General features: G+C 37.3%; 116 protein-coding genes, 1 other RNA gene and 1 other annotated feature (2 of these 118 running past the window's edge). Of the genes, 20 read left to right on the top strand and 97 right to left on the bottom strand.

The genetic code is table 11. The features are described from left to right. Nucleotides 1-484 carry the 5' portion of a deoxyribonuclease IV gene (locus tag AC3RV6_RS07545; protein WP_489748836.1) on the bottom strand. 422 nt of this gene lie to the left of the window's left edge, so 484 of the gene's 906 nt are visible here — the first part of the coding sequence; its start codon is at nucleotides 482-484; the stop codon falls past the left edge of the window. After that, nucleotides 481-1,776 (bottom strand): DEAD/DEAH box helicase, encoded by a 1,296-nt coding sequence (locus AC3RV6_RS07540; protein ID WP_489748835.1) that lies wholly within the window; start codon nucleotides 1,774-1,776, stop codon nucleotides 481-483. Before AC3RV6_RS07540 ends, AC3RV6_RS07545 begins: the two co-directional genes overlap by 4 nt. Nucleotides 1,777-1,889: 113 nt before the next feature. On the opposite strand from AC3RV6_RS07540, the gene vrrA reads away from it, so the two are divergent. Then, entirely contained in the window at nucleotides 1,890-2,351 is a 462-nt protein-coding gene (vrrA, locus tag AC3RV6_RS07535) for a VrrA/YqfQ family protein (RefSeq protein ID WP_489748834.1), read from the top strand. Nucleotides 2,352-2,418: 67 nt separating this feature from the next. After that, complete coding sequence (locus tag AC3RV6_RS07530; protein WP_489748833.1) at nucleotides 2,419-3,393, top strand: 4-hydroxy-3-methylbut-2-enyl diphosphate reductase; 975 nt, start codon at nucleotides 2,419-2,421, stop codon at nucleotides 3,391-3,393. 77 nt (nucleotides 3,394-3,470) lie between these two features. Here the strand turns inward: AC3RV6_RS07530 and AC3RV6_RS07525 are convergent, their stop codons facing one another. From AC3RV6_RS07525 to ccpN, 9 genes are all read right to left on the bottom strand, one after another. Beyond that, complete coding sequence (locus AC3RV6_RS07525; protein ID WP_489748832.1) at nucleotides 3,471-4,589, bottom strand: Nif3-like dinuclear metal center hexameric protein; 1,119 nt, start codon at nucleotides 4,587-4,589, stop codon at nucleotides 3,471-3,473. After that, complete coding sequence (locus AC3RV6_RS07520) at nucleotides 4,586-5,284, bottom strand: tRNA (adenine(22)-N(1))-methyltransferase (RefSeq protein WP_489748831.1); 699 nt, start codon at nucleotides 5,282-5,284, stop codon at nucleotides 4,586-4,588. Before AC3RV6_RS07520 ends, AC3RV6_RS07525 begins: the two co-directional genes overlap by 4 nt. Before the next feature lie 91 nt (nucleotides 5,285-5,375). Further along, nucleotides 5,376-5,735, bottom strand: coding sequence for a c-type cytochrome (locus tag AC3RV6_RS07515; protein ID WP_489748830.1), 360 nt, complete (start codon nucleotides 5,733-5,735; stop codon nucleotides 5,376-5,378). A gap of 139 nt (nucleotides 5,736-5,874) precedes the next feature. Continuing rightward, nucleotides 5,875-7,014: an acyl-CoA dehydrogenase family protein gene (locus AC3RV6_RS07510; RefSeq protein ID WP_489748829.1), complete on the bottom strand. Its 1,140-nt coding sequence runs from the start codon at nucleotides 7,012-7,014 to the stop codon at nucleotides 5,875-5,877. Nucleotides 7,015-7,109: 95 nt separating this feature from the next. Further along, nucleotides 7,110-7,667 carry a hypothetical protein gene (locus tag AC3RV6_RS07505; RefSeq protein ID WP_489748828.1) on the bottom strand — a complete coding sequence of 186 codons (558 nt, stop codon included), beginning with the start codon at nucleotides 7,665-7,667 and terminating at the stop codon, nucleotides 7,110-7,112. Nucleotides 7,668-7,727: 60 nt separating this feature from the next. After that, nucleotides 7,728-8,858, bottom strand: coding sequence for an RNA polymerase sigma factor RpoD (gene rpoD / locus AC3RV6_RS07500; RefSeq protein ID WP_489748827.1), 1,131 nt, complete (start codon nucleotides 8,856-8,858; stop codon nucleotides 7,728-7,730). A 34-nt stretch (nucleotides 8,859-8,892) separates the two neighbouring features. Next, nucleotides 8,893-10,710 (bottom strand): DNA primase, encoded by a 1,818-nt coding sequence (gene dnaG, locus AC3RV6_RS07495; RefSeq protein WP_489748826.1) that lies wholly within the window; start codon nucleotides 10,708-10,710, stop codon nucleotides 8,893-8,895. A gap of 178 nt (nucleotides 10,711-10,888) precedes the next feature. Then, nucleotides 10,889-11,725: a pyruvate, water dikinase regulatory protein gene (locus AC3RV6_RS07490; RefSeq protein ID WP_489748825.1), complete on the bottom strand. Its 837-nt coding sequence runs from the start codon at nucleotides 11,723-11,725 to the stop codon at nucleotides 10,889-10,891. Nucleotides 11,726-11,735: 10 nt separating this feature from the next. Then, entirely contained in the window at nucleotides 11,736-12,365 is a 630-nt protein-coding gene (gene ccpN / locus AC3RV6_RS07485; RefSeq protein ID WP_489748824.1) for a transcriptional regulator CcpN, read from the bottom strand. 353 nt (nucleotides 12,366-12,718) lie between these two features. Here ccpN and AC3RV6_RS07480 point away from each other — a divergent pair, with 353 nt between their 5' ends. Then, a complete protein-coding gene (locus AC3RV6_RS07480; RefSeq protein ID WP_489748823.1) occupies nucleotides 12,719-14,089 on the top strand; it encodes a glycine--tRNA ligase in 1,371 nt (456 codons plus the stop codon). Nucleotides 14,090-14,130: 41 nt separating this feature from the next. On the opposite strand, the gene recO is transcribed toward AC3RV6_RS07480, so the two are convergent. From recO to hemW, 22 genes are all read right to left on the bottom strand, one after another. Beyond that, nucleotides 14,131-14,913: a DNA repair protein RecO gene (gene recO / locus AC3RV6_RS07475; RefSeq protein WP_489748822.1), complete on the bottom strand. Its 783-nt coding sequence runs from the start codon at nucleotides 14,911-14,913 to the stop codon at nucleotides 14,131-14,133. A gap of 55 nt (nucleotides 14,914-14,968) precedes the next feature. Then, nucleotides 14,969-15,886 carry a GTPase Era gene (gene era / locus AC3RV6_RS07470; RefSeq protein ID WP_489749210.1) on the bottom strand — a complete coding sequence of 306 codons (918 nt, stop codon included), beginning with the start codon at nucleotides 15,884-15,886 and terminating at the stop codon, nucleotides 14,969-14,971. Further along, complete coding sequence (locus AC3RV6_RS07465; protein ID WP_489748821.1) at nucleotides 15,867-16,277, bottom strand: cytidine deaminase; 411 nt, start codon at nucleotides 16,275-16,277, stop codon at nucleotides 15,867-15,869. The genes era and AC3RV6_RS07465 overlap by 20 nt, the downstream gene beginning before the upstream one ends. A gap of 4 nt (nucleotides 16,278-16,281) precedes the next feature. After that, nucleotides 16,282-16,644 (bottom strand): diacylglycerol kinase family protein, encoded by a 363-nt coding sequence (locus AC3RV6_RS07460; protein ID WP_489748820.1) that lies wholly within the window; start codon nucleotides 16,642-16,644, stop codon nucleotides 16,282-16,284. A gap of 3 nt (nucleotides 16,645-16,647) precedes the next feature. Next, nucleotides 16,648-17,121: an rRNA maturation RNase YbeY gene (ybeY, locus tag AC3RV6_RS07455; RefSeq protein ID WP_489748819.1), complete on the bottom strand. Its 474-nt coding sequence runs from the start codon at nucleotides 17,119-17,121 to the stop codon at nucleotides 16,648-16,650. A gap of 201 nt (nucleotides 17,122-17,322) precedes the next feature. Then, the gene (locus AC3RV6_RS07450; protein ID WP_489748818.1) at nucleotides 17,323-19,449 is read right to left on the bottom strand and encodes an HD family phosphohydrolase; all 2,127 of its coding nucleotides are present in this window, start codon (nucleotides 19,447-19,449) and stop codon (nucleotides 17,323-17,325) included. A gap of 81 nt (nucleotides 19,450-19,530) precedes the next feature. Then, nucleotides 19,531-20,439 (bottom strand): PhoH family protein, encoded by a 909-nt coding sequence (locus AC3RV6_RS07445; RefSeq protein WP_489749209.1) that lies wholly within the window; start codon nucleotides 20,437-20,439, stop codon nucleotides 19,531-19,533. 56 nt (nucleotides 20,440-20,495) lie between these two features. Next, nucleotides 20,496-21,584, bottom strand: a complete 1,089-nt coding sequence (locus AC3RV6_RS07440) for a sporulation protein YqfD (RefSeq protein ID WP_489748817.1) — start codon at nucleotides 21,582-21,584, stop codon at nucleotides 20,496-20,498. After that, on the bottom strand, nucleotides 21,574-21,831 hold the full coding sequence (locus AC3RV6_RS07435) for a hypothetical protein (RefSeq protein WP_489748816.1): 258 nt from the start codon (nucleotides 21,829-21,831) through the stop codon (nucleotides 21,574-21,576). The genes AC3RV6_RS07440 and AC3RV6_RS07435 overlap by 11 nt, the downstream gene beginning before the upstream one ends. A 50-nt stretch (nucleotides 21,832-21,881) precedes the next feature. After that, nucleotides 21,882-22,352 carry a hypothetical protein gene (locus AC3RV6_RS07430; protein WP_489748815.1) on the bottom strand — a complete coding sequence of 157 codons (471 nt, stop codon included), beginning with the start codon at nucleotides 22,350-22,352 and terminating at the stop codon, nucleotides 21,882-21,884. Nucleotides 22,353-22,396: 44 nt separating this feature from the next. Then, nucleotides 22,397-23,395 carry a flotillin-like protein FloA gene (gene floA, locus AC3RV6_RS07425; protein ID WP_489748814.1) on the bottom strand — a complete coding sequence of 333 codons (999 nt, stop codon included), beginning with the start codon at nucleotides 23,393-23,395 and terminating at the stop codon, nucleotides 22,397-22,399. Further along, on the bottom strand, nucleotides 23,395-24,726 hold the full coding sequence (locus AC3RV6_RS07420) for an NfeD family protein (protein ID WP_489748813.1): 1,332 nt from the start codon (nucleotides 24,724-24,726) through the stop codon (nucleotides 23,395-23,397). Before AC3RV6_RS07420 ends, floA begins: the two co-directional genes overlap by 1 nt. A 200-nt stretch (nucleotides 24,727-24,926) precedes the next feature. Further along, nucleotides 24,927-25,097, bottom strand: a complete 171-nt coding sequence (gene rpsU, locus AC3RV6_RS07415; RefSeq protein WP_489748812.1) for a 30S ribosomal protein S21 — start codon at nucleotides 25,095-25,097, stop codon at nucleotides 24,927-24,929. 115 nt (nucleotides 25,098-25,212) lie between these two features. After that, entirely contained in the window at nucleotides 25,213-25,884 is a 672-nt protein-coding gene (gene deoC / locus AC3RV6_RS07410) for a deoxyribose-phosphate aldolase (protein ID WP_489748811.1), read from the bottom strand. An 87-nt stretch (nucleotides 25,885-25,971) separates the two neighbouring features. Next, nucleotides 25,972-27,315, bottom strand: a complete 1,344-nt coding sequence (mtaB, locus tag AC3RV6_RS07405; protein WP_489748810.1) for a tRNA (N(6)-L-threonylcarbamoyladenosine(37)-C(2))-methylthiotransferase MtaB — start codon at nucleotides 27,313-27,315, stop codon at nucleotides 25,972-25,974. 15 nt (nucleotides 27,316-27,330) lie between these two features. Then, nucleotides 27,331-28,071 (bottom strand): 16S rRNA (uracil(1498)-N(3))-methyltransferase, encoded by a 741-nt coding sequence (locus AC3RV6_RS07400; RefSeq protein ID WP_489748809.1) that lies wholly within the window; start codon nucleotides 28,069-28,071, stop codon nucleotides 27,331-27,333. A gap of 4 nt (nucleotides 28,072-28,075) precedes the next feature. Then, complete coding sequence (gene prmA / locus AC3RV6_RS07395; RefSeq protein ID WP_489748808.1) at nucleotides 28,076-29,020, bottom strand: 50S ribosomal protein L11 methyltransferase; 945 nt, start codon at nucleotides 29,018-29,020, stop codon at nucleotides 28,076-28,078. Between the two features lie 15 nt (nucleotides 29,021-29,035). Then, nucleotides 29,036-30,151, bottom strand: a complete 1,116-nt coding sequence (gene dnaJ, locus AC3RV6_RS07390; RefSeq protein ID WP_489748807.1) for a molecular chaperone DnaJ — start codon at nucleotides 30,149-30,151, stop codon at nucleotides 29,036-29,038. A 172-nt stretch (nucleotides 30,152-30,323) separates the two neighbouring features. Beyond that, entirely contained in the window at nucleotides 30,324-32,168 is a 1,845-nt protein-coding gene (gene dnaK / locus AC3RV6_RS07385; RefSeq protein WP_489748806.1) for a molecular chaperone DnaK, read from the bottom strand. A gap of 57 nt (nucleotides 32,169-32,225) precedes the next feature. Beyond that, complete coding sequence (gene grpE / locus AC3RV6_RS07380; RefSeq protein ID WP_489748805.1) at nucleotides 32,226-32,783, bottom strand: nucleotide exchange factor GrpE; 558 nt, start codon at nucleotides 32,781-32,783, stop codon at nucleotides 32,226-32,228. After that, nucleotides 32,770-33,837, bottom strand: coding sequence for a heat-inducible transcriptional repressor HrcA (gene hrcA / locus AC3RV6_RS07375; protein WP_489748804.1), 1,068 nt, complete (start codon nucleotides 33,835-33,837; stop codon nucleotides 32,770-32,772). Before hrcA ends, grpE begins: the two co-directional genes overlap by 14 nt. Before the next feature lie 95 nt (nucleotides 33,838-33,932). Then, nucleotides 33,933-35,057, bottom strand: a complete 1,125-nt coding sequence (gene hemW, locus AC3RV6_RS07370) for a radical SAM family heme chaperone HemW (RefSeq protein WP_489749208.1) — start codon at nucleotides 35,055-35,057, stop codon at nucleotides 33,933-33,935. Nucleotides 35,058-35,448: 391 nt separating this feature from the next. Here hemW and AC3RV6_RS07365 point away from each other — a divergent pair, with 391 nt between their 5' ends. Further along, nucleotides 35,449-36,519, top strand: coding sequence for an oxidoreductase (locus AC3RV6_RS07365; protein ID WP_489748803.1), 1,071 nt, complete (start codon nucleotides 35,449-35,451; stop codon nucleotides 36,517-36,519). A 214-nt stretch (nucleotides 36,520-36,733) separates the two neighbouring features. Here AC3RV6_RS07365 and AC3RV6_RS07360 read toward each other — a convergent pair whose 3' ends face one another. Next, nucleotides 36,734-36,976 (bottom strand): hypothetical protein, encoded by a 243-nt coding sequence (locus AC3RV6_RS07360; protein WP_489748802.1) that lies wholly within the window; start codon nucleotides 36,974-36,976, stop codon nucleotides 36,734-36,736. 192 nt (nucleotides 36,977-37,168) lie between these two features. Here AC3RV6_RS07360 and AC3RV6_RS07355 point away from each other — a divergent pair, with 192 nt between their 5' ends. Beyond that, on the top strand, nucleotides 37,169-37,504 hold the full coding sequence (locus AC3RV6_RS07355) for a L,D-transpeptidase (RefSeq protein WP_489748801.1): 336 nt from the start codon (nucleotides 37,169-37,171) through the stop codon (nucleotides 37,502-37,504). A gap of 88 nt (nucleotides 37,505-37,592) precedes the next feature. On the opposite strand, the gene AC3RV6_RS07350 is transcribed toward AC3RV6_RS07355, so the two are convergent. Further along, complete coding sequence (locus AC3RV6_RS07350) at nucleotides 37,593-37,769, bottom strand: hypothetical protein (RefSeq protein WP_489748800.1); 177 nt, start codon at nucleotides 37,767-37,769, stop codon at nucleotides 37,593-37,595. Nucleotides 37,770-38,766: 997 nt separating this feature from the next. Here AC3RV6_RS07350 and AC3RV6_RS07345 point away from each other — a divergent pair. After that, complete coding sequence (locus tag AC3RV6_RS07345; protein WP_489748799.1) at nucleotides 38,767-40,071, top strand: S1C family serine protease; 1,305 nt, start codon at nucleotides 38,767-38,769, stop codon at nucleotides 40,069-40,071. Nucleotides 40,072-40,698: 627 nt separating this feature from the next. Here the strand turns inward: AC3RV6_RS07345 and AC3RV6_RS07340 are convergent. Continuing rightward, nucleotides 40,699-41,553, bottom strand: coding sequence for an AAA family ATPase (locus AC3RV6_RS07340; RefSeq protein ID WP_489748798.1), 855 nt, complete (start codon nucleotides 41,551-41,553; stop codon nucleotides 40,699-40,701). 868 nt (nucleotides 41,554-42,421) lie between these two features. Beyond that, nucleotides 42,422-42,625 carry a hypothetical protein gene (locus AC3RV6_RS07335; protein ID WP_489748797.1) on the bottom strand — a complete coding sequence of 68 codons (204 nt, stop codon included), beginning with the start codon at nucleotides 42,623-42,625 and terminating at the stop codon, nucleotides 42,422-42,424. Nucleotides 42,626-43,101: 476 nt separating this feature from the next. Here AC3RV6_RS07335 and AC3RV6_RS07330 point away from each other — a divergent pair, with 476 nt between their 5' ends. Further along, nucleotides 43,102-43,554: an ATP-binding protein gene (locus AC3RV6_RS07330; protein ID WP_489748796.1), complete on the top strand. Its 453-nt coding sequence runs from the start codon at nucleotides 43,102-43,104 to the stop codon at nucleotides 43,552-43,554. A 327-nt stretch (nucleotides 43,555-43,881) separates the two neighbouring features. Beyond that, on the top strand, nucleotides 43,882-44,517 hold the full coding sequence (locus AC3RV6_RS07325; RefSeq protein ID WP_489748795.1) for a 2OG-Fe(II) oxygenase: 636 nt from the start codon (nucleotides 43,882-43,884) through the stop codon (nucleotides 44,515-44,517). A 198-nt stretch (nucleotides 44,518-44,715) separates the two neighbouring features. On the opposite strand, the gene ltaS is transcribed toward AC3RV6_RS07325, so the two are convergent. The 5 genes from ltaS to gpr all read right to left on the bottom strand — a co-directional run bounded on the left by ltaS (nucleotide 44,716) and on the right by gpr (nucleotide 52,521). After that, nucleotides 44,716-46,671 (bottom strand): lipoteichoic acid synthase, encoded by a 1,956-nt coding sequence (gene ltaS / locus AC3RV6_RS07320; protein WP_489748794.1) that lies wholly within the window; start codon nucleotides 46,669-46,671, stop codon nucleotides 44,716-44,718. A gap of 381 nt (nucleotides 46,672-47,052) precedes the next feature. Continuing rightward, a complete protein-coding gene (locus AC3RV6_RS07315; RefSeq protein WP_489748793.1) occupies nucleotides 47,053-48,003 on the bottom strand; it encodes an AEC family transporter in 951 nt (316 codons plus the stop codon). Nucleotides 48,004-48,746: 743 nt separating this feature from the next. Further along, entirely contained in the window at nucleotides 48,747-50,570 is a 1,824-nt protein-coding gene (lepA, locus tag AC3RV6_RS07310) for a translation elongation factor 4 (RefSeq protein WP_489748792.1), read from the bottom strand. Between the two features lie 57 nt (nucleotides 50,571-50,627). Beyond that, nucleotides 50,628-51,434, bottom strand: a complete 807-nt coding sequence (spoIIP, locus tag AC3RV6_RS07305; protein WP_489748791.1) for a stage II sporulation protein P — start codon at nucleotides 51,432-51,434, stop codon at nucleotides 50,628-50,630. A 43-nt stretch (nucleotides 51,435-51,477) separates the two neighbouring features. Beyond that, nucleotides 51,478-52,521, bottom strand: a complete 1,044-nt coding sequence (gpr, locus tag AC3RV6_RS07300; protein WP_489748790.1) for a GPR endopeptidase — start codon at nucleotides 52,519-52,521, stop codon at nucleotides 51,478-51,480. Between the two features lie 211 nt (nucleotides 52,522-52,732). Between gpr and rpsT the strand changes: the two genes are divergently transcribed. Then, a complete protein-coding gene (gene rpsT / locus AC3RV6_RS07295; RefSeq protein WP_489748789.1) occupies nucleotides 52,733-52,984 on the top strand; it encodes a 30S ribosomal protein S20 in 252 nt (83 codons plus the stop codon). 104 nt (nucleotides 52,985-53,088) lie between these two features. Here rpsT and holA read toward each other — a convergent pair whose 3' ends face one another. Beyond that, nucleotides 53,089-54,105 carry a DNA polymerase III subunit delta gene (gene holA / locus AC3RV6_RS07290; protein WP_489748788.1) on the bottom strand — a complete coding sequence of 339 codons (1,017 nt, stop codon included), beginning with the start codon at nucleotides 54,103-54,105 and terminating at the stop codon, nucleotides 53,089-53,091. Between the two features lie 164 nt (nucleotides 54,106-54,269). Here holA and AC3RV6_RS07285 point away from each other — a divergent pair, with 164 nt between their 5' ends. Then, nucleotides 54,270-54,404, top strand: a complete 135-nt coding sequence (locus tag AC3RV6_RS07285; RefSeq protein WP_489748787.1) for a YqzM family protein — start codon at nucleotides 54,270-54,272, stop codon at nucleotides 54,402-54,404. A 57-nt stretch (nucleotides 54,405-54,461) separates the two neighbouring features. Here AC3RV6_RS07285 and AC3RV6_RS07280 read toward each other — a convergent pair whose 3' ends face one another. The 11 genes from AC3RV6_RS07280 to AC3RV6_RS07230 form a co-directional block, all read right to left on the bottom strand. Beyond that, on the bottom strand, nucleotides 54,462-56,549 hold the full coding sequence (locus AC3RV6_RS07280; protein ID WP_489748786.1) for a DNA internalization-related competence protein ComEC/Rec2: 2,088 nt from the start codon (nucleotides 56,547-56,549) through the stop codon (nucleotides 54,462-54,464). Nucleotides 56,550-56,749: 200 nt separating this feature from the next. Next, entirely contained in the window at nucleotides 56,750-57,313 is a 564-nt protein-coding gene (locus AC3RV6_RS07275; protein ID WP_489748785.1) for a ComE operon protein 2, read from the bottom strand. 33 nt (nucleotides 57,314-57,346) lie between these two features. Continuing rightward, nucleotides 57,347-57,979, bottom strand: coding sequence for a helix-hairpin-helix domain-containing protein (locus tag AC3RV6_RS07270; protein WP_489748784.1), 633 nt, complete (start codon nucleotides 57,977-57,979; stop codon nucleotides 57,347-57,349). A 73-nt stretch (nucleotides 57,980-58,052) separates the two neighbouring features. Continuing rightward, nucleotides 58,053-58,793, bottom strand: a complete 741-nt coding sequence (locus AC3RV6_RS07265; protein ID WP_489748783.1) for a class I SAM-dependent DNA methyltransferase — start codon at nucleotides 58,791-58,793, stop codon at nucleotides 58,053-58,055. Then, nucleotides 58,790-59,137 carry a ribosome silencing factor gene (gene rsfS, locus AC3RV6_RS07260; RefSeq protein ID WP_489748782.1) on the bottom strand — a complete coding sequence of 116 codons (348 nt, stop codon included), beginning with the start codon at nucleotides 59,135-59,137 and terminating at the stop codon, nucleotides 58,790-58,792. The genes AC3RV6_RS07265 and rsfS overlap by 4 nt, the downstream gene beginning before the upstream one ends. Then, nucleotides 59,137-59,709, bottom strand: a complete 573-nt coding sequence (gene yqeK, locus AC3RV6_RS07255; protein ID WP_489748781.1) for a bis(5'-nucleosyl)-tetraphosphatase (symmetrical) YqeK — start codon at nucleotides 59,707-59,709, stop codon at nucleotides 59,137-59,139. Before yqeK ends, rsfS begins: the two co-directional genes overlap by 1 nt. After that, nucleotides 59,684-60,268, bottom strand: coding sequence for a nicotinate-nucleotide adenylyltransferase (locus AC3RV6_RS07250; protein WP_489748780.1), 585 nt, complete (start codon nucleotides 60,266-60,268; stop codon nucleotides 59,684-59,686). The genes yqeK and AC3RV6_RS07250 overlap by 26 nt, the downstream gene beginning before the upstream one ends. A gap of 24 nt (nucleotides 60,269-60,292) precedes the next feature. After that, nucleotides 60,293-60,580, bottom strand: coding sequence for a ribosome assembly RNA-binding protein YhbY (gene yhbY / locus AC3RV6_RS07245; protein ID WP_489748779.1), 288 nt, complete (start codon nucleotides 60,578-60,580; stop codon nucleotides 60,293-60,295). Beyond that, nucleotides 60,567-61,409, bottom strand: a complete 843-nt coding sequence (gene aroE, locus AC3RV6_RS07240; protein ID WP_489748778.1) for a shikimate dehydrogenase — start codon at nucleotides 61,407-61,409, stop codon at nucleotides 60,567-60,569. Before aroE ends, yhbY begins: the two co-directional genes overlap by 14 nt. A 24-nt stretch (nucleotides 61,410-61,433) precedes the next feature. Beyond that, nucleotides 61,434-62,531: a ribosome biogenesis GTPase YqeH gene (gene yqeH / locus AC3RV6_RS07235; RefSeq protein WP_489748777.1), complete on the bottom strand. Its 1,098-nt coding sequence runs from the start codon at nucleotides 62,529-62,531 to the stop codon at nucleotides 61,434-61,436. 2 nt (nucleotides 62,532-62,533) lie between these two features. Beyond that, the gene (locus AC3RV6_RS07230; protein ID WP_489748776.1) at nucleotides 62,534-63,052 is read right to left on the bottom strand and encodes a YqeG family HAD IIIA-type phosphatase; all 519 of its coding nucleotides are present in this window, start codon (nucleotides 63,050-63,052) and stop codon (nucleotides 62,534-62,536) included. 222 nt (nucleotides 63,053-63,274) lie between these two features. On the opposite strand from AC3RV6_RS07230, the gene sigK reads away from it, so the two are divergent. Then, on the top strand, nucleotides 63,275-63,976 hold the full coding sequence (gene sigK / locus AC3RV6_RS07225) for an RNA polymerase sporulation sigma factor SigK (protein ID WP_489748775.1): 702 nt from the start codon (nucleotides 63,275-63,277) through the stop codon (nucleotides 63,974-63,976). Nucleotides 63,977-64,189: 213 nt separating this feature from the next. On the opposite strand, the gene mtnN is transcribed toward sigK, so the two are convergent. The 15 genes from mtnN to cymR form a co-directional block, all read right to left on the bottom strand. Continuing rightward, complete coding sequence (gene mtnN / locus AC3RV6_RS07220; RefSeq protein WP_489748774.1) at nucleotides 64,190-64,882, bottom strand: 5'-methylthioadenosine/S-adenosylhomocysteine nucleosidase; 693 nt, start codon at nucleotides 64,880-64,882, stop codon at nucleotides 64,190-64,192. Between the two features lie 37 nt (nucleotides 64,883-64,919). Beyond that, the gene (locus AC3RV6_RS07215) at nucleotides 64,920-65,633 is read right to left on the bottom strand and encodes a YrrS family protein (RefSeq protein ID WP_489748773.1); all 714 of its coding nucleotides are present in this window, start codon (nucleotides 65,631-65,633) and stop codon (nucleotides 64,920-64,922) included. A gap of 121 nt (nucleotides 65,634-65,754) precedes the next feature. Beyond that, complete coding sequence (greA, locus tag AC3RV6_RS07210; RefSeq protein WP_489748772.1) at nucleotides 65,755-66,231, bottom strand: transcription elongation factor GreA; 477 nt, start codon at nucleotides 66,229-66,231, stop codon at nucleotides 65,755-65,757. An 83-nt stretch (nucleotides 66,232-66,314) separates the two neighbouring features. Continuing rightward, nucleotides 66,315-66,977, bottom strand: a complete 663-nt coding sequence (gene udk, locus AC3RV6_RS07205) for a uridine kinase (RefSeq protein WP_489748771.1) — start codon at nucleotides 66,975-66,977, stop codon at nucleotides 66,315-66,317. Between the two features lie 26 nt (nucleotides 66,978-67,003). Further along, on the bottom strand, nucleotides 67,004-67,657 hold the full coding sequence (locus tag AC3RV6_RS07200) for an O-methyltransferase (RefSeq protein WP_489748770.1): 654 nt from the start codon (nucleotides 67,655-67,657) through the stop codon (nucleotides 67,004-67,006). A 33-nt stretch (nucleotides 67,658-67,690) separates the two neighbouring features. Next, nucleotides 67,691-68,812, bottom strand: coding sequence for an endolytic transglycosylase MltG (gene mltG / locus AC3RV6_RS07195; RefSeq protein WP_489748769.1), 1,122 nt, complete (start codon nucleotides 68,810-68,812; stop codon nucleotides 67,691-67,693). 98 nt (nucleotides 68,813-68,910) lie between these two features. After that, complete coding sequence (locus tag AC3RV6_RS07190; RefSeq protein WP_489748768.1) at nucleotides 68,911-69,228, bottom strand: DUF1292 domain-containing protein; 318 nt, start codon at nucleotides 69,226-69,228, stop codon at nucleotides 68,911-68,913. Nucleotides 69,229-69,241: 13 nt separating this feature from the next. Then, nucleotides 69,242-69,661, bottom strand: a complete 420-nt coding sequence (gene ruvX / locus AC3RV6_RS07185) for a Holliday junction resolvase RuvX (protein WP_489748767.1) — start codon at nucleotides 69,659-69,661, stop codon at nucleotides 69,242-69,244. After that, nucleotides 69,658-69,930, bottom strand: a complete 273-nt coding sequence (locus AC3RV6_RS07180; protein ID WP_489748766.1) for an IreB family regulatory phosphoprotein — start codon at nucleotides 69,928-69,930, stop codon at nucleotides 69,658-69,660. The genes ruvX and AC3RV6_RS07180 overlap by 4 nt, the downstream gene beginning before the upstream one ends. Before the next feature lie 77 nt (nucleotides 69,931-70,007). Beyond that, entirely contained in the window at nucleotides 70,008-72,641 is a 2,634-nt protein-coding gene (gene alaS, locus AC3RV6_RS07175; RefSeq protein WP_489748765.1) for an alanine--tRNA ligase, read from the bottom strand. Between the two features lie 39 nt (nucleotides 72,642-72,680). After that, nucleotides 72,681-72,887: a binding site (T-box leader), on the bottom strand. Nucleotides 72,888-72,924: 37 nt separating this feature from the next. Continuing rightward, nucleotides 72,925-75,354 (bottom strand): SF1B family DNA helicase RecD2, encoded by a 2,430-nt coding sequence (gene recD2, locus AC3RV6_RS07170; RefSeq protein WP_489748764.1) that lies wholly within the window; start codon nucleotides 75,352-75,354, stop codon nucleotides 72,925-72,927. 13 nt (nucleotides 75,355-75,367) lie between these two features. Continuing rightward, the gene (locus tag AC3RV6_RS07165; protein ID WP_489748763.1) at nucleotides 75,368-76,027 is read right to left on the bottom strand and encodes a tetratricopeptide repeat protein; all 660 of its coding nucleotides are present in this window, start codon (nucleotides 76,025-76,027) and stop codon (nucleotides 75,368-75,370) included. Nucleotides 76,028-76,040: 13 nt separating this feature from the next. Then, nucleotides 76,041-77,162, bottom strand: a complete 1,122-nt coding sequence (gene mnmA, locus AC3RV6_RS07160; protein WP_489748762.1) for a tRNA 2-thiouridine(34) synthase MnmA — start codon at nucleotides 77,160-77,162, stop codon at nucleotides 76,041-76,043. Nucleotides 77,163-77,183: 21 nt separating this feature from the next. Next, nucleotides 77,184-78,326, bottom strand: a complete 1,143-nt coding sequence (locus AC3RV6_RS07155; protein ID WP_489748761.1) for a cysteine desulfurase family protein — start codon at nucleotides 78,324-78,326, stop codon at nucleotides 77,184-77,186. A 12-nt stretch (nucleotides 78,327-78,338) separates the two neighbouring features. Continuing rightward, nucleotides 78,339-78,758, bottom strand: coding sequence for a cysteine metabolism transcriptional regulator CymR (gene cymR, locus AC3RV6_RS07150; protein WP_489748760.1), 420 nt, complete (start codon nucleotides 78,756-78,758; stop codon nucleotides 78,339-78,341). Between the two features lie 129 nt (nucleotides 78,759-78,887). Between cymR and AC3RV6_RS07145 the strand changes: the two genes are divergently transcribed. Continuing rightward, entirely contained in the window at nucleotides 78,888-80,174 is a 1,287-nt protein-coding gene (locus AC3RV6_RS07145; RefSeq protein ID WP_489748759.1) for a replication-associated recombination protein A, read from the top strand. A 313-nt stretch (nucleotides 80,175-80,487) separates the two neighbouring features. Here AC3RV6_RS07145 and AC3RV6_RS07140 read toward each other — a convergent pair whose 3' ends face one another. From AC3RV6_RS07140 to nadB, 12 genes are all read right to left on the bottom strand, one after another. Beyond that, a complete protein-coding gene (locus AC3RV6_RS07140) occupies nucleotides 80,488-80,685 on the bottom strand; it encodes a hypothetical protein (protein WP_489748758.1) in 198 nt (65 codons plus the stop codon). 485 nt (nucleotides 80,686-81,170) lie between these two features. Next, the gene (locus tag AC3RV6_RS07135; RefSeq protein WP_489748757.1) at nucleotides 81,171-81,590 is read right to left on the bottom strand and encodes a hypothetical protein; all 420 of its coding nucleotides are present in this window, start codon (nucleotides 81,588-81,590) and stop codon (nucleotides 81,171-81,173) included. Between the two features lie 38 nt (nucleotides 81,591-81,628). Continuing rightward, nucleotides 81,629-81,850, bottom strand: coding sequence for a helix-turn-helix domain-containing protein (locus AC3RV6_RS07130; protein ID WP_489748756.1), 222 nt, complete (start codon nucleotides 81,848-81,850; stop codon nucleotides 81,629-81,631). Between the two features lie 10 nt (nucleotides 81,851-81,860). Then, nucleotides 81,861-82,337, bottom strand: coding sequence for a DUF2975 domain-containing protein (locus AC3RV6_RS07125; protein ID WP_489748755.1), 477 nt, complete (start codon nucleotides 82,335-82,337; stop codon nucleotides 81,861-81,863). Nucleotides 82,338-82,710: 373 nt separating this feature from the next. Continuing rightward, complete coding sequence (locus AC3RV6_RS07120; protein WP_489748754.1) at nucleotides 82,711-83,490, bottom strand: ABC transporter permease; 780 nt, start codon at nucleotides 83,488-83,490, stop codon at nucleotides 82,711-82,713. After that, on the bottom strand, nucleotides 83,487-84,392 hold the full coding sequence (locus tag AC3RV6_RS07115; protein WP_489748753.1) for an ABC transporter ATP-binding protein: 906 nt from the start codon (nucleotides 84,390-84,392) through the stop codon (nucleotides 83,487-83,489). Before AC3RV6_RS07115 ends, AC3RV6_RS07120 begins: the two co-directional genes overlap by 4 nt. Beyond that, nucleotides 84,392-84,595 carry a PLDc N-terminal domain-containing protein gene (locus AC3RV6_RS07110; protein ID WP_489748752.1) on the bottom strand — a complete coding sequence of 68 codons (204 nt, stop codon included), beginning with the start codon at nucleotides 84,593-84,595 and terminating at the stop codon, nucleotides 84,392-84,394. Before AC3RV6_RS07110 ends, AC3RV6_RS07115 begins: the two co-directional genes overlap by 1 nt. A gap of 306 nt (nucleotides 84,596-84,901) precedes the next feature. Further along, the gene (locus AC3RV6_RS07105) at nucleotides 84,902-85,246 is read right to left on the bottom strand and encodes a YxlC family protein (RefSeq protein ID WP_489748751.1); all 345 of its coding nucleotides are present in this window, start codon (nucleotides 85,244-85,246) and stop codon (nucleotides 84,902-84,904) included. Then, entirely contained in the window at nucleotides 85,233-85,763 is a 531-nt protein-coding gene (gene sigY / locus AC3RV6_RS07100) for an RNA polymerase sigma factor SigY (RefSeq protein ID WP_489748750.1), read from the bottom strand. Before sigY ends, AC3RV6_RS07105 begins: the two co-directional genes overlap by 14 nt. A 647-nt stretch (nucleotides 85,764-86,410) precedes the next feature. Continuing rightward, entirely contained in the window at nucleotides 86,411-87,520 is a 1,110-nt protein-coding gene (gene nadA, locus AC3RV6_RS07095; protein WP_489748749.1) for a quinolinate synthase NadA, read from the bottom strand. A gap of 12 nt (nucleotides 87,521-87,532) precedes the next feature. Beyond that, nucleotides 87,533-88,378 carry a carboxylating nicotinate-nucleotide diphosphorylase gene (nadC, locus tag AC3RV6_RS07090; protein WP_489748748.1) on the bottom strand — a complete coding sequence of 282 codons (846 nt, stop codon included), beginning with the start codon at nucleotides 88,376-88,378 and terminating at the stop codon, nucleotides 87,533-87,535. Beyond that, nucleotides 88,347-89,933, bottom strand: a complete 1,587-nt coding sequence (gene nadB / locus AC3RV6_RS07085) for an L-aspartate oxidase (protein WP_489748747.1) — start codon at nucleotides 89,931-89,933, stop codon at nucleotides 88,347-88,349. The genes nadC and nadB overlap by 32 nt, the downstream gene beginning before the upstream one ends. A 106-nt stretch (nucleotides 89,934-90,039) precedes the next feature. Between nadB and AC3RV6_RS07080 the strand changes: the two genes are divergently transcribed. The 3 genes from AC3RV6_RS07080 (at nucleotide 90,040) to AC3RV6_RS07070 (ending at nucleotide 93,336) form a co-directional block, all read left to right on the top strand. After that, on the top strand, nucleotides 90,040-91,206 hold the full coding sequence (locus AC3RV6_RS07080) for an IscS subfamily cysteine desulfurase (RefSeq protein ID WP_489748746.1): 1,167 nt from the start codon (nucleotides 90,040-90,042) through the stop codon (nucleotides 91,204-91,206). A 31-nt stretch (nucleotides 91,207-91,237) separates the two neighbouring features. Then, entirely contained in the window at nucleotides 91,238-91,774 is a 537-nt protein-coding gene (locus AC3RV6_RS07075) for a transcription repressor NadR (protein WP_489748745.1), read from the top strand. A 179-nt stretch (nucleotides 91,775-91,953) separates the two neighbouring features. After that, nucleotides 91,954-93,336 carry an amidase gene (locus AC3RV6_RS07070; RefSeq protein WP_489748744.1) on the top strand — a complete coding sequence of 461 codons (1,383 nt, stop codon included), beginning with the start codon at nucleotides 91,954-91,956 and terminating at the stop codon, nucleotides 93,334-93,336. A gap of 58 nt (nucleotides 93,337-93,394) precedes the next feature. On the opposite strand, the gene AC3RV6_RS07065 is transcribed toward AC3RV6_RS07070, so the two are convergent. After that, complete coding sequence (locus tag AC3RV6_RS07065) at nucleotides 93,395-94,030, bottom strand: HD domain-containing protein (protein ID WP_489748743.1); 636 nt, start codon at nucleotides 94,028-94,030, stop codon at nucleotides 93,395-93,397. A gap of 149 nt (nucleotides 94,031-94,179) precedes the next feature. Between AC3RV6_RS07065 and AC3RV6_RS07060 the strand changes: the two genes are divergently transcribed. Next, nucleotides 94,180-94,383: a cold-shock protein gene (locus tag AC3RV6_RS07060; protein WP_489748742.1), complete on the top strand. Its 204-nt coding sequence runs from the start codon at nucleotides 94,180-94,182 to the stop codon at nucleotides 94,381-94,383. A 48-nt stretch (nucleotides 94,384-94,431) separates the two neighbouring features. On the opposite strand, the gene AC3RV6_RS07055 is transcribed toward AC3RV6_RS07060, so the two are convergent. Continuing rightward, nucleotides 94,432-94,620, bottom strand: a complete 189-nt coding sequence (locus AC3RV6_RS07055) for a zinc-finger domain-containing protein (RefSeq protein ID WP_489748741.1) — start codon at nucleotides 94,618-94,620, stop codon at nucleotides 94,432-94,434. Nucleotides 94,621-94,771: 151 nt separating this feature from the next. On the opposite strand from AC3RV6_RS07055, the gene AC3RV6_RS07050 reads away from it, so the two are divergent. Next, the gene (locus tag AC3RV6_RS07050) at nucleotides 94,772-95,161 is read left to right on the top strand and encodes a reverse transcriptase-like protein (RefSeq protein ID WP_489748740.1); all 390 of its coding nucleotides are present in this window, start codon (nucleotides 94,772-94,774) and stop codon (nucleotides 95,159-95,161) included. A gap of 62 nt (nucleotides 95,162-95,223) precedes the next feature. On the opposite strand, the gene AC3RV6_RS07045 is transcribed toward AC3RV6_RS07050, so the two are convergent. Genes AC3RV6_RS07045 through AC3RV6_RS07035 form a run of 3 tightly spaced genes read right to left on the bottom strand, consistent with a single transcriptional unit; the run spans nucleotide 95,224 to nucleotide 100,285 of the window. Further along, a complete protein-coding gene (locus tag AC3RV6_RS07045; RefSeq protein WP_489748739.1) occupies nucleotides 95,224-95,820 on the bottom strand; it encodes a metallophosphoesterase family protein in 597 nt (198 codons plus the stop codon). 34 nt (nucleotides 95,821-95,854) lie between these two features. Further along, the gene (locus tag AC3RV6_RS07040) at nucleotides 95,855-96,676 is read right to left on the bottom strand and encodes a sulfurtransferase (protein WP_489748738.1); all 822 of its coding nucleotides are present in this window, start codon (nucleotides 96,674-96,676) and stop codon (nucleotides 95,855-95,857) included. Continuing rightward, nucleotides 96,677-100,285, bottom strand: a complete 3,609-nt coding sequence (locus tag AC3RV6_RS07035; RefSeq protein ID WP_489749207.1) for a dynamin family protein — start codon at nucleotides 100,283-100,285, stop codon at nucleotides 96,677-96,679. A 169-nt stretch (nucleotides 100,286-100,454) separates the two neighbouring features. Between AC3RV6_RS07035 and AC3RV6_RS07030 the strand changes: the two genes are divergently transcribed. Further along, a complete protein-coding gene (locus tag AC3RV6_RS07030) occupies nucleotides 100,455-100,910 on the top strand; it encodes a chemotaxis protein CheX (RefSeq protein ID WP_489748737.1) in 456 nt (151 codons plus the stop codon). A gap of 93 nt (nucleotides 100,911-101,003) precedes the next feature. Here AC3RV6_RS07030 and AC3RV6_RS07025 read toward each other — a convergent pair whose 3' ends face one another. From AC3RV6_RS07025 to AC3RV6_RS06995, 7 genes are all read right to left on the bottom strand, one after another. Continuing rightward, a complete protein-coding gene (locus AC3RV6_RS07025; RefSeq protein ID WP_489748736.1) occupies nucleotides 101,004-102,908 on the bottom strand; it encodes an ATP-dependent DNA helicase in 1,905 nt (634 codons plus the stop codon). Between the two features lie 72 nt (nucleotides 102,909-102,980). After that, entirely contained in the window at nucleotides 102,981-104,108 is a 1,128-nt protein-coding gene (locus AC3RV6_RS07020; protein WP_489748735.1) for a THUMP domain-containing class I SAM-dependent RNA methyltransferase, read from the bottom strand. Nucleotides 104,109-104,295: 187 nt separating this feature from the next. Further along, nucleotides 104,296-104,697, bottom strand: an RNA gene (rnpB, locus tag AC3RV6_RS07015) — RNase P RNA component class B. Between the two features lie 41 nt (nucleotides 104,698-104,738). Continuing rightward, nucleotides 104,739-105,053: a cell division regulator GpsB gene (gene gpsB / locus AC3RV6_RS07010; RefSeq protein ID WP_489748734.1), complete on the bottom strand. Its 315-nt coding sequence runs from the start codon at nucleotides 105,051-105,053 to the stop codon at nucleotides 104,739-104,741. Between the two features lie 210 nt (nucleotides 105,054-105,263). Then, complete coding sequence (locus AC3RV6_RS07005) at nucleotides 105,264-106,526, bottom strand: ribonuclease H-like domain-containing protein (RefSeq protein ID WP_489748733.1); 1,263 nt, start codon at nucleotides 106,524-106,526, stop codon at nucleotides 105,264-105,266. Further along, nucleotides 106,516-108,798, bottom strand: coding sequence for a DEAD/DEAH box helicase (locus AC3RV6_RS07000; RefSeq protein ID WP_489748732.1), 2,283 nt, complete (start codon nucleotides 108,796-108,798; stop codon nucleotides 106,516-106,518). Before AC3RV6_RS07000 ends, AC3RV6_RS07005 begins: the two co-directional genes overlap by 11 nt. Next, entirely contained in the window at nucleotides 108,798-109,160 is a 363-nt protein-coding gene (locus tag AC3RV6_RS06995) for a YppE family protein (protein ID WP_489748731.1), read from the bottom strand. The genes AC3RV6_RS07000 and AC3RV6_RS06995 overlap by 1 nt, the downstream gene beginning before the upstream one ends. A gap of 175 nt (nucleotides 109,161-109,335) precedes the next feature. Between AC3RV6_RS06995 and recU the strand changes: the two genes are divergently transcribed. Both recU and AC3RV6_RS06985 read left to right on the top strand, forming a co-directional pair. Then, nucleotides 109,336-109,959, top strand: coding sequence for a Holliday junction resolvase RecU (gene recU, locus AC3RV6_RS06990; RefSeq protein WP_489748730.1), 624 nt, complete (start codon nucleotides 109,336-109,338; stop codon nucleotides 109,957-109,959). 9 nt (nucleotides 109,960-109,968) lie between these two features. Next, nucleotides 109,969-112,617 (top strand): PBP1A family penicillin-binding protein, encoded by a 2,649-nt coding sequence (locus AC3RV6_RS06985; RefSeq protein ID WP_489748729.1) that lies wholly within the window; start codon nucleotides 109,969-109,971, stop codon nucleotides 112,615-112,617. Nucleotides 112,618-112,714: 97 nt separating this feature from the next. Here AC3RV6_RS06985 and AC3RV6_RS06980 read toward each other — a convergent pair whose 3' ends face one another. The 4 genes from AC3RV6_RS06980 to AC3RV6_RS06965 form a co-directional block, all read right to left on the bottom strand. After that, a complete protein-coding gene (locus AC3RV6_RS06980) occupies nucleotides 112,715-113,050 on the bottom strand; it encodes a YpoC family protein (RefSeq protein ID WP_489748728.1) in 336 nt (111 codons plus the stop codon). A gap of 1 nt (nucleotide 113,051) precedes the next feature. Then, entirely contained in the window at nucleotides 113,052-113,705 is a 654-nt protein-coding gene (gene nth, locus AC3RV6_RS06975; RefSeq protein WP_489748727.1) for an endonuclease III, read from the bottom strand. Nucleotides 113,706-113,713: 8 nt separating this feature from the next. Further along, complete coding sequence (locus AC3RV6_RS06970) at nucleotides 113,714-114,424, bottom strand: DnaD domain protein (RefSeq protein ID WP_489748726.1); 711 nt, start codon at nucleotides 114,422-114,424, stop codon at nucleotides 113,714-113,716. 141 nt (nucleotides 114,425-114,565) lie between these two features. Continuing rightward, nucleotides 114,566-115,343: the 3' portion of a pyridoxal phosphate-dependent aminotransferase gene (locus AC3RV6_RS06965; protein ID WP_489748725.1), read on the bottom strand. 416 nt of this gene lie beyond the right edge of the window; the window shows 778 of its 1,194 coding nt (coding positions 417-1,194); its start codon lies off the right edge, out of view; the stop codon is at nucleotides 114,566-114,568.

Raw genomic sequence — 115,343 nt, 5'->3', positions numbered from 1 at the left:
TACGACCAATTTCAGTTCCTTTTCCTGCCATCGTCTCAAGCGCGATACGCACTGGGAAGTCTTGGGAAAGTACTTCATTCAGTCCTTCTATGATTTTAGCGATACCATTATCTACGCCGCCACCAACATGAGCACCTGGATGAAGAACAATCTCTTTCGCGCCTAGTGCAGCTGTACGGGCAATTTCCTTTTGCAGAAATTCAACCCCTAACTCAAACGTCGCCGGTTTAATCGTATTTGCTATATTAATAATATAAGGCGCGTGGACAACAATATTCGTAATGCCGTGAGCAACCATATGTGCTTGTCCAGCCTCGATATTCAATTCATCAACAGGTTTTCTCCTTGTATTCTGGGGTGCACCTGTATAAATCATAAATGTTGTCGCACCGTAACTAGCAGCATCTTCACTTGAACCTAGTAACATCTTTTTACCACTCATTGAAACATGTGAACCGAGTAATAAAGGCGTATTTTGTGTCATTTTTTACCTTTCAGTCTCCTTTCACGTTTTTTAATTTTATTAATTTCAGCGGTCATTTTCCTTTTATATCCTGGTTTTACCTTTTTCGGTTTTTTAACCATAGAAATCGCTTTACGGTCAATATCATCGATTTCTCTAATTCGTTTTTTACGGGCATGGCGGGCTTTTACTTCAACCCATTCGCCATTTTTCACTTCTTCATGAATAAATGGAATGCCAAGTGCTTCAATACGAACGACTTTGTCTTCTTCTGATGGATCATAAAGAGTGATTGCATGACCTTGAAGGCCTGCTCTTGCAGTACGACCGACACGGTGAATGAAAAATTCAAGCTCATCCGGCAACTCATAGTTAATAACATGGCTGACACCTGGAATATCAATTCCGCGTGCAGCAAGATCAGTAGCAACGATAAATTGGAAGTCTAAGTCTCTAATTCTTCTCATCATACGCGTACGTTCTCTTGGGGATAAATCACCATGAATTTTACCTACTTTATAGCCAGTTTCAGTAAGCTGTTTTGCAAGTGCATCTGCATTTTTTCTCGTATTCGTGAAGATAATCGCAAGATAGGGAGTAATACTTTTCATAATCTGAACTAATTTTTCTTCCCGCTTCATTCCCCGTACAGGTACGAGTGAATAACGCATACCTTCCGTTAACGATTTACTTTTACCTATTTGAATATGAACAGGTGATTGCATATACTTTGTCAAAAATGGCTTAAGTTGTTCAGGAATAGTTGCAGAAAATACATACATTTCAAGATTAGCCGGCATTTTCGAAGCAAACTTATCGATATCTTCTATAAAGCCCATATCAAAAGCCAAATCTGCTTCGTCAATAACAAGAATTTTAGCCGTATGAATTAACAAGGCACCATTTTCAACCATAAATTGAATTCTACCTGGTGTTCCCACAACAATTTGTGGACTTGATTTCAATCGACTTGCAGAACGTTCCTTATCCGTACCTCCAATAAGAAGTGCTGTACGAATTTCTGTACCTTCAATCATTTTGGCAAGTTCCTCATAGAGCTGTGTCGCAAGTTCTCTCGTAGGCGCAACAATTACTGCTTGCATCGCATTTTTCGAAGCATCTACTCGTTCTGCGATTGGAATTAAAAAACTATGAGATTTACCAGTACCTGTATGCGCCTGGCCAATTGTAGAATTACCTCGTAACATCAACGGGATGATTTCTTTTTGGATCGGCGTCGGACTTTCAAAACCAAGACGTCCAATTGCTTCTCTAACAAAAGGTTGAAAATTATAATCTGTGAATTTCGACATATATATGCCTCCTAACGTATTTCTATTGTATCACGATTTTGTTCCACCGTATGTCATTTTCGCATACGATATAATGTGTTTGTCTATTCAGTTTTATAGAAAGGAGTAATCTATTGAGATACGAATCATTTTATCCGTTCACACGTAACCAGTCACCCGCTCCACCTCAAAGGCAACAAGGCTTCGGTTTTCCTCCTCCTTTTCCTGGAGTAGGTCAGAACCCTAGTCAACAAAATCCATCACAAGGACAAAATCCGGGTCAATCTGCTCAAGGGCGCAGTCCAGCCATGGGACCCGGCTCCTCTAAGTTGGAATCTTATATGGCAACAGCACATCAGTTTATGAATACTGCGCAGCAATTCGCTCCCGTCGTCCAGCAATTCGCACCAATGGTACGTAATCTACCTGCAATGTGGAGACTTTATAAAGGCTTTCAGTCCCTTCCTTCTGCAGGAGAACAAGCATCATCAGTTGGGCCTGCCGTTCAAAATGTAGCTAGATCTGCAGCACAATCACCCATTCCTAATATCGGTCCGCAACCATCAGTTCCAAGAATATTTCAGCCACCCAGGTGAGAACTTTGAAACACAAACAAAACTCCGTTATAATAGAAGATAGAATCCTATTAGAGGAGTGATTTAAGTGAAAGTGTTGAAAATTACCCCAAGAGGTTATTGCTACGGGGTCGTTGATGCAATGATTATCGCTAGAAATGCGGCGCTCGACAAATCTTTACCGAGACCAATTTATATATTGGGTATGATTGTGCATAATAAACATGTAACAGATGCTTTTGAAGAAGATGGTATTATTACACTTGATGGAGAAAACAGGTTAGACATCCTAAGGAAAGTCGAATCTGGTACAGTGATTTTCACTGCACATGGTGTTTCTCCAGAAGTAAGAGAGCTCGCAAAGAAAAAAGGTCTCGTTTCGATAGACGCAACTTGTCCTGATGTCACAGTTACACATGATTTAATTGAAGAAAAGTCTGCTGAAGGCTATGACATTATTTATATCGGCAAGAAATTTCATCCTGAGCCAGAAGGTGCAATAGGTGTTGCGCCAAAACAAGTTCATCTAATTGAGAACTTAGAAGACGTTGCAAAACTTCAAATTGAAAATGATAAACTCCTAGTAACAAATCAAACAACAATGAGTCAATGGGATGTAGCACATTTAATGAAAGCACTCGAAGAAAAATTCCCACACATTGAAACTGTTCAAGAAATTTGTTTAGCGACACAAGTTCGTCAAGAAGCAGTTGCTGAACAAGCTGGAGCAGCCGACCTGCTAATCGTTGTAGGAGATCCGCTAAGCAATAACTCAAACCGTCTCACACAAGTGTCGGTTGAAATTGCTAACACCCCTTCTTACAGAATTGCTGATGTTTCTGAAATTGATTTAAATTGGTTAGACGGAATTAAGACTGTCGCTGTCACGGCTGGTGCTTCAACGCCAACATTAGTCGTTCGGGAAGTCATTGCATTTCTAGAAAAATTCGATTCAGAGGATCCAACAACACATCATCCAGAGAAAAAGTTTTTACTTGAAAAGATTTTACCTAAAATTAAAAACCCATCTCCTGTTATACGCATAGAACCATATACTCTATAATCGACAACCGGTCTCCTTAAACTTGGAGACCGGTTTTTATTTCAATTAAAGAAGTCAGGGATTTCTGCTGAATTCAGTTAATTAAAACTAAATGGTTCTGTAATTACTTCTGATTCAATAAATGACACAGAATAATTAGCTTCAAGACACAATTTCGTCATATAGTTAGCAACGCCCTGTATCATGACTCTTTCAATATTATGCCCAGGATCAACAACTGCCAATCCGATAGCTTCTGCATCATGTGCAACATGATAATAGAGATCGCCCGTTACAAGAACATCTGCGCCACTTCGTTTCGCAGCATGTATGTATTTATTCCCATCTCCACCCAGTACAGCAACAGTTTTTATCGCTTTCTTTGAGTCACCGACAAAGCGAACTGCCGGCACATTGAACACTTTTTTTACATGCTCTGTAAACTCTTCAAGTGTCAATACTTCCCTTAGCTTCCCAACCCTACCCAGCCCTAGTTCGTTTGTCTTCTGATCTAACAAGTAGACATCATATGCTGGTTCTTCATAAGGATGAGCTAAAATCATCGCCTTAAGAACATGTTTCTGAATTGATTCTGGCATTACAACTTCAATTCTTTCTTCAACAACTTCTTCTGACTTATCAATTTGACCAAGAAACGGATTCGCACCTTTCAACGGTGTAAAGCGTCCAATTCCTGTCAATACAAAACTACAAGCTTCATAATCACCAATAGCTCCTGCACCCGCCTTAGCCAAAACATCACGCATTTCTTCTGCATGAGTAGCAGGACAGAATACAGTCAACTTATTTAGCCTCTCAGAATAGGTCTTTTCAACAATTTCTGTTTCTGTTAAACCTAATTTTTCAGCAAGCATATCATTAACACCACCCTGCGCAACATCAAGATTTGTATGTGCAGCATAGACTGATATATCATTTTTAATGCATTTTTTAATCATCTGACCTTGTGGCGTATCTGTTAAAATACTTTTCAAAGGTCTGAAAATAGGTGGATGATGCGCGATGATTAGATTCGCACCTTTCTCAATCGCCTCATCAATAACCGCTTCATTCACATCAAGCGTAACTAGAACTCTTTCAACTGGATGATTCAATTGCCCAATATGAAGACCTACAGGATCTCCTTCCATCGCATAACGCTTTGGAGACCACTTTTCGAATAACGCAATTACTTCATGACCATTCACTTTTTTCAATTCTCTAACTCCTTTCCAATAAGTTTGATAAAACGCGTCAGTTTTTCTTTTTTCTCAATAGTTGACGGCGTTTCCTCGGCTTTAGCGATTAAGCTTAGAACGCGATTCCATTCCGCAATTTCGCTTAACCATTTGCTATGAAACACTTTATTTTTTTCTGCTACAAGGAAAGGTCCAGCCAATAACTCAAGTTCATCGTAAACTACATGGCCTTTTTCCAAAATAAGAATCTCATAAATTTTTTCATCTTCAATCATTATCTGCTCATCGACTAATTTCCAATCATTGGAAACTGCCCATTCACGAATCGAAATCGCTTGAATGTTTGGTTGTGCAATAATGCGTTTTACATGTCCTAAACGCTGCTTTCCACTTTCCAAGATTGACGCGATTAATGACCCACCCATACCTGCAATTGTGACAGTATCAACACAATCATTTTCTTCAATAGCTAAAAGACCATCTGCCAAGCGAACAATTATATCGTCTTCTAGGCCTTCTTTTTTTACGTTGTTACTCGCAGCATCAAATGGACCTTTTGCAACCTCACCAGCAATCGCCTTTTGCGCAATTCCTTTTTTTATAAGATACGTAGGCAAATAAGCATGGTCACTACCGATATCTGCAACCACTGCACCCTGTTCCACATAAGAAGCTACGACTAATAATCTATCTGATAATCGTTTCATACTCAATAAATTCTACCAACTTTCAATTAAAAAATATAAAAAAGCCCTCCATCAACAGATTACTTCTGCCGATAGAGGGACCTTTCCATTTTATATCCTATTCAAGTGCTAAAATATAATCTACCATTTCTTCAATATGCTCGTCAGGAATTAGTCCCGCAGGCATCATTGGAGGAACGCCATTTTTGATAGCATCCATCATTTCTTCCTTAGGGAAAGTTGCTCCCGCCAATGCAGGTCCAACTCCACCTTCAAGACTACCACCATGACATGAGATACACTTACCTGTTGCTACTTCAGCATCAAAATCAGCAACATCCACTGATTCTTCAGTTTCGCCTTCTGCATCCTTTGCGATATCTTCTTTTTTCTCAAGTCCATAAAGAGACATGAAGAATATAAGGCCAATTCCAAGCCCGAAAATCAGGATAAAAGGTATAATAGGATTTTTATTCATTGAATTACCCTCCTTTTTCACAATCAATTCTGTATTAAATACAGTACACATCTAATATTGTACTGTATTCGCATGGAAACTGAAAGCCATATTTCGAATTTTTTCTAGCTTTGTGTCTAATTCGACAAAAAGTTCACAGTCACGCTAAAATTAACCTAGCAATGACCATACGTTGAATTTCTGAAGTTCCTTCGCCAATTTCGAGTAGCTTCGCATCTCGCATATACCGTTCGACTTCGTACTCTTTCATATAACCGTAACCACCGTGAATTTGAATCGCCTCATTCGCAACTTCCATAGCAATTTCTGACGCATACAATTTACACATAGCAGCTTCCTTCGTATATGGACGACCTTCATCTTTTAACCATGCAGCTTTATAAACCATATCGCGTGCTAATTCTATTTTCATCGCCATATCAGCTAATTTGAACTGTGTAACTTGAAATTCTGCCAAAACTTTCCCAAACTGCTTGCGCTCTTTAGAATATTTCAGCGCCCTATCATATGCGGCCTGAGCGATCCCAACAGCCATAGCGCCTATTCCAATACGACCACCGTCTAATGTTACAAGGAACTGTCGGAAGCCGTTACCGCGCACGCCAAGCAGGTTCTCCTTCGGAACACGAACATTATCCATTACGAGTTCAGTTGTGTTAGAAGCATTCAAGCCCATTTTTTCATAATTATCAATCACAGTGAAACCAGGTGCATCGGTAGGTACGATTATCGCACTAATTTCTTTTTTACCATCCTTCATACCAGTTATTGCCGTAATCGCAAGATTTTTTGCATAACTAGCATTTGTTATATACACTTTCGATCCATTAATAATAAAATCATCACCATCTTCTACTGCAGTCGTTTGCGTACCCCCCGCATCTGACCCTGCATTCGGCTCTGTTAATCCAAATGCACCAAAAGATTCCCCAGAACAAATAGCTGATAAATATTTCAATTTCTGTTCTTCAGTCCCAAATAAATTTAACGGTGCCCCACCTAGTGAAATATGTGCTGAATACGTAATACCTGTAGATGCACATGCACGACTCAGTTCTTCGGTAACGATGGCAAAACTAGTCGTATCAGCACCGCCGCCTCCGTATTCTTCAGAAAAAGGTAACCCCATCATACCCATTTCAGAAAGTTTTTTGAAAATCTCAACAGGAAATTCTTTTGAACGATCACGATCAATCGCTCCAGGTGCTACTTCTGCAACTGCAAAATCCCGAATCATTTTCCTAATCATCTGCTGTTCTTCTGTCAAATCAAAATTCATTTTATCCATCCCCTTTACTCTGTGAACGCTTACACACTTAAGTATAACGGGATTCACAATAGATTCAAAGTTAATTATACAAAACGGAAACTATTTCACGACTTTAAGAACAAAAACGCTATGACCAGAATAATTCCAGCCGCCCCAGAAATCGTAAAATAGAGTAGTTTCAACAATCTTCCCGTAAATAGCCATAACGCACAATTTAACACAAGTAATCCTAGTAAGAGCATCGTTTGACCCTCGAAAAATACAATCCATAATTTTAATGAAATCACTAATATAATAAGCGCACTTAATATGTATAAAAAAGGAACAACTTTTGATTTAACCATAGAACCGCGCATTGCATATATCAAAAACAATAAAACAAAACCGGCCGCCAAACTAATTGTAAAAATAGGATATCCCGTGAAGATAAACATACTTCCGCACACTATAACGGATAGTATTAAAAGCATAACAAGTTTTTTATTTAACTTGTTCTTCTCTTTTAACAGCTCGGATTTTCGAACTTTTCCTTTATCATTTTCTTCCTCTTCACCCTGTGCATATAAAGTAATTAAAAAGTCACAGTAATGCGCTGGTAGCAGATTACTCTGTTTCCAATACTTTATTTCTGAAATAATTATTTTTTTACGCTGTGGATTCATATGTTAATCGCCCCTAGATATAGTTAAAGTGCACCAGCAGTCAAATGCCGGTGCACTAAATTATTCGAGAAAGTCTTTTAATCTTTTGCTTCTCGATGGATGTCTAAGTTTGCGTAATGCTTTCGCCTCAATTTGACGAATTCTTTCACGTGTCACACCAAATACACGTCCCACTTCTTCCAATGTTCTAGTACGACCGTCATCTAGTCCAAATCTAAGACGTAGAACATTTTCTTCACGATCTGTTAATGTATCTAGGACATCTTCAAGCTGCTCCTTTAATAACTCATATGCAGCATGGTCCGATGGAGATTGCGCTTCTGAATCCTCTATGAAATCACCAAGATGTGAATCGTCTTCCTCACCAATCGGCGTTTCCAAAGATACTGGCTCTTGAGAGATTTTTAATATTTCACGAACTCTATCTGCAGTTAGTTCCATTTCTTCCCCTATTTCTTCAGGTGAAGGTTCACGGCCTAAGTCTTGCAACAATTGTCTTTGTACACGGATTAATTTATTAATTGTTTCAACCATATGCACAGGAATACGAATTGTGCGTGCTTGATCCGCTATCGCACGTGTAATTGCTTGACGAATCCACCAAGTAGCATACGTACTAAACTTAAAGCCTTTTGTATGATCGAATTTCTCAACGGCTTTTATTAGTCCCATATTACCTTCTTGAATCAAGTCAAGAAATAACATGCCGCGTCCTACATATCTTTTTGCAATACTAACGACTAGACGAAGGTTGGCTTCAGCTAATTCTTTACTAGCTTCATCGTCACCTTCAATAATTCGTTTTGCAAGCGCCACTTCTTCCTGTCCAGTCAATAATTCAACTCGTCCAATTTCTTTTAGATACATACGAACTGGATCATTAATTTTCACACCAGGCGGGACACTTAAATCATTTAAATCTAACTTTAAATCCTCATCTTCATTCTTACCTGTTTTCTTTCCTTCTTCTTCTTCATCTTCAGATTTACGATCCATATCAATACCTTGTGCTTCCACAAGATCTAGAAACTCCTCGAATTGTTCTGGCTCAATTTCATACTGGGAAAGTTTTTCAGTAACCTCATCCAGCGTCAGTTCACCTGACTTTTTACCTGCTTCTAATAACTTCGCTTTTACTTCATTTATCGTCAATTCTTCTTTCATTCCTGCAGACAATTCTTTTTTACTCATCTTACTTGTTCCTCCTTCTGACACCGGATTCCCACTACAATAACATTGAAGATTTCCGGAGCTGAATAATTTCCCTGGCCAGCTCCAGCGCCCGGGTATGATCGTTTCCTTTTTCTGCTTCGTTTGATTCATGCATTTTATCGCGAATTAATAATTCGATTCGATATTTTTCTAAATGTTTAAGACAATCTTCAATTTCTTCCGTAGTATGCTCAGAATCTTGTTCAGTTATAGCAGCTTCTAATACAATCTTCCTTAAATCACGATCTTCTAACGTTTCAGCAAAACGCTGATAGTCTGGCGTTCCATGTTGTTCATAAAACCCGGCAAGATGTACGAATATTGCTGTATAATCATCATGAATAAATATATCTCTTTTTTCTTTTTGAAAACGGTCAAATAACAAACCGTCATTCAATAGATGAAAGAGCAACAGTCGCTCTGCACGTTCAATTCCTGTTTTTTTGCGATATGGCTGAGTAGTTTCATTGGTTTCCTTAAAAATAACTGGATTCGCTTTCGTTTGTTTTGCACGATTCCCTATTAACTTCATAAATTGCTGTTGAATGGCGTCAGTTGAAATATTCGTTTCCTCAGATAGTTGACGAATATATAAATCCCTTTCAATCGGTGATGTACGTGTCGAAAGTTCCTCAAGAACCTCTTGAATAAACTGCAATACATCATTCTCATAGGAAAAGTTTTTAGAGCGCTTGGCATAAGCCATCATGAATGACATATAAGATACTGGATTACCAATAATTTTTTCACGAAAAGCTTCTGCACCATACTCCGTAATATAATCATCAGGATCCATTCGACCTGGGAGCAATGCTATTTCAACATTAAAACCTTTTTGAGCAGCCATGATGGCGAAACGTTTTGCAGCTTCCCAGCCTGCATCGTCTCCATCACAACAAATAAGTACTTCTTTTGCTATTCTTTTCAGCTTTATTAGATGCGTATCTGACAAAGCAGTTCCCATTACAGCAACACTGTTAGATACATTTGCCCGATCCGCTGATATTGTATCCATAAAACCTTCAAACAGTATTACTTTACCCGTTTTTCTGACATTAAGACGGGCATTGTGTAAATTGTATAATATTTTACTTTTTTCAAAGATTGGGCTTTCTGGACTATTAAGGTATTTAGCTTCCTCTTTTCCTTCCGATAAAGTCCGACCTGAAAATCCAATCGGATTCCCATTATCGTCATGAAGTGGGAACATAATACGTCCACGGAAGCGATCAAAATAGCCAGTCCCATCATCTTTCATAATACATAGACCAGCACGTTGCATTTCTAACAAGTCGAAATCTTTTCTTTTTAGTAAGTCTGATAGAGAGGTGAAGTTATCCAAAGACCACCCAATACCGTATTTTTCGATACTCGCTCGCGTAAATCCTCTTTTTTCAAGGTATTCTAATGCTTTCTCACCTTCAATAGTATTTAAAAGAAGATGACTATAAAAGTTTGTCGCAAGCGCATGGGCATCAATCATATGCCTAAATTCTTCGTTAGGACCAGTTAAGCGATTAGAACTAGAAATAATCGTGCTATCTAACTCCGTACCGGATCGTTCCGCAAGTTTAATAACCGCATCAGTAAATGGGCTATTCTCAATATCCATAACGAATGTAATAGCATTACCACTTGCACCGCATCCAAAACAATGAAAAATTTGTTTATCTTCTGATACAGAAAATGATGGTGTACTTTCACCATGGAATGGGCAAAGTCCAAACCAGTTCCTTCCACGCTTCGTCAATTGCATATATTCGCCAATCAAATCCACAATATCTGTTTTCGAGCGAACATTTTCGATTGTTTCTTCTGGTATCCTAGTCATTCAATCACCATTCTCTGGTCTGTTTACTTAGTTTCGAGATAATCTTCATAAACCCTTCTTATTTCGACAATTAATTACAATTATTTTACGAAACTACAATTTTACACTACTTTACAAATTTTATCGACTAATTAATTCCTTGCCATGATTTCACGGCTTAAAGAAGAACCTTTCCTTTTCATTGGGAAGGTTCTTCTTTATTAATTCTCTGATTCATTCGTTCAGAAATGATTACATTTGCAGTCTCTTCCACTGCGCGATTTGTTACATCTATAACTTTACAACCAATTTTATCAGTTATTCTTTTGAAATGTTCAATCTCTTCTTCGATTCTTTCAAGTCTTGCATAGTTTGCATCATCTTTTAATCCAAGAGCAATAAGTCGTTCTTTTCTAATAGAATTTAATTTCTCAGGAGAAATGATAAGTGCAAAACATTTATTTGAATTAATCATATATAACTCTTCGGGTGGATCCACTTCAGGTACGAGTGGGACATTGGCAACCTTATAACGTTTATGTGCAAGATATTGTGATAAAGGTGTTTTCGATGTCCTTGAAATACCAACTAAGACAATGTCTGCCTCCAAAATACCGCGTGGATCTCGTCCGTCATCATATTTAACCGCAAATTCAATGGCTTCAATTTTCTTGAAATAATCCTCATCGAGCTTTCTTACTAAGCCAGGCTCCTCTATAGCTTCTTCACCAAGTTCTATACTTAATTGTTCAAGAACTGGACCGAGAAGATCTATACACTTGAGTCCATTTATAATACATTCTTGTTTTAATTTTGATCGCATACTGCTTTTTACTAAAGTATAAATAATTATAGCATTTTGTTCTTTCGCTAAAAACACAATTTCTTTTAATTGCGTTTCATCCTCAATATGTGAAAAACGTTTCAGTGATACAGCTTCGAGTCCTTGACCGAATTGACTAGCAGCTGCTTTTGCAACTAGTTCTGCTGTTTCTCCGATTGAATCCGAAACGATAAACAATGTTAACTTTCTCATATAATCCCCCTCATAATTCGTGGTCATCCGCCAGTGAAAGGAAAGCAGCGGTGATATTAGTTTTTGTGATACGACCAACGACTTCAAGCCCTTCGCCTTTTTCTCGAATAACTGGGAGTGAGTCAATTTGTTTATCTATCATTTTTTTAGATGCCTCATAAAGCGTATCACCTTTTTTACAATAGGTTATATTAGGCATGCGTGTCATTATAACATGAACAGGTATTTTTTCTAATTCATTATTACCGATACTTGTCCTAAGCAAATCTTTTCGAGATAAAACGCCTGTTAAATTTGAAGACTCGTCTACAACAAATAATGTGCCAACATCTTCTAAAAACATATGACAAATTGCGTCATAAACGGAAATATTTTCTGCAACAACTACGGGAATCGATTGAAAATTTCCGACTTTCATCGCATTCATACTATCTGAAATAGACTGGGTTGGTTTTTTACCAGAATAAAAATACCCAACACGTGGTCTCGCATCTAGATAGCCAGCCATTGTTAAAATCGCAAGATCAGGACGGATTGTCGCTCGAACTAAATTTAGTCTAACGGCAATTTGCTCTCCTGTTATAGGACCATCTTTTTTTACAATCTCAAGTATGTGCGTCTGGCGCTTATTCAGTTCCATATGTCACCGCCTCAAGCGAATAATTCTATAGCAAACTATATTTCACTAAAATTTCTAATCCTTAACTATTATATACGAAACAGCCAACTATTGCGAAGAAATAAGAACCGTGCTACACTAATAGTCGAACTGAATAGGCGTTGATGGGAATAAAAGTAGTGCTATTTATAGCGAGCGGAGAGAGTGAAAGTCCGCAGACAGCATGAAGAGGCAACCTGGAGCTATGTATTTTCTAAGAGGACTGCAAAAATTCGCAGTCAATCGAGGTGGAACCGCGGGTCATTATGCACTCGTCCTCGGACTTTATGTCCGAAGACGAGTGCTTATTTTAATTTGAAAGGAATGGATGATTAATGGATAAGATTGTTAACTTAGCTAAAGCACGTGGGTTTGTTTTCCCTGGTTCGGAGATTTATGGAGGTCTTGCAAACACTTGGGATTATGGTCCTCTAGGTATTGAGTTAAAAAATAATATTAAAAGAGCTTGGTGGCAAAAATTTGTTCAAGAATCCCCGCATAACGTTGGCTTAGATGCAGCAATTCTAATGAATCCTAAAGTTTGGGAAGCATCGGGACATACAAGTAATTTTAATGACCCAATGATTGACTGTAAAAAATGTAATACTCGCCACCGTGCGGACAAGCTTATTGAAGATGCACTTAATGCTAAGGATATCGAATTAATTGTAGATGGTCTATCATTCGATAAGATGAATGAATTAATTGAGGAGCATAATATTGTTTGCCCTTCTTGTGGCGCAATGAATTATACAGATATTCGTCAATTCAATCTAATGTTCAAAACGTTCCAGGGTGTTACAGAGTCATCGTCTAATGAAATTTTCCTTCGTCCAGAAACAGCACAAGGTATCTTCGTGAACTTCAAAAATGTTCAGCGCTCTATGAGGAAAAAAATGCCTTTCGGAATTGCTCAAATTGGTAAAAGCTTCCGCAACGAAATCACGCCAGGAAACTTTACTTTCCGTACACGTGAGTTTGAACAAATGGAGTTAGAGTTTTTCTGTAAGCCCGGTGAAGATATGGAATGGTATGCATTTTGGCGTGACTTCGCTAAAAACTTCCTACTGAACTTAGGACTAACAGATACGAATATGCGCTTGCGTGAACATGATGATGATGAACTTTCACATTACTCAAAAGGTACAGTCGATATTGAGTATAAATTCCCATTTGGTTGGGGCGAGCTTTGGGGAATTGCAAACAGAACTGATTTTGACCTAAAACGTCATATGGAATTTTCCGGAGAAGATTTCCATTACCAGGATCCAATTACAAATGAAAAATTCGTACCTTATTGTATCGAACCATCTCTAGGTGCCGATCGTGTCACACTCGCTTTCCTAACAGATGCGTATGACGAAGAGGAGCTTGAAGGTGACGATAAACGTACTGTATTACGTTTCCACCCTGCCATTGCACCAGTTAAAGCTGCTGTTCTTCCTTTATCTAAAAAACTTGCAGAGAGCGCTGATAAAGTATATGCAGAACTACGTAAGCACTTCGTTGTGCAATACGATGATTCACAATCAATCGGCAGAAGATACCGCCGTCAAGATGAGATTGGAACGCCTTTCTGTATTACGTATGATTTTGATTCTGAAGAAGATCAAAAAGTTACAGTTAGACACCGAGATTCAATGGAACAAATCAGATTACCAATTAATGAAGTTAAAGATTACATCCAAAAACATCTTGAATTTTAATAAATATAAACAATTTTAAAAACACCGAAGCTAGAAGACGATTAGTCATCTAACTTCGGTGTTTTTTTCTTTGGTAATAATGCAGGTGTTGATTCAAGTTGATCCAAAAAGGCTCTCGTTTTGAACCAAACACCGATCTGTTCATCATAAATAGTCCGTACTATCCTTTTCAACAGTAATTTCGTTTCCTTTTTTAACGTTAAATTTCCAACTTTATGAATGGGAACTGTGTAAAATGTTCGAATGAGCTTTACGTGAGTCGTTGTAAGTCGAACCAAATGACGATCAATTGCAAAACACCTATGACATATAAAACCAATTTCTTTAAATGAAAAAGCAAACTCCCCTTCAGTCGCGTGACAATTTGCACACTCATGAAGTATTGGATGGATTCCACCGACCACAAGCATCTTCCATTCGACGAACAACGAAATTGCTTCTGGATCATATTCTTCATTTATTGCATGTAATGCTTCGTATAAAAGATCATACACGCCTTGAACCCGCTCATTTTCTTCAGTCAATTTGTCTACTATTTCCACCACATAACTTGCATATGCAGTCGCTTCTAAATCTTCGCGAATGAATCGAAGTGAGCTAATTGGGTCTCCTTGAGAAAGCGTCCCCATACCTTTTCCTTTTCGAATAAGAAATGACCCATGAGTAAATAACTGCGTTACTGCGGCTAATTTACTACGCGGTTTTTTTGCACCCCGGGCCATCGCTGTTACCTTACCAGCTTCACGCGTAAATAAGGTAACAATTTTATTTGCCTCACCGTAAGGAATCGTTCTAAGTACAATGCCTTCCCATTTATTCAGCAAGTAACCACCTCATACATATTCCTTTTTAGCACAATGTAGCTGTAAAATAACTTTATTAATATTCGTCGTCACCAAAACCATATTCTCTAAGTCGACCTGGTTTGTTTCTCCAGTCCTTCTCTACTTTTACCCAAAGTTCTAAAAATACTTTTGTTCCTAGAAGCATTTCGATATCATATCTTGCCTTTGTGCCAATTTCTTTTAACAATGCGCCTCTTTTTCCTATAACAATCCCCTTTTGTGAATCTCGGTCAACAATAATTGTCGCCATAACATTTACAACGTCACGATCAGATTCTTTTTTAATTCTTTCAATTACAACTGCAACAGAATGCGGAATTTCTTCTCTCGTTAAATGAAGTACCTTTTCACGAATAAATTCTGAAATAATGAATCGTTCAGGATGATCAGTTACTTGGTCATCTGGATAATATTTTGGCCCTTCAGGTAGATATTTTTTCAATGTTTCAAGAAGGCGATCTGTATTACTTCCGTTAAGTGCAGAAATTGGAACAATCTCTGCAAAGTCATACTCAGATTTATATGAAATAATCGTTTTCATCAATTCTTCCGGATGAACCAAGTCTAACTTATTAATTATAAGGAATACTGGCGTTTCCGTACCTTGTAACATTTCGATAATAAAACGATCTCCTGGACCGATTTTCTCCTCAGCATTGACCATGAACATAATAACATCAACTTCGCGTAGTGTATTACGTGCAACTTTCACCATAAAATCACCGAGTTTATGTTTCGGTTTATGAATTCCAGGTGTATCAATGTAGATAAGTTGAGAATCTTCCGTCGTCACGACTCCTTGAACTTTATTACGAGTCGTTTGTGGTTTATTACTCATGATCGCTACTTTTTGACCAACCACATGATTTAAGAATGTAGATTTACCAACGTTTGGACGTCCTATAATAGCTATAAAGCCTGACTTAAAATTATTATTCTTCTCTTTCAAAATGAAGATCCTCCTTTTTAAATGCACCTGGAAGTAATTCAGCGACCGTTGTTTCCAAAACATCGCCTTTCAGGTTTGTTAAATAAACCGGCATGTCTGCATCACAGAACTCCGCCATAACTTGTCGACATGCACCGCATGGAGATATAGGTTTATCCGTATCTCCGACTACTGCCAATGCCTTAAAACTATGTACACCAACTGATACAGCTTTAAAAAAAGCAGTACGCTCCGCGCAATTCGTCATGCCAAACGAAGAGTTCTCAATATTACAACCATGATAAATTTCCCCATTTTCACCAAGTAATGCAGCGCCTACAGGAAACTTTGAATAAGGAACGTATGCTTGTTCACGTGCTATTTTTGACTCATTTAATAATTTTTCTATATTCACTATATCACCCTTTCAATAACATCCACCATTTAGGGATAAAGATTATTAAGCCGATAACAGCACTAACAATAGCATATATGAGTACCGAACCCGCCGCAAAATCTTTTGCTTGTTTTGCAAGCGGATGCTGTTTAGATGTAACTAGGTCAACAACCCTTTCAACAGCGGAATTCATAAGTTCCAGGGAAAGCATCCCGCCATTCAAAAGAATAATAATTATCCATTCTATCGTACTTAATCCAGTAAGCATAGCGGCTATAATAACAATAATTGCTGCGAAAACATGAAATTTAAAATTCCGTTCATTTTTCAGACCCAGAAGAATTCCCTCATACGCATATACAAACCCTTTTAGGAATTTATGCAAATTTTAACCCCTCTCGAGCCCAAAAGAGTCTAATATTTCTTTTTGTCTCCCAAACATTTTAACTTCTTCTACTTCTGTTTCATGGTCATATCCAAGCAAATGCAGGAAGCCGTGTAGAGCAAGAAAACAAATTTCACGGTCTAATTCATGTTCATATTCTTTGGCCTGCCTAACCGCTGTTTCAACGGAAATTAGTATATCGCCAAGTACAGTCGGCATACCTTCTGTGGAAATAACAGCTACTTCTCCTTCAACTACTTCTTCTAGAGCGAATGAAATTACGTCTGTTGGTTTATCAATTCCTCGGTAAGTTGCGTTCATTTTTTGAATTTCGTCATCTAACATAAAGGTTAAAGAAACTTCTATTTCGCCTGTTAATCCTTCTTCTTTAGCCGCATGGGACAATATAGTCGAAACAAGCTGTTGAAGTTCTTGATTAATGGACTCCGTTTCATCATTCACAAAAAGATCTAGCATATGTAACACCTACTTTCTATTAAAATAATAAGAATAACGTAATACTGGCGGTGCCATATAGGCGCTTCCGCTTTTCTTTGTCCTGTCTTCAGCGCCTAGCACCTCGAGTCGCTTCAATCTACTGCCAAAGTCAAAGAACGACTTTTGCTGTAGATCTCCAGCGCTTGTCGGTGCTGAACAGGCGCTTTCGCTTTTCTTTAGTCATTCTGGGTATTCTATTCTGTTGTGGAAAATTCCATTTAATGTCTCACATATGACAATTTCAACTTTTTTCAATTCTTTCATTGATAAATCACATTCATCAAATTGACCATCGCTTAATTTAGATGTGACAATTGATCGAACAAGTGCGGCAATTTTTTCCGATGTTGGATCTTTCATTGATCGAACAGCAGCTTCAACACTATCCGCAATTGAAATTATAGCAATTTCTTTTGTTTGCGGCTTTGGTCCAGGATATCTGTATTCCTCTTCCACCACATCTTGTCCTAGTTCACGCGCTTTCACAACAAAGAACATTAACAAACTCGTGCCGTGATGTTGTCTTGCAATATCGACAATTTCAGGTGGCATTTTGTGCTTTTCAAGCAATCTAGCCCCATCTTCTGCATGAGCAATAATAATATCACGACTATTTTCAGGTGACAATAAATCATGTGGATTTTTCCCACCATGCTGATTTTCAATGAAATAACCAGGCCTAAGCGTTTTTCCAATATCATGATAATAGCAGCCTACTCTTGCCAATAAGCCATTGGCACCAATTGATTCACAGGCCGCATCTGCTAAATTTGCCACCATTACACTGTGGTGGTATGTTCCTGGTGTTTCAATCAGTATTTTTTTAAACAATGGGTGATTTGGGTTTGAAAGTTCTATTAATCTCATATCAGATAATAACCGAAAAACCATTTCAAAAAACGGCATTAGCCCTATTGTTAATGCACCAGAAAGAATACCTGAAACAACAGCAGCTATTGCATAGAAAGTTAGTTCGGACAATTGATAAGAAGTTTGAGTCATCAATAAATAAAAGCCGATAAACATTAAATTAGCAATTGCGACGCCAAGACTTGCTCGTAAAATTGACGAACGTCGTTCAATACTGCCCAGTAGATAAAGACTTGTCATACCGCCAAATAATATATACAAGGTAATCTCCATCTGAATAATTGTAGCATAACCATCTTGAAGTAAAACACCAGCTGTAGCCGCAACAATGATTGTTGACATTAAAGCTAGACGCTCATTCGTTAATAGTTTTACAAGTAATGAAACGAGTGCTGTCGGAAAAAGAAATGCAATTAACAAATCAAAATCCTGTTCGATTAGAGAAATTAATTTCATTATAAAAACTGCTAGAAAAAATACAGTTAAAACAATCAACAAATATTTTTTCTTTATAGTATTTTTTTCATCCCAAGTAGCAAAGTGCATAAAAATAACAATTGAAATGAAGAGAACAAATAACATTAAACCAGCCATTGGCTTTACCGGGGATTGGTTAGTTAATAGACCTGATATTTCAAGTTGCCTATAAATTTCACTATCAATTACTTGCCCTTCTCTAACAATGACTTGCCCTTGTAAAATCCGTATTGGATCTACCGAGAGTTTTGTCTCTTCTACTCTAGCGGCGGTTAACTCCTCATTTACTACCTCAGTTTCAACAACCAAAGAACGACCAATTGTAATGACTGTCTCTAATACAGAAGAAGAAACAGTATCCGTAAGTCTAATTTTTCTTTCAACGTCATACTTAACAATCGCCAAATCGCTTACCCTAATCGGCTTATTCAACTCATCTCCGACCAATTTAACAAGCAATTCTTGCGTACGTATTAAACTGCTAAGATCTTCCGATAGTAAATCTTTAATAGCCTTATCACTCAAAAAAAGATCTGGCTCCTCTTCTTCAAGTGTAGCAAGATTACTCCTAAGTATTTCTATTTCCTTTTGCAAATCAATAGGCGGCAATTCTGTATTGTCTGATGCTTTGACCATATTTTTTTTAACATCAATTAAGCCGTCAAAGATTGACGTTGCAATGGCTTGTCTATTCTTCGCAACACCTTCTGAAAACTGATAAATAGGTTGGACCTCACTTGCCGCCCGCTCCTTCTCTAATTCTGTTTTTACTGTGTCTTCCACAGTTTTAACGGAACGGATTGCGTCTGGTGCTATTTGAAATAAAGTTAAATCATAAGTCTCTTGCTTTACATTCCCATACATTAACGAAAAAAGAATAATAGCGGAGAAACCTATAATTATCAATGAAAAGAAATTAAATTTAAGTTTTTTTAAATACTTGCTAACTTGCTGCAACAATTAGTTTTCCCCCGCTTTCCTTATCCTATCGCGGCATACCCGATTTATTCTAAGGATGAATTGTAAGGAAAGAGCAGTCGATTATAATGACTGCTCTTGTTCATAGGCATCAATAATTCTCGCGACTAGCGGATGACGAACGACATCCCCTTGTTCAAGGTATTGAAAAGTAATATCTGAAACATTACGTAATATTGATTCTGCAGCCTTTAGCCCGGAGCCCATACCTTTTGGCAAATCAATTTGTGTTTTATCACCATTAATAATCATTTTTGAGCCGAAACCCAATCGAGTTAAAAACATTTTCATCTGAGCTTTTGTCGTGTTTTGTGCCTCATCAAGAATAATAAACGCATCATCCAATGTACGACCACGCATATATGCAAGTGGTGCAATTTCAATTACGCCACGTTCAATAAGTCGTTCTGTTTGCTCGGCGCCAAGAACATCGTGAAGCGCATCATACAAAGGACGTAAATAAGGGTCAACTTTTTCTTTTAAATCACCTGGTAAAAAGCCTAAGCTTTCCCCTGCTTCTACCGCTGGGCGTGTTAGAATGATGCGTTTTACAGAACCTGTTTTCATCGCTTGAATAGCAAGGACAACAGCCAGATACGTTTTTCCTGTACCCGCGGGACCAATACAAAAAATCAAATCTTTTGAACGAATCGCTTGAACGTATTCTCTTTGTCCAATCGTCTTCGCTCGGATAGCTCTACCTTTCATATCACGTGAAATTTCTTCATCATATAATTCTGCAAAGTATTCAATAGTACCATTTTTCACCATCTCTATTGCTGTAGAAACATCTCGTTGGTTAATATTGATTCCTTTACGAATCACTTTCAACAACTGCTCTATGAGCGCGCGGCCGGAATTACATTCTTCCTCATCACCACTAATTGAAATCTTTTCACCTCTTGTCATAATGGATATAACAAGTTGCTCTTCTATTAACTTGATGTTTTGATCGGAGATCCCGAGCAGCATTACCGCTTCGTTCGGATCTTCGATATGCAATTGAATCACCTTTTTTTCCAATGGCTTCAGTCTCCTTGGGATATCCGTCTTTTAACAGCAATATCATCATTCACTAGAAACAATATTGTTCCTTTAACTTTATCATTATCATATGCTAGGTGCAAAACTTTATAGTTTTTAATGACCGCACTTGCACCGCGTTCTTCTAGTAGTTTTTTCTTTAATAATGGGACAATGACTGTTTCTTCCATACCTTCTACCAGATTGATTTGTCTGAGCTCATCATTAACGTGACGCTCAGTTGTCACAATACGCCAAAATGTATTTTTGTCAAAACTATCCCTTTCCCACGGAGGATTAAACGTAAAAGCAACATTTTCTTCTCCTTGAACATTATATGAAATCTTTTTCGGCATACTGAATTCATATTCTATCCAATAATCCGCAAAAACAGCACCTTCAGCCCCAACTACTGTTTTTTTATCACCTTGTTCAAGAACGCCAGTAGCAAGCAGGTCACCCTTCTTAACGGTAGAATTAATAATGCCTATCCGTTCTCCTCTTGTCAAAGCGAAACGTGTCAGGACACCGCCTGTGCTCGCTACGAGGTTCGATGGCGGCCCCGGCTCTTCTGAAGCACTCTCAGATTGAGGCGATAACATAGGTATGACTGTAAAAGATGTACCATTACGCTTAAATCGAACCCATGATAGTGAAGGGTCATTTTGCATAAGTTCCCTGCGAATCTCATCTTCGCCCGGGAGTAATAAAAGAGGTCTGAGTAAAGTGATCTTGGATTCTATTAGTTTTTCTTCAATTCGTTCCTCGACTTCTGGCCTATCAGATTCTACGTTTAACGACCATAAGAAGAATGAACAAGCAAACGGAATGAATAGCACAATTACATAACGATAGTTATTAAATAACGTCTTTAACCCCAAATCTTTGCTCGTCGAATTAATTTTCACTTTCAAACCATATCTTCTTCTATACTTACGTATTAGTTTCAGACCTTTTTGATCAGTTTGAAAATGAGCTCCACCTTCATTTACTGATAGGGCAATAATTTTTGTTCCTTTAACTTTGAGCTTTGTCAGACATTTTGATAGATCACCGTCACCGAAAAGTTGGACATTAAATCTTTTAAGAATCATAGTTCTTTTCCTCGGATACATGAGTTGTAATTATTAAACTTGTTATTTTTGTAAATGTAAAGACCGCTTCATCTTCTGCTAATGTTTCAACTATCAAATCTTCTCCAGACGCCTTAACCATGTAGTCACCACTTTTAATCGTGGCGGAATCGGGGCCAAGTGTTTGAAGTTCATATGGACCATTGATTCGTAAAGAAGAAAAGTCATCGATTGTAATATGAGAACTTGTATTGAATAGCTTTTTCAAATAATAAAACCCCCTGTACAAATCATATGAAATGTACAGGGGTTAGATGATTATCGCTTTGATTTAGGTGGGCCAAATATTTCAGAAAAAATAACACCTTTTATTAAATCTTCTTCACCCTTTGGCAAAAGGCTTGCTGTGTTTACAGTAGCGCGTTTAAACTGCTGAGCGTTTGAAGTTGATGAACTAACTCTCGAACGACTCCCATCTCTTTGCGTACGGCTATTTCTTCTATTCTCTCTTTTTACAACAGGAGGTTTCTCTTCAACTATTTTCGCTGGGATAACTACCTGAGGAACTCTTTGTGTCGGTGAAGCTTCCGTTTTCTGCTCCATTTCTTGTTGCAGTTCACGGTATAAATCCCTCGACATTTCTTTTAGCTTTCCTACCGGATTATTTGGGGGACTCTCCTGTGCAGTAAACGGCTTTGTCTGTTTACTTTCAGATGCATCCTTACCTTTTTTCTTTCTGAATAATGATCCGATAATCAGCATAATAATCAATGGAATTAATTGTTCCATTTATTACATCCCCTTTCCGGGAATTGATAGCTTATGTGACAGTCTTATTCTTCAATTTTGTCGATGTCATCTCCACCGTACTTACTAATTGAATCTCGCATACTCGTATCAGATTGAAGATTTTTATAGTTCATATAATCCATTACTCCGATATTACCGCTGCGAAGTGCATCTGCCATTGCAAGTGGAACTTCTGCTTCAGCAAGTACTACTTTCGCACGCATTTCTTCGACTTTCGCTTTCATCTCTTGCTCATTTGCAACAGCCATTGCTCGGCGTTCTTCAGCTTTAGCTTGAGCGATTTTCTTATCCGCTTCAGCTTGTTCAGTTTGAAGATTTGCACCAATGTTTTCGCCGACATCAACGTCTGCGATATCAATCGAAAGAATTTCGAAAGCTGTACCTGAGTCAAGACCTTTAGCCAAGACAGTTTGTGAAATCATATCTGGGTGTTCAAGTACTTTCGCATGGTTTTCAGAAGAACCGATTGTAGAGATAATCCCTTCACCAACACGCGCAATAACTGTATCTTCACCCGCACCACCGACTAAACGATCAATGTTGGCACGAACTGTAATACGCGCTTTTGCTTTTACTTCAATTCCGTTCATAGCTACACCCGCAATAAATGGTGTTTCTATTACTTTTGGATTAACAGACATTTGTACTGCTTCTAAAACGTCACGTCCTGCAAGGTCAATTGCAGCTGCACGTTCAAACGGCAACTCAATATTCGCACGGTGTGCAGCAATAAGAGCGTTAACAACACGGTCTACGTTACCACCAGCAAGATAGTGACTTTCAAGTTGATTAATTCCAACTCCTATTCCAGCTTTAGAGGCTTTAATTAACGGAATGACAATGCGATTCGGAATAACCCGACGTAAACGCATACCAATCAGTGTGAAAATACTAACCCTTACCCCTGCAGCCATAGCCGAAATCCATAGCGCAACTGGTACAAGTGTGAAAAATACAGCTAATACAATTATTACAACGAATGCAATTATTACCGTTGTAATTAACGCAGCATCAATTACCATTATTCATTTTCCCCCTTTTCTACTTGTTCCCTTACAACAACACGGGAACCTTCAACCTTAACAATGATAACACTTTTTCCCTTATCAATGTAACTTCCTTCAGTAACTACGTCAATTCTTTCCCCTTCAAGATCCATCGCCCCAGAAGGTCTTAATGTTGTAGATGCAAATCCAGTTCGACCAATTAACTCAATACGATTCGCATTTGCAACATAACCACTTTCAGTATCTGTCGCATCCATAAGAACCATTTTATTAAGTAAATGTAGTTTCTTCCCAAAAAATTTAATAATAATCACCGTCCCTATCGCGGCGATGGCAAGCGCAATCAAAACAGATATAGCCATACTCATTGGATTGCCACCTGCCAAAATGATACTACCAATAATTGCTGTAGAACCAAGGATTCCTGCTATTCCTCCTACAACGAAAAACTCTAGTACAATAAAACCAATTCCGAGAACAAACAAAATAATTGATTCAAATCCCGCAAGTCCAGCAACTAGATGTCCATAAAAGAAAAGGAGTAAAGAAGTGATACCCATCGTTCCAGCAACACCGAAACCAGGTGAATACAATTCAACTACAAGTCCTAACCCCGCTATCGACAACAGTATCGGAACTACGACTGGATTCGTAATAAATCTAGCTAGTTTTTCCGTAAATGTTTCTGCAGTCGAAATCACTTCAGCGTTCTCATAGTTAGTTACTTTTAATAGTTCTGCAAAGGAATCCACAGTACCTTCACTATAGCCTACCTCTAATGCTTCACTCGCTGTTAGTGTTAGTAATTTTCCTTTGCCAGGGCTAAATTTAGGTAACTCAACAGAAGTTTCAGCCATTGCACGTGCATAACTGATATCCCTGTCGGAAGACTCTGCTGCATTTCTCATGTCTGCAAGCCATGCACTATCCGCTTTATCATTCGCAGCGTTCCCAGATGATTCTATCACTTGGGCAGCACCAATTCTGCCTCTGGGAGACATATAGATTTCTTCAGCATGAAGAGCTAAAAATGCACCTGCTGACAAAGCATCATCATTAATATACGCAATAACTTTGAGCTCAGAAGTATCCATTAACTTCGCTATCTGACCAGCTGCATCAACCAAGCCACCAGGCGTATTTATATCGAGAATGATAGCCTCGGCACCAGCATCCTCGGCTTCAGAAAATGATCTTTGAAGGAATGCATATAGCCCTTTTTCCACAACATTTTCGATTGGAACTTTATATACTTTGATACTACTAGCATCCGTTGCCATTCCTGGTATACCGATGGCTAATATAATTATCATGAAGAGGAGTATCTTTCTAATTATTTTATACATGATTTAAATTCACCTCTCTCCTTATATTCAATTATATCTATATACGAACAAAAAGGGTAAAAGTTTCACTTATTTAACAACTTTATAGTTCTTAACAAACAAATAAACCGAAAAACCCATTGAAGGATTTCTCGGTTTAAAAATGAACTTTTGAATTTTAAAATTCAAAAGTTATTAGTAGTGAAGACTTTAGGAATTTATTATTTACGTTTCCTTGCAGCTTCAGACTTCAATTTACGCTTTACGCTTGGCTTATCATAGAACTCGCGCTTTCTACTTTCGCGAATTGTCCCACTCTTGGAAACGTCACGCTTGAAGCGTCGAAGAGCGTCTTCCAGCGATTCGTTTTTACGAACGATAGTTTTTGACATATCTCTTGTCCCTCCCTCCGAACACACTTCGATAACAAGAACAAGTGCCATCTAGTGCCATGTACTTAAATATTATACCTTATATTTAAATATAGGTCAATATTAATCTTCCGGTCTAATATTCTGCTTGCGATTTTAAACCGTTCATTATTTGAACACCTGAGCTTGCTCCGATTCTCGTGGCACCCGCATTGATCATTTTCTGCATATCTTCCAAACTTCTAACGCCACCCGAAGCTTTTACACCGAGTTCAGGGCCAACAACAGACCTCATCAACAAAACATCTTCCTCTGTTGCACCATCTGTTGAAAAACCTGTGGATGTCTTCACAAAATCAGCGCCTGCAAGTACTGCTAATTCGCATGCAGTTCTTTTTTCACGCTTAGTAAGTAGGGCGGTTTCAATAATTACTTTGACAACTGCTACTCCATTTACTGCCTGCACTACACTCATGATATCCTGTTTAACTGCCTCGTCATTGCCACTTCGAAGTTCTCCAATATTAATAACCATATCAATTTCTGTTGCGCCATTTTGAATTGCATTATCAGCTTCAAAGGCTTTGACTTCAGATGTTGATGCCCCTAAAGGGAAACCTATAACTGTACAAACTCCGACTGTAGAATCTTTTAAAGCTTCAGCTGCAACTTTCACCCATGTTGGATTGACACAAACCGAAGCAAAAGAGTACATCTTTGCTTCAGCGCAAAGTTTTATAATTTCATCTTTTGTAACATCCGCTTTTAATATTGTATGATCAATATACTTTGCAAATTCAGTATTCATGTGATTTCCTCCTTTTCATAGTATACAATTTCTTCTTGAAACAGACTTGTAATCCTCGACTTAGTAAGAATGGAACGTTAATTCATATTAAACATATACAGCTTGAAGATCTTCTAAAACACGAACATATTGTCCTTCATTATAGGGATATCCTGCTTTGACAATTTTCACACGTACAATTTTCCCGATTACAGATTCATCTGCTGGGAAAAAGACTTTTAAATAGTTGTCAGTATACCCTTCATATAGCCCACTTTTTTGATCAATCTTATATTTCTCTTCAGGTATCACTTCAAGTACTTCATCTTCAAATGATACAGCGTATTCTTTGGCTAGTTGATTATTTAATTCAATCACTCTATGGACACGCTCATTTTTCACCGTTTCCTCTACTTGATCTGTCATACGCGCAGCAGGTGTACCTGTTCGCATGGAGTAAGGAAAGACATGTAGTTCAGAAAAGCGGTGATGGCGGATAAAGTTATATGTCTCCATAAATTCCTCTTCCGTTTCACCAGGAAATCCAACAATTACATCTGAAGTGATTGCCAGATGAGGAAGCGCTTCTCGCAAACGATCAAGACGTTCGCCGAAGAACTCCATCGTATACTTACGACGCATCCGTTTTAGAACAGTGTTTGATCCCGATTGAATCGGAATATGTAAATGACGAACTATGGTCGATGACTTACTTAATACATCAATGACTTCATCCGTTATTTGGCTGGCTTCTATAGAACTTATACGAAGTCTTTTTAGCCCTTTTACTTCCGTTTCTAAATCGCGCAACAAAGCTGCAAGATTATAATCTTTTAAATCCTCACCGTAACCACCTGTATGAATACCTGTTAAGACAATTTCTAAATAACCAGCATCTACCAGTTGTTGTGCTTGACGAATAACTTCTTTAGGATCACGTGATCTCATCAACCCTCTTGCCCACGGAATAATGCAGAATGTACAAAAATTATTGCAACCTTCTTGAATCTTCAATGAAGCACGTGTCCGATCAGTGAAGGCCGGCACATCAAGTTCTTCATAAACACGGTTCTTCATAATATTACGTACTGCATTAATCGGTTGACGAACTGTACGATATTCGTCAATCAACCCAAGTAGCTTTGTACGATCCTGGGTTCCAACTACAATATCTACACCAGGAATAGCCATAATTTCAGCTGGAGATGTTTGTGCATAACAACCCGTAACACAAATAACTGCATCCGGATTTTTCCGAATCGCGCGACGTATAACTTGTCTACTCTTCTTATCACCTGTATTTGTGACTGTACAAGTATTTATAATATAGACATCCGCATTTAAATTGAATTCTGTCCGATCATATCCTGCATCTTTAAAAAGTTGCCATATCGCTTCAGTTTCATAATGATTTACCTTGCAACCTAACGTATGAAAAGCCACTTTCGCCAAGACAGCACACCTCTTTCATTCAAATTCATAAGACATAGCAGATAACAAATACAACGGCGCTGTTTCTGTACGCAATATACGCGGGCCAAGCGACATGGGAAGAAAACCTGCCGATAGAAGCATCTCTGCTTCATTTCTCGACAGACCTCCTTCTGGTCCAAAAACAGCAAGTACTGTTTGATTGTGTTGTAATTTTTTTACTCGATCGGCAATTCGATGAGGCTCATTGCTCTTCGCATCTTCTTCATCTGCAAACAACAACAAATCATAATTACTCGACACATCAATCAAAGCTTTCATAGACATCGGGTCACCGATTTCAGGAATTACCGTACGATGACATTGCTCGGCAGCTTGTTTTGCAATTTTGCGCAAGCGTTCAACTTTTTTTAATCCTCTTTTATCATCCCATTTAACAATTGATCTTTCAGCCTTAAATTGAATGATAGTTGAAACGCCCAGTTCAGTTCCTTTTTGGACAATTAATTCATGCTTATCCCCTTTAGCTAAACCACAAGCAATCGTTACACTCACAGGGAGCTCGTTAGATGGAAGCGCACTGCCCATTTGCTGGATCTTTACATCATCAGCTGAGACGTTCACAATTTTCGATAAAAAGGCATTGCCGTTTGACACCGCAATAACTTCATCATCAATTGACATACGCATTACATTTATCATATGTTTCTGGTCTTCACCTTCAACAACAGCATAACCAAGCTCATCAAAGGGACTTTCTAAAAAGTAACGTTGCAATCCGTTACACGCTCCTTTTTCTAGCTATAATCGCAACCCAATCTTCCATCAGAACAGACTCAATGATTTCAAAACCTTTGCTTACGAGGTCCTCTTTTACAACATCACGCTTATCACCGATTATTCCAGATACGATAAACAATCCTTCTTCCGACAATAAGGTATAAGCATCTTGAGTAAATGTCATAATGACTTCTGCAAGAATATTAGCAATAATAATATCTGGCTGTCCTTTTACAGATTCAAGTAAATTACCGTGTGTTACTGTGATGACGCTATCGACTTTATTCAAAGCGATGTTTTCGTTCGCCACTGTCACTGCTACAGGGTCTAGATCTAGTGCATGAACATTAGCCGCCCCAAGCATTGCAGCACCTATTGAGAGCACACCTGAACCTGTACCAACATCGACTACGGAATCTCCAGCTTTTACATATTTCTCTAATGCTTGTAAACACATAACTGTCGTAGGATGAGTACCCGTTCCAAAAGCCATACCTGGATCGAGCTCAATTATTAATTCATCAGACTCAACTGGTACATACTCTTCCCAAGTCGGAACAATTGTAAAGCGGCCAGATATTTTAACTGGATGATAATATTTTTTCCAGGCTGTTGCCCAATCTTCATCATCCACTTCATTTGTTTTAATTTCATTGCGGCCAACATCTAATCCGAAGCTTGGCAAGTTAGCTATCGACAACTCAATTTCTTTCATTGTCTCGATTAGAAAGCTATTAACAGGTAAATAAGCTTTAACGATAACACCATCAGAAGGGAAATCATTTTTATCAAGGTCAACAATTTCGCCGTATAGATTATCCCGAATCCGATCAGGTTCTACTGAATCTTCAATAATAACACCACTAGAACCCGCTTCGTGAAATATATTAGCAACCGCCTCCACTGCTTCATGCGTTGTGTGAATTGCTACTTCCGACCATTTCAAATTGTTTCATTCCCTTCATTCACCTTTAATTGAACGTTTAATTTTATCGATTAAAGAGCTTGAATATTCTTCAGGTTTATCGCCGCCAATTGCAGCAAATTCACGCATTAACTCTTTTTGTTTTTCTGTCATTTTTTTCGGTGTTACTACTTTTACAACTACATGTTGGTCACCAGTACCGCGACCGTGAACATTTGTGACACCTTTACCTCTAAGACGGAACCTTGTACCTGTTTGTGTTCCAGCCGGAATTTTCAAATTCACATTCCCGTGTATTGTCGGCACTTCAATCTCATCGCCTAGAGCTGCTTGAGGGTAATTTAAACTTAGTTCAAGGAATATATCGTCATCTTCACGGATGAATTTTTCATGCTGTTTTACACGGAATACAACATATAAATCGCCTGCTGGCCCACCATTTTTACCTGGTTCCCCTTGAGCTGATACACGTAACTGTTGCCCGTCATCAACACCTGCAGGAATTGACACTTTAATTTTCGATACTTTTTTGACTTTACCCGCGCCGCGACACGTCGTACATTTATCAACAATAATTTTTCCTGTTCCTGCACAATGGTGACAAGCTCTGCGGTTTACCATTCTTCCAAGTGGCGTGTTTTGCGTTACGCTAATCTCACCAGAACCTCCACAATGTGTACATGTTGTCGGTGAAGTACCTTTTTTCGCACCCGAACCATCACAAGTCTTACAGTTTTCATCTCTAGGAATCTCAAGCTCTGTTTCTTTTCCAAAAACAGCTTCCATAAAGTCTATCGTCATCGTATATTGTAAATCGTTCCCTTTTTGAGGTGCATTCGGATCTGCTCTACGCCCACTACCGCCGAAAAACGAACTAAATATATCTTCAAAGCCAAAGCCATCTGCGCCGCCACCGCCGCCGAAACCTTGATTAGGACTTGCATGACCATATCTATCATAATTGTCTTTTTTAGCTTCATCACTTAGTACTTCGTACGCTTCTGTAACTTCTTTAAATTTATCAACGGCATCATCTGCTTTGTTTAAATCTGGATGATACTTTTTAGAAAGTCCTCTGTACGCTTTTCTAATATCATCTTTCGTTGCTGATTTAGTTATTCCCAACACTTCATAATAATCTCTTTTACTCATAACTTCACTCTCCCAAAACATTTACATGTTGATTATTGTAACACTTATATAACTAATTCGTAAAAGGAACGCTGTTTAAATTAATTATTTACGATTAACCTTAAAAAAAGGAAAAGTCAAAGCCGGAATATCGGACTTTGACTTTTCCGTCAACAAAATCTATTTATATATATTATTTATTAACTTTATCTTTATCTTCTTCTTCTACTTCTTCAAATTCAGCATCAACAACACCGTCATCAGGTGCTTCGGCATTTTCTCTGCCTTGAGCTGCTTCAGCATCTGCTGCTGCTTGCTCATATAGTTTTACTGACATCTGTTGAACAACTTGCTCTAATGCATCTTTTTTAGTGCGTACATCTTCAAAATTTCCTGCTTCAAGTGCTGCAGTAAGTTCAGCTGATGCTTCTTCAACTTGCTTAATTTCCTCTTCAGACACTTTATCTCCAAGGTCTTTCACAACTTTTTCAGCTTGGAAAACGAGTTGATCAGCTTCATTTTTCAAATCAGCTTCTTCTTTACGCTTCGCATCTGCTTCAGCATTTTCTTCCGCTTCTTTAACCATGCGCTCGATATCTTCATCAGATAATGATGAACCAGCTTGGATTGTAATATTTTGTTCTTTTTGTGTACCAAGGTCTTTCGCTTTTACCGTTACGATACCGTTTTTATCAATATCAAACGTAACTTCAATTTGTGGCGTACCACGTTGTGCTGGTGGAATATCCGTCAATTGGAAACGACCAAGCGTTTTATTGTCTGTTGCCATTGGACGCTCACCTTGTAGTACGTGAATGTCTACAGCAGGTTGATTGTCAGCAGCTGTTGAGAATACTTCTGATTTACTTGTTGGAATCGTTGTATTGCGTTCGATAAGCTTCGTAAATACAGAGCCCATTGTTTCAATACCAAGTGATAGAGGCGTTACGTCAAGTAATACGACGTCAGTTACGTCTCCGCTTAAGATAGAACCTTGAACAGCTGCGCCCATTGCTACAACTTCGTCTGGGTTTACGCCTTTATATGGCTCTTTTCCTGTTTCTTTTTGAATTGCTTCTTGTACTGCAGGGATACGCGTTGATCCACCGACAAGAATAACACGGTCAAGATTAGCTGATGTAAGATTTGCATCTTTCATTGCTTGACGCGTTGGTACCATTGAACGCTCAACTAAATGTGCAGTCAATTCATCAAATTTCGCACGAGTAAGTGTAACTTCTAAGTGAAGTGGACCAGCTTCTCCTGCAGTGATGAATGGTAATGAAACTTGTGCTGATGTAACACCCGAAAGATCTTTCTTAGCTTTTTCAGCACCATCTTTCAAACGTTGCATAGCCATTTTATCTTTAGAAAGATCAACACCGTTATCTTTACGGAATTCCTGTACAAGATAGTCTATGATGACATCATCAAAGTCGTCTCCACCAAGTTTATTGTCACCCGCTGTTGAAAGTACTTGGAATACGCCGTCACCTAATTCAAGAACAGATACGTCGAATGTACCGCCACCAAGGTCATAAACAAGAATTGTTTGATCTTCATCTGTCTTATCAAGACCATATGCAAGTGCTGCTGCAGTTGGCTCGTTAATAATACGCTCTACTTCAAGACCAGCTATTCTACCAGCGTCTTGTGTAGCTTGACGTTGTGCATCACTGAAATATGCAGGTACTGTAATAACTGCTTTCGTTACTTTTTCACCTAAGTATTCTTCTGCATAACCTTTCAAATATTGAAGAATCATAGCAGAAACTTCTTGTGGTGTATATTCTGTATCATCTACTTTTACTTTGAAATCTGATCCCATATGACGTTTAACAGACTGAATCGTATTTGGGTTTGTAATTGCTTGACGCTTTGCAACTTCCCCTACTTGACGTTCGCCGTTTTTGAATGCAACAACAGATGGTGTTGTACGGTTACCTTCTGGATTCGGAATAACTTTTGGCTCTCCGCCTTCATAAACCGATACTACTGAATTTGTTGTTCCTAAGTCGATACCAATAATTTTGCTCATAATAAAATTCCTCCTAAATATAATTCGTTTAATTTTTTGTCATTTTTTCAGTTTTAATTACTCATTTACTTTAACCATTGAAGGTCGAAGCACACGGTCTTTCAGTATATAGCCTTTTTGCATTTCTTCAAGTACAACACCTGTTGGTTTATCCTCAACACTGTCTGTCATAATAGCTTGATGGAAGTTCGGATCAAATTCCTGATCAATCGCTTCTATTTCAACAAGACCTGCAGTTTTTAGCGCTTCGGTTAAAGAACGATAAATCATTTCCGTTCCTTCTTTCATTGAAAGTGCTTCTTCACTAATTGCTTCCACTGATAATGCGTGCTTAAAGCTATCTAAAACTGGAATCAAACTCGTTAAAATGCTTTGTGCTTGATACTTTTGAAGCGCTTCTTTATCAAGTGAAGCCCTTCTTTTAAAATTATCGTAATCTGCAAGCAAGCGCAGACGTTTATTTTCTTCTTCTTGTAAAGCAGCTTTAAGCAAATCTACTTCACTATCAGCTACTTCTTCAACTAATTCGAGATAAGCTTCTTCATTCGTTAATTCAACGTCGTTAGTTTCTTCGGCAATTACTTCTTCAACTTCGACTTCTTCATTTTTTTTCATTTTTCTCGTTCCTCCCAGCAGTTCCGTTACCTATCGTCATTCTCGCTAATTCCTGAGATAAATCATGACTTAGCAAATCTAATAATGTGATTACTCTACCATAGTCCATTCGAGTAGGGCCTACAATTGCAATCGACCCATTCATCGACTCACCCGCAGAGTATGTCGCAGTGATTACACTGAAATTCCCCATTGCATCGTGAGCGTTTTCTGAGCCAATACGTACAGCAATTCCTTTTCCAAGGTCCTCAAAAAATGTAGCAGAAGGTGCTCCTTTTTCAATTAGCTCAAAAAAGTTTTTCATTTTTTGAACATCATTAAACTCTGGTTGATTCATCATATTCATTTTTCCACCGAAATAAAGTCGCTCTTCGGGCGCAATTGATATCGCTTCTTGAAATGATGAATAAAGTGCACCAGCTTGGTCAATATGCTGTTCAAGAATCCACTTAGTCTCTTGAAGAAGTATTCTTTGTAGATGAATAAGTGGTGTTCCAATGAGACGATCGTTCAAAATATTAACCATTTTTTCAATGTCAGAAGCTGTAAATCCATCTGGTACATTAAAAAGACGATTTTCGACATGCCCATTATCTGTAACAATAATCGCAACTGCCGTTTTAGCATCTAGCGGCACGATAGAAAATCGTTTTACTCGATGCATTGTTGAATCAGGTCCTAATAGAATAGATGTATAATTCGTTAAATCAGAAAGAATATAAGCTGATTTACGAATTAAATCTTCTGTTTCAACAATTTTCTCTTTAAAAATAGAACGAATTTGTTTACTATCTGCTTTATCCAGTTTTTGACCGGGAAGCAGATGATCGACATAATAGCGGTAGCCTTTTTCAGAAGGTACCCTACCTGAAGATGTATGTGTTTTTTCTAAGTAACCCATTTCTTCTAGGTCAGCCATCTCATTACGTATTGTCGCCGGACTAAATGGCGCTTCCGGTTTTTTTGATAGCTGCCGGGAACCAATAGGCATTGCAGTTTTAATGAAGTCGTCGACCGTGAGTTGCAAAATGAGTAATTGTCTGCTTGTCAACATGATCATCACTCCTGTTAGCACTCCTTTATGTCGAGTGCTAATACTACTCATAATTTAACAAAATAAAACGTGACTGTCAACGAATTGACTCGACTTCAATTCAAAAACTCTTGAAACACTTCATTACCTCTAAAAATACCACGATGCGTAAGCTTTACATGATCATCATTTTTTATAATTAATTCCTTAGCGACAAGCATTTCAATCTTTTCTCCGTATACATCATCAAGCGTTTTTCCAAACTTTTTGTAGAATTCCGAAACTGATACACCATTAATTTTACGTAGACCTAAAAACATTTCTTCCTCCATTGATTCAAGTTCCGTTACGGTATGGGTATCTTGAATCGGACGTTCTCCTAACTCAACCTTATCCATATACTTTTTGAGTGGACCAATATTCGAATAGCGTTCACCTGATACAAAGCCGTGTGCACCAGCACCTACACCGATATACGTAGTGTTTTCCCAATATAGAAGATTATGAATTGATTCGGAACCTGAAACAGCAAAATTACTAATTTCATACTGCGAATGCCCGAGTTTCTCCATATGTTGTATGAGCATTTCAAACATCTCTGCTTCCATATCTTCACCCGGCAGTGGTAATTTACCTTTATTCATTAAGTTATAAAAAACTGTTTTAGGCTCAACAATAAGCGAGTACCCTGAATAATGCTGAAGCCCAAGATCCGTAGCTTTCACGAGCGTATCTTGCCATTGTTCAATTGTCTGGTTCGGTAATCCGTATATTAAATCAATGCTAATATTATCAAATCCAACTTTTCGTGCATCTTCCACAACACGGACGGCATCATTCGGACTATGCGTGCGTCCCAATTTTTTTAGTAATTCCTCGTCAAATGATTGGACACCTATACTTAGTCGATTGACACCACCATTTTTTAACACCACAAGTTTTCCATAAGTTAATTCATCAGGATTTGCTTCTGTAGAAAACTCTTTTAATGAAGCGACATCTACATAAGTATGAATGATTTGAAGAAGTCTTTCTAATTGTTTTTCAGATAAAGATGTAGGCGTTCCTCCACCTAAGAAAACTGTTTCAAGTTGATTAAACGGAACACCATCTCTTTTTAATAGAGCAAGTTCTTCACCAATTGATTCAATGTATTCATCTACAGGTTGGTTCTTAAAAAACACTTTATTGAAATCACAGTAGTTACATATTTGATGGCAAAACGGGATGTGAATATACATACCTCGCAAATTCATCGCCTCCTATTCACAACGGAAAAAAGGAGGCGTAGATGCCTCCTCTTTTTCCGTTTTATATTATTTCACTCTTAATTTAAATGTTCTTTAGCATTTTTTTGTCGATAAGTAATCTCAACGTATATCATACATCATCAGCATTAATCATACAAACGTAGTGCTGTTGTGTATTAAAGTTAAAGTATTTTTGTGTGCAACTCGTGGAATTTGTTCACTTCTTCTACTTATAAGAAGGAAACCACATAAAGCACGAATGATGACAAGCCTAACTTTTTTTGACGTTTAAGCGATACATTGATAAGATTAGCTTGCTAACTATTTTGATAGAGACGAGACACTCTTTTAAAATTAATATATTTCATAGGAGATGACTACATTGGTACAATATCAAAACTTATTTACAGATTTTCAACTTAATGGCATAAGATTAAAAAATCGTATCGTCCTATCGCCCATGACAAGAATGATTGCAAGTGAAGATGGTCTCGCTACAGATACGATGAGCCGTTATTATGCAAACTTCGCTAAAGGGAAATTCGGCTTACTCATTACAGAAGGCACTTACATAGATGAGTCTTCCAGCCAAGCATACGTAAACCAGCCCGGAATCGTGAATGATGTTCAAGTTCAAGCTTGGCAGCAGGTTACAAATGCTGTCCATGAGCACGGAAGTAAAATCATTTGCCAATTACAGCACGCTGGTGCGTTATCACAAGGTAATCGCTATTCTAATGAAACGATTGCACCTTCCGCTGTTAAACCTATCACAAACGCTGCCCTTGCTTCTTTCGGCGGAACGGGTGAATTTCCTATTCCTACAGCAATGAGTAAAGCAGACATGAGTGAAGTCGTTAAAAGTTTTGCAAATGCTGCTCTACGCGCAATGGAGGCGGGATTTGACGGCGTGGAGATTCATGGGGCGAATGGTTATTTACTCGACCAATTTATAACCGATTATACAAATGAACGTACAGATGAATACGGTGGTTCCATTGAAAACCGATTACGTTTTCCACTAGAAGTAATTCAAGGCATACGCAACGCTGTTGGTCCTGACTTTATTGTTGGCATTCGTCTTTCCCAATCAAAAGGAAATGATTACAACTACAAATGGACGAATGGCGAAAAAGATGCTGAAGTTATTTTCAGTAGTCTTGACCAAGCAGGCGTAGACTATATTCACCTTAATGAATACGACGCAACCAATCCCACATTTAACGCTGACGGACCTTCGCTCGCATCATTGGCTAAGAAGTATACAAACGTATCGGTACTAGCTTGCGGAAAATTGGAAGATCCTAAAAAAGGAGAAAGCTTATTGGCGAACGAGGAAGCCGATTTAATTGTCATTGGTAAAGGGGCTTTAGCAAATCCAGATTGGCCAATGCGTGTTGAAGAAGGCCATGAAATTAAACCGTTTATTGGTGATTTTTCTATCTTGGTCTAAAATACTAAACATAAAATGTATTGATTAAAGCTTAATGGTGTCTATATAACAGATTGCTAATCATAGTTACACCAACAAATGAAGTAACCCCCATTTTTATCCTTGGTAGGATTGTGGGTGGTTGCTTCTTTTTGTTTGATCCACCTCACACCTTCAAAAATTTTGAAATCAAAAAGAACGCCTCTAAGGACGTCCTGCTATTGCTTAATGCATGTTATTTATTTTTAATATATTCCATACCTGTTGGCGTTATTGCTAAAACTAGATTATCTGACCCTTGCCCACTATCAGCAGCATAGTCATTTTCTAAAAGGTATTCAATGGCCGTTTTACTATTTAAATCTGCGTTTACCATCGCTTTAGGTAATGTATAACTTCCTCCATTATTAGCGAAATGATAATCATAAAGACTTTGTAATAGCATATCCGATAGTTTAATCTTTTCTTCATTAGTCATGATAAATCCCTCCCTCTTTCAACATTCTACAAAAAGGGGAGAATTCCTTTATTTCTTATTGTTGCGTATTATCATCGAACTGTTCATTAAGAATCTTTGCTTTCTTTCCATATTAACTTTTCAATAAAATCCTGTTAATTAACAAATGCCTGAGTTACTCATACAATAATTAAAAAGAGGAGTTGATTTTTCATGGCGAGGTGGATTGTCGTGTCAACATCACAACATCAATTAAAACTTTTCGATGGAAATAAGCTCATAAAGTCTTATCCGATTGCTGTTGGGAAAATATTATCACCAACCCCTTTTGGAACATACACAATTATCAATAAACAACATAATCCTCGTGGTCCATTTGGAATCCTTTGGATGGGGTTATCAAAACCTCATTACGGTATTCATGGAACAAATAATCCAGCTTCAATCGGTAAAAATGTCTCACATGGATGTATTAGAATGTTTAATCATGATGTTCTTGAATTGTCATCTAGTGTTCCAATAGGTACCTGGGTTTTTATTCATAAATGACTGAGATAATATTCCCTCTTTAGCACTTAGTTTGTGTCAAATGCGTATAAATAATTGTAAACAACGCTTTTCAATCCGTTTATGTTGTTCATAATCCGTCTATAACCAAAGAATTTAATTTCATAGATACCATACCATCCCTAATCTCCCGATTGACCTTCACCACTTTATAAGTATAGGCATCAGAAACAAACTTACTAATTTTCTCTGTTGATAAATCATAACCGCTAGCAAAATGATATTTCTTCAAGATCTTAGTCTTCATGTAGCTTTCTTTTTGTTAATTTCTAAATATTAAAAGATGCCAGGAAACGAAACAATTTTTAGTTGTTAGATGTCCTGGCACCCAATACTTAAATTTTCAGCCTGTTCTTTCGGCTTTGTTAAATAATAAACAAAAACACTCGCTGTACTTAGGTACATAATCGACAAAATAATTACCATGAAACTGTTGATCACGTTATTTCTTAATTTAGGGATAATGAAGATTACAAATAAAAGCAGCGAACAAATTAATAGCGTCATAAAACTGGTCTTAATAATGTAAACACACCTTAAGTTTCGAAAGATTTTTAAGTGTACATAAATACCTTCCGTTTTAAATGTCGTATCTACACCATTGACGTTCAGTCATTAGGAATATTACCCAAGTTTCACCTTTGCGAAAAGCAGTATACAAATCATAATCAAAGTTTTGTAGAAAAATAAATATTTAAAAACAAGTACCTCTGCAAAACCGAATATAGAATTCGATATTGCAACGGTACTTGTTAAAAATAAAGCAATAATAACGCGTGAAATGCTACAAAGATACAGCGATTATTTATCAGTAAAACTTTCAGATGAATCGGACGCATGTGAAATAGCTTTATTTTGGGGAGTTCCATTTATTTTGAGGAAGATAACATTACTAAGTTTATTTACAATAAATCTTGCGTAGCTTTGAAGCAATATCTTTTATATTCACAATATCGCCTTCAACAATTTTCACGTTGATTTTATTTGCCGGATATCCAACTGATTAACTTCTTCTGGGTACTTCAGAAATACATATTATCCGTCTGTAATTTAATCCAGTGTATATCGCTCTTTTTGAATGAAGTAAAAGAAAATAATAAACTCTGAATTGTGCTCAAATCATACTATTCTCAGGTAATACTATCATATTAAATAAGACTTTGTAGTTTTCAAAAATTAGTTAGACTATAATAGAACTATATAGGTATTTTATAATACATCCAAAAGAACTGGAGGATAAGTTAATGAAATGCAAAAATTGTAGTTGTCAAAATGATCCAAACGCTAATTTTTGTTCTTTCTGTGGTGAAGACTTTAAAAAGACTAAAATCCCAGTTTTAATGTGGGTATTAGTAGTTACTTTATTTTTGATCCTGGGAGGCGTTAGCTATGGTGTATGGAAAGTTTATCAAATAACACAGGAAACCCCTAAAACAGCTATCCATACTGAGACTTCCCCTCCCGAAGTACAGCAAACAACAGATGCGATAACAAAAGATGTGTTACCAAAAGAAACGCCACAAGTAACAAATCGCATTGCACTTATTAAAGATGTACAGCAAAAAGTATTTACAATATTAACTTCTCACGGACATGGCTCTGGGTTTCTATATGAAAAAGGTGGCTATGTCGTTACAAATGCCCATGTCGTAGACAGAGAAATCGACGTTAAGGTAAGAAGTACAGACGGACAAGAATTTGATGCCAAAGTCATCGGCATCTCTGAGCATTTTGATATCGCTCTTTTACATGTGCCGCATTATGCCAATGAAGCACCACTTCCAATAGAAAAAAAGGAATCATCCATTGGACTAGAAGTTATTGCATTCGGTAGCCCACAAATATTTGAAAACTCTGCTTCTACTGGGTATATAACTGGGCTAAATCGGGATATGGAATCCGGCCGCTTTATTTACAAACAAATTTATCAACTTGATGCGCAAATCGACAAGGGAAGTAGTGGTGGTGCACTTATTGATGCGACAACAGGGAAAGTAATTGGTATTAATTCCTTACTCGTCACATCCGAAACAAGTACGAACTTCGGCTTTTCTATCCCATTGTATAGCATGACGCAGTATTTTGATGAGTGGATAAAAAAACCAATGACACGAGAAAATATCCTTGCAGCTGCTGGGATTTATGAAAATTATTATGTAAATGATCCTTACAATAACGATGAAAATTACGAAGAAGATTACGAAGATTTATTCGCAGGTCAATTCGTTCAATCTTTCCGTATGTATTACGAACAAGCACTAAATGACAACAACTTTTACTGGATCGCAGACATGGTTAGTGATAATGCCTCCAAAGAGCTCGAAGAATATATTGCCGATATTTCCTATCAGGGGCATACATTTTACTTTATTGAAAATGACATCTTAGATGTTACTTACGACAACGGAAAATACTATGTCCAAACGAACGAAACATTCGATTTTTACAGTGCCTCTGGTGACATTGAATATTTCGACCGCCACAAAACGTATACGGTCATCGTTGATCAATACGGAGCGTTCAAAATATCTAATATAAAAATACATTAAGAGTAATAACTGCCTGCGCAAAGATTTTCTACACTTGCACTTTCATTTTAGTTACTAATGGGCTTTCAAATAAGCTTCGATATTTTGGTATACTCTTTTCAAACGAACTACTATTTATAAAAAGTGTTAGTTACTCATTGAATTCAGAAATGTTTCGGAAACTTGCACCACGCATCATTTATTGAGATGTCAGAATACGGATCAACAAGGGGATAATAATTATTAAATAAACAAACGCAACAAGGCGACTGCTCAAATAATAGTAACCCGTTCATTTCACTGGTACAAAAACGCAATTAAACATCCAAAAAGACACCTAATTCGCATATGAATTAGGTGTCTTTGTTTCCCTATGTATCAACCTTTGGGGTTGAAAAGCAACAGCTTTAGCAGCTCATTAGCAGACCAATCAACAGACATACAATAACTATTGTAGTCTTGCGAATACATATGTTAAAATCCATGCTAATTTGTTGGTTAAAGTTATGTTGATTTTTTCACAAATAAAAAGAGACCTAATTAATTAGGTCCCCTCAAATTTCTAATGCCACAATCCGCACCATTTAATTGAATAGTTTTTATGAACCGGATTTTTCTTGAAGTATTATTCAATGTTCTTCAACAACTTCAAAACTTGTTTTCATGTCTTTTGAAAAATTCATAGTATGTACGGATATTTTCTAATTCCGTCCAGCGTCTCACCTTAACAGGTTTTTCGTCAAGATTATAAATTTTTGCCCCATTCATGGATAGTAGAAATGGAGAATGTGTTGATATGATAAACTGACATCCAAAGAAACGGGCAGATTCTTCAATAAATTTCACCAATTCCACCTGGCGTTTTGGAGAAAGACTGTTTTCCGGCTCATCCAAAATATAAAGTCCATTATCGCCAACCTTTTCAGTAAAATATAGGAATGCACTTTCCCCATTCGAATATTCCCTCACATTATCCATTAATTCATTTCTCACAAAACGGGACTGTGTTTTACTTCTAGCTGTGTTAACTTTTTTTAACTGCTCGTAATCTTCCATAGATTTCATCTGAAAATGGGAATGTTTCGCATCCAAATATTCCTCAAAAAGTTTTTCTCTTTTTTGGTCTATTCCCTCATTGAGATTCCGGATATTCAACATATAGTCAAATACATCATCACTAGTAATAATCCTGCTATTTTCGGGAATATCTTCTTTAAGCTGCATTTCACACATACTGACATAATCAGGATAGAAATTAGATTTATTATAGATAGAATCCCGTTTGATTCCTGTTTTTTCTGCTATCACATTTAATGCAGTAGATTTTCCAGAACCATTTCCACCATATAAAACCGTCACTGGCTCAAAAACAATCGTTTCAAAGCTATTTTTTGATAAAATTTTAAATGGGTAAAACGAGTCATAGCACGTTCTTTTTATTTTCATGAAAAAGTCAAATTCCATATCATCATTTGGAAATGAAAAGGCATGTAAATAAACCACAATCCCCCCCTTTAATCTCTTTTTTATTTAATATCACATCTCATAAGAATTTGTGGAAGTTTTTTTAAATAGCAATACATTACTATAAGTATTCAGTTTTTTTGAGGTTCTTCCTCCATTAACTGGCCCGTTTGTTGAATGGTCATATATATAATACTCTCCGTTGCTTGTAGTGTAGGCGTCGACTCCGGGAGGTTCAGCGTGAGCCTTGAGACCCTGGACGGAGCGGTCTAAGAGCTGCCTTAATTTCTGCAAAACCACAGAAATACGGCAAAGCGACCCCTTCGCAGTTCGCTTGGCTCAAGCCACGCCCAGTGAAGAATGGTTTGTATTCTTCTTTTCCGGAAAGCGTACGCCGGAACGAAAAGCAACAGTTTATCAACATTCGAAATCAGCCCGTTTGTTGAACTGTGAGCCTAAACTTACTTTATCATTAGTATAGCATAATTATTCCAATAGTCTGTTTAGAACATCAAAATGGCACCGTTAATTCCAATGCCATTTGATGTTCTAATTCTGTGTTAATTCGCTTGTTGTTTCAGCTTTTGCATCACTCAACTGAACGGGTTACCAATAATAGAGTAGTCGCCTTTTAACTATCATTAATAAGTTGTATAAATCTTTCTACATTTCTTCATTCCATTTGTTAAACTTCTCCATCATCAAATCATATATTTCTTTGTAGTGAAAGGTACTTTCGCAACATAGGCGCCTAATTTTAGATCTATAATTTATCTTCTTAATCCAACCTTGAACCATACCTTCAAAGGTCGAATCCTATATAGCATTGATTAAGCGTACGAATTCGAAATATTGAAGTGGCCGCTCTCATACATCCACGTAAGGCATAATTCAAGGTTGGATAAAATTAGAATTCTAATGTGATGAGCTTATCTTTTGAGCAATTAGCACATTGACCAACTTCTCTCTGATAGCTACCTTCCTTTTCCAACTTGCGACAAATCTGATTTATTTGTTGCCTTGGCTTAATATCAAGGGCTTCAGAAAGACAATCATCACAGTATTTATTTCCTTTAGAAATGAAGCCAGTCACAACTTCAGTATTTGACATTGTATCTCCAACTCCTTTTCAGTGTCGAGTGCCTGGCACACAATATAATTTAAACGTTAGTGCGGTGTACCTATACAGAAAAGTTTTCTGAATTCCGTCTTTCGCAGGTACAAGAATTTTTTCATTATAAATCCCCCTTTGGATAATCATACCAAATCAGCAAAGGAATGCCACACACATTATAAAGTACTTCGTGCCAGATACTATCGCAGAGTGTAAACAATAATGATAGTTTGTAACACAGCGTTATTCGCAATCCCTTACCCGAGTATAAAACTAGTAAGATTTTTACATATAGTTAGCCGTAGTCCCTACCTGATTAGGCACCCATCAATAAATCAAATCTTTGAATATAATAGAAAGAAGTTTCAATTAATATAATTGTTATACATGGGAATTCCCTTTGCCGTTGGACTGAATCAACGTATTTACGTGGAATATATAGTTGAGTTTTGGCTGGAGAGGAGGAGGTTTGAATGAAAAGTATTAGTGAAATAATGGAGATTATTTGTCAATTGGAATATTATATTGCAGACGATTTTGAGGCACAAGATTTAGATTTCAAACAGTGGAATGATCGATGTAGAGAAGATAATGTTTTAAAGATGATTAGATATGCTGTTTGTATGGCGAACGGTGGTGGGGGAAGTGTTGTCTTCGGCGTGGCCGATAGGATAAAAGGGATTGATAATGTGTTAAAAGGGATTCCGTTTGATGTGGATATATATGAATTACAAAATAGAATTTATGAAAATACAAATCCCCATCTAACACCTTCATTTGATGAGATATTTTATAAAAATGATTCAATCAGGTTATTAGTCATGAACGTTATTCCTGAAATTCCACCTTATACAACGACTAATGGGACTGCAACTATTAGGCGTGGCAAAGAGTGCCTGCCGTATAAGGTTTTTGATGATGACTAATAATCGACCTGTAGGATGCTAGTGAAGGCTACTAGGTTAGCATTGAATTCCGAATTATTTTAGAACCTGGCACCCAAAACGAGAATAAAGAGTTCGCCGCCAGCATAGATTATTAACAACTGAGATTCTTTAACAAAAACAGGAATATATTACTATCCTTTTTACTACATTCACATTTTACGTCAACTAATCTATCATGCTAAAATAAATTTAATTGAATTTTAAAGAGGAGGTGTGAACCGTAAAAGAAGTCCGTTATTAGCTATAAACTCATAGCCGAAGCACGTATTTGTTTTGAAAATCAAACAATTTAAGAGGTGTTCGAAGTTGATAGCGGAAAATAGAGAGCAAACGATATTTCATCACATTGGTAAGAAAATTATTACAGATAGAGAAATTGACATCGTCGCTAGAATTGAGGAACCATTGATTGTCGTTTTAGGCAATATGTTAAGCGACGAAGAGTGTAATGAACTAATCAGATTGTCTCAAGACAAAATGAAACGTTCAAAAATCGGCTCTACACGAGTAGAAAATGCGTTGAGAACAAGTAGTAGTATGTTTATTGAAGAAAGTGAAAACCTCATTGTTGCGAGGATCGAAAAAAGAATCGCAACGGTTATGAATATACCCATTGAACACGGAGAAGGTCTTCAAATCCTTCAGTATACTCCAGGTCAACAGTACAAAGCACATCATGATTTCTTCTCATCAACAAGTACAGTAACAAACAATCGAATCAGTACGCTCGTCATGTACTTAAATGATGTAGAACAGGGTGGAGAAACGTTCTTCCCTCACCTGAACTTTTCTGTATCACCCCGAAAAGGAATGGCCGTCTACTTCGAGTATTTCTATAACGATCAAACGTTAAACAATTTAACTCTACACGGCGGAGCACCAGTGGAAATTGGTGAAAAATGGGTTGCGACGCAATGGATGAGAAGGCAAAAAGTAAGATAAAGTGTATTTTCAACTCACTTAGTTTTGTAATGTTAAGCTAGTATAGCTTTGTTGCAAAAAAAAGAAGGACCTCCCAATGCGTTATGACGGGAAGGTCCTTTCTTTTTTATTTTAGGTAACCGGGCGAGATACCACTCTGAATATACACTGAAATCTTTCATTATTGTCTCTTGCACAGATAAGCCAAACTTATTTCAATCATTCGTTTGATTTTACATTCGCATCTTTGCTGTAATTGAACTGTGAAGGATCCACTGCTGTATACCCTGTCGGTGTATAGAATCTCAATAAGTCACCATTCACAACTCTATCGGAAAGTTCCAATTTATAATCCACTTCTTTTTTGATTGTATTTGCAGATTCTAATTGACTATCATCTAATGGTAAGCCTGTTTTATTATCATAAAACTTTTCATTAATTGAATAAATCCCAGGACTGACAAAACCACCATTTCTAAATGGAACAATTTCATCATGCTCTTCTGATAATAAATCTGAACCAAACTGAATAAACTTTTTCGAATCAATTCCTAGTAAATGTAACAACGTTGGAAGAAGGTCTGTTTGGCCACCATAAGTATGGTTGGTACCACCTTGCACTCCAGGAACATGTATGAATAATGGTACGCGTTGTAAATTAGCACTTTCATATGGCGTAATTTCTTTTCCCATGACTTGTCCCATCGCTTTTTTATGATTATCTGAAATACCATAATGGTCACCATAAAGAACAATCATTGAATTATCATATAAACCTAATTCTTTTAATCGATTGAAGACTGTTTCGATTGCTTCATCTGTATAACGCGCTGTTTGGAAATAATCGTCAACACTTACATCTCCAGTATCAGCTTTATTTATTGTTACTAAGTCTTGATTAATATCATACGGATAGTGATTTCCTACTGTAATAAATTTCGTATAAAAAGGTTGTGGTATCGAACTCAAAAGACTTTCAGATTGTTCATAGAATGGTTTATCTAACAAACCATATTCAGCCATGTCATCTGAAGAACTCGTATCATAATAACTAGCATCAAAGAAGTTATCGAATCCAAATGATTTATAAACTACATTTCGATTCCAGAAGCTGCCGTTATTACCGTGGAATACAGCTGATGTATACCCATAATCTTTTAAAATACTAGGAGCTGCTTGGTACGTATTTTGTGCTTTTGTAATAAAAGCAGACCCTTGCGGAAGCCCAAATATAGAGTTTTCTAGCATAAATTCTGCATCAGATGTTTTGCCTTGGCCTGTTTGGTGGAAGAAATTATCGAAATACGTTGTATTCTCATCTTTTGTTAATGAATTTAAAAATGGTGTAACTTCTTCACCATTCAATTTGTAGTTGATAAGAAAGCTTTGGAATGATTCTAAATGTAAATAGATGACGTTCTTTCCTTTTGCTGCACCAAAATATTTTTCATTAGGTTTGGCGTAGTTAGATTGTGTGTAGTTAATCACTTCTGTAATGTCACTACTATCCGCCAAAGCTCTCTGCGATGATGCTGCCATCGTTTCTACTGAGTCATAAATCGAATAGTTATACATTCCTAGATATTTCACAATATAGTTTCTATCAAAACCACGAGTTAATAGTTGCGGACGACTCAATTCAGCTAATCCTAAATTTATAATTGATAATACTAATGCAAAAGCAATAATCGCTATTGCTTTTTTATATCCCAAACGATTTGTTTCTTTTTGTATTTTTCTTGAGAATCGTAAGTAAAACATTACAAATACATCCACAAAGAACAAGATATCAAAAGGTTTTATTAACGAAAGAATACTTCCACCTAAATCCCCGAAGTTCTGCGTTTGGAAAAGCGTAGGTAATGTAATAAAATCACTAAAAAATCGGTAATAAACGACATTCGCATATAAAAGAATTGACATAAGCGTGTAAACAACAAGTATCGATGTATATTTTTTCTTCCCTTTAAATAAAAATGAAAATCCTAGAAATAGCAATGCTGAACCTAGTGGATTTATTATTAAAAGGAATTGTTGAAGAGGTCCTTCTACACCTAGTTCAAATTGTGATGTTTGCGTGATATATGTTTTAGTCCATAACATGAAAACAGCTAATAAGTATATCCCTAAAAAATTGTTTGAAAGATAATCTTTTTTGCTTAATAGATTTTTCATTTTTGCACCAACCTTTCAGTTATTTAAATTCAAATCTGGATTTATATTAATTTACATTAATTTTATTGGCAGTAAATTTGAAGAAATGTTACATTACAATAACTCTTTTTAGTAACTAATGTAGATTACTCCCATTTTACACTGCAGTCAAGTTTTTAAAATTCTATGAAACTACATAACACTAAAAAACGCCAAAACCCTTTTTGCATTAAGGTTTTGACGTTTTTTTGAATCTTAATAAAAATTAAACGATGGACACGGTGGGAGTCGAACCATCGTTTTCCAATGCTAATAGAAGGAGGATAAAAGAATTAGTATTTTTGAAGAAAGTTAAAGTGTACAAGGTTCTTATCAAATTCTGAATTAGAACCTGGCACATGCTTACGAGTAAAAAAATGGATGCAACCATTGTAGGAGACTATATAGTAATGGGATTGTAAGCATACAAAGCAGTGTCGTCAGCATCACACCAAATGATGCAAAGGATGCATCACCGCCAAACTTTTGCGCATAGACAGAGGTAGTGGAAGCACTAGGCATGGCGGAAGTCAACACCGCAACGATCAATAATGGGTATGGAACATGAAAAAAGAGAAAAACATATAAAAATAATGGAATGATGAGTAATTTAAACGTGGCAGCATTCCAGATATATAGATTTTTACTATATCGCCTAAATTCTTGCCAGCCAATGTCTGCCAACAAACTACCAATTAATAGCATCGATAAAGGAATGGTCATCTTGCCAACACTTTCAAACGTATCTAAAAAGGGACGGGGCCACGTATACGGAAGAAACAACATAGCCAATCCGACAAAGGTGGAAAGAATGCCAGGATTTAAGAACAATGCTTTCCAGTTTACGCTTTGTTCTCTTTTCGTAAAGATATAAATGCCGTAAGTCCAAATGAGGATTAAATAACAAATATTAAAAATGGTTAAGTAAATAATTCCTTGTTCAGCCATTAGTAAATAAATGATAGCAAATCCGATAAAGCCTTGATTTCCAAAAATAATTAAACTCTCATACACCGTTTTTTGTTTTTCAGGTAGCGTTGCTTTTCTCCTGAGCCAAGATGCCAAAAAGACAGATACGCACAAAATGAAGATGGACATGGCAACCAACCAAGCGAAATCTGTCAATAGTTCAGTTGAAAAAGTTGTATTAAGTGAATATAAAATCAATGCCGGCAAGGTGATGTATAGCATTAGTTGTGTTATGACTTGGTTGGCATTCGAATTAAGTATTCTCATTTTCCGGCTAGCAAAACCAATGGCAGCAATGATATAGAGTGGAACTAAAACTTGTAAAAATGCGCCTGTGGATAGCAAGTACCTTCTCTCCTTTCTCTGCTGTTTTAGCGTATGAATCTAGAAGAGAGAAGGTACTGTAATTATTTTATAAATGACAAGAAAGACTTTTTGACATATAAATTATTGTCGATTTGGAGACTAAATTCGATTTAATCATATTTTAATTGTAAATATACGAAATAGACTTAACTAAAAAGTTTATGTTCGATAAAAAGGGGTAAACTATTGAATATGAAAGAGCTTTTAAGTTAGAAAGACTAACTTGAAAGTAATTCATAGCAATACATTTTAATATACATAGTGTAATTTTTATAAAGGAGGGATATTATGAAATATATTCTAAGTGTTATAATTTCACTTCTAGTGATAGCTTTATTACTTAAATTAATAGGTGTATTGTAAACAGAAACGTTATCTTCTTTTTTAAAAAATTAACTTTTCATTATTACTGCTTCTATATAGGTGATATATAGGATAAAGAATTCAATTCCTTTTCTTCCCTATAAATAATCGTCCGGTTAGTTTAAATAAATTTTCTATTAACGTTATATTTATAGTCTCTTTTTATCAATTTTTTTGGATACAACTCACTTACTAAGTGCTACTTAGTAGTGAGAATTTTAATTGGTGTTGTTAAAGCAACTTTTCCTCTTGAATAGCTAATTACATTTTTAATTACACAAAAATGCCTGTACATGATCGAGTTTTAAGCTCGAGTTTGTACAGGCATTTTGAATTTCCTTTTTAAATAATTAAAGCTATTAATCCTCGTCCATCTTCAATACAGCCATAAACGCTTCCTGAGGTACTTCTACAGAACCAACAGTCTTCATACGTTTTTTACCAGCTTTTTGTTTTTCAAGAAGTTTTCTCTTACGGGAAATATCTCCACCGTAACATTTCGCGAGGACGTTTTTACCGATTGATTTAATCGTCGAACGTGCAACGATTTTTTGACCAATTGCCGCCTGAACAGGAACTTCAAACTGCTGTCTAGGTATAAGCTTTCTTAACTTTTCTACGATTGCTTTACCACGATCGTATGAGAAGTCATTATGAACGATAAAGCTAAGTGCATCCACTTGCTCGCCGTTCAATAAGATATCCATCTTCACAAGTTTCGAAGTACGGTACCCAATGAGTTCATAGTCAAGTGAAGCATAACCTTTTGTATTTGATTTTAATTGATCAAAAAAGTCAAAAACAATTTCTGCAAGTGGAAGCTCATAAATGATATTAACGCGTGAAGACGCTAGATAATCCATTGTTACGAAGTTTCCACGCTTACGCTGGCATAACTCCATAACTGAGCCTACAAATTCTTCTGGCACCATTATCGAAGCCTTAACATATGGTTCTTCAACATGATCTACTTTTTGGATTGTTGGAAACATTGCCGGGTTATCTACTTTTAAATGTGTGCCATCCGTTTGAACGACGTTGTAAATAACACTTGGTGCAGTTGTAATGAGTTCAATATTAAATTCGCGCTCAATTCTCTCTTGGATAATTTCCATATGGAGCATGCCCAGGAATCCACAACGATAACCAAATCCAAGTGCTTGTGAAGTTTCCGGCTCGTAATCTAATGAAGCGTCATTTAGTTCAAGCTTTTCAAGCGCGTCTCTTAGATCATTGTATTTCGAAGTTTCAATTGGATACAAACCACAATAAACCATTGGGTTCATCTTTTTATAACCAACTAGCGCTTCAGATGCAGGGTTATTTACATGTGTAATCGTGTCCCCTACTTGAGTATCGCCAACAGTTTTAATAGATGCAGATAAATACCCCACATCCCCAACATTTAACTCGTCCACATTTTTTTCACGCGGTGTGAAAACGCCAGTTTCAAGTACTTCAAATTCTTTACCTGTAGCCATCATACGTACCTTATCACCTGGTTTAACTGAGCCATCCATGATACGTACATAGGCAATGACACCCCGATATGGGTCATAAACTGAGTCAAAGATTAACGCTTTAAGTGGTGCTGCTGGATCCCCTTGAGGTGCAGGCACTTTTTCAACGATTTGCTCTAATATCTCTTCAATTCCTATACCGGCTTTCGCTGAAGCAAGTACAGCTTCAGAAGCATCTAACCCTATTACATCTTCTACTTCTTTTCTAACACGTTCAGGGTCTGCCGCCGGTAAATCGATTTTATTAATAACCGGAAGTATCTCTAAATCATTATCTAGTGCAAGATATACGTTGGCTAACGTTTGCGCTTCAATGCCTTGTGCTGCATCTACAACTAGAATTGCGCCTTCACATGCAGCCAGACTTCTTGACACTTCATATGTAAAGTCGACGTGACCCGGCGTATCAATCAGGTGGAAAATATATTCTTCCCCATCTTTGGCCGTATACGTCAACTGAACGGCATTCAATTTAATGGTTATGCCACGCTCACGTTCCAAATCCATTGAATCTAATGTTTGAGATTTCATTTCTCTTTTAGTTATTGTTTCTGTTTTTTCTAATATTCGATCCGCTAAAGTCGATTTACCATGATCGATATGCGCAATAATAGAAAAGTTACGAATTTTCTTTTGTCGTGCTATTTTTTGGTCAAGGTTCATTCTGTTCACTCCTATGCTATTAGAATTATAACAGCGAACAGTGTTTTGTTCAATATTCTACTGCGATGAATTTGAAAGAACCACTCCGGCAGCCTTAGCAATAACCGCAACTGTACGATTTAGTTCCCCTTCATTATTCCCAATGCCTCCTATTTCGATTAGGACGACAGCTGGATGAAGGTCCTGATTATATTTTCCATCAACATTATGCCCACTTTTTTTCACAAGACTACGTGTAATACCGGGAACTAGTAGCTCCATTTCGTCTTTTAGCTGCTGAGCTTTAGCCTGATTTTGTGCAAAGTTTGGATGTTCCATGCCAATAACAAATGCGACATTCGCATATTTTTCACCTTCATGAACAATTGTAGTTCTATCTGGACCCAATGAATCTCTATGAAGATCAATTATGAGGTCATAGTTTGTTTTAGCTATTTGCGCTTCAACATGGGGGCGTATTGCTTTATACGCACGACTATAAGATATACCTTTTTTCCCCATATCGCCCACATTATCAAAATCCAAAACATCGGTTTCAACACCATTAAAAATTAGTTGCGACTTTAGCTTGTCACCGACTTTCATAATATTTTCGGATTGGTGAGAGACTGCAACTTTACCTTCTTTCGCTTTCGTAATCGGTTCAAATGCTTCATGTGAGTGAGTGTAATAAAGAAGTGCTTTGCCTTCCTTCTTCTCCACCTCAACCTCTTCCAGCACATTAGATGCATAAACGATAAGTGCAGGCTCTTTTATTAACTTAGCCGAAGTCGAAGACCCACTGTACGGAAGATAATTAACGATAACTGGAAAGAGAAAGAGGAATAAGACCAGCGCACCCCATATTTTCATTGTTTTTTTCAATTGGCATCCCTCCGTTCTACAACTATATGCAGTTGAAAAGGAGTCAATGCCTACTTTTTATTTGATGAATCCATTCAGAAAGTGATCGTGCGAGTAATTCCGCGTATAGCGCAACCCACGAATCTATTTCTTTAGGAGATATGAACATTTTAAGTTGATGATTGGTCAATACCTCTTCAAAAAGTTGTACTCTATCTTCATGCGGCCATGATGACCATTCCCCAAAGATAGGAAGCAGTTTGGAACGATCAGCATCATTATCTTCTGTGCGTAACCAAGGCGTTACTGATAAACGTGAAGAAGGCTTCCCTTGGTCTTCTATTTTTGATGCAATATAACCAAACATTGTATCTATCGCATCGCCAATGAGTACCGGCGCGTCTACAACAGTTGGTATGCCGATAGCGATGACAGGCATACCTAGCGTTTCAGAAGATATTTCTTTACGATTATTTCCTACACCTGAACCTGGGTGAATACCTGTATCTGTAATTTGAATCGTTTTACATAACCTGGATGAATCTCTAGCCGCAAGTGCGTCAATGACGATGAGAAGATCAGGCTTTATTTCAGCCGCTAGTGCTTTAATAAAATCAGATGTTTCCAACCCAGCCTGAATGGTTACACCGGGCGCATAAACGAATACTTCACTCCCTTCTGCAGAATAATATTCCGGCACAAGGTCTCTTAATTTATCCATTGCCAAGGGTCCTATCGCATCCGGTGTCACATCACGATTACCAAGTCCGATGAATAAAATCTTACCTTTTTCTATTTTCTTAACATCGCCTAGCATTTCACTTAGTTTCTTAATAAGCATTTCAGATAAAAGAGTGAATTCCTCTTGATCCTCGGTTGTCAGGGATGGAATTGTTAGCGTGACATAGTTGCCTTCCTTCTTACCTATCCTTTCAGCACCTTGCGCATCTACTTTAACCTCAGTCAGCCTAATACGGCCTTTCCTTGATTCTTCAAAAATAACACCCTGTGCATCTTCCAACGCATTTTTTTCAACTTCAGTTCTATGACGAACCATTTCTTCACTTTCATCAACAAGGTCCGTGCGGTAAAAATCCAAGCTATCCATTGAATCACCTCATCGCTAAGGTTGTGCGATTTGTTGTGAAAATATTCTAAAATTTATATTCTTTATAGCTCCGTTAAACACTAATACAATTCGTGAGTTAAACTTCTAACTTCCCAAATATTATTTCTTGCAATCTTGGGTTCAATTTGATAAAATTATTATGTTATGAAAGAATCTTTACATGTTCTACCTGAAATTGGAGGTGAATGATATGCCAAACATTAAATCTGCTATTAAACGCGTTAAACAAGCTGAGTCAAAACAAACTCGTAACAATCACGCAAAAGCAACAATGCGTACTGCAGTTCGTAAAGCAGAAGTAGCTCTTGACAATAAAGAGGAAAATGCAAACAGCCTTCTAGTTGCTGCGATTAAACAAACGGACACTGCCGCACGCAAAGGCCTTATCCATAAAAATACTGCATCACGTCAAAAAGCACGTCTTACAAAAAAAGCTCTATAATCATAAAATGTCCTAGAGATTTAAACCTGTAGGACTTTTACAGAGTTTGTATATGGAAAGACCGCCTAGATTAGTCTAGACGGTCTTTTTCTATTGCTTCATATTTAACTCCGAAGCGGTTCCATAAAGAATAATTCTAATAGTCGTTCCCTTTTCCCGCTTGTTGATTTCAATTTATAATCAATATCTGCAAGTTTATTTAATATTAAAAGCAATCTACTCTCGCTAGGGAGATTACGATTTTCCATCATTAATTTAACACGATACGGATGAACTTGTAATGTCTTCGCAATTTGGTGTTGCTGATAACCTTTTCTCTTCAATGTTTGGACATGTATCATCAGTCTGATATGTCCAGCAACGAGAGAAGTTAACATGATAGGTTCTTCTCCATTACTTAAGAGATCATGATAAATTAAAACCGTCTTCGAGGTGTTGCCCATTACATAAGAATCGGTTAGACGAAAAACATCCATTTCAGGCGTCCGCTGAACATGCATTTCAATAATATCAGACGTAATCTCACCCTCGCCCCCTAAGTAAGTCGACATTTTCTCAATTTCAGATGACAATTTCAACAAATTATCCCCTGCAACACCTACAAGGTATTGTGCAGTTTTTGGTGAAATAATGGCACCGTTTAATTTTACTTCATTTTGTACCCATACAAAAAGATCTTTCCCTTCCAAACGGGTCGCTTCAATTACCGTTGCCAATTCTTTCATCTTTTTCGATATCCGCTTACGCCCATCTAACTTTTCAAAAGGTGCAATAAAAACCACAGTGGCAGTAGGAGAGGGATTATCAAGCCATGACTCAAGAGTTGCTAAATTATGTTCTACTTCGTTTCTTTTTTTATCTTGACCACTCAAAAAAAATGCATTGTTAGCGATGATTAATTTATGATCTTCCAGAAAAGGTAATGTATCCGCCTCTTCAATTACTTCCTCAACAGCTGTTTCCAGGAGATCAAAACGAAGAACAGATGCATCGTCAATATCGGGTAACGCTTTCTTAAGTCTTTCTATCGTCGTATCAAATGTATAATGCTCAAGTCCGATTAATAAATAAACAGGATCAACTTTACCTGCTGTAATTTTATTCCATGTCGTATTCGCCATGAACTCACCTCTATACTTTATATATATCTTTATTATACAGGAGTAACTTTTTTCTGTTTGAACAATTTGTGACATTTTAATTAGTTCATTTATTAGAAAGCGGCTACCTCTAGATTTTTTACCGTCAATCGCTTATACTTGAATGGATATTAGGAGGTGTAGCAATGAATGAATTTGAACATGATGTTCAGTCCAAAAGAAATGACCTGATTGACTCAGGTATTGGTTTTGTAGTTGCTTTTGTATTCTTTTCCTCTGTCTTTGTTATTGCTACGGTTATCGATTTCATCGCAAGCTAATTTTGACAGTATAAAAACGGACGAGTAATCTTCTTAAAGAGATTGCGTGTCCGTTTTTTATTTGGCAATTGCCGTAAACGTATAATCTTCTTTACGTACAGTCACAGTAATTGAACCATTCTTTGCAGTTAACATTGTGGGCAATCCGAATTTTGTAAAAGTATCTAATACTTCTTGATGTGGATGACCGTAAATATTATTTCTCCCTGCCGAAATAATCGAAAGTTCAGGCAGTAGTGTACCAATAAAAGGCTCAGTACTCGACGTTTTACTCCCATGATGCCCTACCTTTAAAATTATTTGGCCAAAATCCACTTTCCCGTACTTCATCACAAATCTTTCCTCTGCTTCATTCTCCATATCTCCTGTGAATAAAAATGAAGGTCCAGTAGTCTTTATTAAGAGAGCTAACGAACTATCATTTCCAACGTAATTTTCATCTTGCGGACTTAAATAGGCAAATGTCGTCTGTCCATCTTTCCATACTGCCCCATCTTTCATTGGGATCATTGGTATTCCATAATTTTCAATAACGCTCATTAACGCTTCCATCTCTTTAGTCGTTTCACTATTAGGTGTTATATGAATCTCTTTTACTCGAATCTCTTCAATTACTTCATCCGCCCCTTCCATATGATCGGCATGCGCATGAGAAATAATAAGTTTATCAATTTTCGTAATACCTCGTCCTTTTAAAAATGGGACAACAATTTTCCGACCCACTTCAAAATTTCTATCTGGTGACTTCCAACTGTTTTCTCCAAACATAACTGTTCCCCCGGTATCAACTATATATACTGCTCGTTTATATGGCAGTTCAATGACAGCGCTATCCCCTTGACCTACATCAAGAAACGTAACGTATAGGGAACCATCTGTATAAGGCAATAGCTGAATAAATAATGCTGGAATGATCACAAAAGGTAAGCAATGACGAACGAGTTGACCTTCTTCATATTTAACAAGAAAAATCAGTACACCTACAATAGCAAACACCATTAAAAATATATTTGGCTTTCCAGGAGTCCAAAGTTGATAAGGAAGTTCAGACAACCAACTTGTGAGTAAATGGATAAAGCTTCGGAAAGGTTCGTACAAGAAAAATAACAGTTTCGCAAACGTAGGAAGAAAAAAAGTTGTTAGTAGAAAAAGAAAATTAGCCGGTAAAATAATAAGTGAATATAAGGGGACGTAAAATACATTTACAAAAAAGGCAGACAATGATAATTCATGAAAATGGTAGAGTAAAACAGGATATAACGTGAGTTGACTAATAGAAGTGACTAGAAAAGAAAGACCAAAAGCAGTTTTTGTTTTTGTAAGTAGCGCAGATGAAAATACGAGTGAAAAAGCGGCAATGTATGATAGTTGAAAACCAGGTTGGAACAGAATAAAGGGTTGATACAAGATGAATGCCACAGCACTTACACCAAGCGCATTATCAAGTCGAATATTAATATTGGCCAATAACATAACCAAGACAAGTACTGTCACGGAGACAGCTCGCCAGACAGACGGAGCACCCCCCGCAATGATTGCATAAAAAGGAAGTAGCAAAATTAATAGTAAATCAACAGACTCCCTACGCATCTTCAATCGCAGTAATAATTCACGTAACATGAGGGTGAAAAGTCCAACGTGAAGTCCTGAAATTGCAAATAAATGTGTAATGCCAAGACGTCTATAAGCCGTTGCATCTTCTTCGTCCATGCCACTACGATCCCCGATTAACAGCGCCTCAGCCTCTACGACAAGCGATTGGGGAAAATTAGCCTGTATATGCCGCTTAACCTTTAAACGTTGTTCTGATAGCCTTGAAAACACTGTTTGATTTGATTCCACATGAATGATTTCCTCGGATTCAAAGAGACCCGATGCACCATACATTTTCATATACTTTTTCATATCAAAAGCATATATATGTGAAGGGATATCAGGTTCTTTATAAGTACCGGAAAGCGTGAAAATAATTGATGGTAAATTTAATTGTTTGAAGCGCATCTTTTCCGCTTCTGTGCTGAATTTATAACTGGCATAAACCGTTTCACCCAAAGTTGTTTTGGCGAAACCCTTTATTCTACCGCCATCAATTTTAGCATTATCGGACCAAACAAGTGAAATAGTCGCAGATTCAACTTTTTTCATTTCAGGAATTGTACTGGAAATATAGGTGAATGAAAGAATAATTGCTAAGAGAGCTAGGATAGGTGTGAGGTAGTCTTCTTTTCTACGTAAGAAAATAGGGATTAGGAGGATGTTTAATAATAAAAGATAAACCGGGCCGTATGCAGCAAAAGCTGAAACAGCAACCGGGAATGCAATGTAAACAAATCTTATTTTTGAAGCTATTTTCCAAATAAGTCATCAACCCTTTTCAATAAAGGGCTCAGTTCTTCTTCACCAGCACCATGTTGGCGTATAATTTCAAGCATATCCGACATTAAGTTAAATTTACCGTCGCCGGAAAAGTCCACCTTGCGTTCGTCAAATGGTATATGCTGAACGGCTACTTCTGATTGAGTAAATAACTGCAATGCATAATCATTATTCCGATAATCCACTGCATAAAATACATGCTTAATTCCAGCTTGAATAATGGCTTTCGCGCATTGTAAACAAGGAAAATGTGTGACGTATAACGTAGAACCCGCTACAGGAATACCATATTTTGAACACTGCAATAACGCGTTCATTTCGGCATGAATCGTTCGCACACAATGATTATCAACTACATAACAACCATGATCAATACAATGGTCGCCTCCTGAAATCGAACCGTTATAGCCACCAGCAATTATTCGGTTATCCCTAACAATTGTCGCGCCCACCGCAAGCCTTGTACATGTACTTCTTAGCGCCAGAAGATGGCACTGGGCCATAAAAAACTGGTCCCAAGTAATTCGCTCCATATGTATGCCTCCAAAATAATTTAAAAAATAACCCTACTTTACAGTTATTTGATGTTCAAGTTTTTCGAATGTTTTTTTCCCAATGCCCGATACTTTCATGAGGGTCTCGGTTGCAGTAAAAGGACCATGCTCATCGCGATAATTAATAATTGCAGAAGCTTTCGATGGACCAATTCCAGAAATTGTCATCAGTTGACTTTCATCTGCCGTATTAATATTTATAATACCATCATTAGCTTGCGTTTCCGCACTTCCAACGATTAGGTTTGTTTCGCCGACAGGCACTTCCTCACCTTCAACTGGCACATAAACCAAGAATTCATCAGATAACTTCATCGCATGGTTTAACATTCTTGAATCTGCCTCTGGTATATAGCCACCAGCTGCATTAATCGCGTCAATTAAGCGGTCCCCTTCCTGTAACGTATAAACGCCAGGACGGACAACTGCCCCTTTCACATCGACAACGAGTACAGTAGGGACGTGAATTGGTAAATCAATTTCTTCTACTTCTTCTATTAAATCTGGAAATTCAGGGAATAGGATTGGTTCACTATCGTTCGCCTGCCCACGGGGAATGAGCAAAAAACCTAAAACAACAGCGACTGCTATAACGGGGAATAACAACTTACGCCAATTATCTGATACAAAAGAAAGAAACAGCAAAATCACCCTTTCCTAAGCGGCATCCATATGGAGTCAACTCCACTATAAAGGATAATCCGCTATTTGAAAAGGACTATTTTCTGATTTGAAAAAATATTCTTTCGCTTTCTTGATTTGGCGGCTCATCTTCCCAATCCGCAAAAACTCTTTCTACGATAAACCCAACATTTGACAACATCTCAATATAGTCTTGAACAGGAAATGATCGCTGATAATGAACTTCATCAAATCGCTTATAGTAGCCATTTTCCTCACGCACAAAAAATGCTATTTCTGAATATACGGAATGTGATTCGTTCCCAGCTTCTGTTTCCCAAATATAAGCAATACGTTCATTGTCAAAAGTAAAAGGACTTTCCATAAAAATTTCGTCTGTTTTAAATGTTGAATGAACATCAAATAGTAATACGCCACCCGTTTTCAATGCATTGTAAGCATTTTGCAACGTTTGAATTACTTCATCACGCTCAATGACATAATTCAAGGAATCTATCGCAATTACAACGACATCAAAGCCCGATAACCCTACTAATTGTTGCATCGGTTGTTCGATAAATGTAATTGATAGATTTAAATCCTTTGCGCGCTTTTTCGCTATGTCTAACATTTCGGGGGATAAATCGACTCCAGTTACTTCTCCGTTCATTTTGGCGAGTTTCACTGACAATAAACCCGTACCACAACCTATATCAAGTATCCGCTTTCCGCTAATTCCATTAGCCGCTAAAGCAATCAATTCCGCATAGGTATCATACGGAATTTCTGTCATTAGCTCGTCATAAACGGAGGCGAATTCAGAATAGGAGGGATTCATTGCTCTTCTGCCAAATCAAGTAGCGGAGCATCTCCCCAAAGTTTTTCAAGATTGTAGTGATTGCGTTCATCTTTATGAAATACGTGCACGATAACATCGCCAAGATCAACGAGGACCCATCTACCTGCATCAAAACCTTCGACGCGTCTCATTGTAAAACCAGCTTCAGCTGCCTTATCTGATACCTCTTTTGCGATTGCTTTTACTTGTCGTTCTGAATTTGCATGGCAAATAATTAACTGATCTGCCATAACTGATACTGTTTCCATATTTAATACGACGATATCTAAAGCCATTTTATCCTCTGCAGCATTAAAAGCTGTTGTTAGTAGTGTTGAAGTCATTATTTCACGATTCCTTTCATAATAACGTGCTCATTATAACAATCTATTGAGTCCGGAAAAACTTGGACTCTTTTTGAAACTAGGAACTGCACCGACTGATGAATGCAAGCGCCCATAGCTTTATCGATATCTTTTATTGCTAGTTCCCTAAGTTGTTCAACCCCGGGAAATTTTCGCCCAGGTTCAATCATATCAGAAACATAGATAACTTTTTCTAATCTAGACATTCCCGCTCGTCCCGTCGTGTGGTAGCGAATTGCGTTTAATACATTTTCGCTAGACACATTGAACTCATCACGCGCCATAATTGCACCAACCGGCGCATGCCATAACTCATGATGGAACTGTAATATGCGAATGTCAACATGTTCTTCCTGTATACGTCGTCGAAGCGACTCTTTATCGCTAAACTTCGCGATATCATGGAAGAGAGATGCTTGTTCTGCATCAATGATTGAAACCGCAAATATTTCAGCAAGTAAAACCGCAGTTTCCCTCACCCTTAATACATGCTCGAAACGTTCAATCGGCATGCGCTTTGACAGTTCAATTTCTAACTTGTGAACATCCATACAATTCCTCCTCACGAATAAATGATTCAACTTCTACCGGAGTAAGAAACGTAACTGTTTCATTATCCAGAAATCGTTCACGTATAAGTGTTGAAGACAAGTCTATTTCTGGAATATCAACAAACTGTACCGAAAACTCGGAAGCTCCTGTCGTGTGCGGCCGATGTACACCAACAAAGGTTATTAAATCAACAAGTTCATCAATGCGATGCCAATCCCCAAGCATATCAATCATATCGCCACCAATAATAAAATAAAAATCATTATCAGGTTCAAGTTTTTTCAATGCCACCATCGTATCATACGTGTAAGATACACCACCGCGCTCCACTTCAAAAGAAGATGAGACGAGCCCGTCAGTACCAGCAACAGCCAATTCAACCATATGCAGCCGTTGATGCGGCGTCGCATAACCTGTCGCCGCCTTATGAGGTGGCAAAGCAGTTGGCATGAGTCTCACTTCATCTAGGCCAAGCGCATACCTAACTTCATTAGCAATAATCAAATGGCCCGTATGCGGCGGGTTAAACGTTCCGCCTAGAATTCCAATCTTTTTCAAAGGAAGCTCTCCTTCTGCTGAAACTTATGGTAATTGAATCTGCTGCTTCTCAAGAGATTCTTTATACAAAATAATTATATTACCGATAACTTGAACAATATTGAAGCCTTCTTGCTCCAATTGTGCAGCAATTTCATTTTTATCTTCGTCACAGTTTTGTAGAATGCTTACTTTAATTAATTCTCTAGCTTCAAGCGCTTCATCAATTTGTGCAATGACAGACACAGTTAAACCATTTTTACCAATTTGGCATAACGGTTGTAACTGATTCGCTTTACTACGTAGAAATCTTTTTTGTTTACTTGTTAACATAAGAACCTCCAAGGTTATTCGTAATTTTTTCATTCATTTTTTCTGCATTTGGTTGAATACTTGTCCATTTTTCAAAAGAAAGTGCACCTTGATTAACGAACATCCCTACCCCGTTCATAACTAGAGCACCGTTATTTCTAGCTGCTTTAATAAATTCTGTTTCAATTGGATTATAAATAATATCGGCTACTATAGATCCATTTGCAACATTTCTTGGATTCAAAGGCATTCCTGACTGCGAGAAATTCATGCCAACGGAAGTCGTCTGAACGATTAATCCGAAAGTATCCAAAGAGGCTTCGGCTTCGTCTATTGGCAATACCGTTGAATTCGGAATTTCCCTTGCCAAACCCTCCGCTTTTTCAAATGTTCGATTTGTAAAAGTAAGTGGTCCATAACCAGCTGCTTGAAGAGCATAGCCAATACCACGCGCTGCGCCTCCTGCTCCGATCAGCAAAACTTGCTTCCCCTTACAACGCACCCCAAAGGCTTCCTCCAACGAGCGCACAAAACCTTGCCCATCAGTATTAGATCCTCTTAACGAGCCATCAGGTAGAACCTCCACCGTGTTCACAGCATCCATTAACTTTGCAGACGAATCAAGTTCATCCAACAAGGGGATAATAGATTGTTTATGAGGAACTGTTACATTCCATCCACTACAGCCAAGTGACTTTAAACTCGCCACAGCCTTCTCGAGATTTTCCTCACTAACATGTAGGGGTATATAGGTAGCTTCCAACTTATTTTCAGCAAACCAACTATCATGCATGGAAGGAGATTTCGATTGGCCAATTGGATCTCCAATCACCGCATACCATTTCTTCATTTAAAAGAACCCCCTTTAATTCAGTTAAATAAGTGATTCTCGAATGATTACATCAACACCTCTTGGCGCATGAATAGCGACAACTCCTGGTTTTTGAATTGTAACCCAACCCAGACCAGAAATCACAATATCAGTTTTAGCATTTTTGATTGAAAATTCATGTCGCACAAGTGGCGGCATCAGTTCAAGTGACTTTTCTGAAGGCGGTGTAAGCATTCCGCCTAAATGTTTCGCATACAATGCATCTGCATTTGAAAGCTTTGTTCTATGAATTTCAATTCGGTTAGATGCATAAATCAGGAACGAAGACCGTTGCCCAGATATAAAGTCAAACCGTGCAAGTCCACCAATAAACAGTGTCTGTTCTGGATTTAATTGGAACACTTTTGGTTTTAATTCACTTTTAGGCGTAATGGCCTTTAAGTCCACTTCATCAAGATGATGCGCAATTTGATGATGATTAATTATTCCAGGTGTATCATAAATTGCTTTGCCATCGTCAAAAGGAATTTCAACAAGATCTAATGTTGTCCCAGGGAAATGGGAAGTCGTAATTACTTCACCGATGCCTGTTTCCCCTTTAATAATACGGTTAATAAAGGTAGATTTACCGGTGTTTGTACAGCCAACGACATAGACGTCCTTGCCTTTTCTTCTTGAATCAATTGCAGCAAGCGCCTCTTCCATTCCAGTACCATTAAAAGCTGAAACAAGAAGCACGTCGACTGGTTTCAAACCAAGTTTAACAGCTTCCTTCTTCATCCAGTTAATAAGTCGGTTCGGATTGATCGACTTAGGCAATAAATCTGATTTATTACCGATTAAAATAATGTCTTTTTTGCCAACAAACCGCTGCAATCCGGAAATCCAGCTGCCGTTGAAATCAAAAATATCAACAATTTTAACGATTATACCATCTTTTTCACCGATGCCATTTAAGATTTTCAAGAAATCGTCACTTGTTAAAGAAACCGGTTGTAATTCATTGTAATTACGCAACCGGAAACAACGCTTACAGACTAAGTTTTCATTCTGAAGTGATGATTCTGGTGCATAGCCTTCTAGATTCGGATTGCTCGTTTGAATTGCAACGCCGCAACCAATACATTTTAGTTCATCCAAAGTTATTCCTCCCAAGTGATCATGCCACGTCGTTTTAAACTAGCCATAATCCGTCTTTCTATCCTTCGATTAAATCTTGTAATAAGTGCATCTGAACTCGCGACAGGTACAACAAGAATTGTATGTAGCCCTTTTCGATTACCACCTAATATATCCGTAAGAAGCTGATCACCTATAACGACGACTTCTTCTTTCTTGAGTTTCATAATACTTAGCGCACGACTAAATGATTTCCGGCGCGGCTTTCTTGCATCATGAATAAAAGGAATATCGAGTGGTCCTGAAAACACCTTTACACGATTTTCATTATTATTCGAAACAATTGTAACCAATATCCCAGCTTGCTTCATAGAATTCAACCAATCAATTATCTCCAATGTTGCACCAGGTCTGTCCCATTCAACAAGCGTGTTATCAAGGTCAGTAATAATTCCTTTTACACCTTTTTCTATTAACTTTTCTGGTGTAATAAAAAAAACATCTTTCACATATTCATCTGGCAAAAAATATTTCAACAACATATTCACTCCGATTCACGACTAGATTCTCAAAATATTATAACATACCAATGGTTCATACGGAACGTTCTCACTCAATCAATTACAGTTATGATTTGCCTCTTTTATGAATGAAGAAAAAAAGACATGCTTTATTGCCTGTCCGACTAAAAAACAGTTAAAACTTACTCATTTGGCACAACGCGACCGCATATGCTGTCATACAACGACAATGGAGGTGACTTGATGAGCGGGTTTATCATGTCTATCGTTCAATTTTGGCTAGAAATACCTGCGATGATTGGTTATATTCGAGGGCAAGCTTTCAAAAAACCCTTAACTAAAGAAGAAGAGGCAGCTTGTCTTGAAAGACTTGCCGCTGGAGACGAAGATGCACGCGATGAACTCATTGAACGTAATATGCGTTTAGTTGCTCATATCGTTAAAAAGTTCCATCCAAAACATGAATTCTTAGATGATTATATCTCAATTGGAACAATCGGACTTATGAAAGCAGTAAACACTTACACAACAGATCGTAAAACTAAGCTCTCAACATATGCCGCACGCTGCATTGAAAATGAAATATTAATGTACTTAAGAACGCAGAAAAAAGTTCAAAAGGATATTTCACTTTTCGAGCCAATAGGAGGGGAAAGCGACGGACAATCGCTCGAGATTGCTGATTTACTCCAAACCAATGATGAAACTCCTATCGACACAGTTGAACAAAATGAAAGTAAAGAAAGGTTGTACAGACATCTTGGTAAGCTAAACAGTAGAGAACTTGAAATTATCCAAAGACGCTATGGACTTCTTGATGACAAACCGATGACACAAAAAGCAATTGCAGAACAGCTTGATATTTCTAGAAGTTATGTTTCTAGAATTGAAAAACGTGCAATTGTTAAGCTCTACCAATTATTTAAGCATGAATACAATGATTGAATAACAATGAAAAGGCGTTTCCGCGTGGGAGTTGAACCCAAAAGTGGAAACGCCTCTTAGATATAAATCAATCTGTGCCAATCTCGCGCCAAATTATTACAGAAAATACTGCTGATAGCGAAAAAATTCCGCCCATAAGAAAAATCATCGTAAATTCCCCTCTCTAAATATCTATGCTTTTGACTACTGTGTATTAATTATATCATGAAACAATTAAATTTTCGATAGGACACGCAAAACAATTGCTGTCGAGTGTTTTGCAGCAAGCGGTAGAAAATCGTCAAAACTTATAGAAGATTCTTTACCTGCTATATCTGATAGCGCACGGATAACGACAAAAGGAATTTCAAATTGATGACAAACCTGTGCAAGTGCTGCAGCTTCCATATCAGCCGCAATCATTGTAGGGAAGATTTCTTTTACTTTTCCAACACGAACAGGATCATTCATAAATGCGTCCCCTGAAGCGATTAGGCCAGTCGCATGAGCATGTTCACCAATTTCAGCAGTCGCTGCAATTGCAAGCTCAACAAGTTTTTTATCTGCTATGTAAGCTGCTGGTAAGTCTGGTACTTGGCCATGCTCATAACCAAATGCTGTTACATCGACATCATGGTGTCGCACTTCGTCAGAAATAACGATTGTACCAACTTCAAGTGATTCTAGGAATCCGCCAGCAGAACCAGTATTTAGGACAACATCCGGTTTAAAGTTTTCCAATAACAACGTTGTCGCCATCGCTGCATTAACTTTCCCTATCCCACATTTGACTAGGACAATTTCTTTCTCTCCAATAGTACCTTCAATAAATTCGCAATTTGCAATAACCACTGCACGAGCATCTCTAATTTCTCCTCTTAGCAGTTCCACTTCTTCTTCCATTGCACCAACAATAGCAATTTTCATAAAAATCCTCCTATCAATTTCAATACTTTTTTATTTTTTAATATTTAAATTCCAGTGTATTTAAAACGTCCATCTTTACGGGTTTCCAACCTTTTCCGTCCACCCATTCTAAATAAACTCTATATCGTTTTGACTTATCTTTTGAAGAAACGATGCCTATTGCTTTTGATGGATTTCCACCATTTTTTATTTTCCAAAATATCATATCGTCTTTAGACATTTCAGTTGCATAAGCAAGTGCATCTTGTTTTTCATTCCAATCAGCCGAAGTACCATCGAATAGCGAAACATGCTCACCCGTTTGATTCGTACCAATTGGTTCCCATGCTGTTTTAATAACCGTCTCTGCAACTACTGCATCATCTGAAGATGAGTATGTTACATCACCTGGTTTCTCATTGTTTGTTTCTTCACTTGTTTCTTCACTTGTTTCTTCACTTGTTCCTTCACTTACTTCTTCTTCACCTTCTGGATTACTTTCAACGTCCTCTTTCTTATCAGAAGCATCTTCATCATCTTTAGATTGTTCTACCAACTCATCATTTTCAGCGCTGTCTTTTCCACTATTTTGTTCAATAGGCGTGTTTTCATCGCCTGCAATATCATCATCCTTGCCACCGCTCAAAATTATAGAAGCAAATATTATGATTAGTATGGCAACAATTCCAATTAAAACATTTAAAATTCTACTTGAACGGTTTCGTCCTTTTTTACGACTCGTCCTTGAAAAATCAGGCCCAGATTCAGTCATATTTTAGTCATCTCCCGTATAGTATTTTTTCACTTGGCTATAGAGTAGACGTTTTACATCCAACTTTGTTTCAATAATAAAGGAAAACCGCCCCTATAAATAAGAGGCGGTTACCAGAAGGTTAATTAATTTCTAAAATCGTAACCGACATTTCTCCACCAGGTGTATTAATCTTCACTACATCACCTTTAGAGCGACCTAGCAAACCTTTGGCAATAGGAGAGTCATTTGAAATCAACCCTTCAAGAGGATCCGCTTCAGCAGAACCAACGATTGTATACGTTTCCACGTCACCATCAGGTATTTCTTTAAAAGTAACTTTATTACCAATTTGTACTTCATTCGTGTTTACTTCTGCTTCTTTAATAATAACAGCATTACGAATCATTCCTTCAACTGTTGAAATTCTACCTTCAACAAAGGCTTGATCCTCTTTCGCTGCATCATACTCTGAGTTTTCCGAAAGGTCACCAAAACTACGAGCAATTTTAATCCGTTCTACAACTTCTGGTCTTTTAACCATTTTTAATTGTTCAAGTTCATCTTCTAGCTTAAGTTTACCTGCTGCTGTCATTGGAAATTTCTTTTCAGTAATCATTAAATTCACTCCTCAAGTTACTTATGGTTTCATAAAAATACTATGCCGCTTCATACATGTGTATGCGACATAGCGATTATTATCTATCGATTTATGTCATCATCATAGTATAGTTCTGTTACATTTTCAAGAATTGTTTTTATTTTCGTAACAAATAAATCTATTGCAACGACGTTTTGCCCACCTTCAGGCACAATTATATCGGCATATTTCTTAGTTGGCTCAATAAATTGATCGTGCATCGGTTTGACAACTTGTGTGTATTGATCGACGACTGATTCAATCGTTCTGCCACGCTCATTTATGTCTCGCATAATACGTCTAATAATACGAATGTCTGCATCAGTATCGACAAATATCTTAATATCCATCAAATCGCGCAAAGCGGCATTTTCCAATGCAAGTATTCCTTCTACAATAATGACTTCCTTAGGCTCAATAACAACAGTCTCTTTTGAGCGCGTATGAAGAGAATAATCATAAATTGGTTTCTCAATCGTTTTCATGTTGAGCAAATCTTGCAGATGACTAATCAATAAATCAGTATCAAATGCAAATGGATGATCGTAGTTCGTTTCTAATCGTTCTTCGAAACGAAGATGAGATTGATCCTTATAGTAAAAATCTTGCCCTATTATAACGGAATGGTCTATAAAACGTTCATAAATCGAATTTGTCACACTTGTTTTACCAGAACCCGAACCACCCGCAATACCAATTATAAGTGGCTTCTCTAATTTCAACATGACCACTCCTAAAATTGTTTTTTAAATTAGTTATGCTTTATTTTTTTCGCAATTAAAACACCATCACCGATTGGCAGTAAAGTCGTTTTATAACACGGATTCGTCATAATAAGCTTTGTAAATTTCTTTATATTACGAATCATTGTGCGCTTACGCCTTGGAATATCTGCATTTTCTTGCAAAACTAATCCATGCATAAACATATTATCACAATAAATCACACCGCCTACTTTAACGACTGGCGAATACTTATCAAAAAATCGATTATATTGACCTTTTGCTGCATCAATAAAAAGCGCATCATAAGTCTCTGTCAATACAACATCAGCACTTGATTCCAGTGCATCCGCCTCAATAATACAAACACGATCATCAAGGCCCGCTTTTTTAATGAAATCAACAGCTTTTAAAAAACGATTCGAATCCTGTTCTATAGTCGTTATTACAGAATCGGGTAATGATTGTGCAATACGGATAGCCGAATAACCAATTGCACTACCGATTTCTAATACCTTTAAAGGATTCTGGATTGTGAGCAATCCAAGAAACGCCTCAATTGAACCGCTATCCATTATGGGTATATGTCGTTCTTCTGCGTAAGACTCCATTTCAAGAATTAAAGAGTCTTTCCCCTTAAGCAATTCTGCTATATAAGTATCATACGTATTTATGGTAATCAACTCCTGTTTTAGATCAATAGATTAATTAATTTATTATTTATCAATATACTTTGCTCGATTACTTAAATGTTCCTCATAAGTTTCCGCAAAATGATTGACGCCTGTTCCATCAGCTAAAAAGAATGTATATTTTGTTATGGATGGATCAATTACAGCTTCAATTGAAGACCTTCCAGCTGCAGCAATCGGCCCAGGTGGTAATCCTTTATTCTTATACGTATTATAAGGGTCATCAATTTCAAGGTTTTTAAATGACGTTTTACTTAAATGTCCACCATGCGAATAGGCAACCGTAGGATCTGTCTGAAGTGGCATATCAATATCCAAACGATTGTAAAACACACTTGCAATCGTTGCTCTATCAGACTGAGCTGTCGCTTCTTTTTCTAAGAGTGACGCAAATGTTAAAAGCCAGTGTACGGACTTTTCATTCTCCTCTAAATAAGCAAAATGTGGAGTAACATTTGAAGCTGTCGCTTGAACCATAACGTCAACAATAGATTCAAGTGAAGGGTCCTCTTCATAAAACGGGTATGTTGCAGGGAATAAATAACCTTCAAGCGGGTATTTAATACTTTCCGCTTTAACTTCTTCCGTAATAATTAGTGGGAATTTAATCATTAAACGCTCAATTGTTGCATCACTGTTAATATAAGAATCGAAATCGGTTGCCGGAATACCTGTTTTTTTCTCAACGGCCTTACCAATCTCTTCCAAGTTTAACCCTTCTGGAATTGTCATAGTGAAAACCGGTTCTCTGTATACTTTACCGGTCTTTAGACTTTCCATAAGTTCGTCAGGTGTCATCGCTTTAGATAAACCATATGTACCAGCTTGAAATTGGGACTTATTGTTAAATTTTGCATAATATTTAAACAGACGTGCATCTTTAATAACCCCTCTATCCTCAAGCGTCGCCGAAATTAAATCGAGCCCAGAACCTATAGGGATCTCCACTTCAATCACTTCTTTAGAATCAGGATCCAACGGTTGCATTCCACTCTTTATGTATTTATAGACATATAGAGCTGTAAATGAGCCTGCAACGAGTAAGACTAGCGCAACAATAAGCACAATTTTCCGCACTTTTTTCGTTTCTTTTTTCTTTTCGCGCATTCGATCGAACATGATTTCTTTTTTTGAACCACTCTCCATGTGAGAGTCACCTCTTTCGTTCCTAATCATTATCTAAGAAATACTTAAATGAAAAAAAGACGGAACGGCTATTCACCGTCCCGTAAGTACATGAGAAATTATTCTTCGTCTTCCTCTTCGTCGTCTTCATCAACAAAAGTACTAAATGTTTCCTGAATCATTGCCCACTCTTCTTCATCTTCGATTGGCAATAGTTCTCCGCCTTCTTCACCGTCTTCGCCTTCTACAGCAGGTGTAAATGAAGATGCATGTATTTCTATTTCTTCGTCCTCATTTTGCTCATCGTCTTCACCTAAAATATGATACAGGACATAAGACTTCCCGTAATCTTTTGATTCGAATGTAAAAATCACTTCACAAACGTGCTCAACACCATTTTCATCGACAATTGTCATTGTTTCTTCACCGTGTTCCATTCTGATCACCTCATCATCTATTATTTAAATCCAAATAACCTTGTAAAATCATAATCGCTGCAATCTTGTCGATAACAGTCTTTCTTTTTTTCCGACTAACATCTGCATCGATTAGTGCACGCTCGGCAGCCATTGTCGTCAACCGCTCGTCCCATAACGTAGCAGGAAAGCCAAACGTTTCTTTGAGGAGCTCTACATATGACTCTGAAGCCTCTCCTCTAGGACCGATTGAATTATTCATGTTTTTCGGATAACCCACTACAAACTTAGTCACTTTGTATTCATCAACTAGTTCACGAATACGTTCAATACCAAATTGACCTTTCGACTCATCAATTTTGATTGTTTCGATACCCTGGGCTGTCCATCCTAATGCGTCACTAATAGCGACACCAACTGTCTTGGAACCAACGTCTAACCCCATTGTTCTCACTTAATTTTACCTCCGTTTTCACGGACATAAAACTTGACAAGTTCTTCAATAATTTCATCTCGTTCAAGTTTCCGTATCATATTACGTGCATCTTCATGACGGGGTATATAAGCAGGGTCACCCGAGAGAAGATACCCGACAATTTGGTTAATCGGATTATAACCTTTGTCATCCAGTGATTTATGCACATGTAGCATCACTTGTTTTACTTCTTGTTCCATCGACTCTTCTGGGAAGTTAAATTTCATCGTTTTGTCGTATGAATTCATTACTGACACCCCGCTTTCAGATTTTACGTTCTACTAATAAACGATATTTAATTATTATACCTGATTAACTACTTTAGTTAAACTGATTTCACATAATCATACACTGATTGAAGTGCGTCATCAAGTTTAGTTACATCTTTTGCACCAGCCATTGCCATATCCGGACGACCGCCGCCTTTTCCATCGCATTGTGACGCTACATGATTGACGAGTTTGCCAGCGTGATAGTTCCCACCTTTTAAATCATCTGTCACACCTGATACAAGTAGGACTTTATCATTTGAAGCTGCGCCAAGAACGATAACACCTTTCGATATTTTCTGCTTCATCTCATCCATCATCTGTCTTAGTGCGTTATTATCTTTCACGTCAACTTTCGCAGAAATAACTGTTACATCATTTATTTGCTGCGCTGTTTCCATAACACCTAATAACTGACTGTTAGCAAGTTGTGACGAAAATGACTCGTTTTCGCGCTCAAGTTCTTTCATCGTAGCAATTACTGATTGAACTTTTATGACAAGTTCTTTCGGCTTTGATTTTAAAAGACTTGCTGCATGTTCGAGTATTTCTTCCTCTTCTTTGAATGATTGATAAGCACGCTTACCAACGAGCGCTTCGATGCGTCTTGTGCCCGCGCCAATTCCACTTTCAGAGACAAGCTTAAAGAGTCCGATTGCAGATGTTGACGCTACGTGACAACCCCCACATAGCTCTAGTGAATAATCTCCAATTGTAACAACACGTACAATATCCCCATATTTTTCGCCAAACAAAGCCATCGCACCAGACTTTTTAGCTTCAGCAATTGGTTTTTCTGCAATCACAACAGAAATATCTGCCCAAATTTGTTCGTTTACTTGCTTTTCAATTCGCTCAAGCTCTTCGCTCGTAACATGGCCAAAATGAGAGAAGTCAAAGCGTAAACGATCGGGTCCTACATACGAACCTGCTTGAGCAACATGATCACCTAAAACATCTTTCAGCGCTCTATGAAGTAGATGTGTTGCCGTATGATTCTTTATCGTTTCCTTACGTATCGCAGCATCTACTACTGCATGAACGGTTGCGCCTTTGTGAAGTTCTCCAGTGCGAATCGTAGCTGTGTGCAAATTCTGGCCATTAGGTGCTTTTTGAATATCTTTTACGTCAGCAAAGAAGGTTTCATTTGAAATCGTTCCTTTATCCGCAATTTGACCACCACTTTCCGCGTAAAACGGTGTGCGGTCTAAAAGAAATTGGATTTCATCACCTTCAGATGCTGTGTTAATTAATTCACCCTGTTGGAAAATAGCCAGAACAGTTGCTGAAGTTTGTAATTCCGTGTAGCCAATAAATTCACTCTTATCAACAATACTACCAAGCACGCCAGATTGCACATGCATAGAATCCGTATCTTGTCTTGCTGCACGCGCACGTTCACGTTGACGATTCATTTCTTCATTAAAACCGTCTCGATCTACTTCGACGCCCGCTTCTTCTGCAAATTCTTCTGTTAATTCATAAGGAAATCCATAAGTGTCATATAATTGGAAGGCAACCGCACCGTTTACAATTGGCGTTTCAGATGCTTTAACCTTTTCAATAACACCCGATAATATTGCCATACCATCATTAAGCGTCTCGTGGAAACGTTCTTCTTCATTCTTAATGACTTTCATAATGAACTCTTTTTTCTCATTTACTTCTGGATAAAAGTCTTGCATGATTGCACCTGTTACTGGTACTAAGTCATACATGAACGGTTTATTAATACCAAGTTTCATCGCAAAGCGAACAGCTCTTCTCAACAACCTGCGCAGTACATAACCTCGTCCTTCATTTGAAGGAAGAGCCCCGTCGCCAATTGCAAAAGCAACTGTTCTAATATGATCGGCAATTACTTTAAACGCCATATCATCGTCAGTTACAATACCGTATTTCTTACCTGACAACTTTTCTACCGTTTGAATAATAGGCATAAATAAGTCTGTATCATAATTGGTCGGCACATCTTGAATAACGGATACAAGTCTTTCAAGACCCATTCCTGTATCAATATTTTTATTCGGAAGTGGTGTGTACGTATTGTCCGGATTATGGTTAAACTCAGAAAAAACGAGGTTCCATATTTCAAGATAACGCTCATTTTCTCCACCAGGGTATAACTCTGGATCAGAAAAGTCATCACCATATTTAGAACCACGATCATAAAATATTTCAGAGTTTGGACCACTTGGACCTTCTCCTATATCCCAGAAGTTACCTTCTAGACGAATAATACGATCTTCTGGCATACCTATCTTATCTTTCCAAATATTATAAGCCTCTTCATCTTCTGGATGAACAGTTACTGATAATAATGCCTCATCAAAACCAAGCCATTTTTCATCTGTTAAGAATTCCCAAGCACGAACTATTGCCTCTTCTTTGAAATAGTCTCCTATAGAAAAGTTACCAAGCATTTCAAAAAAAGTATGATGTCGTGCAGTTTTACCAACATTTTCAATATCATTTGTTCGGATAGACTTCTGTGCATTTACAATACAAGGATTGTTAGGTACTATTCTACCATCAAAGTATTTTTTTAATGTAGCAACACCACTGTTAATCCAAAGAAGTGATGGATCGTCTATTGGAACTAAAGGTGCAGACGGCTCGATACTATGACCATTTTGTTTAAAATAATCAAGAAATAATTTACGAATTTGTGATGATGATAATTTTTCCATAAGTTTTTCCCCCTAAATTCAAAACACCCCCGTCCCTAAACAAGGGACGAAGATGTTAGTCTCGCGGTACCACCCTAATTACCGTATGTAAAATTTCGGTATCTCTGGTTGCCTTAACGCGGCTAACGGCAGTGATTTGCTGCACTCGGGAGTAGCTTTCGGCATTTAGACTCTGAAGCCTTTTCAACTTAGGGGCTTCTTTCTGTAAAAGTAAAACATGCGTACTTTCTCCGTCAATGTGTTCTATATATTGGAATAAGTATAGAAAAGTTCTGTGCATCTGTCAATTAACATCTTCTATTAAAGTATATGGTGTAATACCTTGCATACCAATCATTGGATCAATTGTAATGAATGTCTCTGTTGTTAATTCATAATTAATTGATGCGATTTCATCATTAGATTGCATTTGTTCCGCAACATCTTTATTGATAGGGACAACAACACTTTCTGACGGCATTTCTGTTTCCCCGTTTAAACGTTCTTTCAACGTCGTTTGCCTTTCTAGCTCATCTGTCCGCGCAATTCCCGCTTTAAACTCTTCCGGTTCCCCACATAAAATAAGAAACTTCTGTGCACGTGTAATTCCAGTATAAAGCAGATTACGCTTCAACATTTTTCGATGACTTCTAACTATAGGCATGATAACGATGGGAAACTCACTGCCTTGCGCTTTGTGAATTGAACAGCAATAAGCAAGTGTCAGTTGATTTAAATCACTTCGTTCATAATTCACTTCGATGCCGTCATAAGACACAACAAGCAGCTCTTTTTTATCGACGGTTTCTTTCGCCTTCATGATTGCAATCACTTCACCCATATCACCATTAAATACATTACTCTCTGGTTGATTGACGAGTTGAAGAACTTTATCGCCAATTCGGTAGATTATATCACCGAAAACAACTTCTTTACGTTTAGGTCCTGGAGGATTCACCATATGCTGAAGCATTTTATTCAAGCCATCAATTCCCGCTGGACCCCTGTACATGGGTGCCAATACTTGAATGTCCTTAATACTATGACCTTTTGTTATGGCGTTTTTCACAATTTGTTCGACTGCTTCAAGTATTTTATCGGCGCTTGCGCGAATAAAGGAACGATCAGAAGTTTTCCCAGTTATATCGTTCGTTAATTCTGAACGTTTAATCATATGAGCCATTTCAATAATCGTAGAACCGGCGCTCTGCCTGTATATTTCAGTCAACTCAATTATCGGTATTTTTTTAGAATCCAACATATCTTTTAACACTTGACCAGGTCCTACTGATGGCAATTGGTCTTGATCCCCAACGAATAGAATCTGAATGTCATCGGGTAGCGCCTTCATTAGTTGATGTGCGAGCCACGTATCCACCATTGACATTTCATCGATAATAACGAGACGTCCTTTAATTTCACGTTCCGTTTCCTCATCCTTCTCCTGCCCAGTAAAGCCAAGAAGGCGGTGAATCGTCATCGCAGGCAGTCCTGTAGACTCAGACATCCGTTTTGCGGCACGCCCAGTCGGAGCTGCAAGAATGATTGGAAACGGATCTTTTTTCTTGGCATATTCTGCCGGGTCCAGTGATAGGCCATGTAATTCTGCGAATACCTCGACAAATCCACGAATAACAGTTGTTTTCCCTGTTCCAGGACCACCAGTTAAAATCATTGCTGGAGAATGAAGTGCTGTTTCAATCGCTTCTACCTGTGTTTCAGCATAATTAACATGAAAACGCTCTTCCACTTCACCAATTGCTTTACGGATTTCAGAAACAGGGAATTGCTCTGTCGTATTATTTTCTAATATCTGATTAATCTTTGCTGCAAACCCGATTTCTGAAAAATAAAGAGACGGCAAATATAACCGTTTCTTTTCAGCCGATAGCTTGCCCTCTTCGATTAACTCAATAATTGACTGTGAAATCGTTGTGAATGGTATTTCGATGGATTGGCTCATCTCTAAAAGGTGTTTAATTTCAGGAAGTGCAATTCTTCCTTCTATATAAACATGACCAACGGATTGAACTGCTTCATTTATCGTATGAATAACAGCTGCCTTAACACGCGATGAATGGTCTCCTGTTATGCCAAGATTTCTACCTAATTCATCCGCACGTTGAAAGCCAACACCTTCAATTTCCTCAATTAAACGATATGGGTTTTCCGTTAACAGCTCAATCGCTTCTTCACGGTATGCTTGATAAATACGTGCTGAGATTTTCGGACCGAATCCCCATTCATTTAACCTAATAATTGTGCGCTCCAGCCCCATATTTTGCGCGAGAACTGAGACAATTGTTTCTTTCCGCTCCACAGAGAGTTTTGGTACGCTATCCAAAATAGTTGGGTCATCCAATATTTTTTTAATCGCGTCTTTGCCTAGCTTTTTAACAATCGTTTCAGCCGTTTTCATACCAATCCCAGGAAATAGATCCCCCGACAGATAATGAATTAAGCCTGTTTCTGTCGCCGGCATCTCTTTTGAGAACAAATGTACATCAAATTGGGCACCATAAGTTGGATGATTGACAAGTTTTCCAGTAAATTTATAATCATCGTCTTGTGAAAGCTGAGGAAAGCTTCCTTTTACAATAATTTCTTTTTCTTCATAGTCACAATTCGTTTCTGTTATTTTCAATCTTGCAATCGTAAAAAGATTATCTGGATTGTGGAAGATCGTAACGAGTGGTCTGCCGATTAAGAATGGCTCTTCTGTTTGTCCTTCCATTGCCAACACCTCCTTAACTTTCGCTTAATTGAATCATATCGTAAATATATTTTGCCTGTTCATAATTAGGATCTAAAGTAAATGCTTGTTTTAGATGATATAACGCATCTTCTTTTTGTTCTGTTGAAACAGCGTATAAAAACCCAAGATTAAAGTGTGCATCTGTATTTTCCGCATCATGTTCAAGAATATATTGGAATTCACTTCCTGCTTCTTCAAATAATTCCAAATTCGCAAGAACAATACCGTACGATAGGCGTATTTCAAGATCTTCAGGTGCCAATTCAGCAGCACGTTGTAAATACGGTAAAGCTAATTTCGCTTTATCAGTACGCTCCAAACTTTTCCCTAACATGAAATAAGCATCAGCTTCTTCGACACCGCGACGTATTGCTTTTTCATATAAATTTGTCGCTTCTTCATAGCGTTCACTATTATAATAAAGATTTGCCAGACCATAAAAAGCCGTTCCCGCTTGTTCATCGAGTGTAATTGCTTTTTGAAAAAAAGGTTCCGCCTTTTCAGGATCACCTAAAGAAGCGAAAACATTTCCCAGATTAATATAGCCTAGCGCATTTTCAGGCTCGTCCTCAACTGACTTCATAAATGCTTCTACCGCTATTTCATAATTCCCATCTTGAAGCGCCGTAATTCCTCGCTCATTTGTATCCATATTTAACATCTCCTTATCCAACATAATCAAGTTTAGCCCCATTTTTTATGACCGTATCTATCGTTCCGCCGCCTAAACATTCATCTTCATCATAAAAAACAACAGCTTGTCCAGGGGTAATTGCGCGCACCGGATTTTCAAATTCCACAAAAGCCGTACCATCTTCTCTTAATTCAACCGTGACCTTCGTATCTGGTTGACGATAACGAAATTTAGCTGTGCAATTAAACTTCGTCAGCATTTCTCTAGCCGTTGTAAAACTAATATCAGTAGCTGTTAAACTATCCGAATAAAGTGTATCGTGATGGAAACCTTGTTCAACAAGCAGGACGTTCGTTTTCAATTCTTTTCCAACGACAAACCAAGGTTCACCTTCTCCGCCGATACCAAGGCCATGTCGTTGCCCTATCGTATAATACATAAGACCGTCGTGATTCCCCATTTTAACACCTGTCATTGTTTTCATAACACCTGGTTGCGCAGGTAAATATTCACCGAGGAAATCTTTAAAGTTTCGTTCTCCAATAAAACAAATCCCTGTTGAATCCTTTTTCTTAGCTGTTGAAAGACCCGCCTCAAGTGCTTTTTCTCTAACAACAGATTTATCAAGATGACCAATTGGGAACATAACTTTATCCAACATTTCCTGTGTTAATTGATTAAGAAAATAAGTTTGATCTTTATTATTATCTTTACCTCTAAGCATGGATACGCCGCCGTCAACTTCTACAACTTGCGCATAATGTCCTGTTGCCAAATAATCAGCACCTAGACTCATAGCATGTTCCATAAATGCTTTAAATTTAATTTCTTTATTACACATAACATCCGGATTAGGTGTACGTCCTGCCTTATATTCTTCTAGAAAATAAGTAAAGACTTTATCCCAATACTGCTTTTCAAAATTAACCGCGTAGTAAGGAATTCCAATGTCATTACAAACACTAATCACATCTTCATAGTCTTCCGTAGCCGTACAAACGCCAAACTCATCTGTGTCGTCCCAGTTTTTCATAAAAATTCCGATTACATCGTAACCTTGCTCTTTTAGAAGCAGCGCAGCAACAGATGAATCAACGCCACCGGACATACCGACGACAACTCTTGTTTCAGCTGGTGATTTAGTTGTTCTCATCTATTTTCAATCCTTTATTTATTATTTCACAAGTCTATTGATAATTTCAGCAGTTTTTAACGCGGCTTGTGTAATTTGTTCATCGTCCAGACCTAAGCCGAAACTGAAGCGAACAGAATTACGAAGTTGCGCTGACCCTAGTCCGTACATCGCTGTGAGGACGTGGGACGGCTCTATGGTTCCAGCTGAACAAGCAGAGCCACTCGATACAGAAATTCCTGCAATGTCTAGATTAACAAGCAGTGACTCTATATCAGTTCCGGGAAAACTTATATTCATAATATGGGGTAACTTTTCCACATCAGCCGCATTTATTTCATAACGAATACGAGACGCTTCAAAAACATCTATTATTAAAGAAGCAAAACGATCATATTTTGCTTTATTTTCTACAAGTGATTGTTGAGCAAGATTTACTGCTGTAGAAAATGCAGCGATTGCCGGAACATTTTCAGTCCCGGCACGACGTTTTCGTTCCTGCTCTCCACCGTAAATGAATGAATTAGTGTCAAGTCCTGTTCGCTCATAGAGAAAGCCGACACCTTTTGGCCCATTTAATTTATGTGAGGATACTGAAAGTAAATCGATTCCAAGTTCATCGACATCTATCGGAATGACACCATAGGCTTGTACCGCATCTGTATGAAAAACGGCTTGATGGTTCTTCAGTACTTCACCTATTTCACGAATTGGTTGCATCGTTCCGACTTCATTATTACCTAACATAATTGATACAAGAATCGTATGCTCGGTTAATGCTTCCCTCACTTGCTTAGCGGTAATTAGTCCATTGCAATCAACTTCCAGATAAGTTACATCGTATCCTTCTAACTCCAGTTGTTTACATGGATTTAACACTGCTGGATGTTCAATATTTGTCGTTATGATATGATTCCCTTTTTCTTTTAACGAAGACACTGTACCGAAAACAGCCATATTATCCGCTTCAGTTCCCCCGCCCGTGAAAATAATTTCAGCAGGCTTCGCATTAATTGACAATGCCATTGTTTTACGCGCATTGTCCAACCATTTTCTTGCTTCACGACCGTGGACATGAATGCTTGATGGATTACCAAATAATGTACCTAAAAGTTCTGTATATTTCGCTATAACAGTTGGATGCATTGGTGTAGTAGCCGCATGATCTAAATAATATAATTTCATTTTAAAACTCCTTTAAATATAAAACATATAACTATCTTGTGGCGAGTCTTTTCCTGCACTGACAAGATCCGATATCGTCGTTGTGTCCAGAACTACTCTTACTGCTTCAGCAATACGCTTCCATAATTCATGTTGCGGAATATCTGTATCCTCAAGTCCTTCAATAGGTTGTATTGGCCCTTCAAGAATACGAATGACATCACCTGAAGTAATTTCTGTCGGTGGTTTTGCCAACATATATCCGCCATAAGCGCCGCGAACGCTTTTTACAATGCCATTATTACGAAGTGGCGGAATTAACTGCTCTAAATAGGCTTCAGATAATGATTGCTCCTCAGCTATTTGGCGAAGCGGAATTGGCCCTTCTCCGTATTTTGCACCTAGCACTACAACGATGATTAATCCGTACCTACCTCTTGTAGAAATCTTCATTTTAATACCCCGTCCTTTTCATTATTTCTTTAAAATAGTATACCATAACTCTCTCAAACGCCTCTTGAAAATGATTTTCTATGGAACGATGTGTATAATGAAGGAACGGATGTACGAGGAGTGATAGCATTGCAAAATGAACCATTAGCATATCGCATGCGACCAACAAAAATTGAAGAAGTTGCAGGTCAAGTTGAAATTATAGGGCAACAAACCGCTCTTTATCGATTAATAAAAAATGGCCATGTCCCTTCGATGTTGTTATACGGAGAACCCGGTATCGGAAAAACATCTCTAGCCTTTGCAATAGCTGGCACAAGTAAACTGCCATTTATCGCATTGAATGCTACGGTTTCAGGTAAAAAAGACGTTGAGCAAGTAGTTGCTGAAGCACGAATTACAGGAAAAGTATTATTGTTTTTGGACGAAATTCATCGTTTCAATAAATTACAACAAGATACACTACTACCCCATGTTGAAAGTGGCGCTATTGTTTTAATTGGTGCTACGACAGAAAATCCATTTCATGACGTAAATCCCGCCATTCGTTCAAGATGCGGTGAAATTAAACAATTGACCAGATTAGAACCTAAAGGTCTATTAGGCGTTTTACATAGAGCATTGGAAGATGAAGTACGTGGACTTGGTAAGATGAAAATCCAAATTACGGACGAGCAACTTCAAACACTAGCTGAAGGCGTAAATGGCGATGCACGCAAAGCATTAAATGTGCTCGAATCTGTCGTCATTGCAAGTGATGAGGTTGAAGGTGTAACAGTTGTTGAAGACTGGTTACTCGAAAACTTACTCGGACGAATTGGATTATTTGGTGATAATAAAGGCTCTCACTTTTATAATTTACTCTCTGCATTGCAAAAATCTGTGCGTGGAAGTGACGTAAATGCAGCAATCTATTATTTAGCTCATCTATTAGAAACAGGGGATTTGATAGCTGTTAATAGAAGATTGCTTGTCATGGCTTACGAAGATGTAGGACTCGCTTCACCTGAAGTAGGCCCACATGTATTAGCAGCTACAGAAGCTGCTATACGCCTAGGAATGCCAGAAGCCAGAATTCCACTTGCAAATGCGGTAATTGAAATGTGTCTCGCTTCAAAATCAAACTCAGCTTATAAAGCTTTTGATGCAGCAGTACAAGCAATCAATGATGGTAAAACCGGTGATATTCCAATGCATTTACGGGATACCCATTATGCCGGATCCGCTAAACTGGGACATGTCGGATATGATTATCCACATAACTCCCCACTCGGCTCATTCGGCGGCTGGGTAAACCAACAATATTTGCCTGACAAAGTAGAAGGTACAGAATTTTATAAACCCGTCCTTGCAGGAGAAGAAACTAAAATGGCTGCTATTTATGAAAGATTAAAATCATTTCGCAAGAAAAAATAAAACGCATTATACGGAGTTTACTCTAACCCGTTTAGTTCATGGTACAAAAACTAAATTAAAACACAAAAAAGAGTTCAATTCGCATATGAATTGAATTCTTTTTATTTGCCTATACAACAACTTTCAAAATACAAAAACTACTGTTTTAGACGTGATATAAACGGACACACAATAACTATTTTAGATTTGTTAATAAATGTGTTAAAAATGCTGTTAATTAGTATGTAAAAGTACAATGATATATTTTGCAACCTCGATAAATAAAAAGACCAATCAGGTCCTTTTTACTAGTCCGTTATTACACCCGATTCCTTTATTGCTCGATTAACGTAGCAATATCTTTTTCTATTTCAAAAATTAAAAAGTCCTCATCTTCCTCAACTAATTCTTTTTCATATCTAAATTCTTTGTCAATTATCATTTCAAAGTAGTTCGTTTCATTGTTCAATTCAAAAACTGGACATTGATCAAATCTAACATCACCAATAAAAATTGCTCTTATTTTTTTCATTGTCTTCTCCTTTCAATGCAATATTGCTTACATAGACATTTGAATTAATTGGAACTTACGTCAAAAATGGATACGACGTCTTGTTCAAGAATGGCATCCAAGTAAGTATATTTAGCACATTGATTTCCGTTTCAGACGGACGCGTTCCGGAGGGCGGTGGACCAACCCGTTCTCATCGCTACCGTTAATTGTTTCACCTGTCCCGCTGATGAGGGCACTGAAAAAGTCAGGTTATCCTTCAATCCCGTTGATTTCCGTTCCGAGCGGACGCTTTCCGCGGACACGTCTTCAATCTCCTCGTCGCGAAAAAAAAGAGTGCTCTCAAACGCTACGCTTTTTGGTCGCAAAAGCCGTTCTCCGTGACGGCTCTTCCTGCGGGGCTTTCAGATCGTGTTGTTTCCGCTGGAGTCGCCGCTCTGCACTCCAATCAACTAAGTGACTATAAATATTTTTGTTACACAATCGCACCCCCGATTGAGGAATTGTTAATTTATTCTTTTTAAACCAGCTTCATTTATCGAATCACCAATGATTTCAAAAGAGTATTCCTTGTTTGTTGCTAATTCAAGTGTTATTTCTTTCAATGGTATCTTTTTTTCCATTTCATTTATCAATGTAAATTTAAATGTTTTTTTGCCATCTAAGTTAAAGTCTTCTTGATCAATATATTCTTTACTAAGTGTGTCCCCTTTTCGAATTTCAGAGCCATCAGCATAACTTATACCGCCTGTGATTTCACCATCAGTACTGAATTCTATCGAATAAAAATCAAAATTAGCGTTGCTTTTTATGTGAATAACCATACTATTCTCATTTGGTTTTATTAAAGCACCAGTATTATTTGTACAAGCAGATAAAAACAAAACTATCGAAAATGAAATTGATAAAAGTAACGGTTTCTTCATAAATTCTCAACCCCTTTTTAAATTAATTATTTGATTATTTATTCTTGCATATCTTTATCACTTTGATATTCAAGAATATCCCCTGGCTGACAATCCAAAGCATTACAAATAGCATCTAAAGTTGATAATCGAATCGCTTTTGCTTTTCCATTTTTCAAAATAGAAATGTTAGCCATAGTGATTCCAACTCTTTCGGATAGTTCTGTTACACTCATTTTTCTTTTTGCTAACATCACATCAATATTGATAATAATCGCCACTGTTTTCACCTCAGACTGTTAAATCATTTTCTGACTTTATATCTAAAGCACTTTTAAACAATTTCTGAAGAACCATAGCGAAGACTGCAATAATAATGGAACTAAAAATAATTGTAAATGCAATAATTGCTATTCCAGGGTGTAAAGCGTTTTGTGTCAATAAAAATATAGCGCCTATTACATATAAGATACTAATTGTTATCGCACAGTATTTTATTTTTCTTAGTGCATTTACGGACATATCCGAGAAGGCATTTTTTCTATCAATGTAATTTAAAAGTTTTAAAGCCTGATACAGGGCAATGAAAAATGGGATTGCTGTTATATATAGCCCGATTAAAATGGGATATTGCAAATAAGCAAATTCAGGATACATTTTTGCGGTATAATTTGCTAACCAAGGCAGCAAAAATACACACAAAACAAGTATCGTAATTCCAATAAGAAAAACAGCTACCTTTAAAAATAGAGTTGTTCCTTGTTTCATAAAAAGCACCTCACTTATTTTTCCTTATTATAATTCTAACACAGTATTTATTGAATTACAATAAATTTTTATTACATTGCAATGTTTTAATGTTGTTTTACTAATATCCTTTCTTATTTGACAAAAATAAAAAGCATCCCTGATAGGACAGAGATACTTCATAAGATATTTAGCCGTGGCTACGGAATAAGGTTTAATTAATTTTTACTTGCAATCTTCAACATAATGGGCCGATTACTGAAAAGGGGCAGATTCTTTATCCTAGAATTGCACCCGTTACTAGAACAACGTTATTGAAGTAAAGCCCCTAAAGTTTAAGTGAAGTGTTTCATAAACTTTATAAAAAAAGAATACACACGGTAGGATACCTTTTTTATTCCAATAGCTCTTTTTGCTTAAAGATTTGTATGGATAAGATGAGAACGACGATGATAATAGCAATAGTTGTAGTAAAAGCTAGCAAGAAACTAGAATCTAGTTCTCCTGACAACAAGACCTGTCCCGTGTGCTCAGTCATTGTAGCCGGACTCCATTTCATATACTTTCCTAGAATGGATGTAACCGTCGAAATGGCAAAGACCACAAAAATTGTAACAAAAGCGACACTGCCATTTCCTTTCATTATCGTACTAAAAAAGAGCGTCAATGTAACAACAAAAACTAACCATATGCTGTAGATCACTACACTTTGAAGGATGCGCTCAAAAGCGACTGTTTCAATGAGTAAACTCGTATAATACCAAGAAGCTACATATCCGATAAACAATGAAATGAGTGTAATTGTAAGTAACCCAGCCCATTTCGATAATATATACGAGGAATAAGGAACTGGTTTAATCATGACCATACCTGCTACTCCACTCTGTCTTTCCGCGGAAACGACACCCATTGCACTCAAAACAAGAATAAGTACACCCAGCACCCCATATTGAGATAGAACACTCATTAATACTTCTTCCCCAGTTGGAGTAGGCATTTCAAGGATTGTACCTTCTGGAAGACCGCCAAAAGTGTCCAAAATTTCCGGCATATAATAAGAACTAACCGGTTGCATGACACCTAGCAAAATAAAAACAATGGGAATCCATAAAAGTTTAAAATTTCGCACCATTTCCGTCATTTCTTTTCGATACAGAACAGTCCATTGCGTCATGTCTTCACCACCTTCATAAATAAATCTTCTAATGTCGTTTGAGAAATCTCGAACTTACGAATCGGAATTTTTCTATCTACAATATCTTTTAATAATGCTTGCTTCCCATTTACCATATCTTTTAATACGATGTTGGCTCTATTTCCTTGAATGTTTACCTCAGATACAAAGCTATAACTCGCTATGCTATTTAGCCATTCCGAAGCCTGTGATTCGAATTCAATTTTTAAAATAGGTTGTCGATACTTTTCCATTACACTTCCCAAGCTACCTGATATCGCAATTTCTCCGTCATGCATGATAAGAATGTCGTCACTTATTTCTTCTGCATCATGAAGGACATGAGTTGAGAAGAGAATTGTTGTTTCGTCTTTAATCTCTCTCATCATTTCCAACACTTCCCGTCTCCCAAGTGGATCGAGTGCTGAAACAGGCTCATCTAAAAGTAGTAATTTCGGACGATGAATGAGTGCCTGTGCCAATCCGAGGCGCTGCTTCATTCCACCAGAATAACCCCCTATTTTTCTTTTCTTCGCATTTGTTAAGCCCACTCGTTCAAGTAATTCTTCACTTCTTTTTTCTGCTTCTTTACGATTCAGCTTTGCTAATTGTCCTGCAAAAACAAGAAACTCCATTCCGCTCATCCAATTATAGAAAGCAGGATATTGAGGTAAATACCCAATAAACTGCCTTAAATCCTTTGCTTTTTTTCCTTTAAAATCAATACTACCTGAAGTCGGTTCCAACAAACCGCATAGCATTTTTAATGTCGTTGTTTTTCCTGCACCATTTGGTCCAAGTAATGAAACGCACCTGCCTTCTTCAATATGAAAATTGATTCCTTTAACAGCATTCGTATTTCCAAATCTTTTTACTAAATCGCTTGCCTTTAATAACGCCATTAATCATTTCTCCTTCCAACAACGAAATAAAGCACTGGTCCTATTAAGTTGATAAAGAGAATAATAAGGATCCACAACCATTTTGGTCCGTTCGTTTTTTCTCCTCTAATACAAGAAACTAATGCGGTAATCTTAAGAATGAATTCTAAGACAAGAATTGGTGCAATCGCTCCCCATGGGATTCCATTTAACAGTTCATTCATTTTTCTCCTCCTAATTGTTTATTTACCATTAATACGATTACGTTGGTCTAATCGTTCACTCACGAAAAAATAAATAAAAAAAATCTCAGGAATTTGATCCCGAGACCTTTCTTTTAAATATTTTTCTTGCAAAAATAAGATAAATAATAAGATACGTTGGAAATTGAATAAGGCCTAAAAAGCCCCATAGCCAAGCATTGTGTCCCCTCTTCTGTGCATCCCAAAACATCCATGAGCTCTGGCAAATCAGAATGAATGCAATTACAATCAATAACAAAAGCGGTGTGCTACTTAATTTGTTTGAGTTCATTCATTACTGACCTTCTTTCTAGTTTTGTTAAGAGCTAAGGGCAATAAGATAATCCCCACAAGCTGAAAATAAAGAAAAAGAATTGGCTGACGATAAACGATAGCAATCACAACAGAAAGCACAAATACTGCAACAAAGATAAACGTGAGAAGGTCTTTCCATTGTTTTTTACGTATTCTTTTTTTCTCTAATTCAACATTCTGTTGAAACCATTGTAAGTTTGGAGTAGATACTGGATTCCATTGATCAAGTTTTTCTAAACCATCTATTAATTCTTTAACCGTTAATTCATCTTCATCATCCAACGTAGAATTACTATTTTTAGAATCATACTCCTTCAAGTTCAGCCAACTCCTTTCGTACCCTTTTTAGACCATTTGAAACTCGAGATTTTACTGTTCCTTCTGCAATACCCATCATTTTTCCAATTTCCTTATATGAATATCCGTAATAATGCTTTAACACGATTGGCATACGTATTTCTTCATTAATTTGAGCAAGTACATCAAGTACATCAGTCCATTCTTCGTTCATATTGGCTGCATTCCATTTCATTTTCCGGAGCGCTTGTTCCTGCTCTAGCCAGTTTTTCTCCCGCTTCTTTCTACGCTGTTGATCGATAAAAAGGTTCGTTGCGATTGTGATGAGCCATGAGGAAAACTTGGATTCACCATTATACAATTGGATTTTTTCAATACACTTCATCATCGTCTCTTGTGTTAAATCTTCTGCGATTTGTGGATGAAGGGTAACTTTCATTAAATACTTTACAAGGAACGAATAATTCTGTTCTAGCAGTTTCGAAAGCGCCAATGTATCTCCTTTTTTCGCCTTTCGAATTAAATCCTTTTCATCCATGAGATCTACTCCATACTATAATGTTCTATATGTAATACGACTAACTTGGGTAAATCGTTCATTTTCAAAATAAAGAATCACAACAAAAACGTTTAGCCATCTATTAGTATTTATTAAGGATGTCTTCTTTAGCTAGCCTTCCCCGGTTAGTTTGAGTGAAAATCTTCACAATATCTTCTTTCTTACCAATTTTTCTTTAAAGTAATGTTACACAAAATGGCCCGTTTATTTAATGAACTTGTAATTAGTACACTCTATTGCTTGAATCGGAAGATGGCCGACTCCGGAGGGTCAGCGTGTGTTTTGAAACCCCGCAGGATGCATGTGGTTTTGCGACCGAGAAGGCTCAAATGCACGCCCAAAAGAGGAATGATTTTATTCTTCTCTCACAGAAAGCGTGTCGTTTGGAGGATAAAGCAATGATTTTCAAAAGTCGCTGGCCCCTTTGTTGAATAGTGAATATATACTTATTCTATTATTATACGAGTATTACAACGAAAATCCTTTTATAAAGCGAAAAAGCATCGCTAATTGCGATGCTGATTGTTGTTTTAATTCGATGTTACTTTGCTTATTATTTTAACTTTTGTACCACTCAACTGAACAGGTTGGAGTTCACTCCGTATACTTCTTTTTCAACTAACTATTTAAGCTCTTGCCAACATTCTATCTAATGCATAAATGGCATCTTTACTCGTTTCTTTATCAACAATAATTTGATTCACTGGCTCGCCTTTTACAATGCTCTCTAAACTCCAAAGTAAATGCGGCAAATCAATTCTGTTCATTGTCAAACACGGACACATACTTGGATTTAAAGAGATAATATGTTTATCTGGATGTTGTTGTATAAGACGATTTACTAGGTTCATTTCTGTACCTACCGCCCACTGACTTCCAGCTTCAGCATCATTAATTCTATCAATAATGTTTTTAGTAGAGCCGCTATCATCTGCAAGTTCGACTACTTCACGCGGACATTCTGGATGAACAATAATACGCATTTCTGGATATTCGGCTCTTACATCAACTGTGTTTTGAACTGTGAATTTTTCATGTACAGAACAATGCCCTTTCCACAATATTACTTTAATGTCTTCAACTTCTCCATCATACTCCAATACATCATTAATTGGATCCCAAACAGCCATCTTATCAAGCGGTATGCCAACATCGAAAGCTGTATTTCTGCCCAGGTGTTGGTCTGGTAAAAATAGAACCCGTTCTTTTTGTGTGAATGCCCACTTTACCATTGTGTGAGCGTTTGAAGACGTTACTGTGGCGCCTCCATTTTTCCCGACAAATGCTTTAATAGCAGCCGTTGAGTTCACATATGTTAATGGGACAATTGTTTCACCAAATAAACGCTCAAGTTCCGCCCATGCTCGATCAGTTTGGAATATATCCGCCATATCTGCCATCGAACAACCCGCGCGCATATCCGGCAAATAGACTTTTTGATCATCCGTCGTTAAAATATCCGCAGTTTCTGCCATAAAATGAACACCACAAAAAACAATATGTTCTGCTTCATTATTATCTGCACATATTTGCGCTAATTGCAGTGAATCTCCAGCAGCATCAGCAAATTGTATGACATCGTCACGCTGATAATGATGACCTGGAATGAATAGTTTTTTACCTAACTGTTGTTTTATTTCATTTATTCTTAATACCATTTGCTCGTCTGTTAAGTTCTTATAAACTTCAGGTAGTGTACCACTTTTTTGTTCTTTGAAATATTGTAATACTGACATAATCGTTTCCCCCTATAATTTTTTTTTGACGGAGACATTTGCACTTATATCAAAAGCTTGCACAGAGTGTGTTAAGGATCCTAATGAAATAAAATCAACACCTGATTCTGCATATTCAAGAATACTTTCTTTAGTAATCATGCCTGATGCTTCAGTAATTATTGAATCTGGAACAATACCTATCCATTCCTTAATCTCTGATGGTAAACAATTATCGAACATTATAATGTCTGCTTGTGCAGCAATCGCTTCTTTTAATTGTTCCAAGGTTTCGATTTCCACTTCGATTTTCACTGTATGCCCTAGATTTTCTTTTACTGTACGAACAGCATTCGTAATTGAACCAGCAAAAGCCAAATGATTGTCTTTCAACATAACAGCATCAAACAACCCATTACGATGATTAAATCCACCGCCCATTCGAACCGAATACTTGTCTAACATGCGCAGTCCTGGCATCGTTTTCCTTGTGTCACACACTTTTGTATCTGTTCCTTCTATACGATTCACAAATTCACGAGTCGCTGTTGCAATACCACTCATTCGTTGAATTAAATTTAAAAGAACCCTTTCACTTTTCAACAAACTTTGAATTGAACCATTTGCTGTGGCAATAATCGTACCGCTTTCAATTTGCGCACCATCATTCACATGACAAGTAACCGTCGTATTATGATCTACGACATTTAAACTAGTTTGAATTATATGTTTTCCACAAAACACTCCAGCTCCCTTTGCAATAAGATTCAGTTCACCTTTCGCATCTTCAGGAAATAAAAATGTAGTGGATAGATCTCCGTCACCAATATCTTCAATATAAAACTGCTCAAGCATGGATTTCAACTTGATTATGTTCATTATTTCTGCTCCTTATCTCTGTTGCATTTTGTGATTGAACGATATGTAAGTTTTCCCATTCGGTGTTTTCGTTTTGAAAGTCTTCTCGACAATGTGCCCCCCTGCTTTCTTCTCTTAATAAGGCAGCACTTGTCACAAGTTTTGCAGTTTGCAGCATAAACAACCGCTGAGCTTCATCCTCAGTATAGTTATCAAGCGTGATGTCTACTCTAAATGATTTAATTGATTGATTTAACCAACTATCTAAACAAATGAGCCCAATTTTCGACCTAATAATTCCAGCATATGCCATCATTTTCTCTTGAATTTCTTGTTTTTCAGGCATCGCTTTAATAGATACATAATCCATTTCTGCTACAATTGGAAATGAATTTATGGGTGCTTTTGGAAGTCGATTTATATATTGAGCAACTTTTCCACCGTAATGAAGTGCTTCTAATAACGAATTGCTTGCAAGCCGATTTGCACCATGTACACCTGTTGAAGCGGTTTCTCCAATCGCAAACAATCCTTTAACAGTTGTTTGACCGACTGTATCCACTACCACACCACCCATTAGAAAATGACAACCAGGTGCTACAGGAATACTTTTATCATTCAATGAAATCCCTTTTGCTACACATAATGCTGTGATTGTCGGAAACTTCTTTTCGAATTCATGAATCATTGATATATCAAGAAAAATATCATGACCTAATAATCTTTGCTTATAGATCTCCATGGACACAATATGGCGCGGCCCGAGATCTTTCATCGGGTGAATCCCCTCCATAATTGGTATCCCGCTTTCATTTACAAGACGAGCTCCTTCGCCCCTGACCGCTTCAGAAACTAAGCCATATGTTCTATTATTTGCGAATAACAGTGTTGGATGAAATTGAATAAATTCCATATCAATCACTTTCGCTCCGGCACGATAAGCTAGTGCAATGCCGTCACCCGCGACCGACAAATCATTTGATGTAAATGCAAACAACCCGCCAATTCCACCGACAGCCAACACGACTTGATTACTTAAATAAGTATGATTAATCCCTGCCGCATCTTTAGATTTAATTCCAATACACACTTTCGTAATCGGATGAATAATTAATTCATAAACAAAATGATTTTCTATAATTTCAATATTGGATTGTAATTTTGTTAGTAAGTGATTGACAATATGTGTTCCTGTCGCATCGCCACCACAATGAAGAATTCTTTTTTGGCTATGTGCACCTTCCATACCAAGCGACAATTCGCCATCAGCATCTCTATCAAAAGACAATCCTTCACTTGTCAATTCTTTAATAAGCAATGGACCATTTTCGACTAATTCTCTTACTGCATACTCATTTTGAAATGAACAACCAGCTTGTAGCGTATCTTCATAATGAAAAAATGGATCATCACTTTTAGCAACAGCTGCCGCGATTCCACCTTGTGCACGGTAAGAATTGCTCGATTTTACCGTAGACTTTGTAATCATCAACACGCTCGATTCTTTATCAAGGTGCTTAGCGAATTGTATGGCTGCGATTCCACTTCCAATAATAATACAAGTATAATTTTTCACAGAGAATCTCCTTATCACTCGAAGTGTCTTGACACCTATCTTTACATATTTCTCTTTATATGACAAGATGAAACTATTAATTAATCATTTTCAGGAGGGAAACACTGTGTATTATTTTGACTATGCCGCTTCAACTCCACTTCATCCAGATGCGGCAGCTGTTTATACTAAACTTGCAAGCGCGTGTTACGGGAACACAAGTAGCCTTCATGAAGTAGGTGCTGAGGCACAAAATATATTAGCTTATTCTCGTGCTGAACTAGCAAAGGTTCTCGGCGTACAGTCTGCTGGGATTTATTTTACTGGCGGAGGTACTGAAAGTAATTTACTTTCAATTATTTCACTAGCCAAGGCGAATAGAAATAATGGCAATCATATTATCTCAACACTAGGTGAACATCCTTCAATAGATTCAGCACTTGAATATCTTCGTGATGACGGTTTTATCATTACGAAAATACCATTTACAACAGACGGATTTATTGATTTGGATGAACTAGAAAATGCCATTACAAAAGATACAATACTCGTAAGTGTCCAGCATATTAATTCGGAAATAGGAACAATCCAACCCATCGAAGATATTTCTGTTATGCTAAAAAAACGCGATATTTTACTCCATAGCGACTGCATCCAATCTTTTGGCAAGGTAGATTTAATTCCCATTGCAAAGGTAGTTGATTGTTTAACAATTTCTGCTCATAAAGTTTACGGGCCGAAAGGTGTTGGAGTCACATATATACATCCGCGCCATCGACTTGTCCCCGTATTCCCAGGACTTGTTCATGAATCTGGTTTTAGAGGTGGAACTATAAATGTACCAGGCATTGCTGCATTCGTTACAGCTGTGCAGCAAATACCAGATTATAAAGATAGTGCTAATACTTTTAATATATATCGAGAAAGTTTATTACTTAAACTTGCACGATATCCTGAATCTTTCATAATTCATGAGTCTTTTGAAAAACATAAGCAACTCTCCCAAATTATTGGACTTCGCGTCAATAATATTGAAGGGCAATTAATGATGTTAGAATTAAACCGTAAAGGATTTGCCATTTCGACAGGGAGTGCCTGTCAAGTAGGGCAACAAACGACTTCAAAAGCAATGCTAGCCTTACAAATCGATATACAAAAATCTAGAGAATTTATTCGGATTTCTTTCGGTGAAGAGACTACTTTGGAAAGTGTCAATGCTTTAGCAGACCAATTAATTCTTATTAGTAAGCAAATTCATGGGGAGAAACTCACTGCAAACCATCGAGTTATTTAAAGACAGGAAGAAGAGTGTGCGGAGGGATTAGATGAGTGTTAACGAGAAAATACTTGGTGAAGAGCGTCATCAGTTCATCATTACAACTTTAAAAAAATCGAGCGAACCCATTCCGGGAAGAGAACTTGGAGACATGGCGAATGTCAGTCGGCAAGTAATTGTTGGGGATATTACTTTATTGAAAGCAAAAGGTGAACCAATCATTGCGACAAGTCGCGGTTACGTATATATGCATCCGCAAACTGAACCAGAGTACATCGAAAAAACCATTGTTTGTTTTCATTCAGCCGCTCAAACTGAAGAAGAGCTCAACATTTTAGTTGATCATGGAATTACTGTAAAGGATGTGAAAATAGAACATCCTGTATATGGTGATTTAACAGCATCTATTATGGTGTCAAACCGAAATGAAGTTAAAAACTTTATAGAAAATATAAAAGATAAGAAAGCAAATTTTTTATTAGAATTAACCGATGGCATTCATTTACATACGATTATTGCGGACAATGTAGATAAAATTAACGCTGCGGAACAATCATTAAGGAATGCAAACTTTCTTGTTGAATAATTCTTTTTGAAGTTTGTTAATTATCCTCATAATTATATTAATAGGCTTAATTAAATAGCCGAACTTTACGCATTGATTACAATTACAATGTAAATAAGAGCTTTTATTCAAATTAAAGATTGAAAACTTGTTGTCTAAAATTAATATGCTAGACTGATGGCAATAGGAGGGAATAATTAATGAAAAACTTAACTATTGCAGAATTGAAAGATGGATATACAAGAAAAGACTTTTCACCTGTTGAAGTAACTCGTGATTATTTGAAAAGAATCGAAGAGTTTAGTGCGTTAAATGCTTTCATTACAGTTACTTCTGAGCTCGCTTTAACCCAAGCAAGTATTTCTGAAGCGAAATATTTAGCTGGTGAACAAACAGGAATGTTAGAAGGTATCCCAATTTCTTATAAAGATAATTTGTACACTAAAGGTGTGCGAACAACAAGCGGATCTCAAATCGATAAGAACTTTATACCTGACGTAGATGCAGGTATCGTCAATATACTTAAACGTGAAGGTGCAATCACACTTGGCAAAGTCAATATGCATGAATATGCATTCGGAATCACATCAAATAATCCATTTTATGGCGCTGTAAAAAACCCTTGGCATACAGACCATACGCCTGGTGGATCAAGTGGTGGATCCGCCGCTGCAGTTGCAGCTTCATTAAGCGCAGCTTCAATCGGAACAGATACAGCTGGTTCAATTCGAATACCTGCCGCTGCGACAGGTATTATTGGATTGAAACCTACGCACGGATTAATTGACGCCACAAATGTGAAAAACATATCAAAGACACTAGACCATATCGGTCCGCTAACAAAAAACATACGTGATTTAAGCTTTTTGATGGAAGCGATGACTGGCTTGAATTATTCTGACTCATTATATACAGACATTCGCGGAATCAGAATTGGCGTTCCAAAAAACTATTTTAACGAGCTTATTGAAAGTGAAACAGCAGACCTTTATGCAGAAGCACTCGAAAACTTCGAGAAGCTAGGAGCAATACTAATTGAAATTGATATTCCTTTTACACCAGAAGATCTTGCGCTTTCATTTAGCATCGGAATTGCCGAAGCGGGACTTGTCCATGAAAAATCGATTAAAGAAACATTAGATTCTTATGGTTCAGATGTAAAAGCATCACTTCAATACAGTCATTCCATTACGGCGTTAGACTATTTGAAAGCATTAAAAAGGAAAAATCAATTATTTACTGATTTTGAAAAAGTATTTGAAATAGTTGATTTAATTGCTACGCCGACAACACCTGACGCGACCAAGAAAATTGGTGAGGAAGAAATTACGATTGACGGTATTACAGACAGCACATTTAATACAATGATTCGATTACCTGCCGTTTTCAACTTAACGGGACAACCAGCTTTATCAATTCCATGTGGGATTAATTCAAACGGTTTACCTATCGGACTTCAGTTAGCAGGACCTGCATTCGGTGAAAGAAAGTTGATAAAGGCCGGATTCGCTTATGAACAAGCTTATTTGGATTACTTTTACAAGATAAGGGACAGTAAGACAGACAAAATGGTAATAAATTAATGATATTAAAAAACAAGAAGACCTTTGAAAAATCTTCTTGTTTCACCTATTATTAACATCAATTTTTATAATCAACTTCCAAATCCAACTGCTCTAAAAAACCTATCATATACTTATGTCTTTCCTCGGCCAATCTTTTTCCCTCTGTTGTGATCATCATATCTTTCAATAACAATAACTTTTCATAAAAATGTGTAACAGACGCTGTTCCCCTCTTCCGATATTCTTCTTCAGACATTTCACTTCTAATGTTTTCGCCAGGGTCATATAACTTTCTTCCTCTTGCACCACCAAATGCAAATGTGCGCGCAATGCCAATAGCACCCAGCGCGTCTAGCCGGTCAGCATCTCGAAGTATCGCACCTTCAATAGAAGTAATTTCACGTTCATTTCCTCCGCTAAACGACACACTATCTATACACGCTAATACTTTTCGAATAAGTTCAGGACTCGCCCCATTTACTTCTAGTATTTCTTTGGCAGTCGGATTCTCATGAAATTTATATTTAGCATCATCGATATCATGAAGTAAAGCAGATAATTGAACAATAGATTGATCTGCTTCAGGTTTGGTAGAAGCTATGATAGACGCATTTTTCATTACACGTTCAATATGCGCAAAATCATGGCTTGCATCGAATTTTTTATAGACTTTTAGGGCAGTCTTAGTACAATCATTAATTAGGTTTTCCATTTTATCACCCATTCTTTTACTTATTCTGGACTGCACTCAATTATCTAAAAGTTCAGACGTTTTATTGACGTGTTATGTCGATTCATGTATAGTTAAAAACAGCCACAAAGTTTATTTGATGGACATTGAGAGGCTGAGGAGGTCATTACATGTTCCAGGGAAAAGTGAAATGGTTCAGCAATGAAAAAGGCTATGGTTTCATAGAAGCGGATGACGGTGAAGATGTGTTTGTCCACTTTACAGGTATTATCGGAGATGGGTTTAAGACGCTTGATGAGGGCGAATCAGTATCTTTCGAAATTACTGAAGGAAATCGAGGTCCCCAGGCAGCCAATGTCTCTAAGAATTCATAAAAACATATTAATTAATTTATCCCGCCGGCCTTTGTTGCCTGCGGGATACTATTTTGGTATTTTATTCATTTCTCCACCTAAAAACTGCAGTTGCTCACCTATCGGACAATTCGAAATGCAAATTCGGTGCGAAGCTGTCTTCCCTATTATATTTGTTAATTGTTTTTTAAGGACACAGCCATCACAGTATATCGAAATCACCTGATCTATTTCATTTTCAATGATTGATTTATACATATAATCCACATCCATCCTTTCCTTATTCTAATACGCTTTAAATATAGGTGCAAGTGATTTAAAATAGCTATATATTTGGTACTATTAATCTAAAATTTATTGTACACTGCAATATACAACAATTACAATAATTCTATAGGAGAGATATACAGTGATTGAGCTATATGTTGACGGGGCTAGCGCAGGTAATCCTGGAAAGAGTGGTATAGGTATTTTTATAAAAGGTGAAGGTCATAAAATTAAGATTTCTGAATCGATTGAACCAACGAATAATCACACAGCAGAATTTCTAGCCCTTCTTCGTGGAATTGAAGAGGTCGCGAAACTTACAACAGGAATCGTTGCGGCAAGATCGGATTCACAAGCGGTTGTCTTAGCCGTGGAAAAGGAATTTGCAAAAAATGATATCCATAAACAATACTTGGAACAAATACTAGCTATCACTAATACCTTTGAATTCTTTTTCATTAAATGGATTCCAAGTTCTGAAAATCGCGCGGCCGATGCACTTGCCCGCGAAGCAATTCATAAAAACGACTGAATGCTCATAAGCATCCAGTCGTTTTCTGTTTCCACTTTGAAATACAACACTAGTAATCCAAGTCACGCCTTCATAAAAGTAACTGTTTGTTCGATTGAATCATATAATACCCATTCTTTATTAAATACAACAGAACCTACATTCACAAGGATTTTCCCGCTCACCTCACTTAGGTGATAAGGAGCACCAAATTCCACCAAATAATTCTGATTGGCTATCGTTAAAGCTGATTGATGACTATGACCATAAAATGTTAGCCTATGGGTCGAATCGTCACTAATTAGTGACCAAGGTTCACCACCCCATTCCCACTGGTGTCCATGGATGATCAGAGCACCATCAATCTGTATTGTTTCAGGGCACATTTCTATTTTTTCACGCAGTAATTCATTCGTTTTTGTTATTAGTAATATTCGTTCTTCCTGATTCCCACTTATCGACGGGAATGTTAGATACTTCGTAAATCCTTCTGGTATAAGCATTACATCTTTTAAATGAGAATACTTCTGACCCTTGATATCCTTTTTACTAATTGTACATTCAAATAAATCGCCTGTACCAATAAGTTCCGCATTAGGTGATATTTCAGAAATATGTGCTAGCACTTTTTCTAATTCATCAATAGATGAATGAATGTCTCCAAGAAGCGCGTACTTCAAAAACCTCACCTCCATACTTGTATATTATGATAGCCTATTCTTTGTGAACCTCTACGCCTTCTTTTGAGACCCAGTCACTATAGCTGCCAATATACAGACGTATGTTTTCATAGCCGTAATGAGCCAACATAGCATACACTGGAGCTGCTGTTACACCGCTGCCACAATAGACAGTGACAGTTTTTTTAGCATCTGCAACTTTACCTAATTTTTCTTTAATTGCTTCATCAAAGTGGAAAGTTCCTTCTTCTTTTAATTGCTCCCAATCAAAATTCAATGCACCTGGAATATGCCCTGCTATAGGATCAATCGGTTCAATGTCACCGCGGTAGCGTTCAGCTGCACGTGCATCAATTAAAATACTACCCGTCTCACCAGACACCGTTTTCTCAATAAAATCCCTCGATGCATAAATCGATTCATTCCATTTCGGTATAACAGAAGTTCTTTCTGGCTTTGTGGGTTCAGCTGAAACCGGGACTCCATGCTCTTTTAACGCATTAAATCCTTCAAGTAATATAACCGCATTCTTGAATCCTGCATACTGAAGAAACCACCATGCACGTGCAGCAAATGGGCTTCCCCCATCATCGTAAATTGCAATGGCATCTTCTAGTTCTAGCCCACTTGACTGAAATAGCTCGAGTAACAAGTCCTGATTCGGCATCGGCTGTCTACCGTTTTCTTTCGTCATATCAGACAAATCATCATTTAAATCCCAGTGCACCGCACCTAGTACATGTTCATTTACAAAGTTATTTTTGCCAAGTTTAGAGTCTTTCAATGAAAAACGAGCATCAATCCATTTATAATCATTGTATTGAATATCATTAATTGACATAAATACTTTATTCAATTATACCAACTCCTTCAGTTTTAGGTTTTCATAAATTGCACGCCATGCTTCAATTTTTTCAGTTCCTTCGAGAAGCGTTCTTTCCGTCTCAATTTGTGTTATGCACTCTGTTAGTAAATGTTCACGTAAAGCTTCTGCTTCACAATCAATCCAGTTATTTAACCAACTATCCAACTCGGTCTTCATTTCCATTAAGAAAGCTTCTGAATCTTTTTTCAAGACTTCCTGAAGACGGTCTCTTAATATTTCACGGTCGCCTCTTTCAAAAAATGATCGCTCATTTTTAAACACTTTATTCACACTGCTATAAACAGTCGAATCATTGAAAGGCATATTAAATGATAGCATGTCGCCTTCTCCCGGCTCAAATAAGGATAGGACGAGCGTTTCATCTATCTCTTTAAGTGCGTACATCTCAACTTTTTGACGGTCATTTATTGCTTTATTTAAAAAATTAAGCATGCGTAAATTCGTCACTTTTAATTCTTGGGTTATATCAAAACCGATACTATTCACCGTTTCATCTAATGCTAATTTCAATGCTTGATCATTCGGTTTATTTGTAAATGAGGCTGGATTATAAGCTTCTCTATAAAAATCACTGAATCGCAAGAATACGCGTTGTAAGATGTAATAAATCAATTCCCCTAACTCATTAGAAGCAGTTGTTTTTAGCACACCTGCAAAACTATTAGCATATCTCTTGCGTACACTTTGTTCCAAATTCTCTAACTCTATTAGTCGTTCTGATTTACGTTGCATATTCGACTCAGTCCTAGAAATAAGTGAGGCTAGGCGTTCAGTTGTTTTAGTCGTCTCTTCTTCAAGTGATTGAACTGCAAGTCCGTGTAAATCATGCTCCAAGAACTGATGAAACGCTACTTCGAAACGTTCCATATGAGGATCCTGGCGATTCTCAATTTTCGCTTCTAACGCTTGTAAACTAGAAATTCCATGGACGCGCGGATTTCGGATACCAAAATTTTGAAGCTCATTGCCGACAAATGTTTTTACAGCATTAGATTCCTCAACATCGGTAGCTAAGTCTATAGCATTTACGATGAAAAACATTTTATCCATTTCAAAAGCATCTTTCACACGACCAAGTTGAATAAGAAATTCTCTATCAGCTCTTGCGAACGCATGATTATAGTAAGTTACAAAAAGAATTGCATCTGCATTCCGGATATAGTCAAACGCTACATCCGTATGACGAGCATTAATGGAGTCGGCTCCTGGTGTATCAACTAACGTAATTCCTTTTCTTGTTAGCTCACAATCAAAGTAAAAGTCAATAGATTCCACAAAACAACTTCGATCTTCTTCTGCGACAAATTTAACAAATTCTTCGCGCTGTACCCTTAGCACAGTTCCCAGAACTTCAGCGTAATTTGGATACCCCTTCTTAAATGCTGTTATAAACGCCTTGTGAATGTGTAAACTCTCATCCTCAAATCGTGCGCTTAATGCTTTTTCAACTTGTTCAAAAGCTTCACCTAGCGTTTCAACCTTAACTCCGAGCACTTCAAATGACCGAACTACATCTTCAGTCATTCGTTTAACCGTTTTCAGCATAACATCAGCAGTTTTGTGGTGTCTTTCAGGGGTAACTGGTCTAACTCTATTAATCGTAGCAGTTGTAGGATTTGGTGAAACCGGAAGAATATTCTCACCTATTAATGCATTTGAAAATGATGATTTTCCAGCACTAAATGCACCAAATAACGCCACTGTAAACTCTTGTCCATTTAAACGTTCAGCCTTTTTCTGTAAATATTCAGCTGCTTCCGAAAACCCTGGGACCGTTTTAATAACAGTTGCAACTTCAATTGCTTTTTCGCTCACAATCTCTACTGCTGATGTTGTTTGTTTATTATTATCCTCTTGTATAACATCTTCCAAATCATGTGCTAACTCTATATTCTCAACAGGCGATTCAGCGATATATTCAGAGATATCAATAATTACTTTCTTGCGCCAGCTTTCAATAAGTGCATCACGACCCTCTAATTGTACTAACGAAGGTTGCTCAATTATTTCACTCGCTTTGTCTATACGATTTTTTAACTCAACTAGTTCTCTAATAGCATTTAATTTATTATCTAATGTTTGTACTTTCAATTCAAGAGGACCTGCATTTTCAGTTCCAGCATTTGATGCTATAGTTGACATTGTTAATTTCCAGTCATCTGTTAGTCTCTTAAAAGAATTTATAATCGTTGTTTTCATTTGATTAGAATAGTTTAAAATTGTATCTCCTGTAATTACATCAGAAGCAATAAACTCTTTTTCAACTTCATTAAATGGGATTTCTAAATTCAGTGCATCTACTTCTAACGATTTTTCATCTGTAAGAATACCTGCTTCTTTCAATGATTTTTTCATTAGTGTTTTTAGATGAACTTCAATTTGCGTATGTACTAATTTTTTAATATTATCAGCAAGGATTTCTTTACGTTTTTCACGCTCTTCCGCAGTCTTTTTAGCACTAAAAATTAAACCGACCTTAAAACGAGATGAAACGGACTCTAAATAATTCCTTAATGCTTCGCGTGTTTCATATGGTGTAATTGCCGCATTCTCTAGCAAACTACTTTGTTCTCTGTCAAATGATATTGAAAATGTATCTTCTGTAAGAAGTTCTTGTTGTTTTTTTGCAGCTCTTAACTCTTCCGTTATTTCAACCTGTTTTTCCCATTCCTCATCTGCCACTATTGCAGAGTAATTTTCTTTACATGCAGCTATTTCTTCATTTAAAAACAATTGATGCTCATCATTAAGTTTTTCAATCGTTTTATGGGCATTTTGTATAAAATTTTCTTGCCAATTTTCAATCGATCCTTTAACTATTGCCTTCACTTTATTAAAATCATTATGTGGATGTGAAAAATCAAGTAATGATGTATAAAAAATTCCGCGTGGATTGACGCCCCACATCTTAAAAGACGACTCAACAGCTAATTTAAATTGTTCAAACGGTAATTCACTTTCACGATGTTTGTCTATTTGATTTATAATTAAATAGACGTTTGGATTATAACGCATCAATTCTTTAGTAAAACTGAAATTCAACTCAGATTGCACATGATTGTAATCCATCGTATAAAATACAAGATCTGCTAAATGAAGTGCAGACTCCGTCGACAATCGATGTGCATCATCAGTTGAATCAACGCCTGGCGTATCCATAACAGTTATACCTATGGGCAACGCAGATTCCTTGTGCCCGATTTCAATTAGCGAAACAGCCGCACCATCTTTACTAAATGATTTCACTGCATCTGAAAATCCATGTCCGCCATATTTAACTGCCTGACCATCTGTTAAATGAATAACTGCATAATCTGTATCACTTTTCCTAACTTTAACAATATTTGCACTCGTTGGAATCGGACTAGATGGAAGTAAATCGACACCGGTTAACGCATTAATCATGGAGGATTTTCCTGCCGAAAAATGACCAGCGAAACCAATCATATATTCTTCATCCATTAATTTTTCACCAAATAGATTTAATTTTGCATAACGAGTTGTATCTTCATTTTCAGAAAAGACTTTCCCGATTGTTGCCGCTTCTTGTAATAACTGACTTTGTCGCTCCTTAAACATGGACATAATATGTTCGTTCCCTTCTTAAATTACTCATCCTATCATACCATCTTTTCCAAGCTAAATTATATTCATTTTTTATCAAATAAATTGATTTTTTTGTTTCATTACATCTAAAGTAATGGTACAATGATACTAGAATTTTTTCTTCGGAGAGGTATGATTTATATTGAGCACTTCCAAAAATGTACAAATGATTTTAAATGGAACAATTTCAGCATTAACAACAGTTATCCCTTTAAAGCTTGAAATACTTCCCCCAAAACTTATCGTACAACCTTTTGAACAAAAACAACTTAGCGTTTTAATAGGTCTTGTCGGTGGCATTAAAGGTCGACTAATAATAGATACAAGCTTTGATGTTATCGACACTATTGGACAATCAATGTTCGGTATGTCAATTGAAGGCGAAATGATTGAATCGTTTACCGGAGAACTTGGTAATATGATTGCCGGTAACTTATGTACTGCTTTGGAAAAAGGTGGTCTAATTCTCGATATTTCCCCACCTACAGTCATGACAGGTAACACGAAGTTTTTTGGTTTTAAACAAGCTTTTGTTCTACCTGTGCGTTTAGAAAATGGTGGTTCCTTAACAGTTCTGCTTACTATTGATGAAAATTAAAAAATCTGCTGCCTAATTATATTAGGAGCAGATTTTTTGATAGCTTTAAATTTAAAAGTCTTTGGATAACCCAATACTTTATTGTTCTGATTTTCAACTATTAATTTTAACTGGAAAAACATTTTCGATTTCTGGCTTTATTAATTGTTCATCTTCATCTAATAGCAAATGAACAGTGCCTGAATCAGCCGATGTTCGAATTAGACGCCCTGCACCTTGTCTAAGCCTTAGCAGCATATAAGGTAAGTCTACTTCGGTAAATGGATTATCCGCATGTTTTCGTCTAGCTTCAAATAATGGATCCTTTGGCGGGAATGGTAAATCATAAATAATGACGCGTGTTAATGCATCTTGCGGAATATCTAGTCCCTCCCATAAATTATAGGAGCATAGTACTTTTATTTTCTTTTTCTGAAAATCACGCACAATAGATGATAATTCGCGCTCTCCTTCAAATGCAATTTGGTACTCTTTTCCTTTTGGAAATTTTTCTTTAAATTGTTGCAGTGCATTTTCCGACTTAAATAAAATTAAAGTCTGCTCATCTTCCTCAAGTAACTCTAATACTTTATCTACTTTAGTTTCATTCAAAATATCATGCGCCATAACCTTCATCACTTCATCGTAATCAAAAGGAGACGCAACTGAAAATGACAAATCGTCTTGAATTCCCAAACCATCTGCCAAATATGAAAAGTCTTTTTGTATTGATAAAGTAGCTGAAGAAAAAACAATCGGCATCTTAGATGAAAATAATTTCTCTTGTAATATATCCGTGACAAGACGAGGCATAATAACTAAAGTTGACTCTCCTTTTGGCACTTCAAGCCAATCAACTGCATCATTTTCATCCGTAAATAATTGCATTGAATAAATATATTGGTCAAGATATTCCTCAACCATTCTTAATTCGTATTCAGGAATTATATAAAGTTCTCCCTCAAAAACAAATTCTTCAAGGAGTGCTGTTGAAATCAAAATGGCTTCCCTACCGACTTCCAGTAAGTCCTCAGACTTTTCAATTGCTTTCCGCTCGTTTGTACTAATTTCAGCAAAGACGTTTAGCAATGTGAAAAAGGTTTCATGTGTTTCAATTAGTCTCTCCATTAACAATAGCGTCTGTTCGCGTATGTCATTAACCATAATTTTTTCAAGTAAATTTAGTAGCGTACTATCTTGAACTTCATAAGTGAGTGCTCGCTGCGCGGAATATTCTAATAGATGACCTTCGTCAAACACAACCATTGATGATTCTGGTAAAAGCGGTAACTGTCCTTGTCTTTCACGAGAATCTTTCGTCCATACATGTTCCATATAAAAGTCGTGTGAGCAGATAACGATCTCAACAGCGTCTCTGTAGTGGTTACGGTGAATCGTTTGGCCACATCTATTTCTAAGGTCACAAGCAGAACATTGTTGAATAGGATGGTAGTTAACTGTATTCCACTGTTCATCGCTTAAGTCAGGGTAATTTGAACGTTCACCATAAGGATAAATAGATTGCAATGACTCAGTCCCATAAACGAAATCTGGAAGACTATCTTCTATATCTTCAATATATTCTTCGTCCACTTTTTCAGATGCTTCTTCAAGACGTTTTAAACATAAATATTGGCTTCTTGCTTTCGCAAGTCGAACATCAATATTAAGTTGGAGTGCGTCACTAATTTTACGGATATCTCCATCTTCTTTAACAAGTTGCTCAATCAACGTCTCATCTGCGCAAGATATTATTGCTGGTTTACCAGTATAACGTGCATAAGCTATCGCTGGGAGTAAATAAGCTATTGTTTTTCCTGTTCCAACCCCAGCTTCCGCAAATAGAACTTTTTTGTCTTTTAATGCTTGTTCTATCTGAAAAGCCATAAAAATTTGTTCGTCACGGCATTCAAAGCCTTTTTCAGTTAAATCATCGTACAAGGTATCCCCGATCCAATCATTTAGCGAATCATAAAATGATTTTTCTTTCGATAACGGGAATGGCATCTTACCTTTCATACAGTAAACCCCTTTCTATTCAATGCTTATGAATGCAAATGGAAGAGGTTTTTTCCTCTTCCAGAAAATTTCTTATTTTCGCTTACCCCAATACTGATAAAAATCTGTTCGAATAAAACCATTAAATAATTTACGTTTCTTAGTCGTCCTTTGACCATATAACTTTTCAAAGTTTTCCAATGAAGAAATCATATAAACCGACCATGAAGGATGATTTTTCATAATACTACCAAGAATACGCGTAATTTCTTCGGCTTCTTCAATTTCACCAATACGCTCTCCATATGGTGGATTTCCAATCATCACGCCGTTCAATCCCTCGAAATGTAAATCGTGAACGTCACGCTGTTCCCACTTAATTAGATCGACAAAACCGGCTTCAGCAGCATTTGCTTCCGCAATTCTAACCATATTTGAATCAACATCAAATCCTGTTATGTCTAATGGTTGATCATACTTCGCTAAATCTTCTGCTTCCTCACGAACTTGATCCCATACTGACTCAGCAATCCAAGGCCATTCCTCACATAAGAAATCACGATTAGAACCTGGAGCTATATTTTGACCAATTAAAGCAGCTTCAATTGGAATTGTTCCTGAACCACAAAACGGATCGATAAATGGACGATCTGGTTTCCAACGTGACAATTTAACAAGTGCAGCTGCAAGCGTTTCTTTTAACGGAGCATCTCCCTGTCCTTTTCGATATCCACGTTTATGAAGACCAGTTCCACTTGAATCAAGCGTTAACGTTACTTTGTCTTTTAGAATTGAAACTTCTAATTTAAACAACGAGCCAGATTCCGGGAGAAAACCAGTTCTGTTATAAGCCTTGTTCAATCGTTCAACAATTGCTTTTTTTACGATTGCTTGACAGTCTGGCACGCTATATAAAGTTGACTTTACCGACTTACCTGCAACAGGAAAAGCGGCATCAACAGGTAAAAAGTCTTCCCACGGAAGTGCTTTCGTTCCTTCAAACAACTCATCAAATGTTTCAGCTTGGAATTCGCCTGCCATAATCCTAACTCTATCAGCTACTCGTAACCACATATTTGCTCTCACTATCGCTGTACTGTCACCCGTAAAGTATACTTTCCCATTTTCTGTAGTTGTTTTGTAACCAAGTGCTTTTACCTCATCTGCAACAAGTGATTCAAGTCCCATTGCGCTCGTCGCTACTAATTTAAATTCATTCATCGGTTATACAACTCCTATCTATATCACTCTTAGCCAAGAAATAATCCATTACTAGAACAAATCTATGTAAAAACAATTGAAATTTCCCACATTTTCAGTTCAAATACTTTCATTAGAACTAAATACAAAATAAAAGCTCTCCTTTATATCGGAGAGCAGTAATTTTACATTTAAATACCATAGGAAATTCGATAAGCCATGTTTTGTTCCCGTGTACTCAAACGGCTTTAACACCTCGTACTTAGGGCGGTAATCATCTATCTACAGGTATGATCCTGTCTCTTCATAAGTTGAATTCCTTCTGAAGAATGCCCCTACCATAGTTTGGGTTTCTCACTCGTGGGGTTTACCGCGTTCCATCTAATCTGTTTCCAAATTAGCTACGTTTCTGTGGCACTGTTCAGGGAACCTCATTCATATATAAAGGGCAGAAGCCGTTTATACTTAGAATTTATTCCCGCCGTCAATGCGCAAAGCGCAATGCCCCGGCTTATTTATTAACCGAGCACGAACACTACGGTCATCTCAGATCCGTGTGAGCATGGACTTTCCTCTACAAAGTCAAGCTTTGCAGCGATTACCTAAATTCACGCTATGGTCTTTGTAGTATACAACATTATTGATATACTTTCAATATTTTCGTTCTGCATCCTCGTGATTGAATAACTTACTACCAAACACATGCTTTTCAAGATTCGATATGCGTTTTAGTAAATCGAAGTTTGTAGCACCCGCGTTTGCTGCTGGAACACGTTTTACTGATTCAGAAACTTGTTCTTTTAGTCGCATATTGTCATTTTCTAAGTCCGCTATTTGTTTTTTAAAAGCTTGGTAATCATGAATAACATCGTCTAAAAAGAGATCGACCTCTTCTTGATTATAGCCACGGAGACCCGTTTTAAATTCTTTTTCAAGTATCGTTTTAGTATCTAGTTTAATGTCCATGAAAAATCGCCCTTCCATCACTGTTACGTATGCGATATTATAGCATATCTTGTACATATTTGTCCTTATTCAAACATACTTTACCAAATTCCCCGCAGTATCTTTGAACTTTTGACCAGCTTATTACCAATCTATTTGTTGTTGAAACGCCTATATGTTTAAAAACAAACTAAATTTAGAGGCATTTTATTCAAACTCGGTTTTTGTCGGTTACTGCGCTTCCCCGGGAAATAGTTTGCGGAATATTCTCATTTCCCGTTTATAAAAATCCATTTGCCCCCGCTTACGAAATCTCACAGTTAAATTAGCATCCTTCTCTAAAAAAACACGAGCTTGTTGTGTAACCAACATTGCTTTCTCTAAATCTTTTATTTTGTGCTCATATAATTTGGCAAGCTCCTCAAGCGCAATTATCCGTCGCCTACCTATAAGTCCTGCAGCCGCTATTTCAAAAGCACATACAGCATCTAAATTTGCTAATTCTCTTTTCATAATAAATCCAAAATGATAATGCGTCGCCGGATGATTCGCACCAAATTCTTCAATGACACTTTCAAGTATTTGACGGCCTCTGTCATAAGATTTTAAATCTGCAAACCATTTCCCAATATTCGTATGCGTTGTTGCTGTTTCTTGTATTTCTATTCGTAGAACAAGTTCAGTAGCCTTAATATAAAGTGAAACTAACGATAAGATATCCAACTCATTATGCGTCAATACTTTCATTAAATTAATCGGATTACCACTCTTTACAGCATCTTGATAAATAATAGGCGCCATGAAACCAGGGATATCTCCGTCGCGGTGGAAACCAAGTTTTTCTTCCTCAATTGAAGTTAAATTAAATGTCAAAATTTCTTCCTTCCATATTCGACGTGAACCATGTAGTAAATCAATATGCGCATGTTCTAACAGCACAGGCAATATATTACGATTCATTGTCCACCGGGTTTGTAGCTGTGGCACATCAAAGCTCTTCCCATTATACGTAACGAGTGTAAATTTATGCGCCCATAAATTTGTTGCATATAGAAATGCGGGTTCATGATCAGGACCAGGCAGTACATATTGCGTAAGTATAAAACCTTCCACTGTTTCCTCAATAAATCCAAGTAAAAAAATTAGCGTGCCAGTACCTTTTAATCCAGTTGTTTCAGTATCAAAAAAAAGAAGGGACTTCGTAAAGTCTGGTGCTAAAGGATGCTGTTCCCCAGACTCTTCCCACAGTTTAAGCGTTTCCTTCAGATTTGTAAGTATCATATCCCCGTGCCTATAATCTTTTCCATAATTAACAACTCGTTTATATACAAACCCAAACTTATTTTCTTCTTTAACCAAACCCGCATCAAGCCATAACTGCTCATATTGGGGTGGTGACGGGGCGACAAACACATTACTTTGTTCTGTCTTTTGATTTCCACTTGATTTTTTTAAAAGCTTCTTCATTTCCATTAACTTTTTTTCATACGACACGCTTTTCTCCTCCAGCCAAAGCATGAAGAAGAGACTCAACATCACTTTTCATATCAATACCTGCTTCTTGCGCGCCGATACATACTGGACAACCAACCTCGCAATAACATGAGGACACATGACTTGCAGCTTGTTGGAATAAAGACGTCCACTGACTGTAAATCTTTTCACTTAACCCAATACCTCCAGGATAACTATCATAAATAAAAAATGTCGGTTTATCCGTATGAATCGCTTTCACCTGCGGGATAACATGGATATCAGTTCTATCGCATCTTATAAAGAGTGGAATAAAAGACTGAACTGCATAAGCTGCTCCTGTCATTGCATCCGTCAGTGCCGATTCCGTCCACCCTTCAGGCACATCAAAAGAATACCAAGTAGATGTTGTGTGTAATTCAACAGCTGGTAAGGAGATGGGCCCTGAACCGATATTGTCATGCGTTCCAAAACGAATCTTCTTGAAAATCGTCGGCATAGCGAGTACTGCTATATCTCCGTAGGAAGCTTTATTTTCTCCGAGATCATTTACTTCGTCTTCACTAATTACTTTTAACTCAACCGCTAAATTTGCATCTGTAAAATAGTCGACATCTACTTCCGTGACAAAAGCTTTCTTTTCTTCCCAATCAAGCTTCTCTACTTGGAACTGAGTTCCTTGATGAATATAAATGGCTTCTTCATGAAGCAATGTTAATGCACTGTAACGATCCATCTCACCTATAACAGTTGTTCCTTTCGGGTGCGTTCGATCTATAATAACAACATTTTCCTGCGCAGCGGATCTTAGACTTACATCACTTGCAGGAAATTGGTCAGTCATCCAATGCCATTTATCAGAAGTTTGTATGAGCACGCCTTCACTTTCTAAGAAAGCAAGTAATTGTTGCACTTCAAACTCTCCATATGTTTCAGTCTTAGTAAACGGCAATTCAAACGAAGCGCATTTTAAATGATCCATGAGAATAAACATATTATCTGGATGAATCCGACCTTCCTCTGGTGCTTGTCCAAGTAAGTAATCAGGATTCTTAATAATATATTGATCCAAAGCAACAGATTGTGCGACATAAATTATGAGCGCTTCATCCTGCCTTCTGCCAGCGCGACCAGCTTGTTGAAAAGCACTCGCTATATTTCCCGGGTAACCCGTCATGACACAAGCTTGGAGTTGACCAATGTCAATTCCAAGCTCCAGTGCATTCGTGCTTACAACGGTGCGAATGTCGCCATTACGAAGACCCTTCTCAATTTTCCTTCGCTCAGATGGCAAATATCCTCCCCTATAGCCCATCACAGTTTCATCAAAGAGTTTTTTCTTCGTCAGTTCTTTCATATAAGTAACGATCATTTCTACGCGCACACGACTTTTCGCAAAAATAATTGTTTGGATACTTTTTCGGTATAATAAAGTAGCTATATCTCGTACTTCCAAAACTGCACTTCTTCTAATTCCAAATGTAGGATGAATAACTGGTGGATTGTAAAATACAAAATGCTTTTTCCCAGAAGGAGCACCGTTATTTGTTAATAATTTCATTTCCGTATTCGTAAGTGCTTCTGCTAATTCTCCCGGATTCGCAATTGTCGCAGATGTACAAATAAATACCGGGTTACTTCCATAATAACGACAAATTCTTTTTAATCTACGAAGTACATGTGCTACATGGCTGCCAAAAACACCTTTGTATGTATGCAATTCATCGATGACGATATATTTTAAATTCTCAAATAGAGAGACCCATTTTGTATGATGAGGTAATATGCCTGAATGCAGCATGTCTGGATTTGTTAACACGATATGTCCAGACTTTCTAACCTTTGAGCGTAACCCCGATGCCGTGTCACCATCATACGTATAGCTCAGTATCGTTTCCTCACTCGCCTCGATTAATTCATGTAAATCGCTTAGTTGATCTTGCGCGAGTGCCTTCGTCGGAAATAAATAAATTGCCCTTGAGGATGAATCTTCTAAAATACTTTGCAATACCGGGAGATGATAACAAAGTGATTTACCAGATGCCGTTGGTGTTACAGCCGTAAATGATTCACCGTTATACGCATGCTCAAAAGCAATTCTTTGGTGGCTATATAGTTGTTGAATTCCTTTTGATGCAAGTGCTTTAATAATAGATGGATGTAGTTCCTCTGGAAATGGTGCATATGTTGCTGACTTTCTGGGTATTGTCCTATAATGACTCACATTATTCTTAAAAGAAGGATCTGTCCGTAAGGTTTCTAGTACAGACAGTATCGAAGAATTTGAGTCCATTATGAGTCGCCTTCTTTTTCAAGCGCATTAAGAAAAGTCTTAAGTGTATATTCAGCAGAGTTAATAGAAAGAACAAATCTTTTTAAGCCAGTTTTTTTATAAAACGACTGGACAATAAATTGTTTCATTGAATCTGTTAACGCATCGATTTGTACAGGATGAACATATTGCGGTTTTGCTATTTTAATCCACGCATAAGATTCTTCAGACCACTCATCTAATAACGTATGATATTTATCTGAATAAGGTTTTACTTCAACAAAAAAGTCGGGCTCACGATCAAGTTTTCTCATCTCTGTATGACGTTTTCGGCATTCATCACAAACAGAAAGGAGTATTTTGCATTTTTCTTCTAAACTCATTATTCATCAACCTCTCTGATTCTTTCTTTTATTTTATCAGATAATGTCTATGTTCTCCATCTTATAGAGAATGTGCGTTCCGCAATCACGACAAAAATTCGTTGAATATCGGAACTTAACTTATGCTTAACCGTCTTATGCTTGTGGTATAGTAAGTAAATGTGAGGTGGTTTGAATGACTATACGCTATCCTAACGGCAAAAAGTATGTACCTGTCCAAGCTGCCGAAAAAAGAAAAATAGTGAATCATTCTTATAGTAACAGAGGTAAAACTTTGGAAGATGAACTAAGTGAATCAAATGATTATTACTTGAATCACAGTATTGCTGTCATTCATAAAAAACCTGTACCAGTTCAAATTGTTAAGGTAAATTACCCAGCGCGAAGTGCCGCTGTCATTACAGAAGCATACTTTCGTACCCCTTCAACAACAGACTTTAACGGCGTATGGAACGGCCATTATCTGGACTTTGAAGCGAAAGAAACAAAAAGTGAAACGTCATTCCCGCTACAAAATATCCACACGCATCAAGTTGAACATATGAAAAATGTAACCAATCAACAAGGTATCGCTTTTTTAATCGTTAGATTCTCTTCCCTTGATCGTTATTTCATAGTTTCTTATGATATTTTCGAGACTAAATGGGACAGAATGAAAGTGGGCGGAAGGAAATCAATTGCACTCTATGAATTTGAAGAAGAGACTATAGAAATAAAACCTGGTTTTATGCCCAGATTAGATTATTTACATGCACTACCCTCTATAGTAGAAAATAATGATGGATTGATTGAAAGGTAGGAATTATATATGAGTGATCAAATAAATTCAAGAACTGAGCGACGTAAAGCTCAAGAAACAACTAATAAAAGAAAACGTAAACCGAAGAATTCGAAAAGTATTATAAAGAAAATAATTTTAACTGTTGTAGCGATCGGATTCGCAGTCTTAATTGGCGGAGCAGGACTATTCGCATTTTACGCAAGTACAGCTCCTGAACTCGATGAAGAGTTATTGAAAGATCCGTTGTCTTCAAACATAGTTGCTAGTAATGGAGATTTAATCTTAAAAACTGGAACTGAAAAGAGAAAATATATTCCTTATGATCAAATTCCTAAACCTTTAGAAGAAGCTATTTTAGCAACTGAAGATGTTCGCTTTTACTCTCACCATGGCATGGACTTTTACAGACTTGGTGGTGCAGTTTTAGCTAATTTACGAAGCGGCTTCGGTTCACAAGGTGCAAGTACACTTACACAACAAGTTATTAAAAACTCGTTTTTAAAAAATGATAAAACGTTAAAGAGAAAAGCACAAGAAGCATGGCTTGCGTTCCAACTAGAGCGCAAATATGAAAAAGAAGAAATTTTTGAAATGTATTTCAATAAAATCCTAATGTCAGGGAATCAATATGGTATTGGTACAGCTGCTGATTTTTTCTATGGTAAGGAACTTAATGAGCTTGACTTAAGTGAAATGGCAATGTTAGCCGGACTTCCACAAAGTCCAAATGGTTATAACCCTTACACAAACCCTGAACGCGCCGAAAAACGACGTAATGTTGTTCTTGGCTTAATGGTTCAACATAAGAAAATTACATCTAAGGAAGCGGAAACAGCTAAGGCAATACCAGTCGTAGCTAGTCTTTTGTCTGAAGAAGAAAGAAAGAAAGATGACAATACAAAGTATGCTGCATTCATAGATGTTGTTTATGATGAATTAGAAGAAAAAGGTATGCTAGATATACTTTCCGAAGGTGTAACAATTCAAACAACACTAGATATAACTGCGCAAGAATCTGTTGAATCTGCGTTAAAGTCTGATATCTACGCAAACGAAAATATGGAAGCTGGTCTTACAGTACTTGACACAAAAACTGGTGCAATTGTAGCTGTCGGAGGTGGACGTAATTTCTCCACAGGTCTCTTTAATGTGGCAACAAAGGAAAAAAGACAACCAGGATCATCAATTAAACCAATATTATCATATGGGCCTGCAGTTGAATATTTGAATTGGTCAACTGGTCAAACGATTCAAGATACAGCATACAACTATCAAGGAACGAAACCACCACAGGCGGTTCGCAATGTTGATAGAAAATATAAAGGGCCTGTTACTATGCGTGAAGCACTCTACGATTCTCGTAATGTTCCAGCTGTCAAAACATACGAAGAAGTTGGGCGTGGAAAAGCAGTCGATTTCGCCGCAAAACTTGGTATACCACTCGAAAATGAATTTCCAGCTAACGCTCTAGGTGGTACTGATGAATTTTCAACAATGCAAATAGCGGGTGCTTATGCTGCTTTCGGAAATGATGGTTTTTTTACAAAACCACACGCAATCACAACTATAACTTTTCGGGACGGGAAAACTGTTCTAACTGAAACACCTGAATCAGTTGCTGTTATGAAAGATTCAACAGCTTATATGGTGACTGATATGTTAAGAGATGTTCTATCAAAAGGAACTGGAACACGTGCAGCAATCTCTGGTTTAGACGTTGCTGGTAAAACAGGAACGACTAATGAGGCAAAGGATTCGTGGTTTGCAGGGTATACAACCGATTATACAATTGCGGCATGGGGCGGCTATCGAGATCGTTCGCCAATGGAAAGTTTTGACGGTGAACGTTATGTTCCACAAGACTTGTTTAATGCTGTAATGAGCGATATTTCTGCAGGGAAAAATACAGCTCAGTTCAAAAGACCATCATCAGTTGAAGAAGCGGACATCCAGTATGGCTCTGACCCACTCAAACTAGCAAGTTCTTCAACGCCTTCGAATTTAAGGCGCACAGAGCTATTTGTGAAAGGTACGTTACCAACGAAAGTTGTTGAGGAAATTGAGGAACCAATGGTACTTCAAGCACCTACAAATTTAACAGCTGAATATGATGAAGATAATTTCTCTATCGACTTGCAATGGGATCATGAAGAACCAGATTCTGATGATTTTGATGGCGATGTCGAATTTATTGTTTATGCTAGTGCCGATGGCGGAGGAATGAAAGAGATAACGAGGTCATCTAATGATTCCATTGAATTTACTGGTGTTGAAGAAGGTAAAAATTATACATTCAATGTTATCGCTACTATTGGCGAACTGCAGAGTAGTCCCGCTTCTATTAGCATATTAATATCAGGTCAAGAAGAACCTCCTGAACAGGAACCGGAAGAACCGGATATTGATGATGACGAGAATAAAGATAAGGATAAAGACAAGGATAAAGATAAGGATGAGAACAACGGGAACAATGGGAATAATGGGAACAATAATGATTCCAACAACGGGAACAATAACGGAAATCCGGGTAATGGAAACAATAACGGAAATCCGGGTAATGGAAACAATAACAACGGAGTTCCACCTATTGACCCAAACACTGATCAGAACCCTGTTGTTCCAGGTCAAGATGAAGATAACGCCAATCCAAGTAATGAAGATACCAATAATAACTAAAAAATAGATAGAGTTTAGATTTAGTGTAAAACTTTAATGTTGTCAAGCAAACAAAGTAAAAGCTGAAGTCCCGTAAAACTAACGGGACTTCAGCTTTTTATTTCATTTTAATAGAGATTCTTGCAGCCTTTTTCTTTGTTTCAGTAAAAAGCGCATCTAGTTGAATATATGCATAATGACTAGCGATTCTATCTTTTATAAACTCAAATCGCTCCTCGCCATTTAATGGCATTAAGATATATAAATCCAATCCCGTTCGTTCATTTATTTCTTTCCCACCATATTCCAATAACTTTGTATAAGTATGAATAGCATCTTTCATTAACTCTAAAGCACGGTCATCTTTATCATCATAAAATGTTTTTATTTGTTCATTTACTGATTCCCACTCTTCATAATAAGGTGCTAAATTTTCAGCGGATAAACGATTCACTTTAGTTAGCCTCCACTTTCATACGCTTCTTTCCTTCTCTACATATAGAAAGAAGTGGGCAAATGTCACATCCTGGATTTCTCGCTTTACAATGATAACGCCCAAAAAATATAATTTGATGATGTGTATCTGTCCAATTATCAACCGGTGTCCAACGCATAATTTTTTCTTCAACAACAAGCGGAGAATCTTTCCACCGGTTTAACCCTAAACGCTTAGCTACTCGTTCTACATGTGTGTCTACTGCTAGTGCAGGTATTCCAAAAGCATTTGAAACGACTACATTTGCAGTTTTTCTTCCGACACCCGGGAAGGTCATTAAGGTGTCACGATTTGCGGGTACAATCCCTGCATAATCATCTATCAATAGTTGACTAAGCGCTTGAATATTTTTAGCTTTGTTTCGATATAGTCCAATTGAGCGTATATCCATTTGGAGTTCTTCGTTCTCTACCGCTAAATAATCTTCAGGTGTCTTATACTTTTTGAAGAGTTCTGCTGTTACACGGTTTACTAAAACGTCTGTACATTGGGCGGAAAGTAATGTTGCAACTAATAACTCAAATGGATTATCATGAACTAATTCACAATGTGCATCTGGAAACATTTCGGCAAACTGTTCAAGTGAATATTCCCATAGTTTTTTTGTCAGCATCTTATCACCTAATCCCGTTCTTCTAACCAGTTGTAAAAAGGTACATGTTTGACTTTAACTGCTTGACTTTCCTGTACATTACGCATACCAACTGTCCGAAACTTCTTCGTCTGTCTTTCTACATCAGATAAAGTCTTCACTTTTTTCTTTTTCCATTCAAAAAGAATTCGATCAATATATCGGAGGCTTACTTTATCTGCAAGTACAGCCTCCTTCAATGCCGCTCGAATAATTTCAACGGAATGACCATCTTCATCAAGCCACATCGATATTGACTCAGTTTCCATTGGCGACAAAAACCGTCCAAACTCTTGTTCAAACAACGAAAAAATCTCGCCTTCAGCAAGTTTTTCACTTTCAGCAATGACTTTATTCTCCGTTTGGACCACTTTATTCATCAAATGATTCCATAGGGGTTGTAATGAAATGGCTTCGAATAGCATACCCGTTGCATCTTCGCCTTGGGTTATTTGAATATGACCACGTTGCATCAACCCTTGTAAAATCGTCGACACTTCATTTTCAGTTAAACTCATTCTTTCTGCTAATTCTGTTGGTGTTGGAAAATCATTCCCATTTGCTTTAAAAGCAGCCAAATGCATAATGAGCATAGCATCTAAATCCTTTATTCCTAAACTTTTATAGTTATGAAAAAAAAGCTGGGAAATGTTAACACTTCCCTGCTCAATCCATATTTGGAGTCGCTCTTCGTGTTGCATATCCGAGCTCCTTTCATTATATCAATTACACTAAGGAGGAATTAGCTTTTATTCCTCCCCAAGGCATAATGTGTCCAGACTTTTTCGAGCTTGAGGCGTACAAAGAGGAATTGTACATCATACCGCCTTGTACGTTTTAACTTACTCTTTCCAATTCGCTTCAACAAATGAACGAATACGTTGAATTGCTTCTTCAATTAATTCAATTGAAGTTGCATAAGACAAACGGATTGTCCCAGGTGCACCGAATCCTGAACCAGGTATGACCGCAACTTTCGCTTCAGTTAGTAATGCAGTTGCGAAATCATCAACATTTGCATAACCAGTTTTTTCAATCGCTTCAGATACTTCAGGAAGTAAATAAAAAGCACCTTGTGGTTTAAGCACATTAAATCCCGGAATCGCAGCAAGCTGAGGGTAGACTTTATCTAGGCGTGTTTCAAAATCTTGCCTCATTTCTTTTACCGTGTCCTGAGGGCCATTATATGCTTCAATTGCAGCGTATTGCGATGTTGTTGTTGGGTTCGATGTTGAATGACTTGCAAGATTCGTCATGGCTTTGACAATTCTTTCATCACCTGCGATATAACCAATTCGCCAACCCGTCATTGCATGTGATTTTGAAACACCATTAATGATTAAAGTACGGCTTTTAGCATCTTCCGATAACTCTGCTATTGAAATATGCTTTTCACCAGCATAAACAAGCTTTTCGTATATCTCATCAGAAACTATCCATATATCTTTTTCTTTACATATATTAGCAATTTCGGTCAATTCATCTTTTGAATAAATCATCCCAGTTGGATTACCTGGTGAATTCAAAATAACAGCTTTTGTTCTACTCGTAACTGCGTTATTAATTTGGTCTGCAGTAATTTTAAATTTTGCTGAAGCCGTCCCTTCAATAATGACTGGA

The sequence above is a fragment of the Sporosarcina sp. So3-204 genome (assembly GCF_058068165.1).
Note: the sequence above shows the minus strand (reverse complement) of the source record. Positions and strands in the feature narration are given on the sequence as shown.

Bases quoted from the DNA above. Each gene is read 5' to 3' on its own strand.
- AC3RV6_RS07265 (WP_489748783.1), bottom strand. From the start codon at position 58,793: ATGAATCCCTCCTATTCTGAATTCGCCTCCGTTTATGACGAGCTAATG.
- hemW (WP_489749208.1), bottom strand. From the start codon at position 35,057: ATGTATATTCACATCCCGTTTTGCCATCAAATATGTAACTACTGTGAT.
- AC3RV6_RS07120 (WP_489748754.1), bottom strand. From the start codon at position 83,490: ATGACGCAATGGACTGTTCTGTATCGAAAAGAAATGACGGAAATGGTG.
- AC3RV6_RS07000 (WP_489748732.1), bottom strand. From the start codon at position 108,798: ATGGACTCAAATTCTTCGATACTGTCTGTACTAGAAACCTTACGGACA.
- rpsU (WP_489748812.1), bottom strand. From the start codon at position 25,097: ATGTCAAAAACTATCGTTCGTAAAAACGAATCGCTGGAAGACGCTCTT.
- AC3RV6_RS07070 (WP_489748744.1), top strand. From the start codon at position 91,954: ATGAAAAACTTAACTATTGCAGAATTGAAAGATGGATATACAAGAAAA.
- AC3RV6_RS07125 (WP_489748755.1), bottom strand. From the start codon at position 82,337: ATGAAACAAGGAACAACTCTATTTTTAAAGGTAGCTGTTTTTCTTATT.
- sigK (WP_489748775.1), top strand. From the start codon at position 63,275: ATGAGCGGGTTTATCATGTCTATCGTTCAATTTTGGCTAGAAATACCT.
- AC3RV6_RS07335 (WP_489748797.1), bottom strand. From the start codon at position 42,625: ATGTCAAATACTGAAGTTGTGACTGGCTTCATTTCTAAAGGAAATAAA.
- AC3RV6_RS07510 (WP_489748829.1), bottom strand. From the start codon at position 7,014: ATGAATTTTGATTTGACAGAAGAACAGCAGATGATTAGGAAAATGATT.
- sigY (WP_489748750.1), bottom strand. From the start codon at position 85,763: ATGGATGAAAAGGATTTAATTCGAAAGGCGAAAAAAGGAGATACATTG.
- rsfS (WP_489748782.1), bottom strand. From the start codon at position 59,137: ATGACTTCAACACTACTAACAACAGCTTTTAATGCTGCAGAGGATAAA.
- AC3RV6_RS07330 (WP_489748796.1), top strand. From the start codon at position 43,102: ATGAAAAGTATTAGTGAAATAATGGAGATTATTTGTCAATTGGAATAT.
- mltG (WP_489748769.1), bottom strand. From the start codon at position 68,812: ATGGAGAGTGGTTCAAAAAAAGAAATCATGTTCGATCGAATGCGCGAA.
- AC3RV6_RS07350 (WP_489748800.1), bottom strand. From the start codon at position 37,769: ATGAAGACTAAGATCTTGAAGAAATATCATTTTGCTAGCGGTTATGAT.
- yqeK (WP_489748781.1), bottom strand. From the start codon at position 59,709: ATGGATGTTCACAAGTTAGAAATTGAACTGTCAAAGCGCATGCCGATT.
- hrcA (WP_489748804.1), bottom strand. From the start codon at position 33,837: ATGTTGACAAGCAGACAATTACTCATTTTGCAACTCACGGTCGACGAC.
- floA (WP_489748814.1), bottom strand. From the start codon at position 23,395: ATGGTAATTGATGCTGCGTTAATTACAACGGTAATAATTGCATTCGTT.
- AC3RV6_RS07165 (WP_489748763.1), bottom strand. From the start codon at position 76,027: ATGGATACAAATGAGCGAGGAATTACGGCGCTTCAAGATGGGAATTAT.
- dnaJ (WP_489748807.1), bottom strand. From the start codon at position 30,151: ATGAGTAAAAGAGATTATTATGAAGTGTTGGGAATAACTAAATCAGCA.
- recD2 (WP_489748764.1), bottom strand. From the start codon at position 75,354: ATGGAAGGACAAACAGAAGAGCCATTCTTAATCGGCAGACCACTCGTT.
- cymR (WP_489748760.1), bottom strand. From the start codon at position 78,758: ATGAAGATTTCTACAAGAGGTAGGTACGGATTAATCATCGTTGTAGTG.
- AC3RV6_RS07035 (WP_489749207.1), bottom strand. From the start codon at position 100,285: ATGTTTAAGGAGCGACAAAGTCAGTTATTACAAGAAGCGGCAACAATC.
- ltaS (WP_489748794.1), bottom strand. From the start codon at position 46,671: ATGAAAAATCTATTAAGCAAAAAAGATTATCTTTCAAACAATTTTTTA.
- AC3RV6_RS06985 (WP_489748729.1), top strand. From the start codon at position 109,969: ATGAGTGATCAAATAAATTCAAGAACTGAGCGACGTAAAGCTCAAGAA.
- AC3RV6_RS07345 (WP_489748799.1), top strand. From the start codon at position 38,767: ATGAAATGCAAAAATTGTAGTTGTCAAAATGATCCAAACGCTAATTTT.
- alaS (WP_489748765.1), bottom strand. From the start codon at position 72,641: ATGGAAAAATTATCATCATCACAAATTCGTAAATTATTTCTTGATTAT.
- gpr (WP_489748790.1), bottom strand. From the start codon at position 52,521: ATGGATAGCTTGGATTTTTACCGCACGGACCTTGTTGATGAAAGTGAA.
- AC3RV6_RS07490 (WP_489748825.1), bottom strand. From the start codon at position 11,725: ATGAGAAAGTTAACATTGTTTATCGTTTCGGATTCAATCGGAGAAACA.
- AC3RV6_RS07180 (WP_489748766.1), bottom strand. From the start codon at position 69,930: ATGAATTCATACGACAAAACGATGAAATTTAACTTCCCAGAAGAGTCG.
- AC3RV6_RS07445 (WP_489749209.1), bottom strand. From the start codon at position 20,439: ATGCTGCTCGGGATCTCCGATCAAAACATCAAGTTAATAGAAGAGCAA.
- ybeY (WP_489748819.1), bottom strand. From the start codon at position 17,121: ATGCTAGATCTTTTTGTGAATGATGAAACGGAGTCCATTAATCAAGAA.
- yhbY (WP_489748779.1), bottom strand. From the start codon at position 60,580: ATGTTAACAAGTAAACAAAAAAGATTTCTACGTAGTAAAGCGAATCAG.
- AC3RV6_RS07060 (WP_489748742.1), top strand. From the start codon at position 94,180: ATGTTCCAGGGAAAAGTGAAATGGTTCAGCAATGAAAAAGGCTATGGT.
- AC3RV6_RS07540 (WP_489748835.1), bottom strand. From the start codon at position 1,776: ATGTCGAAATTCACAGATTATAATTTTCAACCTTTTGTTAGAGAAGCA.
- grpE (WP_489748805.1), bottom strand. From the start codon at position 32,783: ATGAAAAAAAATGAAGAAGTCGAAGTTGAAGAAGTAATTGCCGAAGAA.
- deoC (WP_489748811.1), bottom strand. From the start codon at position 25,884: ATGAATACTGAATTTGCAAAGTATATTGATCATACAATATTAAAAGCG.
- AC3RV6_RS07155 (WP_489748761.1), bottom strand. From the start codon at position 78,326: ATGAAATTATATTATTTAGATCATGCGGCTACTACACCAATGCATCCA.
- AC3RV6_RS07480 (WP_489748823.1), top strand. From the start codon at position 12,719: ATGGATAAGATTGTTAACTTAGCTAAAGCACGTGGGTTTGTTTTCCCT.
- lepA (WP_489748792.1), bottom strand. From the start codon at position 50,570: ATGAACCTTGACCAAAAAATAGCACGACAAAAGAAAATTCGTAACTTT.
- aroE (WP_489748778.1), bottom strand. From the start codon at position 61,409: ATGAAGAAATGGTATGCGGTGATTGGAGATCCAATTGGCCAATCGAAA.
- AC3RV6_RS07215 (WP_489748773.1), bottom strand. From the start codon at position 65,633: ATGACTGAATCTGGGCCTGATTTTTCAAGGACGAGTCGTAAAAAAGGA.
- AC3RV6_RS07135 (WP_489748757.1), bottom strand. From the start codon at position 81,590: ATGAAGAAACCGTTACTTTTATCAATTTCATTTTCGATAGTTTTGTTT.
- AC3RV6_RS07355 (WP_489748801.1), top strand. From the start codon at position 37,169: ATGGCGAGGTGGATTGTCGTGTCAACATCACAACATCAATTAAAACTT.
- AC3RV6_RS07020 (WP_489748735.1), bottom strand. From the start codon at position 104,108: ATGAATGAATTTAAATTAGTAGCGACGAGCGCAATGGGACTTGAATCA.
- ccpN (WP_489748824.1), bottom strand. From the start codon at position 12,365: ATGGAACTGAATAAGCGCCAGACGCACATACTTGAGATTGTAAAAAAA.
- AC3RV6_RS07190 (WP_489748768.1), bottom strand. From the start codon at position 69,228: ATGGAACACGGTGAAGAAACAATGACAATTGTCGATGAAAATGGTGTT.
- AC3RV6_RS07075 (WP_489748745.1), top strand. From the start codon at position 91,238: ATGAGTGTTAACGAGAAAATACTTGGTGAAGAGCGTCATCAGTTCATC.
- AC3RV6_RS07140 (WP_489748758.1), bottom strand. From the start codon at position 80,685: ATGAAAAAAATAAGAGCAATTTTTATTGGTGATGTTAGATTTGATCAA.
- AC3RV6_RS07360 (WP_489748802.1), bottom strand. From the start codon at position 36,976: ATGACTAATGAAGAAAAGATTAAACTATCGGATATGCTATTACAAAGT.
- AC3RV6_RS07025 (WP_489748736.1), bottom strand. From the start codon at position 102,908: ATGAAAGGTAAGATGCCATTCCCGTTATCGAAAGAAAAATCATTTTAT.
- nth (WP_489748727.1), bottom strand. From the start codon at position 113,705: ATGCTGACAAAAAAACTATGGGAATATTCACTTGAACAGTTTGCCGAA.
- AC3RV6_RS07430 (WP_489748815.1), bottom strand. From the start codon at position 22,352: ATGGAACAATTAATTCCATTGATTATTATGCTGATTATCGGATCATTA.
- AC3RV6_RS07055 (WP_489748741.1), bottom strand. From the start codon at position 94,620: ATGTATAAATCAATCATTGAAAATGAAATAGATCAGGTGATTTCGATA.
- nadC (WP_489748748.1), bottom strand. From the start codon at position 88,378: ATGAACATAATCAAGTTGAAATCCATGCTTGAGCAGTTTTATATTGAA.
- holA (WP_489748788.1), bottom strand. From the start codon at position 54,105: ATGGCGAATACGACATGGAATAAAATTACAGCAGGTAAAGTTGATCCT.
- dnaK (WP_489748806.1), bottom strand. From the start codon at position 32,168: ATGAGCAAAATTATTGGTATCGACTTAGGAACAACAAATTCAGTAGTA.
- AC3RV6_RS07420 (WP_489748813.1), bottom strand. From the start codon at position 24,726: ATGTATAAAATAATTAGAAAGATACTCCTCTTCATGATAATTATATTA.
- AC3RV6_RS07230 (WP_489748776.1), bottom strand. From the start codon at position 63,052: ATGTTGTTGAAATATTTTTTGCCAGATGAATATGTGAAAGATGTTTTT.
- mnmA (WP_489748762.1), bottom strand. From the start codon at position 77,162: ATGAGAACAACTAAATCACCAGCTGAAACAAGAGTTGTCGTCGGTATG.
- udk (WP_489748771.1), bottom strand. From the start codon at position 66,977: ATGTTGAAATTAGAGAAGCCACTTATAATTGGTATTGCGGGTGGTTCG.
- AC3RV6_RS07275 (WP_489748785.1), bottom strand. From the start codon at position 57,313: ATGGAGCGAATTACTTGGGACCAGTTTTTTATGGCCCAGTGCCATCTT.
- mtnN (WP_489748774.1), bottom strand. From the start codon at position 64,882: ATGAAAATTGCTATTGTTGGTGCAATGGAAGAAGAAGTGGAACTGCTA.
- nadA (WP_489748749.1), bottom strand. From the start codon at position 87,520: ATGTCAGTATTACAATATTTCAAAGAACAAAAAAGTGGTACACTACCT.
- AC3RV6_RS06995 (WP_489748731.1), bottom strand. From the start codon at position 109,160: ATGAGTTTAGAAGAAAAATGCAAAATACTCCTTTCTGTTTGTGATGAA.
- AC3RV6_RS07505 (WP_489748828.1), bottom strand. From the start codon at position 7,667: ATGAATCCACAGCGTAAAAAAATAATTATTTCAGAAATAAAGTATTGG.
- AC3RV6_RS07440 (WP_489748817.1), bottom strand. From the start codon at position 21,584: ATGATTCTTAAAAGATTTAATGTCCAACTTTTCGGTGACGGTGATCTA.
- rpsT (WP_489748789.1), top strand. From the start codon at position 52,733: ATGCCAAACATTAAATCTGCTATTAAACGCGTTAAACAAGCTGAGTCA.
- AC3RV6_RS07515 (WP_489748830.1), bottom strand. From the start codon at position 5,735: ATGAATAAAAATCCTATTATACCTTTTATCCTGATTTTCGGGCTTGGA.
- dnaG (WP_489748826.1), bottom strand. From the start codon at position 10,710: ATGACTAGGATACCAGAAGAAACAATCGAAAATGTTCGCTCGAAAACA.
- AC3RV6_RS07115 (WP_489748753.1), bottom strand. From the start codon at position 84,392: ATGGCGTTATTAAAGGCAAGCGATTTAGTAAAAAGATTTGGAAATACG.
- recU (WP_489748730.1), top strand. From the start codon at position 109,336: ATGACTATACGCTATCCTAACGGCAAAAAGTATGTACCTGTCCAAGCT.
- greA (WP_489748772.1), bottom strand. From the start codon at position 66,231: ATGATTACTGAAAAGAAATTTCCAATGACAGCAGCAGGTAAACTTAAG.
- rpoD (WP_489748827.1), bottom strand. From the start codon at position 8,858: ATGAGTAAAAAAGAATTGTCTGCAGGAATGAAAGAAGAATTGACGATA.
- AC3RV6_RS07280 (WP_489748786.1), bottom strand. From the start codon at position 56,549: ATGAAAAAAGTTGAATCTGCGACTATTTCACTTGTTTGGTCCGATAAT.
- AC3RV6_RS07285 (WP_489748787.1), top strand. From the start codon at position 54,270: ATGAATGAATTTGAACATGATGTTCAGTCCAAAAGAAATGACCTGATT.
- AC3RV6_RS06970 (WP_489748726.1), bottom strand. From the start codon at position 114,424: ATGCAACACGAAGAGCGACTCCAAATATGGATTGAGCAGGGAAGTGTT.
- AC3RV6_RS07110 (WP_489748752.1), bottom strand. From the start codon at position 84,595: ATGAATGAACTGTTAAATGGAATCCCATGGGGAGCGATTGCACCAATT.
- gpsB (WP_489748734.1), bottom strand. From the start codon at position 105,053: ATGGACATTAAACTAGATACTAAAACGATACTTGAAAAAGAATTTAAA.
- AC3RV6_RS07065 (WP_489748743.1), bottom strand. From the start codon at position 94,030: ATGGAAAACCTAATTAATGATTGTACTAAGACTGCCCTAAAAGTCTAT.